Origin of the sequence: Pullulanibacillus pueri, assembly GCF_014639255.1 — a bacterium.
GTDB classification, from domain to species: Bacteria; Bacillota; Bacilli; order Bacillales; family Sporolactobacillaceae; genus Pullulanibacillus; species Pullulanibacillus pueri.
Map to the genome: position 1 here is coordinate 57,672 of NZ_BMFV01000006.1, position 97,275 is coordinate 154,946.

The following is a 97,275-nucleotide window of genomic DNA, read 5'->3' on the forward strand; positions in this document are numbered from 1 at the left end:
CTTCGTTTAAAATATTGAGAAAGCGGATAACTTGATAGAAAAGAAGTTTACAAAGGTGGAATCATTGATGGAATTTCTTACAATTGAACGCACTAATATAAGGGCCTCTCGTATCGGCTTAGGGACTTGGGCCATCGGAGGATGGAAATGGGGCGGTTCTGATGAAGATCAGTCCATTCGTACCATTCATGCGGCGATTGACCAAGGGATAAATTTAATTGACACTGCCCCTGCTTATGGCCAGGGAAGGTCTGAAGAAATTGTTGGGAAAGCCATAAAAGCATTTGGAAAACGTGAAGATATCGTGATTGCGACTAAAGTCGGCCTGGATTGGACAGGGGAAGACGTCTTCCGCAACGGCGCGAAGGAACGGATTCAGAAGGAAATTGAAGATTCATTAAGACGTCTCCAAACCCATTATATTGATATTTATCAAGTCCATTGGCCAGACCCCAATATTCCAATCGAAGAAACAGCTCAAGCCATGTACGATCTCTATAACGAGGGGAAAATCAGAGCGATCGGTGTGAGTAACTTTTCAGTAGAGCAGCTTGAGGCTTTTAAAAAGACATCCTTACTTCATACTGTTCAACCACCGTATAATTTATTTGAACGCGAGATTGAAAAGGAGATCCTTCCATGGTGTGATAAAAATGGCGTCAATACTTTATTATACGGGAGCCTATGTCGCGGCCTGTTGTCTGGAAAAATAGAAAAGCATCGCCAATTCACAGGGGATGATTTAAGAAATAATGACCCTAAATTCCAAGAACCTCATTTTAGCCAATACTTGAATGCTGTAAAGGAACTCCAAACGCTTGCTCAACAGCGTTTCGGTAAAACTGTTTTAGATTTAGCTGTACGCTGGATCTTAGATCAACCAGGTGCGAGTATCGCTCTTTGGGGTGCGCGACGCCCAGATCAAGTCGATCCCGTAAATGAGATGATGGACTTTAACATTGATCCAGAAACCCAACATGACATTGATGCCATATTAAAGCGTCATATTAAAGAGCCCATTGGACCTGAATTCATGGCTCCTCCCGCTCGAAAGTAAAAAGACTCCATAAAGGAGCCTTTTTTACTGTTTTTTAAATAAGCGATCAAAGGCATCAGGAGCCTCTGCAGTAAAGCTTAGAATCTTGTTGGTTGTTGGATGCCTAAAGGCCAACAGGGCCGCATGCAGTCCAAGACGTCCAATCGGATTTTGCGTTGAACCATATAATTTATCCCCCACTATAGGGTGCCCAATATCTTGCATATGAACACGAATTTGATTTTTACGCCCTGTATCCAAACGGACTTCCAATAACGAAAAACGCGCATTTGCTTGCAACACCTTATAATGGGTGACTGCTTTTTGCCCATCATTCACCTTTCGGCTCGAATACATTCTATGAGTTTTTGTTTCTTTAAACCACGAGACAATGGTATCCTGCTTTTTCGTCACTTTTCCTTCAACTAACGCAATATAACTGCGCTCCTTAACCATGTTTTTCCATGAGTTCTGCAAGCGTTCCTTGGCTCGTTCATTTTTCGCAAACATCATCACTCCAGAAGTATCCCTATCTAACCGGTGTACAATAAAGATACGATCATTAGGATTCTTTTCACGAACATAGGAGGTGAGATGCCGATAAGCTGTAAACTCTTTTTCCTTCAGTGAAGCAATCGTTAGAAGACCAGCGCGTTTATTAATAATAATGACATCGTCATCCTCATAAATGATCTCGACGCCCGTTTTTTTAGGAAGGACAGTCCCCCAACGGATCACCACTTGATCCCCTGGTTCTAGTTGATGATCGTGCCGCGTGATGGAACGCTCATTAATAAACACTTGGCCACGGGATAAAATGCCTTTAACAGAATTTCGACTACGGTGCGCCATTTTTTCAAGTAAAAAGGGCAACAACTCTTGTGGCTTCTCTACCTCTAAAATGGTATTCGGTTTTGCTTGATTCGTTCCTTTATATCTCACGTAGATTCCTACCTTTTTTTATTAAATTGCCTTTGTCTTCTAAAAGCAACATCCGCTTTAAGCAAGCGATTTTAACAAGCCTTTAAACTCTAATTCTTCAAACTTGACTCTTACCTTTTCCTTATCCATTTTATACAAGGCTTCGTCTAATGGACACGAAACTGGGACTTCACAATGGATTCTTGCTAATTTTCTTGATAGATGTAGCATATCCAAATCACGCTCAATTTTACCTCTAATACTTTTTGAGACCGTTTCGAGATTTTCTAAAATCCCCTCTATCGTGTGGTACTCTTGTAAAAGTTTAAGCGCCGTTTTTTCACCAATCCCCTTAACACCCGGGTAATTATCTGAGGTGTCCCCCATCAAAGCTTTCAAATCCACTACTTGATGAGGATGGAGCCCTCTTTCTTGATAAAAGTTATGAGAGCGATACACAGCATAATTCCCTTGACCTTTTTTCATAATCGCCACAGAGATGGTCTCATCCACCAATTGAAGGATATCCTGATCCCCCGTTAAAATGAGGACATCACTCATAGAGCCAAACTGTCTCGCCAGTGTCCCTATACAATCATCCGCCTCGTATCCCTCAATACCGATATTCGGAATATCGAAAGCCTCGACAGCCTCTTTCACAAGATCAAACTGCGGAATGAGTTCTTCCGGTGGGGCTTCACGATTTCCTTTATATTGAGCGTATAGGTCTGTACGGAAGGTTCGACTTCCCATATCCCAGCAACAAATCACATGACTTGGTTGAAACGTCTCAATGGCATTTAATAAATATTTAAAAAAGCCGAAAATGCCATTCGTGGGAACGCCTTGACTTGTTTTCATGAAATTCCCTCTAAACGAGGTCGCAAAGAACCCTCGAAACAACAAGGCCATCCCATCCACTAGCATGATATTCTGCTTTTCACTCATCTTATCACTCCTAAATTTCAGGGAACATCTTTCTATTATAATATATCGTCTGTAACGATTCATAGGAAATTAAGAATAAAACTTTGAATAGACACAAAAGCAGAAAACGCTCTCAATAAATAACTGGAGATCATATGATAAAACTAAGGCATTCATGCCCAAATTCAATGGGAGGATTTCTTCATGAAGAAAAGAAAATTTGAAACTGAAGTGATTCATTCTGGTTATAACGCCTGGGAACATCAAGAGGCTTTAGCCCCTCCTCTTTATCAAACATCAACCTTTGTTTTTCAATCCTCTGAACAAGGAGAAGCTCGATTTTCTGGAGAAGACCCTGGTTATATTTACTCACGCCTTGGCAATCCTACCGTCGCCTTTCTCGAAGAGCGCATAGCCACACTTGAAAATGGCGAGCGGGCTTTAGCCTTTAGTTCCGGAATGGCCGCAATTTCAGCAACACTCATTCACCTTACGCGAACAGGTGATCATATTCTATGCTCCTCTGGCGTTTATGGCTGCACCTTTGGATTATTACACATGTTAGAAGAAAAGTACCACATCACACACGATTTTCACGCCATGCAGGACGAAACATCGGTCAGAGAGGCTATTCAGCCTCACACCTCATGTATATATATAGAAACACCCATTAATCCAACAATGAAACTTGTGGATTTAGAAATGGTGGCCCGTATCGCCAATGAAAAGCAAATTCCTGTCGTCGTCGATAACACCTTCTGTTCACCCTATTTGCAGAGACCCCTTGAATTTGGTTGTGATTATGTTATTCATAGTGCCACAAAGTATATTGGCGGTCATGGTGATGTGGTTGCCGGCCTTGTTGTCGGTAAGCAAAAAGCAATGTCCGAATTATCGAGGTCCACACAAAAAGATATTGGAGGGGTACTCGCGCCTTTTAATGCATGGTTACTCTTACGCGGCTTAAAGACTTTGCCCCTTCGTCTGGATCGCCACTGTGAAAACGCTCGAAAGATCGCTTCACATTTAAAACAGCATCCATTCGTCGACACCCTTTTCTACCCTGGCGATAAAGACTTTCCACAATATTCTCTAGCTAAAAAACAAATGCAGCAACCTGGAGGGATGATTGCCTTTACAATAAAAGGTGGCAAACAGGAGGCACAAAAGTTCATGAATGCACTTAAACTTATAAAAATTGCCGTTAGTCTAGGTGACGCTGAAACCTTAATCGAACATCCAGCAACAATGACTCATGCCCTCATTCCTAGAAATGAACAACGAAAGATGGGAATCACCGACAATTTACTACGCCTCTCCGTAGGTCTTGAATCGTGGGAGGATATCTGGAGAGATCTTGAAAAAGCCTTTTCCATTATTCAAAACCAATGATTTCTTCACCTCCATCTTATAAACAAAATACATGACATTTTATATTCATAACCATCACGTTTCCTGTACAAAATAAAAATGGAGGTGGACCTTTTGACAAAAGCTAAAAAGAATACAAAACTCAACTTTCCTAAAGATTTATCCCATCAATATGATCATGAACTTGCTAACGAACCACTAACGGAGGCACAAAGGCAAAACAATAAGAAAACAAAAAAGCGACAATAATGAAGTTCAAGGGACGAGCGTTTGCTTATCAGTTAAAGGAAAATCCTCTTCTTAACTGAGAAACACTTGTCCCTTTTATTATTGCAATATCCATACTCACAAACAATGTTATCTTCTCTAACATCCGCAATTAAACCGCTTCTCCCTTTTCCTAATCAATCACATTTTCTAAATTTTTCATATGTTTTTTTGCTTTTTTTAGAAAACACTTTGCATTTTTAGGTCCTTTGCATTATATTATTACATAAGATGTTATAAAACTTAACATATAGGGGGAGATTCATTTGGATTTAAAAGATATTTCTTATGCCTTGGATTCTCTGTGGGTCATCATTGCAGCCATTCTTGTTATTGCCATGCAAGCTGGCTTCGCATTACTCGAGGCTGGATCAACAAGAATGAAAAACTCTGGCCACGTTGCCGGAAAGCAAATTCTTAGCTTTGGTCTCGTTTCTCTTGTCTTCTGGGCTTTTGGTTATGCCATTACTTTTGGTGATGGAAATGCCTTTATGGGGTTACATGGATGGTTTGTCAGTGGGATTCACGGCGGACATTCAGGAGATATCAGTTTTTCACCATTGGATAATGGTTCTATTTTTCTATTATTCCAAACGGCATTTGCTGCTGTTTCTCTCGCCATCGCCTGGGGCGGTTTTGCTGAACGCGCCAAACTTGTGGTTTATGTTACTTTTGGTATTATCTTTTCAATCATTATTTATCCCATTGTTGGGCACTGGATTTGGGGTGGTGGTTGGTTAGCAGAAATGGGCATGCAAGATTTCGCTGGATCAACTGTTGTTCACTTAACAGGTGCGATCGCCGCCTTAATTGGTACGCTTCTCCTCGGACCGCGTATCGGTAAGTTCAATAAAAATAAAACACCGAATGTGATTCCTGGTCATAACCAAGTTTATACTGTTATTGGTGGGATTGTCCTTTGGATTGGTTGGTTTGGCTTTAACGCCGGAAGCACAGTCTCGACTGCTGATGGATTCTTTGGTTACGTTGCCTTAACAACCAACCTTGCCGCTGCAGCTGGTGCGCTCGCTGCCATGATAATGGCGAAAATTCTTGGTGGAAAAGCAGATATCTCAGCCATGGTGAATGGCGTTCTTGCTGCACTCGTTGCGATTACAGCCTCTTGTGCCTTCGTTGAAGCCTGGGCAGCTGTAGTTATTGGTGCCATCGCTGGTGGTGTCACTTATTGGACCTCCATTTACTTTGAGAAGAAAGGACTAGATGATCCTGTATATGCCTTCTCAGTTCATGGTATTGCCGGGATTATTGGAACCCTTTCAACAGGTTTCTTTGCATCTGGTCGCCTTGTTGAATATACTGGTGTCGGTGATAAAGGTCTTTTCTACGGTGGTGGCTTCCATCAATTGGGTGTTCAAGCCTTAGGCGTTATTGCATCCGGTGTTTTCGTTGCCGCAATCTCATTCGTCGTCTTGTTTATTCTTAAGAAAACGATTGGCTTACGCGTCACACCCGAAGAGGAAATTTCTGGGCTTGATATAAGCGAACACGGAACATACGGCTATCCAGAACACCTTGATCCACAATTTATGAAAGTAGATTAATCAATAAAGTAGAGGGTGAATCCTAGTGTACCAAGGTTTAATTTTACCTGATACGCTGGGTTCACCTTTTATAAAACTTAAAGGTGTTGGGCTTGAAAATGGCTAATTTTAAACAATTGATTAAAAAAATTGAGGCCGCGGAGAGCGTGCATGAATTAAAACATTATCATCAAGAGCTGTTCCAGTTGCCCAATAGCCCTTTACTTTCTCACACTCCTGTCACTCACATTTTCAGCTCATTAAATCATGTTCATGATCTGTTAATGCAACGAGCTATCCAAATAGCTGAGAAAGAGCTTAAAAGTTTAAATAGAGGTAAATGCCCCGAGCAATGGTGTTTTTATTTACTAGGGAGCGCTGCTAGATCCGAACAGACCATTTGGACCGATCAAGATAATGGCATCCTCTATCTTTGCTCTTCAGAAGATGCCCCTCAATGCAAGCGCTATATTGACACATTAGCCGTTAAGATCACTGCTTATTTACATGACATCGGTTATAAGTATTGTCCAGGTAACGTCATGGCAACAAATCCTCGATGGACGAAGGAAGCGACTCAATGGATAGAAGCGATGACATCCCATGCCCAAGCGTGTTCACCTGACGATATCCGTTATCTCTACATCGCAGCAGATCTTAGACCCCTTTACGGGGATGACACACTTATTTTTCACGTTCAAAAACAGCTTTATCAGCTCATCAACGGCTCACCATTTACAACCAGTAGAATGCAGACCCATACCGCTGTACCAAAAGTGCCTTTAAACGCTCTGGGCGTTGTTCATGGAGAGAGATGGGGAGAGCATAGCGGTGAGATTAACATCAAAACAAGCCTCTACGTTCCGTTAATCAATAGCATAAAATATTTAGCGATTCGCCACCAAATTACTGCAACATCAACATTAGAGAGACTAGAGGCATTAAAAAATAAGGGGATCATTACAGAACGGATTTTTAAAGAAATAGAAGAAGCACTTATCACAAGCTTATACTTTCGTTTATATAGTTCATTAGATAAAGAAGACAGTGCCAATTATATTCACTTTGAAAAGCTATCCAAGCAGGAAAGAAAAGCGTTAAAATCCGCGATGAAACTCGCTAAACATTGGCAAGGAAAAGTATTCCATTGGAACGGAGCCAACCAGGATGAATGATAAACAACGACAGTCATGGTTCGGAAAATTATTGACACCTGCTGTCCCCTCAAATCAATCGGGGACCTTTCAGAACGAGGCCTTTATTCGTTCGCTTTTAAAGGATGCCAAACGCAAACGTCATGACCTCCAGAGTCAAATTACTCAGATTCCAATAACACTATTAGATACTGAAACCACCGGCTTCCATCCAGAGGCCGGTGATCAAATGATATCGATCGCACTCGCTAAAACCCAAAACGGAGAAATTCTCGAAGACTATTATTCTCTTATTAATCCCAGACGTTCGATTCCAGAAAATATTAGAGCCCTAACACAAATTAAAGAGGAGGATGTAGAAAGCGCACCTCCGCTAAATGAGGTGATCGATCATCTTTTATCCTTACTTTCGGGAACGATCATCATCGGTTATCACATCCAACATGATATTTCCTTTTTTAATCACTTTCTGTGGCAAAACGGTCGGCTTAAACTGACTCAGCAATCGTTAGAACTGCGACAAATTGCCGAGGTTCTCAACAGCCAGCCTTTTCCCTCACTAGATGATGCCCTTGACTTTTACAACGTGTCATGCGGACAAAGGCATTCCGCTAAAGGAGATGTTGAGGCTATGCTTCAGCTCTGGAGACACTTATTAGATGACATGAAGCAAGAAAAGATCATCACATTAATGGATCTCTATGCCCGACTAGCCTAACCCTTTCTTAACCCTATTATTTCATATTTCGTTTTCTCATTCGCCGGCGATTTACCGTTTAAGTCTTCTTATGCTTTTGATCTTAACCATGATCTTAAGGTTGGCGAAGAGTAAGAGGACCAGTAACAATGGATAGATAATCTTTAAGGCAAGCATATAACTGTTGGGATTAAAGGCAACAATCGCCATGTAGATGATCACGACTGCAATAAAAATGGTGGTGAGTGTCTTTAATAGTTGTTTATACTTCTGTACTTTTGAATCGGTATCTGAAAAAAGTTCGGTCGTATGCCTTGCCTCCCCATCCGCTCTAAAGTAATACCAGCCAAGCTGATCCATGACGTAGTCCCAACCCGCATCCTTGAAGATGGCAAGATATTCTTCTCGATCCTCTCTGCTAAGCTTCGGACGATAATCTGACTTATAAATATAGCCATGCGGCCTGCCTTTAGAAAAGCTATAAATAAACGGGAAATGCCACTGCTCATAATACCAGCCGCTTTTTGCCATTTGACTGAGCCAATGCTCTTCTTTTTCATCTTGCCATGCCCAAAAAATTTTAAAGCATCTTTTCTTTTGCTTCATTTTTCATCTCCCTCCTTCTCATTCAAGACCCTTTCTGTTGTTACTTTCTCACCCAGATTCTCTACAATTTCGCGGCTGTTTTGCACTAAAGTATTTAATCGATTAAATTCCTCTTTGACTACCGCTCTCCCAAGTTCAGAAAGCACATAATATTTTCTTCTACTGTCTGCCTCCTCATCTAGCTTAGAGATAAGGCCTTGTTTAGTCAGTTTTCCCAATGCCCCATAAAGCGTCCCTGGACCTAATTCAACCTCACCCTCTGTCATCTCTTGAACGTGTTGCATAATCCCGTATCCATGAGCAGGAACATGTAAAGCCAATAAAATATAGTAGGTGGTGTGGGTAAGTGGAAGGTACCTTTCTAACCCCTTACTATCCAACACATCACCCCCCTCTCACTATCTACCCACAATGCATCGTATATAGATATATCGTTTAACGATATAGTAAAGTATTTTTGTGTAAAGGTCAAGAGACTGTTGACCCTTCGAGGCCCTTTTTTCATAAGAAAGAATCAGGCAAAGTTGAATGAAGGGGCTGGTCCTTGTTTAGATATGGACAAAGTGTTTGTTAACAAAAGGCGCGTCAGCAACTCCGTTGATCGGCACGTAAGGCGCGAGGTTCGGAACACCTAAACATTGAAAGTGCCTCAGCGCCGCTGAGACACGGATGCTTAAACTAGGGTCCTCGGGAACGGGGCGCGGACTCCCCTAAGTTGCACTTATAAGGTCTTCCATAAAGTTATGCTTTCTGACGTAAAAAAAGCCCCGCACCACTTACAGTGAAGTGATAAAGAGCTCTGCATCATTATTCAACAGTCTATCCTCAGTTATCAAACGGGAAAGTCAATCGTAATGGTGGTCCCAACGTTAAATGTCGAGTCCACTTTAATCGTTGCATTATGGCCGTCACAAATACTTTTACACACCGCTAAGCCTAGCCCCGTGCCATTCGTCTTTGATGTATAAAAAGGATCAAAGAGTTTATCTATGTATTTTTCTGGAATGCCACTCCCACTATCCGTAATTTGCAAACGTACATATTGCAATTCTTCCATGAATTTTGTAGAAATATGCATATGACCGCCTGGTGCCATTGCATCAATTCCATTTTGAACAATATTTAAGATTAACTGTTTAATTTCCCGCTCATTCATAAAGAGTGAGGGAACCTTATGATCTAGATCAATATCAAAGCTAACCCCTTTTAGATTCCCTTCTGAACTCAAAATCGGATAAAGTCCATTTAAAATGTCATTTAAATTCAGATTTTCCTTGGGCACCATGCGTGTTTGTGATAAAGATAAAAAATCGCTGATCAGACTATTAGTACGATCGAGTTCGTTTAGGACTAAGTCAAAATATTTTTGCCTCGTCTCTTCCTCTAACACTCTGTCTTTCCTTAACAATTGTATAAATCCACGAATCACCGCAAGTGGATTTCGAATTTCATGGGTAATGCTCGCAGTCATCTGACCCACAAGATTTAATTTTTCGGCTCTATTCATGACTTCCTTCATTTTCAAAGACTCCGTTATATCTCTAATTACGGCAACAGAGGCAATAATATCACCATCGTCATTTCTCAATGGGGAAGCCGATATACTCACATTTAAGCACTTTCCTCCCTTGCATTGTTTTATAGTTTCGTAATTTTTAAAGGTTTTGCCTTCCAGCACAGCTTTTAAAAGATATTCATCAACCTTCTTCGTGTCGTCAGGAGCATTCGATATATTTTGGCCAATAATCTCTTCATCTGTCCATCCAAAGATACGTTTAAAGCCATTATTCACTTTAGTGATATTTCCCTTATTATCCAAAACAATAATCCCATCTAAAACACTCTCATAAATGGATTCGAGTTCTTTGGTTGTCACTGAGAGATCTTCTTCCATTAACTGTAGCGAAGTAACATCATGAAACTGAATCAAGAAGTAACGAGGAGAACCGTCTTCGTTTCTCAATAAGAGACTATGGATAATGACCGAAACTCGCTCCCCTTGCTTATTGAGTAAATCGACCTTTTCAATATAGGCGAACAGCTCATTATTAAGCATTTGCTCCCGTTTCAAAAAGCAACCGGCTAAGTCATCAGAATGGATAATATCAATGACTTTTAGGCGTATTAATTCATCTTTTGTGTAGCCCAATATTTGACAAAGTCTCTGATTCAATTTTACAAATCGTCCATCGATCCCAATAAAGGCCATGCCTTCTGACGAGTGGTCAAAGATAACCGAAAAATCTTCTTCACTAATTAATGGTGTCGCCCCCCTATCCTCGCGATCATAAAAATGATTGAATTGACCCATCTTAGTTATCAGCACACTAAATCACCCGCGTTGTGTAGTATATTAACAAAATAACTAATTTTTATACTTTTTAAATTATAACACAGGACCCAAGATTATTAATATAGCTTCCACTAATTTCCCTAATGCTTTAATACATTTTCTAACTAGTGTGTTAAAACTGCTTTAAATGTATTATAATTTGAAATTGAGTCTCTATCGTTAAATAGGGGCATTATATAACGGCATTCATCATTTACATCGTTCGATTTAATCATAAGGAGAGATTTCATGAAAGAACAGTGGTCATCAAAATTAGGTTTTATATTATCTTCTGCAGGCGCTGCCATTGGCCTCGGCGCAATATGGAAATTTCCTTACGTCACTGGGATGAGTGGCGGCGGGGCCTTTTTCCTTCTTTTTATTATTTTCACCCTTCTCATTGGTCTTCCACTGCTGATTTCAGAGTTTATTATTGGAAGAGGTTCAGGTAAAGAAGCAATCAGCGCCTATCAAGCCCTTGCTCCTAAAAGCTTATGGACAATGATTGGTCGCCTAGGCGTATTAGGCTGCTTTCTTCTACTTTCATTTTATAGTGTTGTTGGTGGCTGGGTACTGATATATTCTGTTCTATCCATCCCTGGTTTAGTGATCACAGGAGACCGTGATTATAGCGCACTCTTTACACATGTGACCGCAAGCCCATCAATTGTCCTTCTCGGGCTCGCTTTATTCCTGATCATTAATGTAATTGTTATATCTTTTGGGATTCAGCGGGGGATTGAAAAGGTCAATAAAATATTAATGCCCTTGCTATTTCTCTTTTTTCTCATTCTTGTCATCCGGTCTTTGACCCTCGGTCATGCTTATGAGGGGATACGTTTCTTTCTGAAGCCGAATTTTTCAAACATGACAGGACAGGGCGTTCTTTATGCCTTAGGGCAATCGTTTTTCTCGCTCGCTGTCGGATTTTCCTGCATGGTGACTTATAGTTCCTATTTAGGCAAAAAGGTCAGCCTCCCTACTTCAGCTGCGACAGTGGGCATTATGAATATCTTTGTCTCTTTATTGGCCGGGCTCGCTATCTTTCCCGTTGTTTTTTCCTTTGGACTTGAGCCCACTGCTGGGCCAGGGCTACTCTTTATTGTTCTGCCCACAGTCTTTGCCCAAATGCCTTTTGGTGAAGTGTTTTTGTGCCTATTCTTACTCCTTTTTCTATTTGCAACCTTAACCTCTTCCTTTAGTTTATTAGAGGTCATTGTATCTGCTTTTACAGAAGGCAAACAGCGCTCAAGGAGAAAAGTCACACTCATTTCCGGGATCATCATGTTTATTGCCGGTATTCCAGCAGCTCTATCACAAGGCAGTTTGAAACACCTGCATTTCTTTGGAAAGACAGCCTTTGATAGCACCGACTTTCTCGTCAGCAATCTCTTGCTTCCTATTGGCTGCTTCTTCATTGCTCTTTTTATTATTCATCGCATGGATCACAAGCGTGTGAAGGACGAATTTATGGAAGGTCACGCCCTATCCCAAGGTTGGTTTAGCGTCTGGTACTTTATTATGAAATGGGTCGTTCCCATCGTCATCATTCTCGTTTTCCTCAGCACATTGGGGCTCTTTTGATGCCACTAAAAAGCGGAAAGATTCCCGATTTAAATCGAGAGTCTTCCCGCTTTTTTTATTCATCAGAGCTATGATAGAGTTGATAATAAGCGCCCCTAATAACTTGATTTATTTCGTAAGATCTACTAGAAAGGTCTTAATCTCATAAGGCTTAATTGAGAAAGAAAAATCCCCTTCCGAAGCAGATGCTTCAATAGGCCGTTCCATGAGATCTGTTTCTTGCCAGCTTTTCACTTGCAGATCACTCTTGACCTCCACTGTCCCTCTTTTACCCGTAAATTCATGGAGTCTCAGGATAAGCTTATCCTCATCCTCTGCCTTCTTAATGGCATCAATCACCACATGGTCCACTGAAAGCTGAAATAAGGAAAGGGAGTTCACATTGACCTGACCACCGATAGAGGACAATGGCTGGTTAAGATCCCACGCTTCTTGGACCGTGCGACCAGCAACCCAATCTCCTTGGTGCGGAAGCAAGGCATAAGTAAAGGTATGTTGACCTTGATCTTGAGAATGATCGGGATAAGTCGCACTTCTTAATAGTGTCAACCGCATGGTAGAGTCCTTGATATCATAGCCATACTTGCTATCATTGAGGAGGCTCACACCATAGTCACGCTCAGATAAGTCTGCCCATTGATGGCCAACCGTCTCAAATTTCGCATAATCCCAGCTTGTATTCCAATGGGTCGGACGCTTCACATTCCCAAATTGAATATCAAAGGTTGCTTCTGTTGAACGAATATCGACAGGGAAAGCTACTTTTAACATTTGGTGAGTTTCATGCCAATCCACATGTGTCTTGAACTCTATTCTTGGATTGTGAGCGTAAACCTTCAAATCCTGCTTGATCTCTGATAAATGATAGGACCAAGTAAAGCGGACAACCGCATATAAACTGTTACACTCAACAACTTCAATTCTTTTGAGCTCAGTAATTTCTTTCATTTTTTCCTGATAAAACATATCGATATCCCAAGCATCAAAACGCAGTGGTTTATCTTCAAATATTTGCAGAATATTCCCGCGCTCGTTCTCTTTTAGAACTTCTCTACCTGCCGCACGGTCAAAAATTCGAGTGAGCTGACCCTTAGCATTCCATTCCATCACATAGTAAGGGGTCTCCAATTTATTGTCACCAACGGTAAACACTGGTTCTGATTCACCCTTAGTTTGTAGACCTTCTTTAAAGTGAATAGTCGTCAATCCCATAGCGGGTACATTATCCACCTTAACCACCCAATGAGTTTCCGTCTTTTCAGACTTTAATACATTACCTTGATTATCCACCCAGCTCCCCGTATCTTTGCCCGCTTGAATCGGCAACTGCACATACGACGTTCGAGCCCAAGAAGCATCATTGACAATCGTATAAGTTAAATCCGTTGTACTCTCTGTTAACTGAGCAGCCACTTCACTGTGTGATTTCCTGCCCAATTGAAGCGCCTCGGCATACTCTTCTCGACTATCCTTATATACCTCATTAATTGAAGAGCCTGGAATAATATCGTGGAATTGATTTCTTAAAATAATCTTCCATCCTTCGTTCAACTTCTCTGTTGGATAGTTCGACCAATCGGTAAAAAGACTTGCAAGGACGCTTAGCAGTTCGGTTTGTCGATAAAGCAGTTCAAGCTGGCGATTGGTTTTCTTATTATAAGCCTGGCTCGTAAACGTGCCTCGATGGTATTCAAGATAAAGTTCGCCATCCCATGTATGAACGTAACGATCTGTTGATTCAATCTCATTATGCAAAAGGTCAAAGTAATCCCCTGCCTTATCGTTTATAACCTTTGGCATGCCTGGCATCTTGTCGAGTCTGCGACGCATTTCAAGCATTTCACGAGTGACGCCACCCCCGCCATCCCCATAACCATAGGATATCAGTAAATCCTTTGTAAGCTCCTTGTCCTTAAAAGCTTCCCACACACCCTGAACCGTTTCTCCAGTAATTTGGGCATTATAATCTGCTCCCCAGCCCTTTCTTCCTGGATAAGGGGTCGCAATAAAATAAGTGAGAATTTCTGTACCATCAATCCCGCGCCATTTAAATGTATCATGAGGCATTCGATTGTATTGATTCCAGCTAATTTTAGTGGTAGCAAACGTCTTGATTCCCGACTTTTTAAGAATTTGTGGTAAGGCCCAGCTATAGCCAAACACATCTGGAAGCCACAAATACGTACATTCAACTCCAAACTCATCTCTAAAAAAGCGTGTTCCTTTTAAAAGTTGACGAACAAAAGATTCACCAGAAGGTAAATTGCAATCTGGCTCTAGCCACATACCGCCATCGGCCTCCCAGCGACCCTCAGCAACTCTTTTGCGAATCTGCTCATAGATTTCGGGATAATCGGTTTTCACATAATCATATAATTGCGGCTGTCCTTGCTGGAAAATATAGTCTGGATAACGCTCCATCAGGCGCAATACTGTTGAAAAAGAGCGTGCCGCCTTTTCCCGTGTATGCTTCAATCGCCATAACCATGCGACATCAATATGAGTATGACCAATAGCGTGAATCGTCACTGGATGATGTTTACCAATACGTTCAAGATCCTCTTGTAGCGAATCTCGCGCAGCCTGAACCGTTTGATAGAATTCATCTGACCCTGGGCTTGTCCAATCCAAAAGATTAAACGCGCGATTAACCGCTCCAAGCAAATCCTCACGCTCAGGGCGATGCTCATCTAGCATTTCCACTGCTTGCAGACTCGCCTTCGCAGTAAAATATAAATCATCTGTCGCCTCATCTAACCAGGCAATTTGTGCGCGACTGATTTTATGTACTTGCTCTACAGGTTTGCCCCCACCCTCAAGTCCTGACCAGAGACGAAAGACAAGATCAATAGACTTTCCTGCCATCTCATGAGACAAGAATACTTCTTGGTGATTGCCATCTACTCCTTGGTAAGGAGCACCGTTGATGTACAATAATGACTCAAAACCAGCATTGGTTCCGCCATCTGTTTTCCCAAAATCAAAAAGACCTAGTATCGTCCGTGATTGCCAATCTTCAGGAATTTCAACCTTCGCTGCCAACCACGCATAGAGATCACGTCCAGACCACTGATCTCCTATCTTTAACGTCGACCACTGTCCGTCTATCGGTGGCCGTTCGCCAACCTTTCCTTCCTCATCCAATTGAAATTGAAAGGAGGGGATTTCGATTCTCTCTCTATATCGATACCCATCTAGTTCTCTCACTCGGGCTGCCAGTTTCTTATCTGTCCAGAACATTTCTATTCCTCCTCTAAATACTCTCACAAATAATAGTTTTAAAACTAATTCTTACTATAGTCTCCACTTTACTATTGTTTATAGAGAAAATTCAATGGTTAATTTCGTAAATCGAAATAAATATCGGAATGTCTTGGAAGCTCCCCTTACAAAAGAAAAAATGCCGACCGGTTTCACATGAATCAAGACAATGAACATCACAGAGCCTTCATAATAGGAAGGCGAGCGTTCTGAAGCGGAAATCCACATCGTCCTGATGACCACAAATTTTATACTTTCCTTTCTTTTTAGAAAACTCGGCTTATCGCCAAGCCTTAATGCGTTAAGCCTAAGTTGCACTTATAAGGTCTTCCACAAAATTATAAATTCTGACGTTATAAAAAAGGACTGGCCTCTTGTGCCAATCCTCAAAGACTTTCTTATATACATTTTTCACGTGCTTAGCGAGTGTTGCAAACTCTTTTTATAGTACCTTACTAAGAAAGGCCTTCGTTCTGTCGTGTTGTGGATTTGAAAACAGCTCTGTTGGCACATTTTCTTCCACGATATAGCCGGCATCCATAAAAAGAACCCGATCGCCCACTTCTCTAGCAAAGCCCATTTCGTGGGTAACAACCACCATGGTCATGCCTTCCTGTGCGAGCTCCTTCATCACTTCGAGAACCTCGCCAACCATTTCTGGATCAAGCGCTGATGTCGGTTCATCAAAGAGCATCACTTCAGGTTCCATGGCCAATGCTCTGGCAATCGCCACCCGCTGCTTTTGTCCTCCCGATAAAGAATTCGGGTAAACATAGGCCTTTTCTTTAAGACCCACCTTTTCTAAAAGCGCGAGAGCTTTTTGCTCGGCTTGTTCTTTCGATACTTTTTTCACCTTAATAGGTGAAAGCGTAATATTATCGAGCACCGTCTTATGAGGAAATAAATTAAAATGTTGGAAGACCATCCCCACATTCGCTCTTAACTTATTAATGTTTGTCTTCTTATCTGTTAAATCAATGTCATTGACAAAGACATGCCCTTCCGTCACAGACTCAAGAAGGTTAATACATCTCAGTAATGTCGATTTCCCTGATCCTGAGGGTCCAATGACAACCACGACTTCTTTGGGTTGTATGGTCATATTTATATCTTTTAAGACTTCATTCTCACCAAATGATTTCTTTAGATTTTCTATACGAATCAATCTGTAGAGAGCCTCCTTTCAAGCAAATGAAGTAAGCCACTAAGGACGAGAGTTAAAACAAGATAAATGAGTGCAGCTGTGAGATAAGGCTCCCACACCCGATAATATTGCCCCTGCATGGCTTTCCCCCAATACATGACCTCGGGTACAGCAACGGCCGCCAATAATGAGGAATCTTTAACTAACACAATAAATTCATTACAAAGTGGCGGGATGCTCCGTTTAAAAGCTTGAGGTAGAATGACGTGACGCATCGAGGCACTATGTGTCATTCCTAACGAACGAGCTGCTTCCATTTGCCCTTTATCAATAGATTGTATTCCCCCTCGAAAGATTTCAGCCACATACGCTGCTGAGTTTAAAGAGAGAGCGACAATCCCCGTGGCGATTCCATTTGTTGTTCCTAAAACAGCTGGAACAATACCAAAATGAACGATAAAAATCTGTACGAATAATGGTGTCCCACGAAAAACGGTGATATAAATCTTAAAGGGGAGGGAAAGGAGTTTATGACGTATCAATTTCCCTAAACCAATAAGTAACCCTAATACCGTTCCTATTAATACCCCTGCAATGGATAGGCCGATGGTCAGTAAAGTCCCCTTCAAAAAATAAGGAGCATATTCCTGTATAATATCAAAACGAATGTCCACCAGACAACCTCCCTAAAAGCCAAAAGGCGCAACACCTAGATGTGTGCTACGCACTTTGACTAAAATAACCAAGCTTTAATAGATTCCTATTTTGCTTGAGCCTTTAACTTATCAATATCAGGTTCTGTACCAAAATAATCCTTATAAATTTTAGCGTAAGTCCCATTATCCAAAAGGGTATTTAAAGCTTTATTAAATTCTGCTTTAAGCTTACTGCCCTTCGGAAACATAATGCCGTAATATTCAGGAGCAAAGTTCTTATTATCTTCGATGTACTTTAGGTTCTTGTCTGGATTATTTTTGGCATACTCTTCAACAACAGTATTATCAGCGACAACGGCGTCCGCCCCGCCTTTATTCAATTCCATTATTGCAAGGTTGTTGTCTTCAAATTTCTTTAAGTTTTTATTATTTTTGCCAAGGATAGCTGAAACTGCATCTTGACCGGTTGTCCCATTTTGAACAGCTACAATTTTCCCCTTTAAATCATCAGCACTCGCAATATTGCTATCCTTGGGTATTAAAATTTCATTTGTCGAGAGAAAATATGGGTTTGAGAAATCAAAGGTTTGCTTACGATCATCATTAATAGTGATAGCAGAAACAGACAAATCAGCATTCTTTCCTTGAATTTCAGCAAACATAGGGTCCCAACCAAGATTCTCAATTTTGACATTGTACCCTGCTTCCTTAGCGACTGCCTTAATCAAGTCAACGTCAAATCCAACAATCTTTCCTTTATCCATGGACTCAAACGGTGCATAAGCGGCGTTGGTCACCACTCTTAGTGTTTTCTTTGACGCTTTGCCACCATTATCCGCTGATGAGTTTTCGTCTTTATTTGATCCACATGCCGATAGGGCAAAAATGAAGGCAAAGATGATGGCAAAAAAAAGTAACGATCCTTTTTTCATAGAAGTTCCTCCCCTTTAATTCAGAAAAAATAAAAATTATACATCTGTGAGTAACACTATAAAGTATAGCCTAAAGTCATTTCTCCGTCTATTGCTTTAGCGAGCTAATGAGAGAGTAAAACGCTTACTTGTTTTTTTACTATTTTCATACTTTTACAGGTATTAGAAAACCTCTTATACAGTTCACTGCTTCGCTAAGCAAGGCCAAATGTTCAAGCATACGACGTCACCCATTAAAATGTCACCAAGCTTTTATAGCCAATGTCAAAATTGCACTTATTGGGTCTACCGCAACGTTATATATTCTGACCTTACAAAAAACTCCTCGTACAAGGCTTTCACAGCCCGCTTTTCTTCAATAACCTTGACTCCGAACATCATGCTCACCTCAGAGGATCCCTGATTAATCATTTCGATGTTGACTTCAGCATCTGCCAAAGCCTTTGAGGCTCGAGCTGTCGTGCCAACATTGCGACGCATCCCTTCTCCCACAACCATTAAAAGGGCCAAATCATATTCTATTTTGACCTCATCGACAGCCAATTCTTGCTTTAACCGCGTTAAAATCTCTTGCTCGACTTCCGGGTTAAGTTGATCTTGCCTCAATACAACACTCATATCATCAATGCCTGATGGCACGTGTTCATACGTGATCTTCAAGTCTTCTAAAATATTGAGTACTTTCCGACCAAAGCCAACTTCTCTATTCATGAGATACTTACTCATATAAAGACTACAGAAGCCGTTATCGCTGGCTATGCCAACGACAGGGCCATTGGCATTTTCCCGCGTACTCACAATCCTCGTTCCTGGCGCTTGCGGGTTATTTGTATTTTTAACTTGAACTGGGATGCCCGCACGAAAGGCAGGAATTAAGGCTTCATCATGAAATACGGTAAAACCGGCATAGGAGAGCTCCCGCATTTCCCGATAAGTCAATTCTTTAATCTCCTTAGGCTCTTCAACAAAGTTAGGATTAACCGAATAAACAGCATCGACATCTGTAAAATTTTCATAGAGATCCGCTTGAATGGCATTGGCTAAGATAGAGCCAGTGATATCAGAGCCACTCCGAGAAAAAGTAAACACCTCTCCAGATTGGCTATAACCGAAGAAGCCCGGAAAGATAATAATCCCTGGACGTTCCTTTAAGCGGTTGAGATGAGCAAAGGATTCTGGGAGAACCTGTGCATTTCCAGGCTCACTGGTCACGATTAACCCCGCCTCCCGAGGATTAACATAATGTGCTTTTGCACCTCTAAAGCTAAAATAGGCAGCGACCAATTGGGCAAGACCATCCTCCCCACACGCTTTGACAGCCTCTATGTATTGCGCCCGATCTGTCTGATCGCGGTTTAACGCGGCTAAGAGGTTCCGTTTGATCTGATTTACAATGTCACTTGTTAAGCTTAACTCATCCGTGATTATCTGATAGCGTTGAAGGACTAATTCCACTTCCAATTCCTTTGACGCTTTATCTTCTAAAAAAGCCTCCGCACACTGAATAAGCAAATCTGTGACTTTAATATCATCTGCATATCGCTTCCCCGGTGCTGACACTACCACAATTTTCCGTTCTGAATCCGCCATGACAATGTCAAATACCTTTCTAATCTGTTCACCTGAAGCAAGTGATGAACCACCGAACTTCACAACCTTCATGCCGACAACTCCCGTTTATTGATTTCAGTAAAATTATAATATTTAATCATTATTACTCTTTTAAGATGAAGTTTCAAGATGTTCTTTGAAAACTCTTCTAAAAAGAATCCCGTTGTTTCACCTGAAAAAGAATACTTAATTTCATGCATGACTAGCAATCCTCTCACGATGAAACGGTGGAAAAAGCATGCATCTGAAAAGCCCTTGGCGATCCAAGCTCTCCCCAAGTACCTCTGTGTGACACCACAGACTAATATCTTATCCGAGCGAAGATTAACACCGCCCACTCTAATGAAAATTAACATTTCAGTAAAAGGCCCTATCCACAAAGAATAGGGCCTTGAAGCCAATAAGGCTTATGTTATGTCAGACAGCATTGGACTAGACTTCACTCATGAAGATCAATGGCCTTCCTGACGACAATTTAGTCATTTTCATGCTCAATTGTTAAGCCCTCTACATGATGCTTTGTCATCTCTTTTCTTATCTTACGGTTCTCCTTCGTTTCAAAAATAATATCCATGTCATAATCCTCTGGATAAAGGTCTTCTGCCTTAATATACAACGATAATCTTTTCTGGTTAATGACTCTCTTTTCACCTTTGACAAATACAATAACGTCTCCACGATCATTTGCCGGCTGATACACAATGCCATATTCGTTCAGCGCCTTGATTTTTACGTTATCTCCTTGTTTGAAGGTCACCTTGGGCGATGGATGATGTCCCTTCGCCTTATGCTTTTGTTTATAAACAGGCTTCGTATGCATAGCGAGTTGACGTTCAAGAATATGCTGATCAAAGTTGGTATCCGCTTGATAGCTTTTACTTTCTTCATAAGTGATTCGGTGTGCTCGCTCGATTAATTTCGGATGCATCCCTAGCCTCAAGGCTATCGCAAAAGCCTGACTCTCCCCACCCTTTCCAATAAGAAGCTGGTAGGTGGGCTTTAGCGTCTGAAGATCAAAAGCCATAGAGCCATTTTCAAAGCCCTCATGCTCACTTGCAAAATCTTTAATTTCATTGTAATGGGTGGTAGCAAGTAAGGTTGCTCCTTTGTTATAAAGCTCCTCCAATATTGACGCGGCCAGACCCATACCTTCAGCAGGATCGGTTCCGGAACCTAATTCATCTAACAATACAAGCGTACGTGGGGTTGTCTCTGATAAAATATGGATGATATTTTTAATCCGTGACGAAAAAGTGCTTAAGGATTGCTCAATACTTTGGCCATCCCCAATATCGACCAGAATGTCATCGAATATCGCGATCTCCGTTCCTTCTTGAGCCGGAATGTGAAGGCCAGATTGCGCCATCATCGTCAGTAAACCGACAGTTTTAATCGTGACAGTTTTCCCACCAGTATTTGGACCTGTAATCACTAAAGCATCATAAGTGTCTCCTAGCGTAATATTTAAAGGAACCGCTGACTGCCCTAGCATCGGATGTCTAGCTTCGATTAATCGGAATGTATGATGCTCATTCATGATTGGACTTATCCCAACCACCACTTCACTATACTTTGCCTTAGCAAAGATCACATCATAACGCACCATCGTATCGACAGCGATCCTAATCTCACGCTCATTGGCTTCCACAAGGCCCGTTAACCTTTGCAGAATGCCTTCGACTTCCCACTCTTCTTGCAGTTTTAAGGTATCAAGATCATCCTGAATCGCGGCTATCTCATCAGGTTCAATATACAATGTGGATCCTGATGATGAAGCATCAAGGATACTCCCTTTTATTTTCTTCTTGTATTCGACTTTAATCGGAAGGGTATAACGCCCATGTCTGAGGCTAACGATCGCCTCTTGAAGATAGCTACTATACTTAGATGATTTCAGCATTTGTTCCACACGAGCCTTGATGCGCTCTTCTAAAATGGTGATTTGTTTACGAATGCTTAATAAAGCCTTACTTGCATAATCATCGACCCGACCATTTCGGATACAGCGATGAATTTCATCAAATAATTCATGCAAATCGAATAGAGAATAAACATAGCTGGTAATCCTCGGGGCAGCTTCCTGCTTATCCTTCATAAACCGCTTCATCTTTTCAAGGCATTCTAAGAAGTCCTTGAGTTGTGTCAATGAATCAGGACGTAAAGGGAGCCCCTTATGCAGTCCCCTTAGGATCTGATCTATGCCCTTTAATCCATGAATGGGGACACTTGAACTTATTTTTAAAATATTTTTGGCCTCAGTCACTTCTCCTAGCCAGGCTTCAATCTGCTTCTTATTTTTTGAAGGTTCTAGAGTTTTAATGGCTTGTGTCCCAAGCTCCGAAATCGTATAAGTCGCGATTTCATCCTTCAGTTGGTCAAATTGCAAGGTTGTTATTGTGGTTGAATTCAAGGGTCTTTCCTCCTATACATTGTTTTTAAAACGGTAGAGCCGTGCGCGGAAATGAAAGAACCCTTTATCACAGTAAAAAACCACAAAGAACAACACTGTTCTCTGTGGTTAAATGGACTCATGTTAGGTTTTTAGCCATTAAGTAAAGCTGTGGATACTATAAAAAAACTGCACCCAATGCAACGATCATCGCCATTTATAATAAGGAATTTGTGTTCTTAACATTTCACTCACGGAACTCCATAGAAAATAAAGCCTAGAACTTCTAGATTTCAAAGGCCTGGAGAGCTTCCGTAGCGCACGTATGAAATTACGTTTTAGTTAAGAACAATACCTCTCATAAAAATGGTCTCCTTCACTACGCCAAAAGGGACAAAACTTTTGGTTCCCTTTTGTTCTTTTTGAACATATTATCTTTTTCATTATAAACATTGTTCTGACAAAAGTAAAGGAGCACCTCTCTAGAAAATGTCGAGCCAAACTTCTTGAAACTCTACGCTCAAATCTCTAGAATTGATGTATTATATGGAATGAACTTGAGGTGAAGCCGATGAAAAAGATCGAACAAAATGAACAGATGGCAGGCGCACTCGCTGCTATGGGAGCCTACTTTCTATGGGGCGTGATGCCGATCTATTGGAAACTAATCAAAGGAGCTTCCGCTGGTGAAGTTCTCGCGCATCGGATCATTTGGTCCTTTGTCTTAATGTTAATTATTTTATGGATAACCCGTAGTTACAAGCAATTAAATCAAGATTTTAGGGCACTCTTTGCCGCTAAGAAGAGACTGTTAATCATCACGAGCGCCTCTATTGTCATTACTGTAAATTGGTATACCTTTATTTGGGCAGTGGATCATGGCCATGTCATCCAAGCGAGCCTTGGTTATTACATTAATCCTTTAGTAAGTGTCTTACTTGGAGTATTTTTTCTGAAGGAAAAACTATCGCTATGGCAAATCGTTTCCTTTATTCTTGCGCTTATTGGTGTCTTAATTATGACTTTCCAAGGTGGCGTTTTTCCATGGATATCCCTAATCTTGGCCATTAGTTTTGGTTTATATGGCTTATTAAAGAAAACCGTCCATCTTAGTGCGATGACGGGCTTGACCATTGAAACGTTAATTATTACGCCGGTTGCACTCATTTATCTCTTCTTTTTTGATACAACTGCCGGCCAAACTTTTAACTTTACAAACCACCCAGGCCAAGCCTTATTATTAATGGGCGCTGGCGTGATTACTGCTATTCCTTTATTGCTCTTTGCGGCGGGGGCCAATCGTATTTCATTAGCAATGATTGGATTTTTTCAATATATAGCCCCCACGTTAATGTTAATTCTAGGAACACTCTTGTATCACGAGCCCTTTGATAAGGAACATCTCTTTTCGTTTATCTTAATCTGGTTGTCTTTAATCCTTTTTACCGTATCCAGAACAAAGTGGCTGATCAGAGTCGAGCAAAGACTTTTCCCTAAAAAAGACAAAAGCATCGCAAGTTAAGAAAAATGGGGCTAGCGAAGCTACCTTGATTAAAAAACTTTTCAGTACATGAATAAGGACCGGGCTGACTCAGGTTTTCTAATCAAGGGCAGGAGTCAGCCAGTGAATACCCGAGTAATAAAAACACCTTCTCACCCTTAACAATTTATAGGGGGAAGGTGTTTTTTTTTAAAGTAATAACTCTTGAATGGTTGCTTGCCAACGGGCGAGCACGTCATCTGAATCCTTTAAGTTAATTTTAACGCCAGAGGTAATCTCTGCATATTTCGCGACGTCTTCACGGCAGTGGACAACTTTAGCAACAAAACGAGCCCTCGGAAATTTTGCCTCTTTAAGAGTGGCGAGGGGCTCAAGTGAGAGCGTGATATAAACCGCCTTGCTATTATAAAAAAGGACGAGCATGGCTTTGCCTGATCTAACGATATTTTGAGTCGTTTGACTTTCAGGCCATAATGCCAGTCTTAGGGTATTATGATCGGTGGCAACAACCTCCCCTACACTCACCATTGCTGTATGGGGGCACACATCCTCTGAAACAGTGAGTAGCATAAAAGCTTCATGTTGTTTATCCTTCAAGTTCTTTCCATTAAAAAGATCAAAGAGTTCGTCTGTTAGGGCGTGCATAGGCTCTTCCTTTCTTTCCTTATAGTTAAAGGCTAGTCCTTCAATAAAAGACTAGCCTTGACGTCTATCGTTTTTATCGCTTCCGTTCAGGTATAGCAGGAACATTCGTGGCGTTTGCGATATCCGCAGGATCAATTTTAAACGCCTTTTTGTATTTCTCCGGATTCGTGATCGTCTCTGGTTCTGATGATCGCCAAGTAAAAATACAGACAGGGCAAAGGTAAACTTCCCATTTCCCTTCGACTGGTGAAGTAGCCACTACGGTTGCTTCCTTTGACTCACACCGAGGACACGTATGCATCTTCCAACACTCCTTATTTTTGTTTATTCATCAATTCAGTTAAGATTTTTTCCCATTTCTCTACAGCTAGTGGTGCATCAAGGGGTTGAGTATAGTGACCTCTTGTTTCAGGAGCAACGGGTGTGGTTGCATCTAGGATCATTTTGCTTGTAATACCTGTAGGCTCTGAACCGGGATCCAATGGCATAACCGATAAATCGGGAATCACGATCGCATCATGTTGTGGATGCATTTTGGTAGATAGAGCCCACATGACTCTTGGGAGGTTAAAAGGATCCACATCCTCATCAACTAAAATAATGAGTTTGCAGTAACCTAGACCATGAGGTGTTGTCAGTGCCCTCATGCCTACAGCCTTAGCGAAACCACCATAACGCTTCTTAGTAGAGATGATCGCCACAAGCCCATGGGTATACATCGCATTCACTGCGACAATTTCGTTAGGATAAGCTTCTTTTAATTGCTGATACATTGGGACACTTGTCGTGATACCAATCATATAGTCTGTTTCTGTCCAAGGCATCCCAATATAAAGGTGCTCAAAAATAGGATTTTTACGGTGATACACACGGTTGATTTTGATAATTGGCATTTTACGTCCACCGGAATAATGCCCTGTAAATTCACCAAATGGGCCTTCAATTTCACGTTCGCCCGCATTAATCTCACCTTCTAGGATGACTTCAGCCCCCCATGGCAGATCGAGATTGGAATCCTTGGCTTTGACAACTTTATAAGGTGCACCTTGCAAGGCAGCTGCCATTTCGTATTCAGATTGATCATAGAGCAGTGGTGTCGCAGCTGCAGTCACAATCGCTGGCTCATTGCCTAAAGCAATAGCAACGGGTAAGTTTTCGCCACGTTCCTCTGCTTGACGAAGATGGATCGCAATATCATGTTGTGGAACAGGTTGAATGCCTAAACGGTCCTTGCCTTTGACCTCCATACGATAGATGCCGACATTCTGCTTATTGAAGTTCTCCGGGTCTTCGACATCGCGAGAGATAACCGCAGCTTTATCTAAATAAAATCCACCATCCCCTTGGTTCAAGCGGAATAAAGGTAAGATTTCAAACAGATTGATGTCCTCAGTCAACTCAACTTCGTGAAAAGGTGCAGTGTCCACTCGTTCAACAGCCCCTGGAAATTGATCATAACGCTTAGCAAACTCAAAGAATTGCTCCTTAATCGGCGTATTCTTTGGCATACCCATCATAATGGCGTGATTTGGCCATGAGCCCATGACATTCATGGCGACTTTCGCCTGCTCATAACCGTTGATATTATTAAACATAAGTGCTGGTGTTTGATCGCCAAGATTGCTCATCGCACTTGCGGCTGAAGCAATATCCGGTTCTGGCATGACTTCCTGATCAATATTAAGAAGCTGCCCTTCCTCTTCAAGCTTTTTAAGGAAGTCACGAAAGTCCTTGTAAATCATAAGTATTGGTCTCCCTTTATTTAAGTATTTTTTATCCCTTCCCACCGTTTGGCAGCTGGCATTTGAATGCCAAACTGATCAAGTGTGCGAAAGGCAATATGATTGACTACATCATCAATGGATTTTGGATGATTATAGAAAGTCAACATTGGAGGAAAAATAACGGCTCCCATCCTTGAAAGCTCAAGCATATTTTCAAGATGAATATTATTAAACGGGGTTTCCCTCGTTAACAACACGAGTTTTTTCCGCTCTTTTAAAATGACATCAGCGGAGCGTGTTAATAAATTATCGGCCAGTCCAATCCGTATAGAGGCCAGTGACTTCATACTACAAGGAGCCACAATCATGCCATCCACTTGAAAAGACCCACTCGATATTTTAGCGGCTTGATCTTTATAGGAATATGAATAATCCGCTAATCTCTCAACTTCCTTAGCTAAATACGGGGTTTCTAACTGTATTGTAGCGGTTGCCCATGGGGATAAAACTAAATGTGTCTCCACGCCAGCTTCCTTCAGCATTTGTAAGATTCTTATCCCTAGAATCGCACCCGTTGCACCAGTTATACCTACGATAAGTTTCATTTCAGGCCCCCTTTTGTTAAATCCCTTATATTTTGCTCTCTCAAATCAAGTGTACTCCTTTATTGTACATACATAAAATATATTTAATGTATACTTTGCATATATTATAAGTATCCATAGCATCTCTGATAATATTGAGATAACAAGCCTATATTAAGGGAGTACATATATTCTAGAAGAGAAAGGGACTATCAAATGGATAACAACTATTTATGCTATGTTTTTTTTAGCGGATTTGGCTGCCAAAGAGGAGATCCTAACAGTGTTTTGTAAGGTCGATGGTTTTAGTAAGAATGAAGCAAAGGAAAAAGTAGAAACAGAATTGAAAGCACATAAAAGTGAAAGCACCTATGCTATCAAATATGTTGGCATTATTGATTTTCATGACATTGATAAGGAACTTATTGAACGCCAAAACGAACTTTTTGATAAGTACGATTCCGTTTGGATTTTAAATTGTTCTTATAGATAAAAGGAGCCCTTTATTAAGAAAACCTAAAGGCACTGCCAGAGGCAAGGCGATTGGAGAGAAAGAGACACTTATACTCAGTGTGTTCCTCAGAGGACGGCGAACTCACAGAAGCTTATACTGGAGTCCTTCGGGAACGGGGCGAGCGATACTTCACGCATAGACGCCTGAGTTGTTCCGAGAAAGCTAACGACGAAGCGATATGAGTAGACGCAAGCATTCTAAAAGGACTCCCCACCGTCCTGGCGATCAGAATGGTAGGGTTCTGCTTCAATTAGAAAGGGAATTGAATCATTACTGTCCAAATTCCTTTCTAAAATGTGGTAAGATGGTTAAAAGCTCGGAATACGGTGATTCATTCATGGACATACGACAATTACATTATTTCTGCACGATTGTAGAAGAAGAACAAATCACAAAAGCAGCAAAAGTGCTTCATATGGCTCAACCCCCTCTTAGCCACCAATTAAAATTATTAGAGGAAGAATTGGGAGTTCCTCTGATTATTAGGGAAGCTAAAAAATGGGAAGTAACTGAAGCCGGACAAAAGTTATATGAACGCGCAAAACAGTTATTACATCAACTTGAAGATACAAAGAAAGAAATCATGGAAATTGAAAAAGGAGTAAGCGGCACCCTTACTATAGGAACATCAACGATATGTATTTCCTACTTGTCTGATCATCTTATCGCATTTCATAAAAACTACCCTAATGTTTACGTCAAGATCCTCCATGGGGATACCTATTATCTTGAGGAAATGCTCCAAGAAAACCAGATTGATTTAGCCTTACTTCTTTTACCCGTTGAGGCAACTAACTACACCATTGAGAATTTACATGAGGATCCATTTGTCGTTGTCATCCCCCGGCAATGGGAGGACGAATTTCCTTTGGACACCATCAGTATTCATGAAGTGGTTGAACACGATTTACTTTTAGCGCGAAGAACTGCAGGCACGGGAATATATGAGAATATCATCACCCAATTCCAGCAGTATTCTCTTGAACCGCATATCATTTTAGACTGTCCTGATATATCTACCATTCTAACCCTTGTTGCCAAGGGGATGGGCATGACGATTATTCCTAAATCAGAGATTCATCAGGTCTATAAGGATCAATTTAAAGTCCTACAAATCGAAGAGCCTTTCTTACGTACTCAGCCTGCAGTGGTTTGGTTAAAAGACAAGTATCTATCTAGAGCAGCTTTAGAATTGATAAAATTATTAAAACTCCCCTGAACTATTGATCCATTTACATAGAAAAAAATGCTATGATTAATGAACAATCATTTATTTATGAAAAGAAGGTTATAGCTTTGAAATTAGTCTTTTTTGTTGGAACGGCAGGAACAGGAAAATCATATGTTTCTCAAATGCTGTCACAAGAATTTTCTTGGGCCTATCTTGATATGGATACTATTGGGACACCCTTCGTAAACAAAATGTTAACCATGAATGGATTAGACCCCGATGATCGTGATTCGAAATTTTATAAAGAGCATTTGAGAGATCTCCCCTATCGCGCCACCATGGATGTCGCCCTTGATAATCTATTGGCGCACCAAAATGTTGCACTCATTGGGCCATTTACAAGAGAATTGGCCAATCCAGAGTGGATTGAGAAGGAATTGAAAGCAAAAGGATTAAGCTTTGAAGAAGTTGATGTTAAGGTGATTATTGTTGAAGTGAATAATCCCAACGTAGAAAAAGAGCGCATTCAAGAAAGAGGCTTTGAACGAGATCAATGGAAGCTCAATCACTGGCAAGAATATAAGAGCGAGAAGAAAGAATACCATGTGACATGGAATATTCCTGAAACCTCTGTCTTGCGCTTTGATAATTCCGACGAAATGACAGAAGAAAAACGGCAAACGCTTATTGATTTTATTAAGGAATAAACCACTACAAAGACAGCAAATAAATTGGAATAATATTTCGGACAGTAGAGCTCTGTATCGCTCCACTGTCCTTTTTGGTTAGTTATTTTTCCTTGCTGGAGAGAACGAACAGCCGATACACAGGTCTACCTATTCTATTTCCCTCATCATCGTTCGCGTGAAACGCAACCACTCTCTTGCCGCAAAAGGTAAATAATGATCTTTCCGCCAAACTACAGCTAAATGCCATGGAATAGCAGGTTGAGATAAACGGATAACCTTTACCTTTGAAGCCTCTAGACTCTTGCAAATGGTTTCTGGTAATAGCGCCACACCTAAATCTGCCGCCACCATTTCACTAATCAAATCCCACTGTGAGCTTTCCGATACAATCCGCGGAGAAAAACCGACACTCAGACACGCCTTTATAATGCGATCATGAAGAGCGAAATCCTCACGAAACAGAATAAAGGCTTCTTCTTTTAATTCCACTAAGTACACTTCATGGCGCTCACTTAAAACATGCTCCGGATGGACAACAAGCATCACGTTCTCCTTCACAAAAGAAAAGGAATGAAAAATGTCTTTCTCTGTCGGGAGTAACACCACCCCAATATCCAGGGTGCCATTCCCGACTTCTTCCTCAATTTTTTTAGCGCCGTGCTCGACAAGCTGAAGCATAACATCGGGATAGTGCTCTCGAAATCCACCAATAACTTTCGGGAAGAAGCGCGACCCAATCATCGGTGGTAAACCAATGCGAATATGGCCCGTCTTTAAATTCCGTAAATCATCCAATGCATGTGTCATGTTCTGAAAGGAATGAAAGATGCTTTGTGCTTGCTTTAATATCAAGCTTCCCGCATCAGTGAGCTCGACCTGTTTCCCTGAACGATCAAAGAGCTCAACCCCTAATTCCTCCTCAAGATTTTTCACCATTTTGCTTATCGTGGGCTGAGTGACATAAAGATGATTCGCCGCTTTCGTAAAGTTTTTCCAATGGGCAACTTCAATAAAGTATTGAAGATGTCGGATGTCCACAGCTTCATCACCTCCATCATAGATAAATGGAATAGTTACTATGATTATTATTCATTTTACCTATAAAACTTCATGAACTACAATACTTTTATAAGGAGTGCTTGAAATGAAATCAATAGTTAAAGGGATCTTACAGATCGCTTTTTTTATTTTAGTATCGTTTGTTATGAATGTAATCACTGATTTTTTTCATCTTAAAATCCCTGGCAGCATCTTAGGCATTATTCTCATTTTTATTTTACTTAAAACAAAAGTGATTAAACTTAATTGGGTTGAAACAGGAGCAAATTGGCTTTTAGCAGAGCTTCTCTTATTTTTTATTCCTTCTGCTGTGGGCATCATCCAATACAAAGACCTTTTATATAAAAACGGTATTCAGGTTGTCATTGTCGTTATCCTCAGTACCGGACTTGTCATGACCTGTGCTGGCTTAGTAGCTGTCCAACTGGCGAAACGGAAGGAGCGTAAAAAAGCCTTATGATCATCACTTTGCTTTTCATTTTGCTTACACTCTTGATTTATTATGCATCGAAAAGGCTTTATCGCTGGAGCCCTAAAGTCTATTTAACACCACTATTAGTGACGCCAGTTGTCATTGTCTTATTATTGCTCGTCACCCATGTTCCCTTTCATTCCTATAATTTAGGAGGAAAGTGGTTAACTGCTATGCTACAACCGGCAACTATTGCTTTTGCTGTTCCATTATATAAATATTTCGATGTCCTTAAAAAACACGCAATAGAAATTTTAACAAGTGTGTTCATTGGGGCACTGATGGGCATGCTCTCATCAGCACTGATCGCTAAGTGGCTCCATCTTGATGTCTCCTTAATGGACAGTATGATTCCCAGATCCATCACCACGCCTATTGCAATGAACGTTTCATCACTGATTGGTGGTATTCCGACTGTCACCGCTATCGTTGTCATTATGACTGGAATCCTTGGATCCATTATTGGTCCGCTGATTATTCGCCTCTTCCATATTGATAACGATCTTGCACGAGGCGTCCTCTTTGGAACAGGGGCTCACGGTGCTGGAACGTCAAAAGCTTTTGAGCTAAGCTCCATTTCCGGTACGATTTCGAGCGTTTCTATGATATTGGCTGCCCTCTTCACCCTTTGCTTGGCGCCCCTATTGTTCTAAGCTAAACACAACCCCCAGCATCTTATAACGCTGGGGGTTGCTTATTTTTCACTTGAAAGTCCTCTTATAAAAAATCTGACCTGTGCGACTTCAGACTAGAATCTGCGCTCAGTTCCCTTTGCTGACCAAAACCGAATAACTTCTTCAGTTACTTTATTTTTTCAACGCACTTAAAAAGGAACCGATGGCTCGGTTCCTTTGTTTTCCTATGTATCGGCCGCGGATGTCGGCACGCACGTGTTTCAAAACCTGCTACTCACAGGTGGGTGTTCGCACGAAAATTTTCATCTTCCTCTAGGAGGCATGATGTCCACTTTCAGATGTAAAACTCCCTATTCTAATGCATCGGTTGAAACATCATCGCGTATCGAGCATTGCAGCTTCTGTTACTATTATAACACAAAGCTCTGGTAAATAAATAGCTAATTTTTACCATAACCTTTTGGCTAGTCCTCATCCTTAACATCCCAATCTTCTGGAATGGGTTCACTGAGTTCTTCTTCAATTCTTTTCTTTAATTTTTCCATCTGTTCAAGATGCGTCTTGAATTGTTCTTTGTTAATCAAATACTGCTCTCCATCAAAAACAGTGCGAATCCTTCTTTGTTGGATGAGCTTTTTGACTTGCGATTCAGTAAGAGAGAGATAATCTGCGGTTTCTTGTACTGTTAAATACATAAAAAAACATTCACCTTTTTCTTCATTTTTATGACACCTTTTGTTGCCTAGTGTCTTTTATTAAATAGATCTTGTTGAGAAAAAGACCGTATAGTGAAGCTAATACCTGTTGGAAAAGCATGCCGATAACAACCGGTACCACAACTGGGGCTGGAAAGTAAGAAACAGCTAGAACAGCTCCGGCACTAATATTCCTCATTCCTCCAGTATAAGTCATCGCAATGACAGTTCCCTGTGGTTGTTTTAACAGCTTTCCAATTAAAAAGGCGATGACATAACCTGAAAGTGCAATAACGAGCACTACAAGGGCAATACTGAATAATTTCATATTAATATGGCGTAAATAAGGGGCAACCACTGCGCCATTCAGCATGACGACAATCCCCAGCCCCATTTTTGAAAACGGGGATAAGCGTGGGCTTAATACTGTCTTGGCCTTCCCCCGTGTCCATTGATTAAGCGCCATGGCCACAAGCGATGGAATCACAATCATTTGCAAGAGACCCATCATCAAACTCAAGGGGTTTATCGTTACCGTTTGCCCAACGATTAGATGTAAGGAATAAGGCACAATAAATGGGGATAATAAGGTATCTATTAATATGATTGAAAGCGTTAATGTCGCGTGCCCTTTGTACATAGACACCCATATAAAACTGGTAATGCCTGTTGGTATCACCATACTGAGAACAAGGCCCGTGATCGTAAAATGGTCTCCGCTAAAGATCACCTGACCAAGCCCCCAGGCACATAATGGCATCATAATATGTAAGCTAAATAAAGTAATAAGGACAGGAAAGGGATGAACAACAGCTTCCTTCAAAGAATTAAAGTTTGAGCCTAGACTTCCTGTAAAGGTCATAAAGGCAAAAATCCACGGAATTAAAAAAGAAAATTCTTTAAGATATCCTGCTAATAGGACACCAATAATAACCCCAGTCGGTGTGATGAGTGGCATCATCTTTTCTAATTGCCGATTGACCTTGTTCAGCATAAAAGAGATTCGCTCCTTAATGTCAATATTATCTTCTAACCTTTATTATACTCCTTATCACTCTTCATATGGAAAGCTCCTATATCTAAAAAGACTGAAACTAAATTCTCCTCTAACCGTATATACTATTAGAAAACTTTTTAAGAAAGAAGATGAATGTGATGAGCGAAAAAGGCTGTATTAAATGTGGAAGCACAGAGACAGGAACAAAAGATGTTGCGATGACAGGAACGGGGCTCTCTAAAATGTTCGATATTCAAAACAATCAATTCTTGGTCGTCTTCTGTAAAAATTGTGGGTACTCTGAGTTTTACAATAAAAAAGCCTCAACAGGTTCCAATATTTTAGATTTATTTTTTGGCTAAAAGGCCTTATACATGTTCAATTAATCTATTCATCAAAAGAGCCTCACTTATCAAAGAGGCTCTTTTTCAATCACTTATTCCCGGTATAAATAAGGATGGCATCTCTAAGAAACGCAGCCGCACCAGGTTGCACAGCATCATAGTAAGCCGAAAACCTTTCATCCGCAACATACATGTGGGCCAGTCCCGCATGTGCTTCCTTAGTATAGTCGCTCCAATAGAAGTTCAGCCACTGTTTGTGTAAAGCGGCAACCTTTTGAGCCCCTTCACTTGCAGGGTCCCCGACACGCATCGCTTCTCCTAAGTCTTCCTTTATTTTTGCTTCTAAACATGTGACCATGTCGTATTCCTCTTTTGTCATATTTTTCAGCTTCGTATTGGCGCGATCAATCGTGTCTTCACCGTACTTTTTACGAATTTCTTTGCCATAATTCTGCTCATTTTCATCTATCCATTTTTGTTTAAATCCAATAAATTTTTCTCGATCCGACATTTTTATCTCTCCTTGTGCTGAAGCAATGGTTTTCTCGACATTTGCGATCAGACTATCTAATTGCTTCCTTTTTTCGAGGAGGTGATCTCGATGCTGACATAATGCTTTTTCTTTATTAAAGTGAGGGTTTGAAAGCATACGCTTAATTGTTTGTAAATCAACACCTAATTCCCGATAAAAAAGAATATGCTGCAATTGGTCTACCTCTTTTGGACCGTAAATCCGATAACCCGATGAATTGATTCTCGCCGGCTTGAGAAGTCCAATTTCATCATAATACCGGAGCGACCGCGAACTCACGCCTGCTAATCTGGCTAGCCTTTGTACCGTATATTCCATCTCATCCCCTCCTCAATACTTACCCTACACTTTTACGTTGCGTAAAGGTCAATAGAGTTTCTCGATTTTTTTAAAGCCAGAAAGCATAAAATTCTGGCCATCAATGAGGTATTGATCTCCGCCCCAGAACGCTCGCTTTCCTCATGCCCACAGGACGTGGGTAGGGTCGGCGTTCGACGCACAGGAAGTGCTAGCTTCGGCGGTGTCACACGGACGTGACGGTCTTAGCCGAAGTTCCTTAATGACGTGACGCTTTTAGCCGATCGTCCTTAGTGGCCTCAGCTAATTTTGGAATGGATAATTTCTGTTCCAAAATGGATCTTCGGACGCGTGCTGTTCCCGAAGGAGTCTCGCGTCTTCTGCTTCAATCAACTGGGTAGCCAAAGCTGCTTTAGTATAAGAAAACTTTTTAGTACCTAATCTAGGGAACGGGCATGGTTTTCGCCATTAAGGATCGGCGACAACTTTAATGTGTGAACGCGTATGTCGAACATCAGGCTGTGCTTAGTGAAGCGGAGAATTGCAAGCCAAGTTTTCTAACTTTTCTCCACTCCAAATCCCAAATATGATAAAATCGACGGAATACTATTATTTTTCTAAAGGGAGGTCCTTTTCTTGGTCCTGACTCAGGTTGACTCGGCTTACATTAAAAAGATTGAGGCATTATCTGCAAATGCGCTCCCCGCTCTGCAAACCACTTTATATGACGGCTGGATTTTACGATTTTCTAACGGCTATACCAAAAGAGCTAATTCTATTCATCCTTTATACCTCTCGACAGAAGATGTCCAACATAAAATAGACCATTGTGAGCATATCTATCGTCAAAAAAAGTTAAATACCGTCTATAAAATGACGTCCGCTGTTTCGCCCCCAGAATTAGATGTACTTCTTGAAAACCAGGGTTACGAAAAATCAGGCCAGACCAGTCTACAAATTCTTCCTTTACAGCAGCTAAAGCTTGCAAGTGACAGGCTACAGATCAATGTTTTTGAAACCTTTAACGAAGCATGGTTTAACGCTTTTTGCCTTCTGAATCATGTGGAGCTTTCAGCACAGGCCACTTTAAAAAAGATGCTAGAAAATCTCGTCCCAGAAACTTGTTTTCTACTTTCCTATCATAAGGACGAAGTGACCGCTTGTGGCTTAGGTGTTTTAGAAGAGGACTACCTTGGACTATTTGATATTGTCACACATGAAGCGCACAGAAGAAAAGGCTATGCCCAGAGCCTTATTTTACAGCTCTTAAATTGGGGGAAAGCAAAAGGAGCCCATACGGCGTACCTGCAAGTGGTCTTAGAGAATCTTCCCGCTATTCGTCTCTACTCTCAGCTCGGCTTCACTGAAGCCTATCAATATTGGTACAGGATAAAAAAGACATGAATAAGATACTAGAAATTTAGTCCTTTTTCACTGAAAAATACCGATTGTGACATTTTTCAATTGACCTGGCCCCTAAAGCTATATTATTATTAAACTTCGAGTGTATACTCGACGTGGTTCGAGACCCTCCCACGCTAAAAAACTAAGGAGAGATTGATAGATGAAATTAAGAGTCCTTATTGTAAACGGTATTCTCGCCGCCCTATACGTGGCCGTTACTGCCGTCATTGCCCCTTTTGGTTTTACCAATATCCAATTCCGGGTATCCGAGATGTTTAATCATCTCGTTGTCTTTAACAAAAAATATATTTACGGCATTGTTATTGGTGTTTTTATAGCCAATCTTCTTTTATCACCCATGGTCGGCTATGATCTTGTTTTCGGTGTCGGACAATCTGTGATTTCACTCCTCATCACCATTTTAGCTACAAAGTTTATTAAAGGCATATGGCTACGGATGATCTTCAATACGATTGTCTTTACCTTTATGATGTGTCTGATCGCGGCCGAACTGCATTTAGCCTTAAATCTACCCTTTTTAATCACCTGGCTAACGGCTGCTATTGGTGAGTTTGTCGTCATGGCTATTGGAGCACCAATCATTTATATGATAAACAAACGGCTCAACTTCGAAAAAGTCGTTTAAAACCTATGGGTTTGACCCGGTGGAGCCTGCCCCTTAACCAAAAAAGAGCGTTTGCCTTTATAAGGCAGATGCTCTTTTTCTTATAACGTCAGAAATCATAATTTTATGGAAGACCTTATAAGTGCAACTTTGGCCTATCGCCATTTAAGGATTGGCGATAGGTCAAGTTTTCTAATGGCACTCTTAGATAAAATTATTGACATTATTATTTCGCCCGAACTTATAAACAGCAATTAAGAAGAAGGCGCAAGCGAAGGCCAGTAAAATGAAGATATTTAAATACACCTGAGAGAAATGCTGACCTTGCTGTAATTTATCAATGGTATCGAGTAACCATGTTTGAGGTAAAAAGTGGGCTATTTTTTGCACCGTCTCTGGCATAATGCCACTCGGGAAGAAACACCCTGATAATAAACACGATGGTGTCACAATGAGGTTAAGCATCGCATTTCCAGCTGCAGAACTAGTCGCAAAGGCAATAACCGCTAAGGATAGACCAACAGCAACCAGAGCAAAAAGAATTAGTGTTACGAACATTTCCCACACCGGCATACTTAACTGAATATGAAAGACCTTAGTCATAAAGATAAGAGTGACAATAATTTGTCCGATCATGATCAACAGATTTGTTATGATATTAGAAAGAACATATTTCTTAGAATCAATCGGTGTCGATAATAACCGGAAATACGTACGGCCTTCTTTTTCCTGAGTAATCATTGATGATAAATTCCCTGCCGCAATGAGCATAAACATCAAAAGAAATCCGATCGCTTGATACGTCATATCGTTATTTTTCGAAGTATCATTGAGTGTACCCGTCGTCATTTTAAAAGGCGCTTGTTGATAATCAGTATAAAGGCGATGAAAGGTCTCTTGATCTCCTTTGCCGGCAAGACTTAAATCATTAATATTATCGATATATTGATTTAAATAAGATTTAACAAAACCTGTCACCGTAGCGCCTTTTATGGAAACAATGTTTACATGATCAGGATGTCCATTTTGAATACTTTGCGTATAGCCTTTATCAAAAGTCACGACACAATCAAGTTGACCTGATGACACTTTATCCTCCACGTCTGCGGCCTTAATCTCCTTAACCTGAACATGGTCTAGTCCCTTTATAAACTTCACTGTATTACTAGAAATCATGCTATGATCATGATTCACGATACCGACATGCAAAGTACTCGTATTTGAGCCCCCATAGATAAGGATTGAGACCAAGATGCCGATAATAGGCAACCCTACAGTAAAAAATAATTTCTTCTTATCCTTAAAAGTGACCTTGAACAAATTCTTAATTAACCAAATCACGTCCTTCATTCTACAGTCCCTCCCGTCTTCCCATGGATATGATCGCAATCAATAAAAACACTACAGAAATCCCGAGATTCAAAAACGCTGCATGAATTGCTGGAGTCATATTATCGGAGTATATCACTTGAGTAATAGCATGATTGGCCCAATGCAGTGGTGAAAGCTGCATTACATTGTTCATCAATCCGCCACCATCCTCCACTTGAAAATATGCCCCACCAAAGAACGCTGCTAATTGTATGACAACCATAATGATCGCCTGCGAAGCTCCAGACGTTTTCGTCATATAGCTCATACCCAGTCCGAAACTAATCGCCAGTACTATCTCAGTAATTAAGACAAAGAAGACAATCCCTAAATGCTCTCCCCAATTGGCCTTAAAGACGTATTTACTAAAAAGCACAACAATAAGTGTACACAACACACTCGTTAGAACACCACCAAAAATCTTTCCAATAAAAATTTCTGCTTTTGAAATTGGCGCAACCACTAGACGAGTAGCCGTTCCTATAATTCTTTCACCACGAATGAGATAACTCGCTGACATCGCTCCAAATAATGCAATCATGGTGGTCATCGTGATAGCATAATAATCCATAGCTCCAGGTTTTTTTAAAGAATGGAGCCCAGTTTCCTTAATAAAGTTGGCCTCACCACTGTTTGGTGTCACCTTACTTAGAGCATTAGGAGACACCTTAGCGACTGTGCTTATCATATTGTATTTATCTACAAAGGCACTGAGCATCCCTTCAATAACACTGCCTTCAATGCTATTTTTATTACTCTCATACATCTTAATCTGACTATTGGTCACTTCAATATAAGCGCCATATTTGTTTTCCTTAACAGCTTTTTTACCATCCATAGTTTCTGTAGCCTTTTTAAAATGGACACCTGAATCCGAAAGGCCTTCAGTAAAGGTTTGAAAAGCCTGAGAGACTGACTGATTGGCTGAGTCTTTATAAAGGACAGGAATATCGACCACTTCTGTCGTTGTATTAAAATCACTTGAAAGCGCTGTTCCTAGGATCAGCATAAGGACAATGGGAAAGGCCAAAAGAAAGATGAGCGTGCGAAGATCACGAAAATCACGTTTCATTTCCTTAAGGGCCAAATTAATAATATTCAATCAACACACCCCCCTTGTTAATCCCGCAAGTTTCTTCCTGTTAATGTTAGAAAAACCGTATCTAGATTAGGTGCCTGTTCTTCCACTGTGCGAATCTCTATACCTGCTGCTATAAAATACTGAATAATCGTGTTCAAGTTATTCACATCTGCACTGGAGTTAATTTTTATGACGTCCTCTTCGACCTTAACCTCTTTTACGCCATTGATAAGTTTAAGCTGTGATAGATCAAGAGTGTCAGTTGAATTAATCCCAATCCAAATATCCTTTGTGTTAGTAATAATTGCTTTAAGTTGTTCTTTAGTGCCTTCAGCTATAATCTTCCCATGGTCGATGATCGCAATCCGGGAGCAGATTTCTTCAACCTCTTCCATGTAATGACTAGTGTATATAATCGTACACCCCATCTCATTGAGTTTTCGAACAGAACTGAGAATATAATTTCTTGATTGGGGATCAATTCCCACTGTAGGTTCATCCATAATGATAAGTTTAGGTCGATGAGCAATGGCACAGGCAATATTTAAGCGCCTCTTCATTCCACCTGAAAAGGTTTTAGGAAAACTTTTTGCTTTATCACTTAGTCCTACAAATTTTAAAGCCTCTTCTACCTGTTCTTTTAATTTTTGTCCACGTAATCCATATAACCCTGCAAAAAATTGTATATTTTCATAGGCCGTCAAATCTTCATAAATAGCAATATCTTGTGGAACCATACCAATATGACTCTTGGCAAACTTTTTATTCTTGGTAACATCCTTCCCCAAGATCCTTATCTCACCTTTCGTGTGGTGTAAAAGGCCAGCGATCATGTTAATCGTCGTACTCTTCCCTGCTCCATTTGTACCTAAAAAACCAAAAATTTCCCCTTCATCTATAGCTAAAGTCACGTTGTCAACAGCAATAAAGTCACCAAATTTTCTTGTTAAATGCTTCATCTCTAAAACTTTCATGCACTCACCTCATCGATTTACTTTAATAAGTTTGTTCCTAGCGATCGCTTTTGTAAGGTCAATAGAAAAGCTCAGCTTATTGCCACTTCCCAATTGCTAAAGGACGCATTTTTTCTTGTTAGCTTGCTTATAGTATAAAACGAAAGGATGAACTCACGGCAGTGCATAAGTTCATCCTTTTCACATGAGAATTTTCATTTTTTTAATATGAGGAACCTCACATCATGAGCGGAAGTAAGGTTGTCACCGAAAAACCATTAGAGCCATCAACAATAATAGTTCCGTTGATCGCCGCTGTCCGTTCTTCCATACCAATAATGCCGAGACCCTTCTTGACCTTTTCGACCCCTCCCCCATTGTCCTTAATCTCAAGCCTAATAAACTTATTTAATACTTGAATATCAATTGAGACTCTTGTCGCGTTAGCATACTTTAAAATATTCGTTAAACACTCGCCCGTATTTTCTAGGATAACCTTCCACTGAATTGGAGTGATTTTGTCCATATTCCCTTTATAGGTAAAAGGCGCAAGAATATTATGTTTTGAAGAAAATTCATCGATTAACAGTCTTAAGCGATTAATTCCCAATTGTTCTGTTTGAGGCTTCATGTTTTTCAGTGTCTTGCGGATGCTCTCAATACCTTCTTTAGAAATGTTAATCGCATTTTGCAATAATTCAGCGGCTTTCTCCGGATGGGATTCCATGATGCTTTTTGCCGCCTCCATCTGGATCAAAGCCCCTGTCATCGAATGCCCAATACTATCATGGATTTCCTGTGACAAGCGATTCCGTTCCTCTAACTTCGATGTATATTCTTGCTGTTTAATATAAGCTTGATTTTCATTCAAATTTTTACTCAGTCTCTGCATATCTTTACGCAGTTTATCCAGCTTAGCGATATAGCTCGTTATCCGTTCGCTATATAGAGACGCCATTTGAAATACCAAAAAGCTAACTAAGGTCACAAAGCCATATTGAATTTGCATCCGTTCACTGATGATGAATTCTGGAAGAAAAGAAATGAGAAGGGCGATCCACCCTTTGCGTTTGTCATAAGACAAGAATTCAAAGAGACCTATAGGCAATAGAAAAATGAGGGATGGGTAGATTTCTTTTTGCATTCCCAATATAAAGAGCAAAGAAAGAAGTAAAATAAAGTTTTTTACCTTTTTATTTTTAACAATATAAATCAAAATGTTGAGACAAAAATAAATAAGTAAGCTGAAAATACTCCACGCAAGCTCTTCATTTTGTGACTGAGTATAAGTAATCGCCAAATAGAGCAATAAAATGAGTTTAGTCATGATAATCCAAAAGTCCATAATCGTTTACTCAGTCTCTCCGACTGTTCCTTTTATATAATAAATGGCGATCTGTGTCCGATGCTCAAGGCCCGTTTTCCCTAGAATAGAGGTGATATAATTGGCCGTTGTTCCTTCTGAAATGTAAAGTTGCTTCGAAATCGTTTTGTTTGATAAACCCTTTGCAATCAAAGCCATAATATCAAGTTCCCTTGCCGTAAAAAGACTGGTATCAATCTTCGGGTCCTCTTCCTCTTTTGTCTTTAAGTTCGACTTCAGCTTATCTAAGACAACATCCTGCATGACGGTGTGACCATTATGCACTCCTTTAATGGCATCGCGAATCCGTTCAGGATCAGTATTTTTTAATAAATAGCCCTTTGCACCATTTTTGATAGCGTCGAGAATATATTCATCATCGTCGAAGGTTGTTAAAATGAGCGGCCTCGTTTTGGACTGCTCGGAAATATACTTTGTCGCCTCAACCCCATTCATATTAGGCATCCGTACATCTAAGAGCGCGATGTCAACATCATGGGATAAGCAATAATCAAGGGCTTCTTTACCGTCATTTACAGTCATGACCACTTCAAATTCATTGTAAGTACTTAAAATAATTTTCATGCCTTCTCTAATAAAGGAATTATCATCTGCTAAGAGTATTTTAATTTTTTCCATCCTTATTAAAGTGAGACTAAGTCTCCCTTTTATTCCCCCCTACCGCTTTACTTTTCCTCATTATATCCTAAAAAGAAAAATTTCCTAGGGTACTATCAATCTTCTATACCCACTTCCTTCGCTAAAGCTATACGCTCTCCCCTAAAAAACAAGCCTCAATTCGCATCGCGTGTTGTCCATTGATATAACTTGTGACATCATGGGTAGTTGGATTTCTGCTCCAAATCGCGGGCACTAAAGAAGCAGCAAACTAACATACGAGGCTCCGCTACTAACAAATAGCGCACGAATCAAGAGTGAAACTAACAAAAGAGCGTTGCGCACGCACATATGAGGCGCCAGACTCACAAAAGAATTGCCGAACTAACATTGTCAACTGCGAGTCAAAAAACATCAGCAGGAATAAAGTGGATTGGAGTGTAAGGTGCGAGACTCCAGCGGGAACAGCACGAGTCCGAAGATCCACTTGCGAAAACAAATCGACCAACGCAAGTTAGCTGAGGCGTGCCCGCGGAAAGCGAGCAGCCTGGAGCGGAAATCCACACGATTATCTTCTACGTCGCAATTTATTTCAACTTCTAACATTCATGACCTTGAAAAAAGCCACACTTTTCTAGAAAAAAATCAAAACAAAGACGCCTACCACAAGTGCAGGCGTCTCTCGTCACAATACTTAATTTCAAACTATGAGCAAATAACCACTTCGTCATTGCATAGATCGGTATGATGTGTATCTATTACACTTTAAACTTCTCAATAATCTGTTGAAGTTCTTCTGCCATTTCCGATAATACCTCAGCGGATGATGAGATTTCTTCCATGGAAGCGAGTTGTTCTTCTGTAGAAGCTGAAACATCTTGAACACCTGCTGACGTTTGTTCTGAAATCTCAGAGACTTCTTCAAAGGTTTTTACATTTTGTTCTGTCCCAGCATTAATTTCTTGTACTGAAGCAGAGACGTTTTGAATCTGTGAAGTCACTTCATCAACAAATTGTTTAATATTTTTGAAGGATTCACCTGCGTGATTCACAATGTCAATTCCTTTATCCACTTCCGTCTTACCGAGTTCCATTGATTTTAATGCCTCATCGGTCTCACTTTGAATCGTCGTAATGACTTGTCTTATTTTATCTGTAGATGTCGCTGATTGTTCAGCGAGTTTTCGAACCTCGTCTGCAACAACCGCGAAGCCTTTACCTTGCTCACCGGCACGGGCCGCTTCAATTGCTGCGTTTAGAGCCAAGAGGTTGGTCTGATCAGCAATTTCTGTAATTACCCCAATAATTTGACCGATATTCGCCGAATGCTGACTGAGTGTTTTGAGTTTATAAGCTAAATCACTCACCGTTTTTTTAATAGATTGCATCTGTTCAACGGTAACCTCAATGGCTTCATTTCCCTCTTTCACGATATGAGTTGTTTCTACGGCCGTGGAAGACACTTTATTAGAACTTGTAGCAATCTCTTGGATTGTCTGAACCATGTCTAAAGCTGACTGCGTACTCGCTTCAATACTTCTTGATTGTTGTTCGGCGCCAATTCCTAACTCTTGGATGGCTTGGGTAATTTGTTGTGTCGCTTGACTGTTTTGATCCGTGCTCGCAGATAATTCTTCAGATGAAGCAGCCAGCGAAGTTGCTTTCTCGCTGATTTCGGAGATCACGGTAACTAAGGATGAACGCATTTGCTCGAAGGAACGTCCCAGTTGTCCGATTTCATCTTTAGACTTAAGAACAATAGGCTTACGTAAGTCGCCTTGACTGACTTCATCAGCCGATCGAATGAGTTGTTTAATCGGGCGGATGATCATGCGAACAACAAAATAAATAAGCGCCCCGCCAAGAATTAACGCAACGATTAAAACGATCAGCGATTTCAATAATATCGGATGAACAGCATCAGTCACTTCACTTTGATACATTGTACCAACGATTTTCCAGCCTGTTAGATCATTGGTTGCGAAGACCATCTTTTTCTCTGCATCATCAGATTGATAATTAAACTGACCGGATTCCAATTTATTTACTTTTTTGTAAACCGCAAGTTTTGGTGTTGTGCCTGCCTTTTCAGTTGGGTGAGAAATGTATTTATTGGTTTGATCTAACAGAATTAAATAGCCAGATTCTCCAATTTTAATTTTTGACATCATATTGGTGAGACTATCAAGCTTTAAATTGACAGCAACAACACCCTTACCGTCCTTTGTGGCTTGAGCAATGGTGACCACCATTTTTTTAGAGGATTGCGAGACATAAGGCTCGGTGATAATCGCTTTCCCTTTATTCTTCATAGCCTCTTGATACCACGGACGCTCCCTAGGATCATAACCGGGAGGATTTTTAAAAGAAGTAGGCGCGTTCATAAAAGAACCCGTTTCCGTTCCTATGTATGTTTGCTCAACATTAGGCGAGGCGTCTTGAATCTGATTCAATAAAGTTCTGGTCGCCTCATCCTTATCGTCTTGGATTGCTGAAGCATCAATAGCATGAGAGAGATAATCTATATTTTGCTCTTGAGCACTTATAAACTGATCGATCGTTTGATTAACGATTTTAACACTATTTTGCGCAGAACTGGTGATCTGCTCGTCCATCTTTTTCGAAGTACTATCCAATGAAAAATAAGTACTAAAACAGATAGGCACAATTAAAATAATTAAAAATGAAATCATTAATTTCGATCTTAATGTTTGCCTAAAAAGGATGTTTTTAAATTTCGATAGAGTATTCAATACCTTTTACCTTCTTCCTTGATGACTTGTCGCACGCATAGTGTAATATCGTCATAAATTAAGGAAGAATCAAGAGATTTCTAGGCATTGTAATAATACTATTATTTTCAAAAAAACGATCAATTAAGGTAAAGCGATTTCATCCCTATCAGGACAAGACGATATCAAAAACAAAGAGATATCCCGATGCCCCCTACTGCTTACTTTTTCCTCTTTATAATGTGGAACGTACTTGTACAGTGGGCTATTTTCACCTCATCATCACGAAAGGCACTCGCTTCAAGCACAATCGTTTGCGTTCCTTTATGTATTATCTCAGCGATCACTTTTATCGATTTTCCTATGCCCGGAGCAATATAGTAGATGTTTAAATTGGAAGTGACTGCTCCCATATCTTCCGGTAACACATCATTGGCGAGCGTTCCCATAGCGGTATCTAGCAAAGTTGCCGTCATTCCCCCATGAAGAATATGTGCTGTGTTCTCTGTTAGTTCATTAATAGGAATGGTCATGATACATCGATGTTGATCAACAGTCCGTTCCATTTGTAGGAGTTCAGAAATGTAAGTGGTCTGTGGCTCCTGAAGTTTTCTTTTCACCCCACTTAGAAGTTGTTCTAGAATCTCCAAATCTTTTTCAGAAGAGGCATTCATAATATCTTGGAATAACCCCTCAACTGCATTTCTCTTATCCATGTCACTCATCAAATCCTTTACACACTTTAGAATGGTCTAAACCCTTTTATTTAAATCTCGCCATTTAGCACGCTAAAATAGGGTAAATCTCTCGTTAGTCTGTTATTAGTTGCTAATCTCTGCTTGGTTGACACTCTAACAAAAAATAGCGTCATATTTTACTAAAAAATGGGTCAACTCTTGTCCTCTCGTGAAATTCCTATATTGGACAGCCCTTACATAAACAGTCTAAGTCCGATAGTCCAGTGGTGTCAATGATGACCTCTCCTTCTTACCTAAAGTGCCTATTTCCGACTAAAGTTTTATTTTTTCACACTTTTTGTCCGCAATGATATTTTACACGATTGAAACATGATAAAATAAGCGTAAAAAAAGGGGGGCTACTTATGAAGAGAATGCTTGTCATTAGTGATATTCATGGGGAAATTTACAAGTTTGAACGTCTACTTGAAGAGACGTCCTACGATCCTGCACAAGATCAGCTCATTTTATTAGGAGACTATGTCGATCGTGGCCCAAGCCCAAAAGCCGTCATTGAAAAAGTCATGGCGTTAAAGGCACAAGGAGCAATCTTACTTAAAGGCAACCATGAGGACATGATGGAAAAAGCTTTTCAAGATAAACAACGTTTGAAACACTGGTTTCGCAATGGCGGACAAGAAACCCTTAAAAGTTATGGATATGAAGTACCAGAAGTGCATGATCTTGATCAACTTGTTGCCTCATCTTATCCACTCAAAAAAACAGAAACACTTGCCAAGCATCTTGAATTCATTCATCAACTTGATCATTATTATGAGACAGAGGACTTCATCTTTGTTCATGGTGGTGTCCATCCAACTACCCCTATCAATGAAACTGATCCTTACCTATTGATGTGGATCCGCGATGAGTTCCATCATGGCTATAATGGCGAAAAGCCAGTTGTTTTTGGACATACACCTACAGATCATTTTCATGATGGATTTGGCGTCTTTTTTGCGACCAATAATATTATTGGTATCGACGGCGGTTGCGTTTATGGCGGCCAATTAAATGCTCTAGAATTACCGAGTAAAAAGACCTACTCAGTGAAAGACATATAAAGCAACATCGACACACCGTTTACTCTCCTCATCCTAAGAAAAACTTGGCTTACACCAAGTCCTTATCCATGAAGACAAGTTTTTCTACTGATCACTTTATGGCTTCGATGGCCTATACTTTTCTTTTTAAAAAAAGAAGCGTCTCATCGTTGAACGCTTCTCTTTGTTTTATTATTTTTATTGGGCCAGGCCTACCGGCGTTTCCTCTCCTTCTTAGCTCCCCATTTTCCGTCGCGTATTACTTGGTTTCTTGGATAATTGTGATTTTAATGTTTGTGGTTTAACAGGCGAATTCTTTCCAAATTTGCCTTGAGCTTGGGCTTGTTGTTTTTGCGCTAATTTTTGTTTCATAGCCTCAGCTAAGTTTATTTTCTTTTTTTCAGTCATATATACTCTCCTAAAGTATGATTATCTTGGGCTCAGGTGAAAGAACACTAGTGCACAAAGATGTTTAAAAAGGATCACGCTTGTGCTTTCATTTTTTCATCGAGTAATTGAAAAAGCTCTACTAAGGCTTCCCTTGAAAAGTTGCTATAAAGGTCACCTATACTCACTTCATAATAACAGTGATTCTCATCCGTTTCTACAAGATAACTCGTTAAGCCAATATTAGTTGCTTGATAGACCTCTATTAAAACAGCTTCGACCTTTTCCTTCGGAAGGGAAAAATGAACATGGAACATATTCGATACTGGCTCTACCGGACGCGTTGAAACGCCGTGACACTGATTAAATAATTGAGCTAATGCCTTTGCCCCCTCATAATATTGCCCCATCTTTCCAATTCTTTGCTCGAAATAATAATCAGAGCTAACAATATAAGGATAAAGACTGATCAAATCGCCACCGTGACGTCGCTTCCACACCTTTGATTGCTCCGTAAACGCTTTTGGTCCCGCCAGGATGGCTCCAGCAATCCCATCGATACCTTTATAAAAAGACACATAAACACTATCAAACAGCTGACAGATTTCTGCTGCTGATTTTTGATAATAGGGGAGGATTTCAAAAAGTCGCGCCCCATCTAAGTGCAGCTTAATCCCTTGCTTTCGACAATAAGCACTTATCGCTTCAAGCGTTTCATAAGGAGGCAATTGCCCGCCAATTTCACGTTGCGGAAGTTCCAGTAATAAACAAGAGATTGTTTCATCAAGCTCGTAAATATCTTCTAATTCTATTAATCTTTCTTTATCCCCTAATAAAATAGCTTCGATATGATGTAATTCCTTTAAGCCCTCTTGTTCATGAATCTCTAAATGACAAAGCGGATGATAAGCAACCTTTTTACTCCCCTTCTCATCGCACCATATTCTTAACGCAATTTGTTGGGCCATCGTACCACTTGGGAAAAAGACTGCGGTCTCCTTTCCAAGATATGTCGCTATTTTATTTTGAAACTCTTCTATGATTTTCCCCTTGCCGTATATATCGCTTTCAGTGTCATCCTCAATGTTACGAAAGGCTTCTTTTAATACTCGAATCGTCCTCTTGCCATTACCCGCAATGCGGTAGTCTGTTTGTCTAAATGCTTCCAATAGTGCATTTTTTTCAGCCATTCTGGTCCCTCCTACTTCAGCCTGCACTCTCCCATGGTGTAAAATAGGCAGACCTCACGATGAGGTCTGCCTTCCACAGGTTTTACTCCCCTAAATCTACGTTATGATACACTTGCTGGACATCTTCTAAATCATCAAGGGCATCAATGAGCTTTTCAAATTTAGTCTGTGCTTCTTCTGGCAAAGTCACGTCATTTTGGGCAAGCATTGTGATTTCTGCCACCGTAAACTCAGTAATACCCGCCGCCTTGAAAGCTTCTTGCACGGCATGAAATTGATCCGGCTCTGCATAAACGATCACAGCATCCTCTTCTTCAAGGATATCCCGCGCATCAACATCAGCTTCCATTAAAATCTCAAGGACCTCATCAGCAGATTTACCTTCAACCCCTATGACGGCTGTTTCATCAAACATATAGGAGACTGACCCGTTTACCCCCATATTGCCGCCATTTTTACTGAAAGCCGCTCGAACATCCGAGGCTGTCCGGTTCACATTATTCGTCAATGTATCCACAATAACCATGGAGCCATTCGGTCCAAAACCTTCGTAACGGAGTTCATCATAGTTTTCTTCTGAGCCGCCCTTTGCCTTTTCAATCGCACGATCGACAATTGTCTTCGGTACACTATAGGTTTTAGCCCGTTCAAGAACGACTTTCAAGGCTTGGTTAGATTCTGGATCAGGTTCCCCTTGCTTAGCAGCTACATAAATTTCGCGTCCAAACTTGGCATAGATCCGACTTGTATTAGCATCCTTAGACGCTTTCTTTTCTTTAATATTATTCCATTTACGTCCCATTATTGTACACTCACTTTCATCTATAAATCTCAGCAAAAATATAAAACCAACCCATGGTTGAACTCATATTTTCATTGATAAATTGAGATGTATTGAAGAGTTTTTTCCTTCGCTAAATATTATTATACAACATTTGCTTTATCTGTTTCGAGTTTAATTATCAAGGATGAGAAAATGTCCCTGTGACTACTCACGTCCTGTCCACCTTAGCCCCTTTGGAAAGTGGTTTTTCAATGTGCCGTCAGCAAGCTTTCCCCACCCTATCGCATACCCTTCCACTTCAATCAGATACCAACCCTTTGGCCCTGCTCCCTGCAACGCTTCTCCTCTTAGATAGGCCCTAACTTCTCTGGAATCCTGATTCAGACTTAAATAATGCTTAACTTCTTCCCTTTTTAAAGAAAGCGCTAATGCATGTGAAGGTTCGAAACGATTTTTTTTCATCGTTCCTAAATGCCAGCCTGGACGAAGGACCTTTAAATTCTTGAGCGAGAGCATCTCTTCAGGAACCACGTACAAGTGATCACCGAACAATAAAAAAGGACCCTGAGGCGTTATGTGTAAATTTTCCTGAGCAAACTGAAAGTAATCCTTCAATTTTTTTTGATCTGTTAGCGTTTCGGCGTATTGGCGTTTGCTCGGCTCGGCTCCTTCTTTTTTTCTCAAGACAGCTATATAATGGCCTTCCCCTTGGATATGGTGCGGCCATAAGCGTAAGGTCTCATCTAGATGCTTTGCCGGTTCATTCACCCACGCCATTCGCCCATGGTCAAAGCCTTCATAGGCATGAACATGCTCAATGTCGAAATGTGGATTTTTATTGATAAACTGACTAATCACCTCTTCATTTTCTTCTGGAGAAAACGTACAAGTGGAATAGACAAGCCGTCCCCCTGGTCTTAACATGCTCGCCGCATCGTTAAGAATATCAATTTGCCGCAGGGAACAGTTTACGACATTTTCAAGACTCCATTCCGCCCTCGCCTCTGGATCCTTTCGAAACATCCCTTCACCTGAACAAGGCGCATCCACTAAAATCCGGTCAAAGAAACTAGGGAATCTATTGGCAAGTCGTTTAGGGGTTTCGTTGGTTACTACAGCATTTCTGATTCCTAGCCTTTCAATATTTTGAGAAAGAATTCTCGCTCTTGAGGGGTGTATTTCATTAGCAAGCAAAAAGCCTTGTTGGGCCATCCTTGCTGCGAGATGTGTTGTTTTCCCCCCTGGAGCTGCACATAAGTCTAACACTTTTTCCCCGGGCTTCGGGTCAACCATTTCTCCAACGGCCATAGCACTTGGCTCTTGGATATAGTACACGCCCGCTTCATGGAAAGGATGTTTCCCCGGTCGCTCCTCTTCGTTATAAAAAAAGCCTTCTTGAACCCAAGGAATCTTCTCCAATTGAAAAGGGCTAATCTCTAAAAATTCATCTACTGATCCTTTTAAGGGGTTGACCCTTAACCCTTGCTTTTTGCTTTCTTCATAGCTTTTGATAAAAGCTTCATATTCATCTTTTAATAACTCCTGCATTTTTACCTGAAAATCTATAGGGAGTTCCATTCATCCATCACCTCAGAACGCGCTTCCTTTATGGCTATCTTATAGTAAAACTCGTCTCATTAGCCAACATTATATCATGTTACCGAAGGAGGTACAGGACTTCCGATGAACACTCGGTTGCCATGCTCATTCACTAAAGAACGATTAGGATAGGAATTATTCTCTTAAAAGCAGCTTCTAAGTCTAATGTTTTTGGAAAAACTTTTAGCTATTATAAAGCCATTATTTGATACAAGTTGGATATAGATTACGACTCGACAACGCGGAGACGAGCCGCGCTCACACGAAAGAAGCGAGAGACTCACAAAAGCCCGCCGCAACTCACAAATAGTGCACATATCAAGAGGGTAACTAACAAATGAGCGTTGCGCCCGCACCAAATAAGTGGGGTTAACAAAAAAACATCAACAGAATCAAGTGGATTGGAGCGGTGATACCCACCGTCAGCATCAAAGTCAAGTAGAATAGCCACAATCCAAACGGATGATTTGGATTATGGCTACTTTTTGCGAAGATATTATGCCCGTTGAAGCATGCGCTCCAAGGCAAGAAGTGCGAGGTTTGCCGTGTGCTCATCAACTTTAATAATATTCGTCGGCTCTCCCACCACAAGCTGCTCCAACGACCAAACAAGATGTGGAAGGTCGATACGATTCATCGTTAAACAAGGACACATCATCGGATTCAATGAAATAATTTCTTTATCCGTCATGGTCTTTTGCAAACGATTGACAAGATTCATTTCTGTGCCAACCGCCCATTTTGACCCTTTAGGAGCAGCTTCTAAAGTCTCGATAATGCTTTTCGTTGATCCTGCATGATCAGCCGCTTGTACAACCTCATAACTACACTCAGGATGAACGATGATATGATATTCAGGATCCTTTTTTCTTAAATATTCAATATTGGCGACCGTAAACTTTTCATGTACTGAACAATGCCCTTTCCAAAGAATCACTTTTACTTTTTCAGGATCAGCTTCGCCTTCAAATGCGTGTTTGATTGGATCCCAGACGACCATTTCTTCCAAACTAATCCCTAGTTCGACGGCTGTATTTCGCCCTAAATGTTGATCAGGTAAAAAGAGAATCCGTTCTTTCTGTGTAAAGGCCCACTGTAACATCGCTTTAGCATTGGAACTTGTAACGGTTGCCCCTCCATGTTCACCACAGAAAGCCTTAATGGCTGCTGTTGAATTCACATAAGTTAAGGGCAAAATCGTATTTCCAAAAGCCTCCTGAAAAACATCCCAAGCCCGTTCGGTTTGATGGATATCAGCCATATCGGCCATTGAACACCCTGCACGCCTATCGGGCAGCACGACCGTTTGTTCATCTGGGGTTAAAATATCTGCCGTTTCCGCCATAAAATGAACGCCGCAAAAGACAATAAATTTTGCCGCTTTATTTTTAGCTGCAACTTGTGCGAGTTGCAATGAATCTCCTGTTGCATCGGCGAATTGGATCACCTCATCCTTTTGATAATGATGACCGGGAATGAATAAGCGCTCGCCAAAATCAGCCTTAATTTCTCGCACCCGTTCCTCCATAACTTCCGTTGGCATCGTTCTGTACTTTTCAGGTAACCGGGATTGATGATTCAAGAGTTCTGTAACATTCATTGAATTCCCTCCTCTGGCTTCGCGTTTTTAAATAGACAAACGTCCACTCTGATAAAACCTTGATCCTTAATTAGTAGGAGATAGGTTGGATTAAGATAAACTTCTATCAATCTTTATTCATTAAGACACGTTTTTCTATCGAGCTCTTTATGGCCTCGATAGCTTACACTTTCATATGACTGAAAAAATGAACAGTTCTTTATAAGTTAAGACTAATATCTAGCGCCTGAGCAGAATGCGTCAAAAATCCAAGTGAAATATAATCAACACCCGTTTTTCCGTATTCAGGTAGGCGCTCCAATGTAATCTCACCAGAAGCCTCTGTGGTAATATGAGATGGAACAAGTGGGACATAATCCCTGATCTCATCTGGTGTTCGGTTATCAAACATGATTATATCCGCACCTGCTTCAACAGCTTCCTTCACTTGTTCTGCACTTTCTGTCTCTACTTCAATCTTTACCATATGGCCAAGAGTGGTCTTCAGTCGATTCACTGCTGCTGTTATGCTCCCCATCTTTGCGATATGGTTATCTTTAATCATAATACCGTCATATAGCCCCATCCGATGATTATATCCACCACCACATGTCACCGCATATTTTTCAAGCATCCGCAATCCTGGCGTTGTTTTCCTTGTATCACATAAGCGCGTGTGCTGACTGTCGAGCAAGCGAACCGCTTGTGCCGTCAATGTTGCAATGCCACTCATTCTTTGCAGAAGATTAAGGATAACCCTTTCCCCCGTCAAGATAGGTTGAACAGGGCCTTCAACGGTTGCAATGTCTGTTCCTTTTTTCACTTGATCACCATCATTAACAAGGAAGTGAACGTTAATGGTCGGATCAAGCAGGTGATAGGCCTCTGTAATGACATCAAGTCCGGATAGGACTCCCTCTGCTTTGGCAGTAAATATTCCCTCGCCTTTTTCATTTTTATCGAAAAGTAACTGGCTTGTTAGATCACCCTCACCAATATCTTCAAGAAAAAATGTTTGTAACTGCTCTTTTAGTTTGAGTCTGTTCATACCCTTTTCTCTCCCGATAAATTCTTTTATCTTTCCACTGTCTAAGCGCCTGAGGATAATCACGCCGGAGATGTCCCCCACGACTCTCCGTCCGCATCAAAGCCGAAGTGGCAATCAACCAACTGACCGTCAACATATTAAGGCGTTCATAATCCTCTCTATCCATATCCATCATTGAAGGAATAGAATCCGGCCGGCAATACCGCTCAAGCCAATCAACCATCTGCCGAAGATCCTCTTCACCCCTAACCAATCCCACCTTGCTCATCATTTTCCTTTGGAGCATGTGTCGCTTAGGTAAAACTTGTAAAGGTGAGCTTAGCTGAATCGTGAGTGAGGGGGGGATTTTCGACGGTTGTTCTGAGATTGATCGAATATAAGCCGCCACCCTCTCCCCAAAAGATGCTGCTTCTAACAATGAATTGCTGGCCAAACGATTGGCCCCATGCACGCCCGTACATGCGGTCTCACCGATGGCATAAAGACCCGGAACCGAGGTCCGACCTACTGCATCTGTAGCGATACCACCCATAATAAAATGGGCTCCTGGCGTCACGGGTAATAAGCCTTGATCAATCATTATCCCCGCCTCTTCACATTGCGCTGTGATGGTGGGAAAACGCTGTCTAAAATTAGAAATACTTGAGATATCTAAAAATACCTTTTCCCCAGTGCTTATATGATCATAAACGACTTTAGACACAACATTTCTTGGGGCCAAATCCTCAAGCTCATGCCGCCCAGCCATGATAGGTCGGCCTTTTGAATCAACGAGTATAGCGCCCTCTCCTCTCACAGCCTCTGAAATCAGCCCAAAACATCGCTCATGGTGATAAAGCATTGTAGGATGAAATTGAACAAATTCCATATCCACGAGACGTGCGCCTGCTCGATAAGCCATTGCAAGGCCATCCCCAGTCGCTTCTTGAGGATTAGAGGTCCTCTCATACAACGCTCCAATTCCCCCTGTTGCTAGAATGATATGTGTCGCGTAATAACAGATTTTCTTCCTGGTCGATGACTGAGCTAAAACACCCACACAACGCCCCTCATTGATTATGAGATCGATAGCCTGAACATGTTCCTCTATACAAACATGGTCCTCAAGATGTCTTTTAAGCGTTTCAACAATGGCTTTCCCGGTTGCATCGCCACACGCATGCAAAATCCTCCGCCTGTGGTGTCCCCCTTCTTGAGCTAGTGCATATTCTCCATGAGCATTGCGGTCAAAAGGAACACCCATATCTATCAAACGTTGTATTGTCTTTGGGGCATTTTTTAGAAAAGCTTCTGTCACGTCCCTATTATTAAAATAGCAGCCAGCGCTAACCGTGTCCTCGACGTGTTGGTCCCATGTATCCTCACTATCTATTGCACCCGCTATCCCCCCTTGTGCGAAATAAGAATTGCTGCGTTTCCAAGAGGATTTGGACAGGATTGTCACGCTTTTATTTTGGGTTAAGCATTCTGCAGCCATTAAACCCGCTAATCCACTACCAATAATCAAGACATCTTGAACTTTCACGTCCATGTGTAAAACACCTCTATTTACATGTGTCTTGACATATATATTTACATACATTTAAATGGATGACAAGAGATTAATTTGGAAGACGGTGATTTTCATGATGTATCTTGACTACGCAGCAACCACTCCAATGTCTGAACAAGCATTAGAAGCTTATATCAAAGCCTCGAGAAATTTTTATGGGAATACAATGAGTCCGCATGATTTTGGTACGGAGGCACACCAGCTATTAGAAGCGACACGCCTTGAACTTGCACGCTGTTTAAACGCTCATTCTAGCGGTATTTATTTCACAAGTGGCGGTTCAGAAAGTAGCTTGCTCGCAATTACTTCTTTAGCCAGAGCCCATCACTACAAAGGGAAACATTTAATTACCACCAAAATAGAGCATCCCTCTATTGATAGCGCGATCCAATTGCTAGAATCAGAAGGTTTTACCTGTACTTATCTTCCTGTTAATAAAGACGGAAGGATTGATTTAGGAGATTTGCAAAATGCTATACGCGAGGACACCATCTTAGTCTCTATCGGTCACGTGAATAACGAAATCGGCGTGATCCAACCTATAGAGGAGATAGGACAGCTTCTCGCCGAACACCACATTCTTTTTCATACGGATGCCGTCCAGTCTTTCGGAAAGCGCCCTATCGATGTGAAAAAGGCAAAAATCACGAGCTTATCCATCTCCAGTCATAAAATCTATGGCCCAAAGGGTGTCGGCGCTTGTTATATTGATCCTTCTATTCACTGGCAACCGTTTCTTTCTCACGTTAGTCATGAACATGGCTTTCGCCAAGGGACAATCAATACACCTGGCATTGCTGCTTTCATTACTGCAGCAATGGACATCGTGAAATATATGGATATTGAATATAAAAGAATGGAAGAATTAAAACATTCATTTGTTCGTGAAGTGAGACGAAGGGCACTGCCTGTGGTTATTGAAGGGTGTGACACTGGAGAATCACCTCACCATTTACCCTCTATTCTTCCCCTGAGAGTTCTAGGATTAGAGGGACAACTGGTCATGTTGGAATGTAATCGGCGAGGATTAGCCCTTTCAACTGGTGCGGCGTGTAAAGCAGGGCAATCACTACCTTCAAAAACAATGAGAGCGCTTGGAAGAAGCGAAAATGAAGCGTTAGAATTTATCAGAATTTCCTTAGGAGTTAAGACCACATCAAGTGAAGTCTTCAAGGCTGTCGACATATTGGAGTCAATCATACTCGCCCACTCCCATTAAAAACAGCAAACGCACTTTGAAAGATTTGCCCCTTGTTCCGCGTCATCCCAAGAAGATAAAAGGCTATAAAGCCGAAGGAATGTACCCGATATCGCACTTCAAAAATCCAGATGCCGCAAGCCATTGTATTTATGCTAAAATTTTTATAGTCTATGACATCTGTTTGTGTCATTTAGTGAAGATTAAGCATTCGATAAGGGAGCTTTGTCATGTTCTATGCTATTGCTTTATTCATCTTTGCTGGATTTGCCGAGATCGGCGGTGGCTACTTAGTGTGGTTGTGGTTAAGAGAGTCGAGACCCCTTTGGTTTGGGGTGATTGGGGCTTTAATTCTCATCGGTTACGGCATTATTCCAACCTTACAAAAATTCCCCTCCTTTGGCAGAGTGTATGCCGCTTACGGTGGTGTCTTTATTATTCTTGCTGTTTTATGGGGCTGGGCTATCGATAAAAAAACGCCTGATCTCTATGATTGGATCGGTGCGTTAATTTGTTTACTCGGTGTATCCATTATCCTTTGGGCACCCCGGCATTAGGAAAACCATAGCTTTTCTTCTCCTTCTAAAACCCAAAAGGTGCTCCAAAAGTTAAACTTTTGAAACACCCTTTGGTGAACGTTATCATGTGTGAGGCATTACGGTAGTTTATTTCCAGCAGCTCTATAAATTTCGTACCATTCTTCACGGGTAAGATGAACGTCTGAAGCTTTACAAATATCTTTGACACGTTGAACATTTGTTGTTCCAAGGATCGGTTGAATGCGGGCAGGATGACGAAGAATCCAAGCAATAGCAATTGCTGTATTGGCAACCCCATATTTTTCAGATAGTTCATCAATCTTAGCATTGAGCTCTGGGAACTTATCATTATCTAAAAAGACCCCTTCAAAGAACCCATACTGGAAAGGTGACCAAGCTTGAATCGTGATGTCATTAAGCCGGCAATAATCGAGTATACTCCCGTCTCTATTTACAGAAGGTTCAATTTCCATATTAACATTAAGTCCAGCGTCGATCATCGTTGTATTGGTAATACTCAATTGAAGTTGATTAATCATAAGATCTTGTTTGACATATTTTCTAAGCAATTCTATCTGCATAGGGTTTTGGTTACTGACCCCAAAATATTTAACCTTACCGCTTTCCTGTAAAAGAGTGAAAGCCTCTGCCACTTCTTCAGGTTCAACAAGAGCGTCCGGTCGATGCAATAAAAGTACATCTATGTAATCCGTTTTTAGACGCTTCAAGCTACCGTCAACAGCCTCTAAAATATGATCCTTAGAAAAGTCAAAAAAGCCTTGTCTAATCCCACATTTTGTTTGTAAAATAAACTTTTCACGGATGCTCGGACTCATATCCACTGCCTCTGCAAAAACTTCCTCAGACCTCCCACCTCCGTAGATATCCGCATGATCAAAGAAGTTGATCCCCTCTTCTAATGCTGTATGAATAAGTGTAGACGCTTCCTTTTTTGACATATCAGAAATCCTCATACACCCCAATGAAATCTCTGAAGCGTTAATGGCACCCTGACCAATCTTTATATTTTTCATCAATACCCCTCTTTTCCGTTTAATAGATATACATTCTATAAATCTATATTACCACGTGTGCTGCAAACAAAGAAAAGGTTTACATCCGAAAAACAAAAAAATAATAGAAAACTTCCCTTGCACTTCACCCCTTCACTAAGCACAGCCTGATGTTCAAGGTTTTGTACTCATACACTAAGGTTGTCCCAATCCTTTAAATAGTGATTGACCAAAGTTGCACTTATAAGGTCGTCCACTCAGGAATTCTAATGGTATTAAAAAAGTGCCCAGGCCTCCCTTTTTTGGAGGAACATCCGAGCACCTAGGCATAATGCTATTTTTTCTATTCCTTTACAAAATCAATCGTACTTCTTACCGTATCAATAGGTCGAACTAAGCTTTCAATTTCTTCTCGCTTTGGCTCCAAGAATGGCGGTAAAGATAATTTTTCTCCAAGGGTTTCATAAGGCTCATCACCCATAAATCCAGGCCCGTCTGTCGCGAATTCAAATAGGATATATGGCGCCACTCTGACATATAATGATTCAAAGAAATGACGATCCACATAGCCCGAGGTTTGGAAACCAAAACTTGGCATCCTCTCAATCCACTCATTTAAGGCTGCTCGATCTTCCACACGGAAAGCGGTATGATGAACAGTCCCGTAGCCTTGTTGGGCCTGTGGAAGGACGACATTATGTTCAACAATGACCTGAGCACCATTCCCGCCCTCACCAACTTCAAATAAATGGAATGAACCTTCTTTAGCCATTTCCTTAAATAATAAAACTTTCTCCATCATTTCTTTAAAATAATCAAACTGAGATATACGCACGAAAATTGGACCTAAACCTGTAATAGCATAGTCTAATGGGATGGGGCCTTTCTGCCACGGGGTTCCTGCCACCACACCCTCATTTAACTCATCCGAAATAAGCTGATACTGTTGATCATCAAAATCGACAAAAGAAAGGGTCTTTTTTCCAAACTGTTCTTTAATCCCTGTATGCTTAACCTCTAGTCGATCAAAGCGTTTGACCCAATACTCTAAGGCAGCATCGCTTGGCACACGAAAAGATGTTTTCGCTATTTCATTGGTTCCGTGTACCCCTTTAGGGATACCTGGAAAGTCGAAGAAAGTCATATCCGTCCCAGGACTTCCTGTATCATCAGCAAAAAATAAATGATAGGTTTGGATATCGTCTTGGTTAACCGTTTTCTTGACTAAGCGCATCCCTAATACAAAAGTGAAAAATTCATAATTCTTTTCAGCACTGCTCGTAATCGCTGTAACATGGTGTATCCCTTTCAACTCGTTCATTTGAACGCCTCCCATTAACATACAATCTATTGATCATTATTGGTTATAATAAGTTTTGTAACCCATTCCCAGCTATATATTCTTAATTAAATTATCTTTAATTCGAGATAAATATATCACCTCATGCTCCCACTGTCAAATCCATTCTTTAATGGACCCTATTTATGCAGAGCATGAACCCAGATATAATGGATTACACCTGGGTTCTCTCTATTAACTTCATTTTAAGATCTCAAGACGGAATTCCGCCAGTGAGTTAATCTTGCTTAAATCCAACTTCATTTAGTGCCAGCTGCAGCGTCCCTTTAAACTCGGCGTGACTATAATAATTTCCACCGAATTTGACTAATCCTTTGACAATATCTGCACGCAATCCCGTCAGGATAGAACGGCATCCCATTAATAAAGTTCCTTCAGTAATCTTCATTAATTGTTCTGCTATCTCCTGATCTATAGGGGTCACTCCCGAAAGATCAATAATTAACGTTTGAATATGCTGTTTTTCAATTTCGAACAATACCTTATCAAGAATAAAGGAAATTCTTTCGTTATCAATGGCCCCAATTAAAGGCAGTATGCAAATTTCCTTATTAATAGGAATAATCGGAACAGAGAGATTCTCAACCATTTTACGCTGCTCTTCGAGTAATCCATCTTTAAATTTTGAGTAGCTAATAAAAAAGTGTGTGAGAAATTGATCGATGAGCTCATTAATTTGTTTTTCCATGGCAAACAGTTCATCTCTATCTGCTTCCGTTCCTTTAAGCACCTCATAATTATATAAGAAGACCCAAAGCGTTCTCCGCACCGCCTGAATCCACTCCAGTTTAAAAGCCAGTGTTAAGGAATACTTTGCCCAAGCAATCCCTTCTTGTTTCGCAAAAGAGATTAATTCATGCTCACGCTCTTCGACCACGAATAAAACGAGTTTATGCGCATTATTTAAAAGGTTGATATTCCCTATACTATGTATCTCTTCAACTTTATCTTTAACGTTGATCGCTTCTGAAAGTAATTTGTCTTCAAAATGGTCACGGTTCTCAAGAAAAAAGTCCTTTATAGAAAAATTCTCCTTATAATTTAATTCCAATCTTTTAATCCCCCTTTTTCTAACCTTTTTATTGAGCGGCATTTTGATGGTAAATGTTGTCCCGACCTTTTCTTTACTCTCAACACTAATCTTGCCCTCATGTTGATAAATAACTGAAAACACTTGAGCAAGGCCCATCCCCGTCCCCTGTTCTTTCGTTGTAAAGAAAGGTGTTCCAAGTAAAGTTAATTTCTCCTTAGGAATACCTACCCCTGTATCTTTTATTGTAATGACAACATCCTTATCTTCTATATCTTGGATAACTGTCACAGTCCCTTTGCCGTCAATAGACTCTATGGCATTTTTGATCAGATTAAAAAAAGCTCTTTTTAATTGGTTTTTCTTCCCATAAATTAGAGCATCAGGATGTTTAAATTCGGTAATCATTTCAATGTCATACATTTTATCTAAGAAAAGATTTAAAATAGCTTCAATTTCTACCGATAACTTGAGAGTTTGATAGTCTTCATTTTCCAAATCCGGTTTAGAAACCTGTAGAAGATTATTAAGAATAGCGAGAGCACTTTCCAGCTCTGATTGGGCAATATCAATATACTGATGGGGCTTTTCCCTCTGTAGTAATTGCAAAAACCCCTTCACGGCTGTTAATGGATTCTTTACTTCATGGGCAATTCCAGCAGCTATTTGACCTACTGAAGCTAACTGACTGAGATGATTATCATCCCCTTGCTCGTGGCTCTGATTAGAATTCAACTTCATTTTCCAGCCCCCCTTCTCACCTTCTATACCTTGACTTTAGAATAGCTTCTATAATTGATTTTATCATGAAATGAACAAGCAATGCTTTTCCAGACTCACAAAAAAAAATGAATTAAAGATCATTAAAGAAAAAAATGACCCTTAATTCATAACAACAGTTCCTTTTTATGTTATTTACTTTACTATATAAAAATATCAACTTTATTATTCTTTGACCTTAAGAGTTCCTTAAGGTTGTCCTTCTCAATCACAAATCCGCCTTGCCTATATTTATTTCGTACCGGTGCTTTCGAGACCTGTTTTCCATTAATCACAATGTCTTTATTTTTATGATTAAGATGATAACAAAATGTGATGGGTGTATTCAAAATTTTAAATTGGAATTCAAGCCCATCCAATGAATGAGGTAAAACAGGATCAATAACAAGCTGCTCACTGTCCATCCGAATGCCCAAGACATTAGAAATTAATTGATTCATATAAATCCCCGGACCACTTGAGTAGATGCGCCAACCACCCTTAACAGCTACCTCTCCTTGACGTAGTTGCTCAAAATGTTCTTGAGCATCGTAACGGGTATCAAACTTTCCATCTGAACTACTAAAATAGGTATTGCTTTGGCGCACTTCAGCATTAGGAACTTCAGTTTGAATTTGGATAGGATTTATAATGGCAAGGCCACGCCAAGCATCTTCTGCCTTTCCCATCTTGGCCATGGCTTCAACAAACCTGATATGGGCATGAACATATTGCAAACCGATCTCCCGTCCAAAATTAGCTGCCTGTTCCGAACGCTTAAAATGAGTACTTACTCCCCCTTTATAATCAGAAGGGCAGTTCATAAGCCGCACACCATCAGGAAATGAAAGATATTTTTTTATAAGACAATAATGATATTCAGCTTGTGTTGGAGTAAATAATTCACTAATAATACTCCGTTGCATAGGAAGCAAGCGATATTTAATGTTAGTCGTGTGATCATCTGGATGAAGCATCGGCTCTACCCTTTCCTGATTTTCCATATAAATAAAGCCCGGTATAACATCTGATTTCAAGATATAGTTTTGATAGTCGTGCTCAATCCCTTGTAAGATGGTATTAAAGTGATTGGCAATTTGCTGATCCCACCCCATAAAGACTTCAGAAAGAGTCCTTAACGTTTGATAAGTCAAGGCAATCGTCCAAGCACTTGCCATATATTTCTTTAATTTCTGATTGGCAGGTTGTAGCGTGTCATCCCAATCGCCATCACCGTAGGCAGACAGATAAGTATCATGTAAAAACTCCCGTTGAATGGCTGATATGGCTTTTTGAATATGATCCATAATTGTTGAGTCATCAGAATCTCGAGAGGCCCTATTCACATATGGAACCTTTTCTATAACTATCGAAAAGTCCCCCGTAGCCTTAAGGTAATCACCAATTAATTTTAGCGGCCAGACAATCACATCTCCATGACTCTCTGCCTGTTGAAGCGGATAATCATCAAACATAAACCATTGTGGCCAACAACCTTGTTCCTCATCTTGATGACTAAATACTTTTTTGATAATATGACGGACTACCGGATAGTTTTGTGTGGCTAAGAAATATTCGGCTGGTCCTTGACAAACATCCCGAGTACCCCAAGCTGCCCCTCCATATTGTTCTAATCCATGCGGAGACGAATAATGAACAAGCATGTTATGCGTATACCACCATGCAACCGCATTAAGCTTTTCTATTTCTTCAGAATGGTTATGTTTAAGAGACAGTTTAAAGTGACGCATAATTCCGGCTAGATATTTCCGATAATTCTTCTTTTCTTCATCAAAATCAAGAGAGTGATCCAATGGCATCTCAGCCGTCAAAGTTCCTTTTATATTTAATTTCCAATGGGATCTCGCTTGAATGTTTAGCACAACGAGCGACGCAGAACCAGGTGTGACATTTTGCGCTAAAAGCGTTTCATCTTTTATATCCATTTCTGCATCAAATAATTCAATCTGGTAGCGAAGATCGGGATATACTGATGCACTATCCGATTGTTCAGAGGCTGAAAATGTAATGGTATTTCCTTTGACCTTTTGCACCACAGATGTTTCATACTCATTTGTATTCATGATTATTTGATTTGTAACAAGGCAATGATATTCCTTCCCGCTCATCGATTGAAAGTGAAGTTCGAGTTCAGCCCGATTATGGGCTATAAAATTTGTAATGATAAGCAGATCATCTGTTGTCTTGTAGTACCAACGTCCATAATTTACACCGATCTCAAAGGCAGACGGCATCGTAAGTAACCGATAGGTCCCATCTATCTCCACATAAATACGTTGCCCTGATGTCTTCATGATATTTAAAGGGTTGCGAATATTAGATATCATTTTATTCATATTGGTATTGCCAATTACAACTTGTGAATTAAATATTCCTGTCATATAACTCGTTGAAGCAAACGTTTGCTCTGGGCATCGCTCATTATGACCACTGATTAAAATATGGCCATGTGGGCGCTCAACACGTTGTTCTTTTTCCTTTAAAACCACATGCTCGTAATCCTTCGTAAAAAAGGATAAGAGGGTATCATGGTCCTTTTCCTCCAATTGCCGCTCAGAAAAATAGGTTTGAAGATCCTGCTCTGTCATAGACTCTGTAACTAGCGGTTCCCCTATTTTAGGGGACAAATTAACCTTCCTTGTTTTCCCTTTTTGGCCACATTTCCTATTTCGCACAGATTTCCACGCGTCGAAAATCTCTTGATTAAAGTTAAGAGCAGTAACCGCTGATGGATGGTCAGCTTTGAAAAGACCATAAAAAACGGCTTGATAGGTTCCTTTCAAGTAAATGCGTTCAGTTTGCAAAGCAGAGTAGGCAAATTCATATTGATAATTACGGCTTTCTAACATGGTTTCCGAAAGCGCCTTGGGCTGATTCGTAGTTTTATAGTATAATCCAAAAAATTGAAAACCATCCGTTGAATAACTCCGTATTTTCTGAAGAGACCCTTGCTGTAAATAGGGAAAATGACCATGTTGAGGTTGGTTTTGTCGTGTACAAATGACATACCCCTCTCTTTCATCCTCTAGTACCTGATGATCGAGGTACTGCGAGACATAGGCCTCATTAGAGCGAACCGCTCCTTCTTCCGCAAGTCCTAGATCTTGGCCATAAATGAGATCTACCTCAGCTTCGCTACCATTAAGGGTGATGTCCCAAAACCAAATAGCCCTCTCACTTATTCTCAGTTCAACTTTATAAGTGATTTTCTCTACTTCACCTATCCAACACGCACTGTCATCAGAAACTGAAAAATAACTCTCTGATTTCACTCCAAGAAGAGGAACCGCTTTTTTTACAGCATCACCCTCATATAGACGTAAATAAATATTATTTAAGGCACCATCGATTGGGTTCCCTAAGAGTTGATTAATCATAATATTATCATGTTTAATCTGATACACATCACCACTCTCTAAAAAGCTGAAGTTCAATGTTCCAGATCGAATGTTATGATCATTCGTTTTCATCGTCACAGTCAATCTCTCCTCGTTACATTAGTTGAAAAGGAACCGCTAGTACATCCTGACTATTTGATCCTACGTAAGCCATAAATTTTCCTTTATCACTTTTATAGCTAAGGTCTGAATGATAGTAACGGAGTTGTTTCTCTGTAATCGTAAAAGTTATTTCTTTCTGTTCACCAGGTTGCAAAGTGATTCTCTCAAACCCCTTTAATTCCTTTAGTGGGCGAATCACTTCACCCGTCAAATCTCTAATATAAAATTGCACAACCTCTTCACCGATGACTTCACCGATATTCTCTACTTTTACCGATAGCCTAATCGTTTCATTTTGCTTCATTATATTGCTAGAGAGGTGAGCATCTTTGTACTCAAAAGAAGTGTAACTCAGACCAAATCCAAAGGGAAAGAGTGGGCCATTAGAGCTATCAAGATATTGTGATACATACCTTTCTTGTGCATCAGGGGCTCCTTTTGGACGTCCAGTATTATAATGGTTGTAATAAGTAGGAATCTGCCCTACAGCGCGTGGGAAGGACATGGTCAGTTTTCCTGATGGATTAACGTTTCCAAATAATAAATCTGCCAAAGCATTGCCTGCCTCACTTCCTGGATACCATGCTTCTAAAATGGCATCTGCCTTTTCTGTAACATCCATTAGATCTAAAGGTCTCCCATTAAATAAAACAACAACGATTGGTTTATTGAGTTGTTTCAAGTCATTTAGTAAATTAAGTTGAGCTTTGGGTAATTTAATATTTGTCCGTGACCCTGCCTCCCCACTCATCCACGAATGTTCTCCTAATGCCAAGATAATAACATCCGCTTCTCGAGCTATTTGCAAGGCTATTTTACTCTCCCGTTCATCCCTTGACTCAACATCGCAGCCTTTAGCCACATTAAGATTCTCAGACTTTAATTGTGTCTCCAAACCCTCTTTTAGAGTAACAGCATCCTCCTTTGAACCCAGCCATGACCATTGACCCAACACATCATGATTGTCAGCGAAAGGACCAATGAGAGCGACCTTCTGGTCCTGACTCAATGGTAATACATCATCATTTTTTAATAAGACCGATGCTTTTGTCGCCAGCTGCCGTGCGACCTCTCTATGCGGGGCGGAAAAAACAATGTCTTTTTCTAATGTTTCGTTAGCACCTCGGAGTGGATTCTCAAATAAACCTAATTTATTTTTCAGTTTTAAAATTCTCATTACAGATTCATCAATAAGTTGTTCCTCTATTTCACCTGTCGCAACAAGCTCTTTCAAGTGACTCGTATAGCAAAGCGTCATCATCTCAATATCAACACCACTTTGCAGCGCCTTTAAGGCAGCTTCTTTTTCATCTTCAGCTACCCCGTGAGGAATCAATTCTTTTAAAGCACCCCAGTCTGAAATCACAACGCCATCAAAACCCCACTCTTCTCGCAAAATTTTTCGCATTAACGTCCTATTCCCGGAAGCAGGAATCCCATTCATTGTCGTAAAGGCTGTCATCACCATTTCGCACCCCGCATCCAAGGCCATTTTATAAGCGGGTAAATAGGATTCTCTTAACTGCCATTCAGACATGTCGACTGTATTATAATCACGTCCACCTTCTACCGCCCCGTACGCAGCAAAATGTTTAACACAAGCGGCTACACGTTTAGTATCCGTAAGGTCATTGCCTTGAAACCCATGGACTTGGGCTTTTGCAAATAATCCATTTAAGTAAGGATCTTCTCCTGTGGACTCCATCACACGCCCCCACCGTGGATCACGCACCAAGTCAACCATTGGAGCAAACGTGACATGAATGCCTGATACCGCGGCTTCTTTCGCAGCAATTTCAGCTGCATGACGAGCTAACTCAAGATCCCAGGAGCACCCTATGGCTAAAGGAATTGGAAAAATGGTTTTAAAACCATGAACAATGTCAGACATCATAAGTAAAGGAATCCCAAGACGATTAGATTCCAAATGTTTCTTTTGAATATTACTAATTTCCTTTGCCCCCGACGCCCCTAAAACAGAGCCCGCGTTTTCGACAACTTCTTCTGTCACTCCCATTTCCTTCATCGGGCCAGTGATCTGGCCTTTTGTTGAGGAGCCTTTAAAAAAGGGAGTAGCTAATTGTAAAAGTTGCCCTATTTTTTCATCAATTGTCATTTGTTCTAATAGATGATAAAGGTAGTCTTCTTCCATAATCCTTACCCTCCAATTGCCTATCATCATGAATAGCCACTGCTAAAAATTAATAGACGCAATATATTTTTGTAATCGATTGCAGTATAAATATAACCTAATTATTGAAACGTTTCAACCGATTATTCAAACGAAATGTCACCTTAAAATTTTTTTGGTTTTATAAAACAGCTTACATCATGCGTTAAAACCAATAAAAAAGCACTTTGAAACTAAAAAAAATAAAAAAAGACTTGAAACCGCTTTACTCATTAAATTATAATACTCTGTAGAAACGTTTCACCTAAATGAAAGGAGGTCATCACAGACTCAATACTAATTTATGATCAATGGGACATAAAACCAGTCCCTCACCTTAATAGTGACTCAAGCTTGGCTATCTAGCAAAAAGGGATTTCTGTCATTTCATTATTTTATAAACGGGGTGTTAATTTTGAAGAATAAAAAAGCACGTTTTATTGCTGTTTTCTTGATTATAGCTGCTCTTGCTCTTAGCGCTTGTTCTTCCGGTTCATCTGATAGTAAGTCTGACGATAAAACAATTAAGGTGTGGACGATGTCCCCAGCATTAAAAGACTTTGCTAAAAAATATACAAAGGAATCAGGCGTTAAAGTCGAGGTTCAATCTATTCCTTGGGATAGTGCACATGATAAATTACTCACTGCTGTTGCCTCAGGAAAAGGTCCTGACGTTCTTCAAATAGGAAATACATGGGTTTCTGAATTTGCTGAAGCCGGAACCTTTCTTGACCTATCAAAATACATCGATGATTACGATAATCTAAATCCAGATAATTTTTATGATAGCGCCATCGAGACAACAAAGTACGATGGTAAAACAATTGGAATTCCTTGGTATGTTGATACACGCGCATTATTCTATCGTACAGATATTTTAGCTGATGTAGGTTATCCTAAAGGACCTGAAACATGGGATGATATGATTGATGCTTCCAAAAAGTTAGCGGCACGTGGCAAAGATCAATATGCTATTGACTTACCTGCCACTGATCCACAATTTCCTTTTATGCTTGCTTGGGAATTTGGGTGGAACTATGACATTGATAAAGGTGTTGATAATTTTAAAGAACAATCCTTTAAAGATGCTATTGCCCTCCATCACCTTTTCTATAAAGAAGGCTATTCTCAAACAGGTAAAGGAAAGGAATTTTTCCAATCGTTTAGTGATGGGTCTAAACCTATGTTTATAAGCGGACCATGGGACATTAAAACGATTAATGATCGGGCTCCTGAAATAAAAGGGAAATGGGATGTCCGTCTCATGCCAAAACAGGAAAACAACAAGTCAATGATGGGTGGCGCTCACCTTGCTGTTTTCCATAATTCAAAGAAAGTAGACCAAGCACTCGACTTCATTAATTGGATGGCGGATCCTGAAACTCAAGTTGATTGGTATAAAACGAACAGTGAATTACCGGCTAATAAAAAGGCTTGGGACGATCCAGTGCTTGCCGACGATCCAAAGATCAGTACTTTCGGTGAGCAATTAGAGTCTACACAGGCTCTTCCATTGATTCCTGAATACGAACGAATGGGACAAGACCTCATCGATACCTTGGAGCAAATCAACCGCGGTGGCGTTGATATTGATTCCGCTTTGAAAGACTATCAGTCTAAGGAAGAAAAGGTTCTCAAGGACTAAGAGGACACATCGCGGGTGTGGCGCAAACCATTGCGTATCCACCCGCCTTTATGCTTAAGTGTTAAGGAGGTTCAACATGTATAAGTTAAAATCTAAAGCAACACCTCTATTTTTTATCGGACCTGCCGTACTATTGCTTGTCATTTTTTCAGTTGTTCCTATTCTCATTTCTATCGGAATCAGCTTTACCGACATGAACCTCATCGGATTAGCCAATTGGGCTCAAATCAAATTTGTTGGTATCGAAAACTATATCGACCTTTTCACAGACAAGGTTTTCATCAAATCCATTGGCAATACGTTATTTTATGTCATTATCGGTGTACCACTTGCAGTGATAAGTTCTTTTGTTATTGCCTTGCTACTCAACCAAATAAATAAATGGCTATCAGCTACTTTCCGCATCATTTACTACATGCCATCCATCACTAATATTGTCGCGATCGCTGTTGTTTGGGGATTTCTATATAACCAAGACTACGGTTTATTCAATTATATTTTATCTGTGTTTCATATAGATGGTGTCGCTTGGTTAGAAAATCCTCATATAGCGAAACTCTCTTTGATTCTTATGGCTGTTTGGAAAAGTAACGGGGTTAGCATGCTCATCTTTCTAGCAGCTTTACAATCTATTCCAAGATCCCAGTATGAGGCTGCTGATATTGATGGGGCTTCTCGATGGCAAAAGCTCATTTATATCACCATACCAGCTATGAGTTTTGCGACTTTCTTTGTCACTGTCACCACTCTAATTGGATGGCTGCAATTCTTTGAAGAGCCTTTTGTCATGACTGAAGGTGGACCACTCGATAGCACAAACTCTATGGCCTTATTTATCTATCAAGAAGGCTTCCAATTTAACGAATTTGGTTATGGGGCTGCAGCCTCGGTGGTACTGTTTGCCGTTATTATTCTCGCAACAATACTCCAATTCAAACTTAGAAAATCAGAATAGATTAGTGAGGTGATCGACATGCATGCACGAAATTATTGGGGAAAGACACTCACCACCATTATATTAACTATCGGTGGCATTCTGGTTGCTTTACCTTTCATTTGGATGATTCTCAGTTCCTTTAAAGACGAAAAGGAAGTCTTGAGTATTCCTCCAACTTTAATACCGAAACATCCGACCTTCCATCACTATATTGAATTGTTTCAAAATCTAAATTTTGGAACCTATTTTACCAATACATTAATTATCGTGGTCTTTTCAATGTTCGGTCTGTTACTTAACACGATGGCTGGATACGGCTTTGGAAAATTCCATTTTAAAGCAAAGGAATTTTGGTTCATTATTGTATTAATGACAATGATGATTCCGGGTCAAGTCTCTATGATCCCCACTTACTTGATTTTAAATAAAATGGCCTTGACTAATACAATGGCCGGGATTGTGTTACCGGGACTCGTCGCCGCTTTTAATATCTTTCTTATTCGCCAGTTCATGGAGACCATTCCAGATGACTTGATTGAAGCCGCAAGATTGGATGGCGCAGGAGAATTCTACATCTTTTTTAGGTTGATTATTCCTTTATCCAAACCTATCCTTGCCGTTCAAATTATTCTCACTTTCATTGGCGCATGGAATAGTTTCTTGTGGCCATTAATTGTCGCAAACGACGAATCACTTTACACCTTATCAGTGGGTCTCTCATTACTTCAAGATGAGAATGTCACCAACTATGGCTTACAAATGGCAGGCGCAGCCTTTATGGTCATTCCAATTTTAATTATTTTTATTATCTTCCAGAAATACATTGTCGAAGGTTTTAATTTCACAGGAATAAAATAACGAAATAATCTAAATATTAAACAATGAAACCCAAACGTTTTGTGATATTATAAATAATAATGCTAAGACGAATGTAGCGAAAACTCGGAGGCAGCAATATGGCAACAATTAAAGATGTAGCAAAACTTGCTGGAGTAGCAATTTCCACAGTATCCTATGCCTTAAACGGCAGTGATAAGATCAGTTTAGATACCAAAAGAAAAGTGGAAGAAGCTGCCAAAACCCTTAATTATAAAAAGAATGGTTTCGCTTCCGATTTAAAACGAACGAAGACCAATACCATTGCTCTTATCTTGACCGACCTTTCCGGTCCTTTTTACTCTGAACTCATTCAGGGTGTTCAAGATGTCACAACTAGCAATGGCTATGACCTTATCGCTTGCAGTTCTATTGGCGGCCCCAAGTCAACTGCGGTTAAATTTTTAACAGAAAAACGAGTAGATGGTGCGATAATTCTCGCCCATAATATTAGCGATGAACTAACACTTAAAGCAGCCAACACCGACTTTCCTATAGTTATGATGGATCGTTTTATAGAAAGCGAACTTGTCTATCAAGTTGAAGTTGATAATTTTCACGGCGGTTATTTGGCGACAGAGCATTTGCTAAAACAAGGGCATCGAGAAATTGCTTACATTAGTGGTCCTTCCAATTCACAAGATAATCATAAAAGATACAGAGGATATTTGAAGGCGCTAAATGATTATTCGATTCCTAGTCATCCCAAATGGAATATTAATAGTGATTTTACTCGGAATGGTGGATATAGAGCGACGAAGCTTCTGATCGCACAAAAGGATCTCCCACAAGCTATTTTTTATGGTAATGATGAAATGGCAATTGGAGGGCTACAGGCATTCAAAGAAAAAAACATTCAAGTGCCAGAAGATATCTCTATCATAGGGTTTGATGATATTGAACTTGCTGAATTTACTTCTCCTGCGCTTACAACCATTAAGCAACCAAAATATGAAGCCGGTTCACTTGCCGCCCATCTTATTTTCCGAGTGCTTGCTGGTGAAAAAGTCAATAATCACTATACCTTATCAACTGAGCTAGTAGAAAGGGAATCTGTTAAGCCCTTCAAATAACCTTTATGGTGTAAACATTACAACCAAAGAAGATTATCCAAACTTTCAAGAGGCTCCTTTATTATATTGTGGGCCTCTTTAATAACTCTATGGCTTATTTTGAACCTTTTTTTAATCAAAAGGGTGTAAATGACCGCCTCCCTTTTACGAGGATAGCTCATAAATCCTTTAATGTATCAAAATATCAGATAAACCCTTCATAATTTCCCTTCAAACCACTCGATACGTTAAACGATTGTTTAAGAAAGATAAGTCATACTCATCGCTCCTGATTTCCTTAAAGGATTATGCCTCAAAGGCATGCATCTCCTGCTCACTGTCATCCTCCTTACTACTCTAAGAAGCCTCTAACGTCATCCTTGAACAGCGAAATTAATCCTTCGTTTCATAGCTTTAGGAATTGATCAACTTTGTCTGTTATTAATTTTCCAAAAAGAAACCCGTTACTATTATTAGTACTATTTTCCGAACTCCTAACGAATAATATAGTAAAGAATGACGATTAGGAGTATCCACACATGAATAATTTTCAAAAGCGACTTTATATTTGGTGTGCCACCTTTTGCATTGTGATCTTTATTTCTGAGCTATTTAGTGAGATCAGTTTTCTTTTCCGCCCTCATGCAAGACCCTACTTTGAAGTGATTCACATTGTTTTTAGCGTCGCTATTATGATTACGTTATTTATATTGTTAAAAAAGGTAAACAATACAACACTACAGCTTCAAGACAGCAATCAGAAGCTCACGAATATCTTTGAAACTTTAGATGTGGCCATTTGGTCACATGATCTCAAAGCTGATCAATTATTGATTACAAAAGGCATTGAAAAGCTCTATGGCTATCCCTTAGAGCGATTTTACGAGGATAGAGAGCTTTGGAGAAAAGTCATCTATGTTGAGGACTTAAATGTGCTTAAAGATAGGGAACAAAAGATTTTAAAAGGGGAAAAAGTGACTAGTCTCTACCGTATTTTAAAACCTGATGGTGAAATAAGGTGGATTCAAGATCGCGGAATTCCTTCTGTAAACGAGCACGGACAGATAGTTCATTTCACAAGCGTCCTTTTTGATATGACAAACAAAGTTGAGAGTGAAAATCGCTATCGTAGTTTAGTCGAAATGTCTCCTGATTTTATTGGTGTCTTTAGCAATGGCACATTAGAATATGTTAATCAAGCAGGCTGTCAACTTATTACGGGGGCAAAGGACAAGCAATTAAAAGGACTCCCGATATCAAAAATCGTCAGCCTTGAGACAATCAACCAGTTTCACGCTCTCATTACGGAGCATACTGAAATGAAACACATCCACTTTGAAACAAAGCTTTTTTCCTTTGATGGCAGAGTCCTTGATATCGAAGCCACTATTATGCCTATTCATTACGAAGGAAAGCTTGCCTACCAAGCAGTGGGGCGGGATATTACTGCACGAAAAAATGCCGAACACACCATTCATAATATGGCCTACTATGACTCATTAACAGGTCTAGCCAATCGAAATAAATTAAGAGAACACCTTACAGAGTTATTGAACAAAAAAGAAGGCTATTTTGCTGTATTATTTTTAGACCTCGATCGTTTTAAAGTTATTAATGATACAAAAGGGCATTCCTTTGGAGATTTACTCTTAATCCATGTCGCCACTCGTTTAAAGAAGATTGTTCAAAATAACGGACTCGTTTCTCGATATAGTGGAGATGAATTTATTATTGTTTTAGACTCTCTTCATCGACATGAAGTTAAAGCTATTGCCCAATCTATTATTAAAGCATTTGACTTGCCACTAATGATTAATGACGAAGAATTCTTTATCACTACGAGTATTGGAATTAGTCTCAGTCCTAATGATGGTCTTGATCAAGAAACACTGATTAAACATGCCGATACAGCGATGTATTTATCTAAAGAACGTGGAAAAAATAATTTCCAATTTTATACCCCAAATCTCAATGAGGCCTATTTACGAAAAATCGACTTAGAAACAAGGCTTAGAAAGGCAATGGAGCATCGGCAATTAACCTTACACTATCAGCCCCAATTTCATTTAGAAACGGGAAAAATCGTCGGCATCGAGGCCCTTATTCGTTGGAATCATCCGGAGCTCGGCACCATTCCACCTTGCGAATTCATTCCACTTGCTGAAGAAACCGGATTGATTGTCAAACTAGGACAATGGATTATTTTAAAAGCCATTCAGCAAAACAAGCAATGGCAACAAGCAGGATTCCCTCTCTTACCCATCGCTGTTAATGTTTCAGTCAAGCAGTTACAAGAAGAACATTTTATAGATTTTATAGAAAAGGCGTTAGAGGACACCGGTCTCAACGCTCATTACTTAGAACTTGAAATTACGGAGAGTATCATGCAAGATGTCGATCAATCGATTGAGCGTTTAAATGCGCTTAAAGCGCTCGGTCTAAAAATCGCCATTGATGATTTTGGAACAGGATACTCTTCACTGAATTATTTACAATATCTTCCCATAGATTATATTAAGATCGATAAAACGTTTATTGATAACATCATCGACAAGGACACATGCGGCTCTATTGTCACCTCCATTATTTCAATGGCTCAAAGCTTGAACTTTGATGTGATCGCTGAAGGTATCGAGAATGAAAAACAAGTGCAGTATTTAATCGAAAACCAATGTAAGGTGGGACAAGGCTACTACTACAGTAAGCCGCTTCCAAGTCAGGAGATAGAGAACCTTTTAAAAAAACAATATAAGTAAGATGAAAAGAGGGGTTTTTTCAAGCCCCCTTGTATCTTAAAGCGCCCTTAGGCTCTCTTGTTGTTGCTGCATGAGAATAGATTAAACTATACTAGAAGAAAGAGTTATAATCTTTATTAAGGAAGTGACAAAATGCAGCACCTTCAATTCGAAACTGCTTGGGACAAAACGCTTTCGGCAAAAGACCGTCATTTTATTCAAGAGATTTTTCTTGAAACAAGGATAAGCGCTTCTAAGGAAAATATTTTATTTACTCCTTTATGGCAAGCCGTGAACCATCAGGGAGCATTACTCGTGACCGTGCTCATTCATAACTTCAGCACACGTGCTCTTTCTTTTAATGATCAAACACTGCTTTACCTTGAAAACGGCGAAACTGTTGCAGAATACTCTTTCACACTGCCTCAACTCAATATTACTGGCAAGACAAGTATGCCTTGGACATTTATTTTCCCCGCCACTCGTCTTAACCAGCAACCCTTGTTTGAAAACGGCGAATTAGTCATCCCAGAATAACATGGCCCTATTACAAAAGTTAGTGTTCATTCTAAGCGGGCTCGCTTTTTCATTTCTAAGAAAGGTCATTCATAATGTGCTTAGGGTCTCTTCTGCTATCACAGTGTCCTTTAATTCAAATAGCGGTAATTCAATACAAAAGCACGTTCCAACGCCAAGGGTACTCTTGGCTGTTAATTGCCCTTGATGAAGCGAAATAATTTCCTTAGAAATCGAAAGCCCTAAGCCATTACCCTTCTTAGAAGTTCTCCCTGGTTTTGTATAATAGCGATTAAAAATATGGGGGAGGTCCTGTTCATGAATTCCTGAACCTGTATCTTGAATGGTGACCATTGCTTGTTCTTTCTCACTCTCAAGCGCTAAGCAAAGCTGAATGCTTCCTGATTCGGTGTGATTGATCGCATTCATTATTATATTACTGACAGCTTGGGCGATCCTGTCAACATCGACTTTAACCAACGGAAAGTCTGTCTGGTCTGGAAGCATAAAGTCAAAGACTAAGCCAGCAGCCTCCACTTCGAGTTGATTTTGTTGATACAAATATAATAACAAGCTATCGATCGGAACAAAATCAAATGCAAAGGTCATTTGTCTCGCTTCTAATTTTGAAAGGTCGAACAGATCATTAATCAACCGGTTTAATGCCTTGGTTTTCTCTTTGGCCCTATGTAAAACACCCTTCTCTTCATCAGCACTTTGCACCACGCCATCTAAAATCGCCTCAATATAACCTTGTATGGAAGTGAGGGGTGTCCTAAGATCATGGGAAATATTAGATAAAAGCTGTCGCCGAAAATCCTCCGAATGCGTTATATTCCGATAGGCCTTTTCTAACTCTTGATTGGCCGCTTCTAAATCCCTTGTACGTTCAGCAACCTTTTGCTCCAAATGGGCATATAAAGTCGCATTTTCAATTGAAATCGCCGCTTGGGAAGCGACTAATGTCAACACCTCTATTCTTTCTCTAGTAAAAGCATGAGTTGCTTCATTATTTTCTAAATAGAGAGCCCCTATTAATCTTCCTTGGTGAATAATAGGAAGACATAACATCGATTTTGGTTGATGTTTAATAATATAAGGATCTCTCGCAAATATTCCATCAGCCGCTGCATCATCTATAACGACAGCTTCCTGACTTTGAACCACATAGCTCACAACCATTTTTGAATAGAGAGCCTCAAGGGGTTCCTGATGCAAGGCTCTGACTTCTATATTTTCTTGCTCGTACCGCAAACCTCCTTTTCCCACAACTGTAAGTTGATCGCCATTGTACAACAATAAGAGTCCTCTACTGGCTCCTGCGTTCTTTAACACAATCGACAACAACTTCTCCAATAAGTGTGTAAGAATAATTTCTCTAGAAAGGGCTTGAGAAGCTTCCGTTATGGACCCGATATCAAGACGCTCAATCTTTTTCTCTTGTGCGCCAGAATAAACACGTGATTGCTTTGCTTGTTTTTGCAGTGTGGGATACTGTCTTAATAGGCGCTCTGCCTTCCCTAAAGCTCCCCATTGGGCATAATATTGATAAGCCAACACCCGGTAGTGTTCCGCCAATGTCATGATGTTTTTATCCTGGTAATATTGGGCAGCACACTCACTTGCTAAGGCACTCTCATGAAAATAACCATGCGCCTCAGCTAAGGAAATCGCTCGGTCATATAAAATGGCAAGGTCATGCTCCTTATTAAAAATACGGGCCACTTCTGCTTGAACTAAAACATATTTATGCTGGTAATTATCTGGAGAATGTTCAGCTAATTTTTTTAATTTCTTCAAATTTGTCTGCAGGATTTTTCGATAGTGACGTTGTTCCCTCTGATTCGCTTTCGCATAAAATCTAACAAGCCATAAGGATTGATATAAATAATACTCCGGATCAATAATTAAAATAGATAGTTGATCAAAATGTTTCTCCAAAAGAACTAATTGCTCATGTGCATGGCGAGGTTGATCAAATAAATAAGCCATTTGTAAGCGAACAATCGCATGAATGACAAGGGCCGAAAGATCTTCGGTTATTGCTGGGAACTCCCACTCCGGGTCTTTATTAGGATGTCGTAAAATTTGAATCCACTGCTTCATCTCATTGAGAAAATCATTGGATAATGTATAGCGAATTTCTTTTACAAATTGGAGTTGTTGATCAATGCCGGTCTCTGCGGCAGCCAAGGAATTTCCAAGCAAAAAAAGAATCATACCAATAAAAGAACTATTGGCTCCCGCTAGGTGCAAGTTTCCTGACTCAATACAATAACTTTGTGACTGTCGTAAATAATCCAGGTTCGTGGCTAAATGCTTCTTCCAATGATTGATAAAGCTTCCGTGCAAAAAAAATACCCGACCCGCGACACCCTTATTTTCCGTTTGTTTCACATGCTGGATGGCAAGATCCGCAAAGGTATAACTTGTCTCAAAATCTAAAAACCCTGAGGTTAAGATTAAAGCATAGTTATTAAAAACCAATCCAGTTAACTCCGTACTTCCATGCTTGAGTGTTAGCCTAAGAGTGTGAAACATGAGCCATGATACAAGATAACGATCAACATGGAAAGCGGGACCATTCATATTCATGATCGTCTGCATTAAGAATTTTGTCTCTTCATCTTTCAATCGGGGTAACTGTAATAAATCCTTGGAGGCAACTCTTTTCAGTGCCCACTTAGTTAAGAGTAATTCCTTAGCTACACCTAATTTTCCTGGCCTTCGAGGCACTCTCCAGCCGAACAACTGAAGCCCCTGTATGCCAGCATCAACGGCTTCTTCCACACGATGCACATGAGTATAGAGCGTCATTTTAATGTTATAGACAGCCAATCGATCCGTTTTGGAATGAGCGTGTTTGAGCACCTTATCAAAAAGGGCCTCAGCCTCATCAAATTGGCTATTTAGGTACTCACATTCGCCAACACCCATCATTAATTTAAAAGTAAGGGCGTAGTGAGTCACCCAGCTATCCTTGGCTAACAAATGAAGTCCCGCTTTATAAAATTTAAGTGCTGATTCAAAGGCAGCAGATTGTTTGGCTCGTTCGCCTGCCCGCATATTGAGTTCAGCCAATCTTTCTTTTTCTGTTTTTTCTATGAGATACTCTTTACTGATGTTCAAATGATTCACAATTTCAAAAAGCCCTGTTCCATCAACCTCTTCAGTATGTTTTAAAAGCAGGCGTCCGATTTTCAAATGGGTTTGTTTTTGATTCTCTAATGACATGGTTATATAAACAGCCTGTTGCACTCGATCATGGGCAAACCGATACTTTGGAAAAACGCTTTGAGGCTTTATATTGGGATACACCCACTTGTAGCCCGAATCTATAGGAAAAATAAGACCAGCTTCCAAAGCCTCCCATAGCGTTTCAGCGGTTTGAGCCATAGAACTTTCATAAATAGTCGAGAGCGTGCCCAGATCAAATTGACTTCCAATGCAAGAGGCCAGCTTTAAGACCTCTCGCGTTTCACTTGAAAGCTTTGCCATTCTCTTGATCAAAAGATCTACAATATTTCCGGTTAAAGGCAGTTGATTTAATTGCTCCAGATTTACCCTCCACATGAATGCCTTGTTATCATAAGTGACAATATTTCCCTCAAATAATTCTTGAACAAGCTGCCGCACAAAAAAAGGATTCCCTTGTGACATGCGTTCAACCACGGTGGTGACTCTGTCAACATCCTTTACGTCAGAATGAAACGCCTCCGCAATATACCTCCCTATGTCATCATAACCAAGAGGTGACAAGTGAATCTCTCGTGTGTTCACCCCTATTGTAGGCACCTTTTCTAAAAATAAAGTAAAGGGATGGCCCACTTTTAGTTCATTGTCGCGATAAGCACCGATAATCATTAAATATTGCGAAACAGGCTGCGATAATAAATACTCGATAAGATCGATAGATGCCCGATCTGCCCATTGCAAATCATCGAGAAACAGCACGAGAGGATGAGCCTTTTGAGCAAAAACATGAACAAACTTTTGGAAAACCATAAGAAACCTATTTTTGGCCTCGAGTGCCGGCAAGTCCTCAGGACTTGGGTATTGCCCTAGCAGCCATTCTAGCTCTGGGAGGACTTTTGTCACGATTCCGGCATGGGTGGACAAGGCTTGAAGTAATGACTGTTTCCAACCTGCTATTCTCTCAGTCTCCTCAGTTAAGAGCTGTCGGATTAAATCTTTAAAGGCCTGAAGAATTGGGGCATAGGGCTTCTGCCGTTCCCATTGATCGAACTTTCCCGATATGAAATAGCCCTTCTCCTTAACAAGCGGTTTTTCTACTTCCTTCACAAGAGCGGTTTTTCCAATTCCAGAGGCTCCCGGTATTAACACCAACGTCGCTGTCCCCTTGCCGGTTTGTTCGAAGGCTTGATATAGGGACTCTATTTGCTCGCGGCGTGAGTAAAGGGTATGCGGTAATTCAAAGTAATCCATTTTATCATGAGTCTCTAAGGGAAATACGGACTGCACACACCCTTGATCCAAAGCTTGAAAACATTTTTCCAAATCTCGTTTTAGACCATTAGCGCTTTGATAACGAGAGTCAGGCATTTTCGCCATCAACTTCATAATGATAGCGGAAATTGGATACGGTATATTTTGATTCAACTGATGAGGAGCAGGCGGAGTGACCGCCAAATGCGCATGGACTAATTCTGCCAGATCTCGTGTGGCAAACGGTAGTCTGCCGGTTACCATTTCATAAAAGGTCACACCTAAAGAATATAGATCCGTTCGATAATCAATGGAACGATTCATCCGACCGGTTTGTTCTGGTGACATATAGGCCAACTGACGGTTCAATTCATAGGGACTCGATCCATGATGAAAATTTTCTTCTTTTAACCTCGTGGCATCTCCAAAGCCTGTCAGTAAAACAGTCTTCTCTTGTTCTCCAATGAAAATGTGTTCCGGTCGAATCGCCTTATGGATCACATGTGATTGGTGAAGCTCACCAACACTTGTTGCCAGCTGAATCGCTATCCCCAAAAATGAAGTGACATCCATGCTCTCCTTTTTTAAAAGCGTTTTCAAAGTATAGCCAATAACATTCTTAAGGACGAGAAAAGGCTGCCCATTATCGCTTTCGAGCTGTAAGGGCTGAAGAACATTCTGAAGAGATAGTGCTTTTGTTATGTGAAATTCATGAATAAGCGACGATCGCTCCTCCAGTGATACTGGGTCATTTTTTAACCTTTTGATCAAGACGCTTTGATGCATAGCTTTTGAGTAACCACGTTGAAGACACCAAGATTCATTTTCCTCTATCACTTCGAGCGTTTGATAATATGACAGATCAGCGATAACCCTCACCCTCTTTTCAAATTTTCCAATAACTTTAAGAAAACTTTAACTTCTCTTGAACTCCTTTTATACTTTATTTAGTACTATAGATTAAGAAAATAATAAATTTATTTAGGAGGGCATCAATGCATAAGTTGCCTGTTGACACCCGTATCGACTGTCGCACTCTTGATGCTGAATGGGTAGATCTGATACTCGATGCCAAAGAATTAGGTTTGACAATAGACGAAATACGAACTTTTTTAACATTTCGCTCTCCGCACACTCTAAAAAGAATAGAAAATCAAAAGTCTACCTATCTATCGGAATAAATTTATAGCCAAATCCTCTGACTGTCATAATGTACTGGGGCTTGATAGGGTCCCTCTCAATCTTCCTTCTAAGATTGCTAATATGGACCATGACTGTTCGGTAGTCCCCTAATGCTTCTTCACCCCAGATCGAATCAAATAACTGTTCAACACTACACACATGATTGGGACGCGTCGCTAAATAACACAGTAAATGATATTCTTTTGTTGATAAGGCAATAGGGGCATCATCCACTTTTACAACACAGCTGTCCATGTCAATGGAGAGTCCTGAGAATTCAAGCACATTTACTCTTTGTTCATTTTCGAGAAAATTCCCCTGCGCAAGCAATCGACTCCGCCTTAAATGGGCTTTCACTTTAGCCACAAGAACCGCTGGGCTAAATGGCTTGGTTATATAATCATCGCCCCCTATCCCTAAGCCTACAATTTTATCCATATCATCTTCTTTTGCACTCAAAAATAAGATAGGGACATCTGATCTCTTGCGGATAGCCTGACAGACTTCAAAGCCGTCGATCCCAGGTAACATCACATCAAGAATAATCAGATTAGGTTGCTGTTCAGCGACTACCTGAATCGCAGTAGAACCCTCCCCCGCTAAGAGGACTGATATTCCATTATTCTCGAGATATAGACGAATCACTTCTCGGATATCTGCGTCATCGTCCACAACCAATACTTTAATGCCTGACATATTCATACCCCTCAACCCATGGAATGGATAATAATTGCTTCTATATTATCACAAAATTGATTAAAACTTACGAAAACTGTAACTAATTTTACATTTCCCTTCAACACGAGAATATCTGCTTATGTTTTCTTTAATTAAATTTACTAAAAGCCCTCTATGATCTACGTAGGCTCTCCTGATCTCTACCTAAGAGCTGTCCATCTGTCCATCACAGCTTAGTTCTATATATTCCTTCCTTACAGTGCCGGTAAGATCACAAAATTCATCTTGACTTTATATAAAAAGCTAAGTATATTTTATAAAAACTCATATTTAAGACATTGAAAAGGAATAGTAAAATGCTTTGTCTCTTCCAGAGAGGAAACTGCCGCTGAAAGGTTTCTAGAGACGCCATTTGAACCCACCTTGGAGTTCAGTATCGAATGAAAAGATACTTGCGGTGAAGAGCCGTTATCGATAAAGAGTGTACAGCTTGCTTGCTGCAAACAAGGGTGGTACCACCAGGCCTCGGTCCCTTTTTGGGGATGGGGTCTTTTTTGTATTTAAAACACTTATAAGGGGTGTGCAGTATGACAAAAGAGAAGCAATTTGTTAAAGAAATTACCACAATGGAAGATGATTTTGCCCAGTGGTATACCGATGTCGTGAAAAAGGCTGATCTCGTGGACTATGCTTCGGTCAGGGGGTCAATGATTATTCGTCCATACGGTTATGCCATATGGGAGGCGATTCGAGCGGCACTTGATCAAATGATTAAAGAAACCGGTCATGAAAATATTTACATGCCTCTGCTTATTCCTGAAAGCTTGCTCCAAAAAGAGAAGGATCATATTGAAGGCTTTGCACCTGAAGTCGCATGGGTCACTCAAGGAGGTGCGGAGTCACTCTCAGAGCGGCTCGTGATTCGCCCTACTTCAGAAGTTTTGTTCGGTGAACACTATGCTCAAATTATTCACTCTTATCGTGACTTACCGAAGCTTTATAACCAATGGGCCAATGTCGTGCGCTGGGAAAAAACAACCAGACCCTTCTTACGCTCGCTTGAATTCCTGTGGCAAGAAGGACATACTTGCCATGCGACAGGCACCGAGGCTCAAGAGGAAACAGAAAGAATGCTTGAGATTTATGCAGAAATCTGTGAACATTTTCTCGCTATCCCTGTCCTTCGCGGCCGTAAAACGGATCAAGAAAAATTTGCTGGTGCAGTGCATACCTTAACCATTGAAAGTTTGATGCATGACGGAAAAGCCCTCCAGACAGGCACATCACATTATTTAGGTACTGGATTTGCGGAAGCCTTCGGGATACAATTCACAGACAAGAACGGAGAGCTGCAAACGGTTCACCAAACATCCTGGGGGATAACCACTCGCCTTATCGGTGCTCTCATTATGGTTCATGGCGACAACCGCGGGCTTGTTGTGCCACCAAGAATTGCACCTAAACAAGTGATGATTGTCCCTATCGCTCAACACAAAGAAGGCGTCCTGGACAAAGCCTATGCTCTTAAAGAGCAGCTAAAATCAGTGGCTAGAGTCGATATAGATGCCAGTGACAAAAAGCCAGGTTGGAAATTTAATGAATATGAGATGAAAGGCATTCCCCTTCGTTTGGAGATCGGACCAAAGGATATTGAAAAGGATCAAGTGGTCCTCACGCGTCGAGATACCGGGGAGAAAATGCCTGTCCCAATGAATGAGCTCGAGACCAAAGTAACAGAACTCCTTCACGCCATCCAAGACAACCTGTTTGCAAGAGCGAAGGCCCACCGTGAAGAAAAAACCACTGTCGCCCGTACTATGGATGAATTTAAAACTGCTCTTGTAGAAAATCCTGGCTTTATTCAAGCCATGTGGTGCGGCAGCCCAGCCTGCGAAAATTTCATTAAAGACGAAACATCAGCAACCTCGCGCTGCATTCCTTTTGAGCAGGAGCACGTTTCTGGTCACTGTGTATGCTGCGGTGAAAAAGCAGAGCACCTCGTTTACTGGGCCAAGGCCTATTAAGGATTGGGGAAGGAATAAAGATGGGGTGGTTCGCCATTGTCTCCACCCTTTTCCTGTACTTCCGTTAAAATCTTAAGGTATGCATTTGTGTCCGAAGACACAGCCACTTTGGACACTAACTAGAGATTGAACCACTCTTGTGTCCGAACACACGCCTACTTCGAACACTAATTAGAGATTAAACCACTCTTGTGTCCGAACACACGACTACTTCGGACACTAATTAGAGATTAAACCACTCTTGTGTCCGAACACACGCCTACTTCGGACACTAATTAGAAATTGAACCACTCTTGTGTCCGAACACACACCTACTTCGGACACTAATTAGAAATTAAACCACTCTTGTGTCTAAACACACGCCTACTTCGGACATTAACTAGAGATTAAACCATTCTTGTGTCCGAACACACACCTACTTCGGACACTAATTAGAAATTAAACCACTCTTGTGTCTGAACACACGCCTACTTCGGACATTAACTACAGATTGAAAACCATTTGTGTCCGAACACACACCTACTTCGGACACTAATTAGAGATTGAACCACTCTTGTGTCCGAACACACGCCTACTTCGGACACTAACTAGAGATTGAACCACTCTTGTGTCCGAAGGCACGGCTACTTCGGACATTAATTAGAGATTGAACCACTCTTGGGTCCGAAAGCACACCCACTTTGGACACTAATTAGAGACTGAACCTCTCTATAGATATCGTTAAAACGATTTATTTTCCGCTCAAGCCCGTAATCATGTAAATAATAATGCTCTAAACTCACTTTTATCTTTGTAATTTCAACTCACTTTACTATCCTCTTATCCATTACTATTGACCCCATTCAATAACAAAAATAAAATTAATGGCTTTGAGTGATCCTTTCTTCCTCATCCATTCTAAACAGCCTAATACTCTTATTAGAAAAGGCAATAAGTGCCACAATCATCAACCATATTCCAGCTATAGCGAATAATGGCGTGACCCCAATAACATCTCCTAAAACACCCGCGAATAGCGTACTTAGAGGAACCAAAACGATGGATAGTCCCCTAATAATCCCAAATACCCTTCCACGATATTGATTAGAAATAATAGTCATTTCAATAGTGTTTAAGCAAACTGCACTTCCCGTTAGTGCAAAACTATCAAAAAACTCCAATCCCAGTGTCACATAAATATTTGTGGACAGCCCAATCCCTATTGTGCAAAGACCTGCTATTACCCAAAATAAAACAGTCAGCATTCCTGGTTTTATTCTTTTAAATAAATGACCTGAGGAAAAACCAGCAACAATACCACCAACAAAACCGAATGCCTCGATTAGTCCTAGAATTTCTGCTCCCCCATGGAGCTGTTGACTCACTAATGCTGGATAGATTGAGCCAGTAAAAGAGGCCATATTAAGTAATAAAGCAACCCACATCAAAGTAAAGAGTATGGAGGATTTCCTTATGTAACGCCACCCTGACTTAATATCATTTACAAGGGATAGCTTTTCCTTTTTAACTTTTATACCGTTAAGATTTGGAACTTTTATAAAAAAGACAAGAACCGCCACAACAATGAACGAGAGGGAATCTAGAGTAATCGCTAACCCCACCCCCAATAAAGAAATGATAAAACCAGCAACCATACTTCCAAAAAGTTGAGCTGATTGCTTAATAGATGAAAAGGTTCCTGCAGCGTATGACAAATATTGCTTTTCAACGATTTGCGGCATGATTGAGGTCTCGATTGGAAAATAAAAGACACCCAAACAGTTAATAAAGAAAATGAAAAATAAAGAAAACCCGATCGATAAATGCCCATAGAAAAAAACAATTGAGCCAAAACCCAAAGTGGCCAATGCTGACAAAACATAGAGTGAAATAAGCGTTCGCTTTCTATCAAATCGATCTGTCATCACACCGGCTAAAGGCGAAAATAAGGCACTAGTTAAATGCCATACAACACCGACTAATGCACTTTGCAGTATAGATTGACTGTGAGCATACACTGACCACATGATGGCCATGTTAAAAAGAAGATCACCCATAATAGAAGTTGTTTGGCCACCCCATAGAAGGAGTAATGAACGATTGCCAAGGAATTTAACATAAACATTTTTCTTATTCATCTACAAACAGCTCCTGCTTGTCCTTCTCAAAAAGCTAAAAAGATTGCTAGTCTACTTTCGATAAATTACTTTTACGCCATTGGATCCCTACGCGCGTATTTCTTGATTCTACTAGACCTCATACACCAAAAGCTCCGCTACCACCCATAATTGTTGTTATTTTCCTTATTCGACACAGTATCACCGTAATCCTTCACGACTCTTTTTTCTAAAACGCCCCAAGATAAAACCGAAGAACGCCATACCGCTACTTATATATAATAGTGAAGTAAATCCAACGTGGTTTAACAGGGTTCCTCCAATGTAGGATCCTAGCGTAATTCCAGCGTACATCGCGGTATTATTCCATGCCATAATACTTCCTCTGCTTTCATGATATTCCTCTGCCAAGCGGGCCTGATAAGAAGCAAAGCCTGCATAACCAACGAATGCCCATAGATAAAGGAAGATGAAAACCAACCAAGACTTTGTAAAGATAAGCCCTAAACTAAGAAGAGCTACAAAAAGTAAAAGCAAGCACGTATTTGAAACCCGTATAGCTCCAAAGCGATCGGTTAACCAACCGCTTGATAAACTCCCAGTGACTGCTCCTAATCCATAAAAAGAGACAGCCCATGCCATTTGAGATGATGTGAAGTGATTTTCCTCATATAGTCCTGTTCCCAGATAGACATAAACAGCATACATGGCAATAGCCCAAATGGCTGTAACACTTACGGCGACATAGATGCCAGGTATCCTCGTCCCTTTTGTCCTTTTTAAAGCATTGGAAATCGGGCTAACTGTCTTCCATACCCAACCATTAACGCCCATCATAACCATTCCTATAGCGGCCAAGATTAAAAACACACTCCGCCAGCCAAAAAACTGTTCTAGAATTGTCCCCATTGGCGCTCCTAAGCATAAGGCCGTAAGATGACCGGAAATGACAACTGCCAGCCAGGAACCACGTCGCTTAGGTGGAGCAATATCACTAATAATGGCATAAATCAAAGGTGTGACGGCCGCTACCGAGATTCCGGCTAAGAGTCTACTGAGCATGAGCCATGTAAAAGAAGGAGATAAGGCCGTCAAACCATTTGCCAATGAAAATAGGAAAAGCCCGAGGACAATACAAAAACGCCTGCCACTCTTTTCAGAAAGCCAACCCATAATTGGAGCACACACAGCGTAAGTGATTGAAAAGACAGTGACCATCCATCCCGTTGACGCTATAGACATCTTTACGTCGGAGGCAATGAAAGGTAGCAGTGGTGAGACGACGAACAAATCTGTCCCGATGAGGAATAAGGTTAACCACCCAATGAAAAGACGCCCCTTTCCTTCCTTTAATGTTGCCACAGCTATTCCCCCACCCGTTTCAAATTTCTTAGCCTATTCATATGCAAGAAAAGGAATAACGTGTATTAGAAAACTTGGCTTATACTTCATCGTTTCACTAAGCACACCCTGATGTTCAGGATCCGCCTTCACACATTAAGTCAATCGCTAAGCCTTAGTTGCACTTATAAGGTCAACCCCTAAGTTATTAGAAAAACCGGGCGAAATGCATGCCCGGTCCTCATTCAGTTGGGCATTAAAAATCTTTTTTACCAAAATGCTTCGTCAGTATCAAGTGGATTGGAGCGGAAGACGCGAGACTCCTTCGGGAACAGCAACGAGCGTTACTTCACGAGTGAACTTCGAGTTGTTCCGAGAAAGCTGACGACGAAGCGATACGAGTAGACGCAGGAACAGGTGACTTTTAATCATAAATACTTTGGAACTCCATTCATCCATTCCAAAATGAGCTGAGGCCACTAAGGACGATCGGCTAAAAACGTCACGTCCTGTGACAACGCCGACCCTACCCACTTCGTGTGGGCATGAGGAAAGCGAGCGTTCTGAAGCGTAAATCCACACCTTCCTGATGACCAGAATTTTATACATTCTTATATTTAAATAAAAGAAGCGCCTCTCGGTAAGAGAAACACTTCTTCCTGCTATAAAAATATAAAACTTTTAAAACTACATTAGTTACTCTCAGACTGCTGATGTTGCTTTCGAGGTACCGCCACACATTGAACGCATATCATAATCAAAATAATAATGATGAGACCAATGACAGCAGAGAAAAAGCTTCCCGTAGCGTCCTGTATCCATCCCAATATAATCGGTCCTAGCGCTCCAATCACATAGCCAACGGCCTGAGCCATCGCTGACCAAGAAGCCGCTTCTTGTCCATTTGTTGTGGCATCAATCGGAAGTAAGAGGTTAAGCGAAAACAACGCTCCTGCCCCAATTCCAATCAATGCTGCCGCGATGATGGGCTGAATGGAAAGCAAAATCATAACAAATCCAACAATCTCTATAACGGATGAAATCAGTAACCACAACAAACGCGAAGGTAATCTTTTAAGTAATAATGGCAGCAATAAACTCACTGGAATCTGTATAAAGGCAAAAAGAGTCAAAGCATTCCCCGCATAAATTTTACTGTAGCCTAAACCTTGAATAATCGGAGGCAGCCAAGCCGTGACAGAGTAAAAGATCATCGCCATTAGGCCAAAGGATAACGTTAATAACCAAGCTTTTTTGTTTCCCCAAGGGAGTTTTGAAGACTGTGATAATGAAGCCTTCCCCGTTCCCTTCTCTCTGTGTCTTAGGACGAAAAACCACCAAATAGGCAGAGCAATGAAAGCGAGAAGCGCCCAAATGCCTAAAGCGCCTTTCCAAGAGCCAAAGCCATTTTCTAATGGCACTGATAGTCCTGATGCCAATGCAGCCCCAAGCGTCAAGGCAACCGTATAGACACTAATCATCGTTGGCACTTGATGGGGAAAATAACGTTTAATAAAACCCGGGAGTAGCGGTCCCATAGCCGCAATACCCAGTCCCGCTAAAAAGGCCGTGATTAACAAAAATGTAGTCGAAGTCGTAAAGAATCTTAAAATCGTGCCAATCCCTATGACGAATAAGGACCATCCTAGCACCCGTTCAATACCCCAGCGACTCCCTAACTTCACAGCTACAGGAGAAAAAATCCCCATACATAAGACTGGAATAGTTGTGAGCAGGCTTGCAACAGAAGCGCTCATGCCTAAGTCCTTTTGCAGCGCCTGTAATAATGGCCCAATCGAATTAATCGCCGGGCGCAAGTTTAAAGCAGCAAAAAATAAAGCCATGACCAAAAAGATCGTTATCGGTTTCTTCATCTCTTCTCTCTTTCCCCTTATGCATATTTATATGTCTGCAAGCAGGACTCCCCTTCCCCTCTTTCAAGAACATGTCTCAAAAATGAGAAGCAGGGAGAATCCACGAACTTTTTAATGAACCCTTACATTCTAGACTGAATAATAGTAAAGCCGCAAGCATTACGGACTATACCTATAGAAAGGGTTGGCATTCTGACTTTTGTCGATAGTTACTAAATGGTCATCCCCCACAAACCTAACCACAATAAAAAAAGCCGCAAAAAGACCCGTTTCGATCCGTCACGACTTCTAGTAAAAATTAAACTCATAAGTGAGTCACTATCTGTTCCCTTTGATGTCAGTAACATCCATTAATTTATGATAACTGAAGGCGCCTTCCTTTTTGTGCGAAAAGCAATGACAAACCACAGGATATTAATGACACTCGCAATCACACTGATAACCAATACCCCTATTAATTGCGAAAAATTATGTTGCACTAAACCGATGAACACTGCAGATGAAGCAATGGCAAGAAAAGTGAACATGCCGATACCACATAAAACAGCGAGAACATACTTCATCCATTTAACCCCTATACTATAAATAAATAGGGGGATAGCATAGCACACAAGCCCGATCCCAATCGCTGCCCACATGCCAACCGAACCCAATGTATTGGCATGGTTACCCATTTCCGATAAAGGTGACATTGAATTGACAACGAGTAGTACACAAAACACTAAAGCTGAAAGCAGCGTCATTCCCACGATCTTGCTTTTACTTTCCAAAGCCATCCCTCCCTTTCAACAAAGATAGTGACTCAACCACACATTTCTGAATTTTATTTCCATTAAATACATACTAACAAAAAATTATAACTATTCATACCTCAGAAATATAAAAGGGACTTGATCCAATGTTCATATTTAGGTCCCCTTATTTTTACATAATCACCTCAGATATTTCTCCTAAATCCCATCACAATTCCTTTGTCATAAACATACTATTGGGGTCTTCAGTATAATCCGAAAAGGGCGCGCAATAGCGAAAACCTAATGTTGTATACAGTCTTCGAGCAGGCTCGAAAGCTGCCATTGATCCTGTTTCTAAGCTGAGACGCTTATAGCCACGCCTTTTTGCCTCTTCAATGATATGAAGTAGCAATCGATTAGCAACACCTTTCCTGAGATGTGTTGAAGAGGTTCGCATCGATTTAATCTCGCCATGCTGACTGTCAAGCTCTTTAAGAGCGCCACAACCGACAAGTTCCTCTCCCTCCCACACACTCCAAAAGGTGATTTCTGGTCGGCGCAAGGCTTCAAGGTCAAGCGCATGGATACTTTCTGGGGGAGAATGCAAAGCCATACTCTGAAGATGTTCACTTAATAACGCAGCCACTTCAGGTCCAGACAAATCATCGACTTTAATTTTCATCACTTCACCTCTTGAGTTTCAAATTTTTCATTCTTCGGATTGAGAGCGTCTTGATTTTACAGTACTAGAAGTTCAACTTACTCTGACTGTAGAAGTAATGTCTGTAAGCCCTCGCCCTTGCTTTTTTAATATATTACCATTTTTCAGAGATTCCCTCTGGCTAAAGTTATAATTAAAAGACTATGACAAAAATCATTATTAGATTAAAAGAACATGGACAGGCGATTTGGGAATATAGAGTATTATTTTAAACATGCATTGTAATACAATGCACGTTGTTATACAATGCATAGAGACCTAATTGGAGGAAAAACGTATGGACAGAGAACGACTCAAAGGAAGTATTGAGATTTTATTACTTTCTTTATTACTTGAACAAGACTCCTATGGTTACGACATGACAAAAAAATTAAGAGTCTTAAGCGATGACTCCTACCGTATGAATGAAGAAACGCTCTATCCAGCTTTAAAGCGATTAGAAAACAAGGAATGTGTGACTTCTTATTGGAGTGAGGAAAAGGAAGGTCAGCGTCGAAAATACTACTCAATTACGGAGCATGGGAAAAAGGTTCTTAATGATAAGCTAAATCATTGGAGACAGATCAATCGACTCATTGACAAGACATTGGGGGGAGCCACGTGAAGGATATTGATCTTTATGTCAACGAAATTGTTGCAGACTTACCCATTGGGGAGCTTGAGAAAGAAGAGCTCAAAGAAGAGCTTTCCTTACATCTTCATGAACATGTCAAGGAACTCATGATTAAAGGCTATTCGAACGAAGAAGCTATGGAGAATGCCATCCAGTCTTTCGGCAATGTACGGGCACTGAATTGGCAAATGAAAAAGGCTGTGTTCCCTTATTATAAAACCATGAGATATCTTTGGAACGCTATTTTTGTCACGGCTTGCATTTGGACGATTGCCTACTATGATAATACATTTTACCATCGAGAAATGGGCAATTTTTTTCAAGAGGGAGGCATCGAGGTTTTTGTTATCATCGCGACCATTACTGGCGTATTTGAATTGGCCTATGAAGCTATTAAAAAGGAATTTAACATTAAATGGTTGACCAATCCATGGTGTTTCTTTTTATTACCCTCTTTTTTTATTTCCGGGCTATTGTCCATCTCCTTCTTTCAAAACCCAGAAAAATATGCCGATGGGTTTTGGATTGATTTATTTGTGATGCCCATTGGTGCACTTGCTCATCTTACCTCTAGACAGCTTTTTACATTGATTTTTGTTCAACAGAGCAAAAGGAGACACGGCGGCAGACACCACATTTGATGAACACAAAGGCCTTCTCTTTTTAGGGCGAAGGAGTAGCTTCCCTCGCCCGATCATCACTACCAGAGCAATGCTTTGAATGCAAATACAATCACTGGGATCAATAATGAAGGCAAAAGGTTTAGCGTTTTAAATTTTTTAATGCCTAAAATACTCAATCCAGTACTTAAGATCAGTATGCCTCCAATGATAGAAAGCTCGGTCAGCAAGTCTTCCGTCATAACATTCGCCATCGTATCAGCTGTTATATAGAAAAAGCCCTGCCACAAAAATAAGACGAGTGCAGAGGCGGCAATGCCTATCCCAAAGGATGAGGCTAATACCATTGAAGTCACACCATCTAATATGGCATTCGTAAATAAGTAGGTTTCATTCCCTTTTAAGGCACTTTCAATAGGACCTAAGATTGACAACGTCCCCACACAAAATAACAAGATAGCGGTCGATAACCCTTCTGCCAAATGACTTTTTGAAAATCTACCGACCAGCTGTTGAAATCTTTTCTCTAGATTAATCCATTCCCCAGCCACTCCCCCAACGGCCAAACTTATAATAAAAAGTACGGGATAATGACTTGACGGTAAATACTGCACAACGGAACTGATACCTAAAGCGGCCGCTGCTAAGCCCATGGCCTGCATTAATATGTCTTGATAATTTTTCTTTAGCCCTTTTTTGAAAATACTTCCAATCGTACTGCCAACCAAAATGGTTAGGCAATTAAAAACAGTTCCTATCACTTTCGTCTCTCCTCTAATGCTCATCCAAACCTCTACAAAATCCATCTGTAAAATTGAATCAGATTTTTCTTTTAAATACTCTGTCTCATCGTTATCCATCAAGCCTATTATTTCTTCAATATACCGAGGTACTCAATCCAAGGTCCAACATCCGTCCTATACCTCTCAGCCATTACCCGCACAATTTGTCTTATATGTGTTAAATCATGAACAACCCAAGCCGAAAGCAATTCTCTTACTCTTACTTGACCAAATGCCGGGTGGCGTCCAGTGAGTCCCAGATGCACCTCAGGATCAACAAGCTGTTTGAGCCTTGTCATATTTTCTATCCTAAGCGCCTTAAATTCAAGTAACTTCTGTTTGATCGTCCCGTCTTCCTTTTGGCTTAAATGTGAAAAGCGATCAAAAGGTGGGAAGACCTTGCTCTCACCTTCCTCAAGGATAAAAGCGAGCCTCGGCATCCAGTTTGTCTTCTCCCCTTCAATGAGATGGTCAATGACTTCAGTCACATTCCAAGTCCCATCTCCTTCGTTAGATTGCAGCCATGCCTCTGATAATCCCGTTAAAAAAGTGCTCAATGTCTGTGGTGTCCGTTCCAAAACTTCAATAGCTTCATTCATATTAAAATTCATCACACGCCCCCTTTTCGTAACATTGTCATTCTTTCATACTTACTTTCTTTTAACTGGCTCGAGTTCCCCTCTACCTAAACTTTAGTCAAAAGACTTCCAGTCAAATGCTTTTTTTGTTTAATGGTGTCACCCAAAACTTTTTATGCGTGCTGACGAATACCTTTAATTACCTAGTCTTTTTGAAAAGAGACAGAAACTTAAAATTCAAAGGAAAAGGGAGTTCTGCATTAACATGAGTCCAAGAACACGCAATGGTTTAATTCTCGCAACCATTATGGTTCCAATCCTTATGTTGATCATCGGCATGGGGTTTAAGTTTAGGTCCCTTGCCTCCCCTCAAAGCAATAAGTGGGTAAGTGCTTGGTATGCTTCTCCCCAGAAGCCGCTTGAGGACGGGATATCTCATAATGGCATTCACCAACAAACGATCCGCATGGTTGTCCAGCCACATATGGATGGAAATAAACTCCGCATTCATCTTTCCAATGCCTTTGGAACAAGGGCTGTCACCTTTAAACAAGTCGATGTTGCCCTTACGACTAGCGGAGCGAAAACAAACTCTGGTTCCCATCAGAGTGTGACATTTAAAGGCAAGAAAGCTATCACGATTTCAAAGGGAGACACCGACGTCAGTGATCCCATTTCTATGAAGGTTAAAAGTAATGATAATTTAACTGTGAGCCTTTATGTTCAGGATTCTGGACCTGTGACCTGGCACCGTTTTTCTATGCAGAGAAGTTACCTTGCCAACGGTAATCATGTCACGGATAATGACAAAAAAGCTTATCTTACCAGTGAAAATGCGTGGTTTTGGCTCAATGGTATTGATGTTTACACACGATCATCCGTTAAAGGGACAATAGCAGTCCTCGGTGACTCGATCGCCAACGGCAACCATTCAACTGAAGATACCAATCGTCGCTGGCCTGATGACTTAGCCAGACGACTCAATACACAAATGCCAATGACTTGGTCTGTCGTGAATGCCGGTCTCTCTGGAAATCGGTTGTTAACCGAAACCCCTGATATCGGAGAAAAACTAGAAGATCGTCTCCAACGAGATGCCTTCAATCTCACAGATATTCAGGCTATTATCTTGCATGAAGGCTTGAATGATATCCGCCAACATCCAGACGAAACGAGCGCCGATGACATCATTGTCGAAATGAAAAAGATTATTTCACTTGCTCATAAACATCACCTTAAGATATACGGGGCAACACTAGGACCCTATGAGGGCTCCAGCTTATACACGTCCAAAGGTGAAAAGACAAGAGCAGCCGTGAATCATTGGATTCGAACGAGTGATGCCTTCGATGGCGTCATTGACTTTGACAAGACGCTAAGAGACCCTAAAGACCCTCAACGCTATCGCCCAGGGTACCATGCTGAAGATAACTTTCATCCAAACGATAGAGGTTATCAAGCGATGGCCAATGCCATAAAGCTTTCTTTGTTTAAATGAGACAAAGGGACAGGAACGGTGTCCCACCCCTTGGGACACTGTTCCTGTCCCCACGTCCCGCTAGCTGCACTTAGAGCAAATACACTGCTTTATATGATCATTGACAACACCCGTTGCTTGTAAATAGGCATAGATGATGGTTGTTCCTATGAATTTAAAGCCACGCTTTTTTAAATCCTTACTGATTTGGTCACTTAAGGGGGTATTGGCCGGGACTTGCTGCAAATCACTCCAACAATTAACAATCGGTTCTCCTTGTACATAACCCCATAAGTACGCACTAAAGCTTCCAAATTCGTCTTGAACCCTTTTGAAGGCCTGCGCATTAGTAATCACAGATTCTAATTTTCTTCGATTGCGAATCAAGCCTTCGTTCTGAATGAGCTCATCGACTTTTTCGGGAGGGTAATTCGCAATGATATCAACATCAAAACCATCCAATGCGACTCGATAATTTTCACGTTTTTTGAGTACGGTATACCAACTCAAACCCGCTTGTGCCCCTTCTAAAATAAGAAATTCAAACAACGTTTGGTCATCATGGACAGGCACTCCCCACTCCTTATCATGATAATCAATGTATAGCGGATCTTCATTGACCCAACCACAACGCTCAACCATCTCAATGCCCCCTTTCTTTTTTAATAGTATATCAGAGTTCTTTGATAATCAGTGCTTTTAAAGGGATCCACTCGTCGCAAGAAAGGCTTAAAAAATGAATGAAAAAGCGTTGTCCATCCTAAATAATAAGTCACCCTAAGTAAGAGTGACTAAAAAGAGACCGCACGCTTTGTGATACATTATATTTTCTTAAAACTACTCTTTTCAATTTTACATACCCACTCATGATGCACGAGCAAGATCATCAGTAAAACAGGGTCCAAAAGGATGGAGTAAAATAAGTGCCACCAACCATAATGAAAGTATCCCCAAGGTCGAGGAGACAAAGCAAGGATTTCATAACTCAATAAAAAGATAAGCCACAATACAGAATAATAGAACTTCGTAAGCCGTGCTCCCTTAAAAGGAAACCAATTTAAGAAAATCACATTGACAGGGGGGATTAGACATAAATAAACCAAGAGATTGTGCCAGTCAATCTCTTTACTAAAATACCAATACCCATGCCATTTCCCATCAACATAAATATCAAAAACAAAAAGAAAAATCATTGTAAATGACCAGGTTTGTACTATGTGATTCATTGTAAGGTGTTTATTCATTTTATAGACAACTGTATTAAATAAAATACCGGAAATCACGAATAACACCATTCTTCAATAACGCCTCCACTGCTTCCATTCAAACCTAACTCTTATTTTTACCTACAAATTGGAATTGATTCTCGACCAAAACAGCTTAAGGCCAAACAGGCTCTTTTCTTACATAAATTCCAATGTTTTCGTTAAAAATATTTTCGTCATTGCACCTAAACGAAGGAGTGAGCTAACTCGTGAGTAAAAATGCAAAATCAAAACGCAACATTATAAAAGGTAAAGACGCTGTGCAACCAAGTACAAGTGGAGACCGAATCACGATTTCAAAAACCAATAGAGGTTTGGAGAACAGAAAAGAGGACTAGCACTTGATCCCTCCCAGTGAGGGATTTTTGTCTGACATTTTCTGGGAATACATCCCCATCCCAATCACAGTGAAGGCAATACCAAAATATAAAACATCCACAACAAGAATCGCTCCCGATGTCGATCTCAGGATGTTTTTAAATGAAATAAAATGAGGGAACAATAGGCACGTAATTCTCTAAAAAACGACTCAAAATTCATTTTTTAAATTTTAGAGTCGTTTTTTTATAAAGGTATTAGGTTGTCACGAAAATCAAAAGATTTTCAGTGACCTCGGAAAATGCCAGCTGGCTTTTATTGTCTTTCCTATAAAATGCGATGGCCAAATCCATTTAACCTTTTCTACCACTCTAAAACACTTCAACATTGACAAATCATTAAATGGTTACCATCTGGGTCTTGGATATTAAAATAGTGTTGATGCTCAATCTTAGTAAGGATTTTAACATTTTGCCTTTTCATAGCTTCATAGGCTTCTTCAATATTGAGTGTATTGAAATGAAACGCTGGGGTTTTAAATACTGTCTCCTCTGAGTAGATTTTACTGTCTAACACGATCCCCGCCCCCTCCATAGGGATGACATAGAGATGTCCAAAAAGAATGTCTCCTTCTTCCACTAATCCTAAGAGCGCACAATACCATGCTCTTGCTTTTTCAATATCTTTTACTGGAATAAAGACGGTTCCGATTTGATTTAAAATAGGGCTGCTCATCAAAATACCTCCATCAAGCCATTTAGTCTTTTAAGCCGCTATCGCTTTTGTCCCATTTATAGCCAGACATCATTTTCTGCCGTCAATTCCGAACTTGTTTCTCCTGTATTGACAACACCTTTAGGTTCAACGATCAGCGCTTGGCATTCCTCTTGAGCATAAGTCTTGTGTTCCTTGCCCTTAGGAATGACAAACATTTCCCCTTCAGAGAGCGTCACTTCTCCATCTCTAAAAATGATGGACATCTCGCCACTTATAACGATGAAGACTTCATCAGTGTCTTTATGATCATGCCATACAAAATCTCCTTGAATCTTAACCACCTTAAATTGATAATCGTTCATCTCAGCTATGACTTTAGGTGACCATTGCTCACTGAATTTTGAAAATTTATCATTTAGATTGATCGCTTGAGAGAGCATCATTATCTCCTCCTTCCCATTTCTCACTTCTCTATTTTATAATTTTAAGAAAACATTGCCCATCTTTTTTTAAGGAGAAAATGCTGACAGGAACGCCCTCCTGTCACTGGTCACTTTTTAAATGCTTTTTCCCCCATTCCCCCATCATATCGAGTATTGGGATAAAACTGACGCCCTTTGGTGTTAATGAATACTCAACTTTTGGAGGAACTTCTTTATAAACCTCTCTATGGACCATCTCATCTTCTTCCAGCTCCCGTAGCTGCCGTGTCAATATGCCTTTTGAAATTCCTGATAGTGATCGGTGGAGTTCATTAAATCGTTTTGTCCCCTTGCTGAGATACCACAATATCATGAGTTTCCATCTTCCAGAGGTTAAATTTTGCGTATAGGTCACAGGACAGATTTCTTCCTTTTCCTTAGGTGGATTTTCGTTTTGGATAAAATAACGGGCCATGATCATGCCACTCCTTAATGGTACTCTTTTTGTGACTATGTAATAATAAAATGACTACTTTTATTTTCAGAACTATGGATATACTATATACCTATACTTATAATTCAACAAGTTCATTCATGATAGGCATGCTGTCATTTCGTGATCTTCATACATGTCACGGAAAATAGAGATATAGGAGGACAATAGAATGACACTATTAGTCACAGGGGCTACCGGAAAGCTCGGTTCAAAAGTCGTAGACATTTTATTAAAAACGGTACCTGCATACCAGCTTGCAGTGAGTGTGCGTCATCCGGAGAAGGCAGAAGGATTACGCACGCGTGGAGTAGACGTCCGTCAAGGTGATTTTGACCACCCAGAGTCATTAAAAACTGCTTTTGCAGGAGTCGAACGCTTATTAATCATTTCTGCCGATGGAGATAACGAAACCCGAATCCCGCAACATAAAAATGCTGTAACAGCTGCCCAAGAGGCTGGTGTAAAATTTGTGGCTTATACGAGTATTGTGAACGCAAAAAACAGTAAAAATTTCCTTGCGCCTACCCATCAAGCCACAGAAGAAGCGATCTTAAAAACAGGGATTCCCTATGCCTTCCTACGTAACAACTGGTATTTAGAAAATGAAATTCCTAGTATTCAAGGTGTTTTAACGGGTGCCCCATGGGTCACATCAGCCGGAACGGGAAAGGTTGGCTGGGCACCACAACAAGATTATGCAGAAGCAGCAGCCGCCGTCCTTTCTCATGAGGGACATGACAACACGATTTATGAGCTTTCCGGCAAGCTTTTGACCCAGGATGAACTTGCTGCCGCTGTTGGGACGGTATTGGGTAAGGAAGTTACTGTACAGCATGTCGATGATCCCACTTACGCACAGGTGATGAAGGATGCAGGCTTACCAGATTTTCTAATCCCGATGCTTGTAAACATTCAGAAAGACATTCGAGAAGCCACATTGGAGATTGACAGTGATGATTTCGAAAAGCTTCTCGGTCGCCCGGCAACACCAGTGAACGAAGCCCTGACACAAATCGTGAACACAATCAGATAAGGAAAATTTCCTACCGAACGCCTCCTTTGTCAGTTTACAGTCTTACACTTTAAAAAAGTCTAAAATGAAGTCGACCCTATCTCAGAATGATATGCTCCCTTTTAGGTAGACAGATTAAAAAATAAAAATCTGTTCTATCTAGGGGGAGCTTTT

The 97,275-nt window shown here is 40.5% G+C and carries 84 protein-coding genes, 1 other RNA gene, 1 riboswitch and 1 other annotated feature; of the genes, 32 read left to right on the forward strand and 53 right to left on the reverse strand.

Translation table 11 applies throughout. From position 1 onward, the window contains the following. Nucleotides 1-67 precede the first annotated feature (67 nt). Nucleotides 68-1,057: an aldo/keto reductase gene (locus tag IEV91_RS05610; protein WP_188496434.1), complete on the forward strand. Its 990-nt coding sequence runs from the start codon at nt 68-70 to the stop codon at nt 1,055-1,057. Nucleotides 1,058-1,081: 24 nt separating this feature from the next. Here the strand turns inward: IEV91_RS05610 and IEV91_RS05615 are convergent, their stop codons facing one another. Together IEV91_RS05615 and IEV91_RS05620 are read right to left on the reverse strand one after the other, a co-directional pair. Next, nucleotides 1,082-1,978, reverse strand: a complete 897-nt coding sequence (locus IEV91_RS05615; protein ID WP_229745424.1) for an RluA family pseudouridine synthase — start codon at nt 1,976-1,978, stop codon at nt 1,082-1,084. A 57-nt stretch (nt 1,979-2,035) separates the two neighbouring features. Continuing rightward, nucleotides 2,036-2,905, reverse strand: coding sequence for a 5'-3' exonuclease (locus IEV91_RS05620; protein WP_188496435.1), 870 nt, complete (start codon nt 2,903-2,905; stop codon nt 2,036-2,038). Nucleotides 2,906-3,088: 183 nt separating this feature from the next. Here IEV91_RS05620 and megL point away from each other — a divergent pair, with 183 nt between their 5' ends. The 5 genes from megL (at nt 3,089) to IEV91_RS05645 (ending at nt 7,935) form a co-directional block, all read left to right on the forward strand. Then, nucleotides 3,089-4,276, forward strand: coding sequence for a methionine gamma-lyase (megL, locus tag IEV91_RS05625; protein WP_188496436.1), 1,188 nt, complete (start codon nt 3,089-3,091; stop codon nt 4,274-4,276). A gap of 93 nt (nt 4,277-4,369) precedes the next feature. Then, entirely contained in the window at nt 4,370-4,504 is a 135-nt protein-coding gene (gene sspO, locus IEV91_RS05630; RefSeq protein ID WP_229745425.1) for a small acid-soluble spore protein SspO, read from the forward strand. Nucleotides 4,505-4,860: 356 nt separating this feature from the next. Next, a complete protein-coding gene (locus IEV91_RS05635) occupies nt 4,861-6,084 on the forward strand; it encodes an ammonium transporter (RefSeq protein ID WP_373284401.1) in 1,224 nt (407 codons plus the stop codon). A 98-nt stretch (nt 6,085-6,182) separates the two neighbouring features. Then, nucleotides 6,183-7,238 (forward strand): DUF294 nucleotidyltransferase-like domain-containing protein, encoded by a 1,056-nt coding sequence (locus IEV91_RS05640; protein ID WP_188496439.1) that lies wholly within the window; start codon nt 6,183-6,185, stop codon nt 7,236-7,238. Further along, complete coding sequence (locus tag IEV91_RS05645) at nt 7,231-7,935, forward strand: exonuclease domain-containing protein (protein ID WP_188496440.1); 705 nt, start codon at nt 7,231-7,233, stop codon at nt 7,933-7,935. The genes IEV91_RS05640 and IEV91_RS05645 overlap by 8 nt, the downstream gene beginning before the upstream one ends. A 51-nt stretch (nt 7,936-7,986) precedes the next feature. On the opposite strand, the gene IEV91_RS05650 is transcribed toward IEV91_RS05645, so the two are convergent. The 3 genes from IEV91_RS05650 to IEV91_RS05660 form a co-directional block, all read right to left on the reverse strand. Beyond that, the gene (locus tag IEV91_RS05650) at nt 7,987-8,520 is read right to left on the reverse strand and encodes a DUF2812 domain-containing protein (protein WP_188496441.1); all 534 of its coding nucleotides are present in this window, start codon (nt 8,518-8,520) and stop codon (nt 7,987-7,989) included. Then, nucleotides 8,517-8,900, reverse strand: a complete 384-nt coding sequence (locus tag IEV91_RS05655) for a PadR family transcriptional regulator (RefSeq protein WP_204871255.1) — start codon at nt 8,898-8,900, stop codon at nt 8,517-8,519. The genes IEV91_RS05650 and IEV91_RS05655 overlap by 4 nt, the downstream gene beginning before the upstream one ends. Before the next feature lie 452 nt (nt 8,901-9,352). Continuing rightward, a complete protein-coding gene (locus tag IEV91_RS05660; RefSeq protein WP_188496442.1) occupies nt 9,353-10,846 on the reverse strand; it encodes a PAS domain-containing sensor histidine kinase in 1,494 nt (497 codons plus the stop codon). A gap of 255 nt (nt 10,847-11,101) precedes the next feature. On the opposite strand from IEV91_RS05660, the gene IEV91_RS05665 reads away from it, so the two are divergent. Continuing rightward, nucleotides 11,102-12,436 (forward strand): sodium-dependent transporter, encoded by a 1,335-nt coding sequence (locus IEV91_RS05665; RefSeq protein WP_188496443.1) that lies wholly within the window; start codon nt 11,102-11,104, stop codon nt 12,434-12,436. A 108-nt stretch (nt 12,437-12,544) separates the two neighbouring features. On the opposite strand, the gene IEV91_RS05670 is transcribed toward IEV91_RS05665, so the two are convergent. The 6 genes from IEV91_RS05670 to IEV91_RS05695 all read right to left on the reverse strand — a co-directional run bounded on the left by IEV91_RS05670 (nt 12,545) and on the right by IEV91_RS05695 (nt 22,450). After that, the gene (locus tag IEV91_RS05670) at nt 12,545-15,676 is read right to left on the reverse strand and encodes an alpha-mannosidase (RefSeq protein ID WP_188496444.1); all 3,132 of its coding nucleotides are present in this window, start codon (nt 15,674-15,676) and stop codon (nt 12,545-12,547) included. A gap of 463 nt (nt 15,677-16,139) precedes the next feature. Next, the gene (locus IEV91_RS05675) at nt 16,140-16,862 is read right to left on the reverse strand and encodes an amino acid ABC transporter ATP-binding protein (protein WP_188496445.1); all 723 of its coding nucleotides are present in this window, start codon (nt 16,860-16,862) and stop codon (nt 16,140-16,142) included. After that, nucleotides 16,859-17,515 carry an amino acid ABC transporter permease gene (locus tag IEV91_RS05680; protein ID WP_188496446.1) on the reverse strand — a complete coding sequence of 219 codons (657 nt, stop codon included), beginning with the start codon at nt 17,513-17,515 and terminating at the stop codon, nt 16,859-16,861. Before IEV91_RS05680 ends, IEV91_RS05675 begins: the two co-directional genes overlap by 4 nt. A gap of 86 nt (nt 17,516-17,601) precedes the next feature. After that, the gene (locus IEV91_RS05685; protein ID WP_188496447.1) at nt 17,602-18,429 is read right to left on the reverse strand and encodes a basic amino acid ABC transporter substrate-binding protein; all 828 of its coding nucleotides are present in this window, start codon (nt 18,427-18,429) and stop codon (nt 17,602-17,604) included. 285 nt (nt 18,430-18,714) lie between these two features. Continuing rightward, entirely contained in the window at nt 18,715-20,091 is a 1,377-nt protein-coding gene (locus IEV91_RS05690; protein WP_188496448.1) for an aspartate kinase, read from the reverse strand. Between the two features lie 424 nt (nt 20,092-20,515). Continuing rightward, complete coding sequence (locus tag IEV91_RS05695; RefSeq protein WP_188496449.1) at nt 20,516-22,450, reverse strand: endonuclease MutS2; 1,935 nt, start codon at nt 22,448-22,450, stop codon at nt 20,516-20,518. 550 nt (nt 22,451-23,000) lie between these two features. Between IEV91_RS05695 and rarD the strand changes: the two genes are divergently transcribed. Then, nucleotides 23,001-23,951 carry an EamA family transporter RarD gene (rarD, locus tag IEV91_RS05700; RefSeq protein WP_188496450.1) on the forward strand — a complete coding sequence of 317 codons (951 nt, stop codon included), beginning with the start codon at nt 23,001-23,003 and terminating at the stop codon, nt 23,949-23,951. Between the two features lie 168 nt (nt 23,952-24,119). Here the strand turns inward: rarD and IEV91_RS05705 are convergent, their stop codons facing one another. From IEV91_RS05705 to IEV91_RS05720, 4 genes are all read right to left on the reverse strand, one after another. Then, on the reverse strand, nt 24,120-24,575 hold the full coding sequence (locus tag IEV91_RS05705; protein WP_188496451.1) for a pyridoxamine 5'-phosphate oxidase family protein: 456 nt from the start codon (nt 24,573-24,575) through the stop codon (nt 24,120-24,122). Between the two features lie 73 nt (nt 24,576-24,648). Then, the gene (locus tag IEV91_RS05710) at nt 24,649-24,876 is read right to left on the reverse strand and encodes a non-oxidative hydroxyarylic acid decarboxylases subunit D (protein ID WP_188496452.1); all 228 of its coding nucleotides are present in this window, start codon (nt 24,874-24,876) and stop codon (nt 24,649-24,651) included. 13 nt (nt 24,877-24,889) lie between these two features. Beyond that, nucleotides 24,890-26,317, reverse strand: a complete 1,428-nt coding sequence (locus IEV91_RS05715; RefSeq protein WP_188496453.1) for a non-oxidative hydroxyarylic acid decarboxylases subunit C — start codon at nt 26,315-26,317, stop codon at nt 24,890-24,892. Between the two features lie 20 nt (nt 26,318-26,337). Next, entirely contained in the window at nt 26,338-26,904 is a 567-nt protein-coding gene (locus tag IEV91_RS05720; RefSeq protein WP_188496454.1) for a non-oxidative hydroxyarylic acid decarboxylases subunit B, read from the reverse strand. 262 nt (nt 26,905-27,166) lie between these two features. On the opposite strand from IEV91_RS05720, the gene IEV91_RS05725 reads away from it, so the two are divergent. From IEV91_RS05725 to IEV91_RS05735, 3 genes are all read left to right on the forward strand, one after another. After that, the gene (locus tag IEV91_RS05725; RefSeq protein ID WP_188496455.1) at nt 27,167-27,376 is read left to right on the forward strand and encodes a hypothetical protein; all 210 of its coding nucleotides are present in this window, start codon (nt 27,167-27,169) and stop codon (nt 27,374-27,376) included. Nucleotides 27,377-27,734: 358 nt separating this feature from the next. Further along, nucleotides 27,735-28,616 carry a LysR family transcriptional regulator gene (locus IEV91_RS05730; protein WP_188496456.1) on the forward strand — a complete coding sequence of 294 codons (882 nt, stop codon included), beginning with the start codon at nt 27,735-27,737 and terminating at the stop codon, nt 28,614-28,616. Nucleotides 28,617-28,693: 77 nt separating this feature from the next. Continuing rightward, nucleotides 28,694-29,275 carry a P-loop nucleotide/nucleoside kinase family protein gene (locus IEV91_RS05735; protein WP_229745427.1) on the forward strand — a complete coding sequence of 194 codons (582 nt, stop codon included), beginning with the start codon at nt 28,694-28,696 and terminating at the stop codon, nt 29,273-29,275. A 129-nt stretch (nt 29,276-29,404) separates the two neighbouring features. Here the strand turns inward: IEV91_RS05735 and cidR are convergent, their stop codons facing one another. Then, a complete protein-coding gene (cidR, locus tag IEV91_RS05740) occupies nt 29,405-30,295 on the reverse strand; it encodes a cidABC operon transcriptional activator CidR (protein ID WP_188496458.1) in 891 nt (296 codons plus the stop codon). 106 nt (nt 30,296-30,401) lie between these two features. Here cidR and IEV91_RS05745 point away from each other — a divergent pair, with 106 nt between their 5' ends. Both IEV91_RS05745 and IEV91_RS05750 read left to right on the forward strand, forming a co-directional pair. Further along, nucleotides 30,402-30,776 carry a CidA/LrgA family holin-like protein gene (locus IEV91_RS05745; RefSeq protein WP_188496459.1) on the forward strand — a complete coding sequence of 125 codons (375 nt, stop codon included), beginning with the start codon at nt 30,402-30,404 and terminating at the stop codon, nt 30,774-30,776. After that, entirely contained in the window at nt 30,773-31,441 is a 669-nt protein-coding gene (locus IEV91_RS05750) for a CidB/LrgB family autolysis modulator (RefSeq protein WP_188496460.1), read from the forward strand. Before IEV91_RS05745 ends, IEV91_RS05750 begins: the two co-directional genes overlap by 4 nt. Nucleotides 31,442-31,651: 210 nt before the next feature. On the opposite strand, the gene ssrS is transcribed toward IEV91_RS05750, so the two are convergent. The 3 genes from ssrS to IEV91_RS05765 form a co-directional block, all read right to left on the reverse strand. Beyond that, nucleotides 31,652-31,827, reverse strand: a non-coding RNA gene (ssrS, locus tag IEV91_RS05755) — 6S RNA. Nucleotides 31,828-31,887: 60 nt separating this feature from the next. Beyond that, nucleotides 31,888-32,118: an excisionase family DNA-binding protein gene (locus IEV91_RS05760; protein WP_188496461.1), complete on the reverse strand. Its 231-nt coding sequence runs from the start codon at nt 32,116-32,118 to the stop codon at nt 31,888-31,890. A 28-nt stretch (nt 32,119-32,146) separates the two neighbouring features. Next, nucleotides 32,147-33,112, reverse strand: a complete 966-nt coding sequence (locus IEV91_RS05765; protein ID WP_188496462.1) for a bile acid:sodium symporter family protein — start codon at nt 33,110-33,112, stop codon at nt 32,147-32,149. 161 nt (nt 33,113-33,273) lie between these two features. On the opposite strand from IEV91_RS05765, the gene IEV91_RS05770 reads away from it, so the two are divergent. Then, complete coding sequence (locus IEV91_RS05770; protein ID WP_188496463.1) at nt 33,274-33,477, forward strand: zinc ribbon domain-containing protein; 204 nt, start codon at nt 33,274-33,276, stop codon at nt 33,475-33,477. 70 nt (nt 33,478-33,547) lie between these two features. Here IEV91_RS05770 and IEV91_RS05775 read toward each other — a convergent pair whose 3' ends face one another. Continuing rightward, nucleotides 33,548-34,309, reverse strand: a complete 762-nt coding sequence (locus tag IEV91_RS05775) for a MerR family transcriptional regulator (RefSeq protein WP_188496464.1) — start codon at nt 34,307-34,309, stop codon at nt 33,548-33,550. 615 nt (nt 34,310-34,924) lie between these two features. Here IEV91_RS05775 and IEV91_RS05780 point away from each other — a divergent pair. After that, a complete protein-coding gene (locus IEV91_RS05780; protein WP_229745428.1) occupies nt 34,925-35,692 on the forward strand; it encodes a GNAT family N-acetyltransferase in 768 nt (255 codons plus the stop codon). Nucleotides 35,693-35,799: 107 nt separating this feature from the next. Continuing rightward, a riboswitch (PreQ1 riboswitch) is annotated at nt 35,800-35,844 on the forward strand. An 8-nt stretch (nt 35,845-35,852) separates the two neighbouring features. Next, nucleotides 35,853-36,338 carry a QueT transporter family protein gene (locus tag IEV91_RS05785; protein ID WP_188496465.1) on the forward strand — a complete coding sequence of 162 codons (486 nt, stop codon included), beginning with the start codon at nt 35,853-35,855 and terminating at the stop codon, nt 36,336-36,338. A 183-nt stretch (nt 36,339-36,521) separates the two neighbouring features. On the opposite strand, the gene IEV91_RS05790 is transcribed toward IEV91_RS05785, so the two are convergent. From IEV91_RS05790 to IEV91_RS05820, 7 genes are all read right to left on the reverse strand, one after another. Beyond that, nucleotides 36,522-37,667 carry an ABC transporter permease gene (locus IEV91_RS05790; RefSeq protein WP_188496466.1) on the reverse strand — a complete coding sequence of 382 codons (1,146 nt, stop codon included), beginning with the start codon at nt 37,665-37,667 and terminating at the stop codon, nt 36,522-36,524. A gap of 1 nt (nt 37,668) precedes the next feature. Beyond that, complete coding sequence (locus IEV91_RS05795; RefSeq protein WP_188496467.1) at nt 37,669-38,790, reverse strand: ABC transporter permease; 1,122 nt, start codon at nt 38,788-38,790, stop codon at nt 37,669-37,671. Between the two features lie 17 nt (nt 38,791-38,807). Beyond that, nucleotides 38,808-39,743 carry an ABC transporter ATP-binding protein gene (locus IEV91_RS05800; RefSeq protein WP_188496468.1) on the reverse strand — a complete coding sequence of 312 codons (936 nt, stop codon included), beginning with the start codon at nt 39,741-39,743 and terminating at the stop codon, nt 38,808-38,810. Nucleotides 39,744-39,960: 217 nt separating this feature from the next. After that, nucleotides 39,961-41,067, reverse strand: coding sequence for a sensor histidine kinase (locus tag IEV91_RS05805; protein ID WP_188496469.1), 1,107 nt, complete (start codon nt 41,065-41,067; stop codon nt 39,961-39,963). A gap of 6 nt (nt 41,068-41,073) precedes the next feature. Beyond that, entirely contained in the window at nt 41,074-41,724 is a 651-nt protein-coding gene (locus tag IEV91_RS05810; RefSeq protein ID WP_188496470.1) for a response regulator transcription factor, read from the reverse strand. Between the two features lie 737 nt (nt 41,725-42,461). Then, nucleotides 42,462-44,456 (reverse strand): methyl-accepting chemotaxis protein, encoded by a 1,995-nt coding sequence (locus IEV91_RS05815; protein ID WP_188496471.1) that lies wholly within the window; start codon nt 44,454-44,456, stop codon nt 42,462-42,464. Between the two features lie 200 nt (nt 44,457-44,656). After that, nucleotides 44,657-45,151 (reverse strand): PaaI family thioesterase, encoded by a 495-nt coding sequence (locus tag IEV91_RS05820; protein WP_229745429.1) that lies wholly within the window; start codon nt 45,149-45,151, stop codon nt 44,657-44,659. A 386-nt stretch (nt 45,152-45,537) separates the two neighbouring features. Here IEV91_RS05820 and IEV91_RS05825 point away from each other — a divergent pair, with 386 nt between their 5' ends. Next, a complete protein-coding gene (locus IEV91_RS05825) occupies nt 45,538-46,236 on the forward strand; it encodes a metallophosphoesterase family protein (RefSeq protein ID WP_188496472.1) in 699 nt (232 codons plus the stop codon). Between the two features lie 213 nt (nt 46,237-46,449). Here IEV91_RS05825 and IEV91_RS05830 read toward each other — a convergent pair whose 3' ends face one another. The 7 genes from IEV91_RS05830 to nadB form a co-directional block, all read right to left on the reverse strand. After that, nucleotides 46,450-46,623: a hypothetical protein gene (locus tag IEV91_RS05830; RefSeq protein WP_188496473.1), complete on the reverse strand. Its 174-nt coding sequence runs from the start codon at nt 46,621-46,623 to the stop codon at nt 46,450-46,452. 74 nt (nt 46,624-46,697) lie between these two features. Beyond that, complete coding sequence (locus tag IEV91_RS05835; RefSeq protein WP_188496474.1) at nt 46,698-47,792, reverse strand: threonine aldolase family protein; 1,095 nt, start codon at nt 47,790-47,792, stop codon at nt 46,698-46,700. A gap of 82 nt (nt 47,793-47,874) precedes the next feature. Next, a complete protein-coding gene (locus tag IEV91_RS05840) occupies nt 47,875-48,594 on the reverse strand; it encodes a YebC/PmpR family DNA-binding transcriptional regulator (RefSeq protein WP_188496475.1) in 720 nt (239 codons plus the stop codon). Nucleotides 48,595-48,780: 186 nt separating this feature from the next. Then, nucleotides 48,781-50,154: an RsmF rRNA methyltransferase first C-terminal domain-containing protein gene (locus tag IEV91_RS05845; protein WP_188496476.1), complete on the reverse strand. Its 1,374-nt coding sequence runs from the start codon at nt 50,152-50,154 to the stop codon at nt 48,781-48,783. 517 nt (nt 50,155-50,671) lie between these two features. Continuing rightward, nucleotides 50,672-51,775: a quinolinate synthase NadA gene (nadA, locus tag IEV91_RS05850; protein WP_188496477.1), complete on the reverse strand. Its 1,104-nt coding sequence runs from the start codon at nt 51,773-51,775 to the stop codon at nt 50,672-50,674. A 199-nt stretch (nt 51,776-51,974) separates the two neighbouring features. Beyond that, nucleotides 51,975-52,802, reverse strand: coding sequence for a carboxylating nicotinate-nucleotide diphosphorylase (gene nadC, locus IEV91_RS05855; RefSeq protein ID WP_188496478.1), 828 nt, complete (start codon nt 52,800-52,802; stop codon nt 51,975-51,977). After that, nucleotides 52,756-54,333 carry an L-aspartate oxidase gene (nadB, locus tag IEV91_RS05860; RefSeq protein WP_188496479.1) on the reverse strand — a complete coding sequence of 526 codons (1,578 nt, stop codon included), beginning with the start codon at nt 54,331-54,333 and terminating at the stop codon, nt 52,756-52,758. The genes nadC and nadB overlap by 47 nt, the downstream gene beginning before the upstream one ends. A 94-nt stretch (nt 54,334-54,427) precedes the next feature. Here nadB and IEV91_RS05865 point away from each other — a divergent pair, with 94 nt between their 5' ends. After that, nucleotides 54,428-55,573: an IscS subfamily cysteine desulfurase gene (locus IEV91_RS05865; protein ID WP_188496480.1), complete on the forward strand. Its 1,146-nt coding sequence runs from the start codon at nt 54,428-54,430 to the stop codon at nt 55,571-55,573. Between the two features lie 209 nt (nt 55,574-55,782). Further along, the gene (locus tag IEV91_RS05870; RefSeq protein ID WP_188496481.1) at nt 55,783-56,109 is read left to right on the forward strand and encodes a YnfA family protein; all 327 of its coding nucleotides are present in this window, start codon (nt 55,783-55,785) and stop codon (nt 56,107-56,109) included. Between the two features lie 98 nt (nt 56,110-56,207). On the opposite strand, the gene IEV91_RS05875 is transcribed toward IEV91_RS05870, so the two are convergent. The 5 genes from IEV91_RS05875 to bglX all read right to left on the reverse strand — a co-directional run bounded on the left by IEV91_RS05875 (nt 56,208) and on the right by bglX (nt 65,926). Next, on the reverse strand, nt 56,208-57,125 hold the full coding sequence (locus tag IEV91_RS05875) for an aldo/keto reductase (protein ID WP_188496482.1): 918 nt from the start codon (nt 57,123-57,125) through the stop codon (nt 56,208-56,210). 322 nt (nt 57,126-57,447) lie between these two features. After that, nucleotides 57,448-58,425 carry a ring-cleaving dioxygenase gene (locus tag IEV91_RS05880; protein WP_188496483.1) on the reverse strand — a complete coding sequence of 326 codons (978 nt, stop codon included), beginning with the start codon at nt 58,423-58,425 and terminating at the stop codon, nt 57,448-57,450. A 256-nt stretch (nt 58,426-58,681) separates the two neighbouring features. Further along, nucleotides 58,682-60,235 carry an ATP-binding protein gene (locus IEV91_RS05885; RefSeq protein ID WP_188496484.1) on the reverse strand — a complete coding sequence of 518 codons (1,554 nt, stop codon included), beginning with the start codon at nt 60,233-60,235 and terminating at the stop codon, nt 58,682-58,684. 182 nt (nt 60,236-60,417) lie between these two features. Continuing rightward, nucleotides 60,418-63,744: a GH36-type glycosyl hydrolase domain-containing protein gene (locus IEV91_RS05890; protein WP_188496522.1), complete on the reverse strand. Its 3,327-nt coding sequence runs from the start codon at nt 63,742-63,744 to the stop codon at nt 60,418-60,420. A gap of 22 nt (nt 63,745-63,766) precedes the next feature. After that, the gene (bglX, locus tag IEV91_RS05895) at nt 63,767-65,926 is read right to left on the reverse strand and encodes a beta-glucosidase BglX (protein WP_188496485.1); all 2,160 of its coding nucleotides are present in this window, start codon (nt 65,924-65,926) and stop codon (nt 63,767-63,769) included. A gap of 424 nt (nt 65,927-66,350) precedes the next feature. Between bglX and IEV91_RS05900 the strand changes: the two genes are divergently transcribed. The 6 genes from IEV91_RS05900 to IEV91_RS05925 all read left to right on the forward strand — a co-directional run bounded on the left by IEV91_RS05900 (nt 66,351) and on the right by IEV91_RS05925 (nt 73,726). Then, nucleotides 66,351-67,589, forward strand: coding sequence for a sugar ABC transporter substrate-binding protein (locus tag IEV91_RS05900; RefSeq protein ID WP_188496486.1), 1,239 nt, complete (start codon nt 66,351-66,353; stop codon nt 67,587-67,589). Between the two features lie 76 nt (nt 67,590-67,665). Then, complete coding sequence (locus IEV91_RS05905; protein ID WP_188496487.1) at nt 67,666-68,544, forward strand: carbohydrate ABC transporter permease; 879 nt, start codon at nt 67,666-67,668, stop codon at nt 68,542-68,544. Nucleotides 68,545-68,562: 18 nt separating this feature from the next. Then, entirely contained in the window at nt 68,563-69,384 is an 822-nt protein-coding gene (locus IEV91_RS05910; protein ID WP_188496488.1) for a carbohydrate ABC transporter permease, read from the forward strand. Between the two features lie 98 nt (nt 69,385-69,482). After that, nucleotides 69,483-70,475, forward strand: a complete 993-nt coding sequence (locus tag IEV91_RS05915; RefSeq protein WP_188496489.1) for a LacI family DNA-binding transcriptional regulator — start codon at nt 69,483-69,485, stop codon at nt 70,473-70,475. A 518-nt stretch (nt 70,476-70,993) separates the two neighbouring features. Then, nucleotides 70,994-73,210: a sensor domain-containing protein gene (locus IEV91_RS05920; RefSeq protein ID WP_188496490.1), complete on the forward strand. Its 2,217-nt coding sequence runs from the start codon at nt 70,994-70,996 to the stop codon at nt 73,208-73,210. A gap of 132 nt (nt 73,211-73,342) precedes the next feature. Then, nucleotides 73,343-73,726, forward strand: a complete 384-nt coding sequence (locus tag IEV91_RS05925) for an SLAP domain-containing protein (protein ID WP_188496491.1) — start codon at nt 73,343-73,345, stop codon at nt 73,724-73,726. A gap of 69 nt (nt 73,727-73,795) precedes the next feature. Here IEV91_RS05925 and IEV91_RS05930 read toward each other — a convergent pair whose 3' ends face one another. Beyond that, entirely contained in the window at nt 73,796-79,030 is a 5,235-nt protein-coding gene (locus IEV91_RS05930) for an ATP-binding sensor histidine kinase (protein ID WP_188496492.1), read from the reverse strand. 116 nt (nt 79,031-79,146) lie between these two features. Between IEV91_RS05930 and IEV91_RS05935 the strand changes: the two genes are divergently transcribed. Next, complete coding sequence (locus IEV91_RS05935; protein ID WP_188496493.1) at nt 79,147-79,332, forward strand: anti-repressor SinI family protein; 186 nt, start codon at nt 79,147-79,149, stop codon at nt 79,330-79,332. Here the strand turns inward: IEV91_RS05935 and IEV91_RS05940 are convergent. After that, nucleotides 79,313-80,029, reverse strand: coding sequence for a response regulator transcription factor (locus tag IEV91_RS05940; protein ID WP_188496494.1), 717 nt, complete (start codon nt 80,027-80,029; stop codon nt 79,313-79,315). The two genes, IEV91_RS05935 and IEV91_RS05940, sit on opposite strands and share 20 nt — an antisense overlap. Nucleotides 80,030-80,340: 311 nt before the next feature. Continuing rightward, nucleotides 80,341-80,548, forward strand: a binding site (T-box leader). 50 nt (nt 80,549-80,598) lie between these two features. On the opposite strand from IEV91_RS05940, the gene proS reads away from it, so the two are divergent. Continuing rightward, nucleotides 80,599-82,035, forward strand: coding sequence for a proline--tRNA ligase (gene proS, locus IEV91_RS05945; protein WP_188496495.1), 1,437 nt, complete (start codon nt 80,599-80,601; stop codon nt 82,033-82,035). Nucleotides 82,036-82,895: 860 nt separating this feature from the next. Here the strand turns inward: proS and IEV91_RS05950 are convergent. The 5 genes from IEV91_RS05950 to IEV91_RS05970 form a co-directional block, all read right to left on the reverse strand. Beyond that, on the reverse strand, nt 82,896-84,152 hold the full coding sequence (locus IEV91_RS05950; protein ID WP_188496496.1) for an MFS transporter: 1,257 nt from the start codon (nt 84,150-84,152) through the stop codon (nt 82,896-82,898). A gap of 180 nt (nt 84,153-84,332) precedes the next feature. Next, a complete protein-coding gene (locus IEV91_RS05955; RefSeq protein WP_188496497.1) occupies nt 84,333-85,493 on the reverse strand; it encodes an MFS transporter in 1,161 nt (386 codons plus the stop codon). 671 nt (nt 85,494-86,164) lie between these two features. After that, nucleotides 86,165-87,346, reverse strand: coding sequence for an MFS transporter (locus IEV91_RS05960; protein WP_188496498.1), 1,182 nt, complete (start codon nt 87,344-87,346; stop codon nt 86,165-86,167). Nucleotides 87,347-87,696: 350 nt separating this feature from the next. Then, complete coding sequence (locus IEV91_RS05965) at nt 87,697-88,116, reverse strand: DUF5391 family protein (protein ID WP_188496499.1); 420 nt, start codon at nt 88,114-88,116, stop codon at nt 87,697-87,699. A 190-nt stretch (nt 88,117-88,306) separates the two neighbouring features. After that, on the reverse strand, nt 88,307-88,762 hold the full coding sequence (locus tag IEV91_RS05970; RefSeq protein ID WP_188496500.1) for a GNAT family N-acetyltransferase: 456 nt from the start codon (nt 88,760-88,762) through the stop codon (nt 88,307-88,309). A 316-nt stretch (nt 88,763-89,078) separates the two neighbouring features. Here IEV91_RS05970 and IEV91_RS05975 point away from each other — a divergent pair, with 316 nt between their 5' ends. Both IEV91_RS05975 and IEV91_RS05980 read left to right on the forward strand, forming a co-directional pair. Beyond that, the gene (locus IEV91_RS05975; RefSeq protein WP_188496501.1) at nt 89,079-89,405 is read left to right on the forward strand and encodes a PadR family transcriptional regulator; all 327 of its coding nucleotides are present in this window, start codon (nt 89,079-89,081) and stop codon (nt 89,403-89,405) included. Next, complete coding sequence (locus tag IEV91_RS05980) at nt 89,402-90,055, forward strand: permease prefix domain 1-containing protein (protein ID WP_188496502.1); 654 nt, start codon at nt 89,402-89,404, stop codon at nt 90,053-90,055. Before IEV91_RS05975 ends, IEV91_RS05980 begins: the two co-directional genes overlap by 4 nt. Nucleotides 90,056-90,114: 59 nt before the next feature. On the opposite strand, the gene IEV91_RS05985 is transcribed toward IEV91_RS05980, so the two are convergent. Together IEV91_RS05985 and IEV91_RS05990 are read right to left on the reverse strand one after the other, a co-directional pair. Beyond that, the gene (locus IEV91_RS05985) at nt 90,115-90,795 is read right to left on the reverse strand and encodes a DUF554 domain-containing protein (RefSeq protein WP_188496523.1); all 681 of its coding nucleotides are present in this window, start codon (nt 90,793-90,795) and stop codon (nt 90,115-90,117) included. A gap of 107 nt (nt 90,796-90,902) precedes the next feature. Continuing rightward, nucleotides 90,903-91,427 (reverse strand): DinB family protein, encoded by a 525-nt coding sequence (locus IEV91_RS05990; protein ID WP_188496503.1) that lies wholly within the window; start codon nt 91,425-91,427, stop codon nt 90,903-90,905. 232 nt (nt 91,428-91,659) lie between these two features. On the opposite strand from IEV91_RS05990, the gene IEV91_RS05995 reads away from it, so the two are divergent. Beyond that, nucleotides 91,660-92,892, forward strand: coding sequence for an SGNH/GDSL hydrolase family protein (locus tag IEV91_RS05995; protein WP_188496504.1), 1,233 nt, complete (start codon nt 91,660-91,662; stop codon nt 92,890-92,892). 60 nt (nt 92,893-92,952) lie between these two features. On the opposite strand, the gene IEV91_RS06000 is transcribed toward IEV91_RS05995, so the two are convergent. Together IEV91_RS06000 and IEV91_RS06005 are read right to left on the reverse strand one after the other, a co-directional pair. Next, entirely contained in the window at nt 92,953-93,513 is a 561-nt protein-coding gene (locus IEV91_RS06000; RefSeq protein WP_188496505.1) for a DNA-3-methyladenine glycosylase I, read from the reverse strand. A 179-nt stretch (nt 93,514-93,692) separates the two neighbouring features. Next, nucleotides 93,693-94,166 carry a hypothetical protein gene (locus IEV91_RS06005; RefSeq protein ID WP_188496506.1) on the reverse strand — a complete coding sequence of 158 codons (474 nt, stop codon included), beginning with the start codon at nt 94,164-94,166 and terminating at the stop codon, nt 93,693-93,695. Nucleotides 94,167-94,345: 179 nt separating this feature from the next. On the opposite strand from IEV91_RS06005, the gene IEV91_RS21855 reads away from it, so the two are divergent. After that, the gene (locus tag IEV91_RS21855; protein ID WP_268236356.1) at nt 94,346-94,474 is read left to right on the forward strand and encodes a hypothetical protein; all 129 of its coding nucleotides are present in this window, start codon (nt 94,346-94,348) and stop codon (nt 94,472-94,474) included. A gap of 361 nt (nt 94,475-94,835) precedes the next feature. Here IEV91_RS21855 and IEV91_RS06010 read toward each other — a convergent pair whose 3' ends face one another. The 3 genes from IEV91_RS06010 to IEV91_RS06020 all read right to left on the reverse strand — a co-directional run bounded on the left by IEV91_RS06010 (nt 94,836) and on the right by IEV91_RS06020 (nt 96,068). Then, complete coding sequence (locus IEV91_RS06010) at nt 94,836-95,189, reverse strand: VOC family protein (protein ID WP_188496507.1); 354 nt, start codon at nt 95,187-95,189, stop codon at nt 94,836-94,838. 56 nt (nt 95,190-95,245) lie between these two features. Beyond that, entirely contained in the window at nt 95,246-95,611 is a 366-nt protein-coding gene (locus IEV91_RS06015; protein ID WP_188496524.1) for a cupin domain-containing protein, read from the reverse strand. Nucleotides 95,612-95,714: 103 nt separating this feature from the next. Then, on the reverse strand, nt 95,715-96,068 hold the full coding sequence (locus tag IEV91_RS06020; protein ID WP_188496508.1) for a winged helix-turn-helix transcriptional regulator: 354 nt from the start codon (nt 96,066-96,068) through the stop codon (nt 95,715-95,717). Between the two features lie 190 nt (nt 96,069-96,258). Here IEV91_RS06020 and IEV91_RS06025 point away from each other — a divergent pair, with 190 nt between their 5' ends. Further along, nucleotides 96,259-97,122: an SDR family oxidoreductase gene (locus tag IEV91_RS06025; protein ID WP_188496509.1), complete on the forward strand. Its 864-nt coding sequence runs from the start codon at nt 96,259-96,261 to the stop codon at nt 97,120-97,122. Nucleotides 97,123-97,275 lie beyond the last annotated feature (153 nt).

Bases quoted from the DNA above. Each gene is read 5' to 3' on its own strand.
- IEV91_RS05610 (WP_188496434.1), top strand. From the start codon at position 68: ATGGAATTTCTTACAATTGAACGCACTAATATAAGGGCCTCTCGTATC.
- IEV91_RS05620 (WP_188496435.1), bottom strand. From the start codon at position 2,905: ATGAGTGAAAAGCAGAATATCATGCTAGTGGATGGGATGGCCTTGTTG.
- megL (WP_188496436.1), top strand. From the start codon at position 3,089: ATGAAGAAAAGAAAATTTGAAACTGAAGTGATTCATTCTGGTTATAAC.
- IEV91_RS05635 (WP_373284401.1), top strand. From the start codon at position 4,861: ATGCAAGCTGGCTTCGCATTACTCGAGGCTGGATCAACAAGAATGAAA.
- IEV91_RS05640 (WP_188496439.1), top strand. From the start codon at position 6,183: ATGGCTAATTTTAAACAATTGATTAAAAAAATTGAGGCCGCGGAGAGC.
- IEV91_RS05645 (WP_188496440.1), top strand. From the start codon at position 7,231: ATGAATGATAAACAACGACAGTCATGGTTCGGAAAATTATTGACACCT.
- IEV91_RS05650 (WP_188496441.1), bottom strand. From the start codon at position 8,520: ATGAAGCAAAAGAAAAGATGCTTTAAAATTTTTTGGGCATGGCAAGAT.
- IEV91_RS05665 (WP_188496443.1), top strand. From the start codon at position 11,102: ATGAAAGAACAGTGGTCATCAAAATTAGGTTTTATATTATCTTCTGCA.
- IEV91_RS05670 (WP_188496444.1), bottom strand. From the start codon at position 15,676: ATGTTCTGGACAGATAAGAAACTGGCAGCCCGAGTGAGAGAACTAGAT.
- IEV91_RS05685 (WP_188496447.1), bottom strand. From the start codon at position 18,429: ATGAAAAAAGGATCGTTACTTTTTTTTGCCATCATCTTTGCCTTCATT.
- IEV91_RS05690 (WP_188496448.1), bottom strand. From the start codon at position 20,091: ATGAAGGTTGTGAAGTTCGGTGGTTCATCACTTGCTTCAGGTGAACAG.
- rarD (WP_188496450.1), top strand. From the start codon at position 23,001: ATGAAAAAGATCGAACAAAATGAACAGATGGCAGGCGCACTCGCTGCT.
- IEV91_RS05705 (WP_188496451.1), bottom strand. From the start codon at position 24,575: ATGCACGCCCTAACAGACGAACTCTTTGATCTTTTTAATGGAAAGAAC.
- IEV91_RS05710 (WP_188496452.1), bottom strand. From the start codon at position 24,876: ATGCATACGTGTCCTCGGTGTGAGTCAAAGGAAGCAACCGTAGTGGCT.
- IEV91_RS05715 (WP_188496453.1), bottom strand. From the start codon at position 26,317: ATGATTTACAAGGACTTTCGTGACTTCCTTAAAAAGCTTGAAGAGGAA.
- IEV91_RS05720 (WP_188496454.1), bottom strand. From the start codon at position 26,904: ATGAAACTTATCGTAGGTATAACTGGTGCAACGGGTGCGATTCTAGGG.
- IEV91_RS05730 (WP_188496456.1), top strand. From the start codon at position 27,735: ATGGACATACGACAATTACATTATTTCTGCACGATTGTAGAAGAAGAA.
- IEV91_RS05745 (WP_188496459.1), top strand. From the start codon at position 30,402: ATGAAATCAATAGTTAAAGGGATCTTACAGATCGCTTTTTTTATTTTA.
- IEV91_RS05750 (WP_188496460.1), top strand. From the start codon at position 30,773: ATGATCATCACTTTGCTTTTCATTTTGCTTACACTCTTGATTTATTAT.
- IEV91_RS05760 (WP_188496461.1), bottom strand. From the start codon at position 32,118: ATGTATTTAACAGTACAAGAAACCGCAGATTATCTCTCTCTTACTGAA.
- IEV91_RS05765 (WP_188496462.1), bottom strand. From the start codon at position 33,112: ATGCTGAACAAGGTCAATCGGCAATTAGAAAAGATGATGCCACTCATC.
- IEV91_RS05770 (WP_188496463.1), top strand. From the start codon at position 33,274: ATGAGCGAAAAAGGCTGTATTAAATGTGGAAGCACAGAGACAGGAACA.
- IEV91_RS05775 (WP_188496464.1), bottom strand. From the start codon at position 34,309: ATGGAATATACGGTACAAAGGCTAGCCAGATTAGCAGGCGTGAGTTCG.
- IEV91_RS05785 (WP_188496465.1), top strand. From the start codon at position 35,853: ATGAAATTAAGAGTCCTTATTGTAAACGGTATTCTCGCCGCCCTATAC.
- IEV91_RS05790 (WP_188496466.1), bottom strand. From the start codon at position 37,667: ATGAAGGACGTGATTTGGTTAATTAAGAATTTGTTCAAGGTCACTTTT.
- IEV91_RS05800 (WP_188496468.1), bottom strand. From the start codon at position 39,743: ATGAAAGTTTTAGAGATGAAGCATTTAACAAGAAAATTTGGTGACTTT.
- IEV91_RS05805 (WP_188496469.1), bottom strand. From the start codon at position 41,067: ATGGACTTTTGGATTATCATGACTAAACTCATTTTATTGCTCTATTTG.
- IEV91_RS05810 (WP_188496470.1), bottom strand. From the start codon at position 41,724: ATGGAAAAAATTAAAATACTCTTAGCAGATGATAATTCCTTTATTAGA.
- IEV91_RS05820 (WP_229745429.1), bottom strand. From the start codon at position 45,151: ATGGATAAGAGAAATGCAGTTGAGGGGTTATTCCAAGATATTATGAAT.
- IEV91_RS05825 (WP_188496472.1), top strand. From the start codon at position 45,538: ATGAAGAGAATGCTTGTCATTAGTGATATTCATGGGGAAATTTACAAG.
- IEV91_RS05830 (WP_188496473.1), bottom strand. From the start codon at position 46,623: ATGACTGAAAAAAAGAAAATAAACTTAGCTGAGGCTATGAAACAAAAA.
- IEV91_RS05835 (WP_188496474.1), bottom strand. From the start codon at position 47,792: ATGGCTGAAAAAAATGCACTATTGGAAGCATTTAGACAAACAGACTAC.
- IEV91_RS05840 (WP_188496475.1), bottom strand. From the start codon at position 48,594: ATGGGACGTAAATGGAATAATATTAAAGAAAAGAAAGCGTCTAAGGAT.
- IEV91_RS05845 (WP_188496476.1), bottom strand. From the start codon at position 50,154: ATGGAACTCCCTATAGATTTTCAGGTAAAAATGCAGGAGTTATTAAAA.
- nadA (WP_188496477.1), bottom strand. From the start codon at position 51,775: ATGAATGTTACAGAACTCTTGAATCATCAATCCCGGTTACCTGAAAAG.
- nadC (WP_188496478.1), bottom strand. From the start codon at position 52,802: ATGAACAGACTCAAACTAAAAGAGCAGTTACAAACATTTTTTCTTGAA.
- nadB (WP_188496479.1), bottom strand. From the start codon at position 54,333: ATGGACGTGAAAGTTCAAGATGTCTTGATTATTGGTAGTGGATTAGCG.
- IEV91_RS05865 (WP_188496480.1), top strand. From the start codon at position 54,428: ATGATGTATCTTGACTACGCAGCAACCACTCCAATGTCTGAACAAGCA.
- IEV91_RS05870 (WP_188496481.1), top strand. From the start codon at position 55,783: ATGTTCTATGCTATTGCTTTATTCATCTTTGCTGGATTTGCCGAGATC.
- IEV91_RS05875 (WP_188496482.1), bottom strand. From the start codon at position 57,125: ATGAAAAATATAAAGATTGGTCAGGGTGCCATTAACGCTTCAGAGATT.
- IEV91_RS05880 (WP_188496483.1), bottom strand. From the start codon at position 58,425: ATGAACGAGTTGAAAGGGATACACCATGTTACAGCGATTACGAGCAGT.
- IEV91_RS05885 (WP_188496484.1), bottom strand. From the start codon at position 60,235: ATGAAGTTGAATTCTAATCAGAGCCACGAGCAAGGGGATGATAATCAT.
- IEV91_RS05890 (WP_188496522.1), bottom strand. From the start codon at position 63,744: ATGAAAACGAATGATCATAACATTCGATCTGGAACATTGAACTTCAGC.
- bglX (WP_188496485.1), bottom strand. From the start codon at position 65,926: ATGGAAGAAGACTACCTTTATCATCTATTAGAACAAATGACAATTGAT.
- IEV91_RS05905 (WP_188496487.1), top strand. From the start codon at position 67,666: ATGTATAAGTTAAAATCTAAAGCAACACCTCTATTTTTTATCGGACCT.
- IEV91_RS05910 (WP_188496488.1), top strand. From the start codon at position 68,563: ATGCATGCACGAAATTATTGGGGAAAGACACTCACCACCATTATATTA.
- IEV91_RS05915 (WP_188496489.1), top strand. From the start codon at position 69,483: ATGGCAACAATTAAAGATGTAGCAAAACTTGCTGGAGTAGCAATTTCC.
- IEV91_RS05920 (WP_188496490.1), top strand. From the start codon at position 70,994: ATGAATAATTTTCAAAAGCGACTTTATATTTGGTGTGCCACCTTTTGC.
- IEV91_RS05925 (WP_188496491.1), top strand. From the start codon at position 73,343: ATGCAGCACCTTCAATTCGAAACTGCTTGGGACAAAACGCTTTCGGCA.
- IEV91_RS05935 (WP_188496493.1), top strand. From the start codon at position 79,147: ATGCATAAGTTGCCTGTTGACACCCGTATCGACTGTCGCACTCTTGAT.
- IEV91_RS05940 (WP_188496494.1), bottom strand. From the start codon at position 80,029: ATGTCAGGCATTAAAGTATTGGTTGTGGACGATGACGCAGATATCCGA.
- proS (WP_188496495.1), top strand. From the start codon at position 80,599: ATGACAAAAGAGAAGCAATTTGTTAAAGAAATTACCACAATGGAAGAT.
- IEV91_RS05950 (WP_188496496.1), bottom strand. From the start codon at position 84,152: ATGAATAAGAAAAATGTTTATGTTAAATTCCTTGGCAATCGTTCATTA.
- IEV91_RS05960 (WP_188496498.1), bottom strand. From the start codon at position 87,346: ATGAAGAAACCGATAACGATCTTTTTGGTCATGGCTTTATTTTTTGCT.
- IEV91_RS05970 (WP_188496500.1), bottom strand. From the start codon at position 88,762: ATGAAAATTAAAGTCGATGATTTGTCTGGACCTGAAGTGGCTGCGTTA.
- IEV91_RS05975 (WP_188496501.1), top strand. From the start codon at position 89,079: ATGGACAGAGAACGACTCAAAGGAAGTATTGAGATTTTATTACTTTCT.
- IEV91_RS05990 (WP_188496503.1), bottom strand. From the start codon at position 91,427: ATGAATTTTAATATGAATGAAGCTATTGAAGTTTTGGAACGGACACCA.
- IEV91_RS05995 (WP_188496504.1), top strand. From the start codon at position 91,660: ATGAGTCCAAGAACACGCAATGGTTTAATTCTCGCAACCATTATGGTT.
- IEV91_RS06000 (WP_188496505.1), bottom strand. From the start codon at position 93,513: ATGGTTGAGCGTTGTGGTTGGGTCAATGAAGATCCGCTATACATTGAT.
- IEV91_RS06005 (WP_188496506.1), bottom strand. From the start codon at position 94,166: ATGGTGTTATTCGTGATTTCCGGTATTTTATTTAATACAGTTGTCTAT.
- IEV91_RS06010 (WP_188496507.1), bottom strand. From the start codon at position 95,189: ATGAGCAGCCCTATTTTAAATCAAATCGGAACCGTCTTTATTCCAGTA.
- IEV91_RS06015 (WP_188496524.1), bottom strand. From the start codon at position 95,611: ATGCTCTCTCAAGCGATCAATCTAAATGATAAATTTTCAAAATTCAGT.
- IEV91_RS06020 (WP_188496508.1), bottom strand. From the start codon at position 96,068: ATGGCCCGTTATTTTATCCAAAACGAAAATCCACCTAAGGAAAAGGAA.
- IEV91_RS06025 (WP_188496509.1), top strand. From the start codon at position 96,259: ATGACACTATTAGTCACAGGGGCTACCGGAAAGCTCGGTTCAAAAGTC.